Annotated in this window: 82 protein-coding genes; 54 read left to right on the top strand and 28 right to left on the bottom strand. The window is 65.1% G+C overall.

Going from position 1 to position 92,148, the window contains the following annotated elements; genetic code table 11:
- The 9 genes from CFP68_RS15985 to CFP68_RS15945 form a co-directional block, all read left to right on the top strand.
- The coding region (locus CFP68_RS15985; RefSeq protein ID WP_099827946.1) for a hypothetical protein at positions 1-405 on the top strand (405 nt) is incomplete at its 5' end.
- Positions 402-998, top strand: coding sequence for a peroxidase-related enzyme (locus CFP68_RS15980; RefSeq protein ID WP_099827945.1), 597 nt, complete (start codon positions 402-404; stop codon positions 996-998). The genes CFP68_RS15985 and CFP68_RS15980, both read left to right, overlap by 4 nt.
- Positions 999-1,086: 88 nt before the next feature.
- Positions 1,087-2,193: an NAD/NADP octopine/nopaline dehydrogenase family protein gene (locus CFP68_RS15975; protein ID WP_099827957.1), complete on the top strand. Its 1,107-nt coding sequence runs from the start codon at positions 1,087-1,089 to the stop codon at positions 2,191-2,193.
- A gap of 30 nt (positions 2,194-2,223) precedes the next feature.
- Positions 2,224-3,333 carry an ABC transporter substrate-binding protein gene (locus tag CFP68_RS15970; RefSeq protein ID WP_099827944.1) on the top strand — a complete coding sequence of 370 codons (1,110 nt, stop codon included), beginning with the start codon at positions 2,224-2,226 and terminating at the stop codon, positions 3,331-3,333.
- A gap of 88 nt (positions 3,334-3,421) precedes the next feature.
- A complete protein-coding gene (locus CFP68_RS15965; RefSeq protein WP_099827943.1) occupies positions 3,422-4,399 on the top strand; it encodes an ABC transporter permease in 978 nt (325 codons plus the stop codon).
- Positions 4,396-5,187 (top strand): ABC transporter permease, encoded by a 792-nt coding sequence (locus CFP68_RS15960; RefSeq protein WP_099827942.1) that lies wholly within the window; start codon positions 4,396-4,398, stop codon positions 5,185-5,187. Before CFP68_RS15965 ends, CFP68_RS15960 begins: the two co-directional genes overlap by 4 nt.
- Positions 5,184-6,269 carry an ABC transporter ATP-binding protein gene (locus tag CFP68_RS15955; RefSeq protein WP_099827941.1) on the top strand — a complete coding sequence of 362 codons (1,086 nt, stop codon included), beginning with the start codon at positions 5,184-5,186 and terminating at the stop codon, positions 6,267-6,269. The genes CFP68_RS15960 and CFP68_RS15955 overlap by 4 nt, the downstream gene beginning before the upstream one ends.
- A gap of 196 nt (positions 6,270-6,465) precedes the next feature.
- Positions 6,466-7,050, top strand: a complete 585-nt coding sequence (locus CFP68_RS15950; RefSeq protein WP_099827940.1) for a TRAP transporter small permease subunit — start codon at positions 6,466-6,468, stop codon at positions 7,048-7,050.
- Entirely contained in the window at positions 7,050-8,441 is a 1,392-nt protein-coding gene (locus CFP68_RS15945) for a TRAP transporter large permease (RefSeq protein WP_099827939.1), read from the top strand. Before CFP68_RS15950 ends, CFP68_RS15945 begins: the two co-directional genes overlap by 1 nt.
- A 16-nt stretch (positions 8,442-8,457) precedes the next feature.
- Here CFP68_RS15945 and CFP68_RS15940 read toward each other — a convergent pair whose 3' ends face one another.
- Positions 8,458-9,162: a hypothetical protein gene (locus CFP68_RS15940; protein WP_099827938.1), complete on the bottom strand. Its 705-nt coding sequence runs from the start codon at positions 9,160-9,162 to the stop codon at positions 8,458-8,460.
- A 292-nt stretch (positions 9,163-9,454) separates the two neighbouring features.
- On the bottom strand, positions 9,455-10,540 hold the full coding sequence (locus tag CFP68_RS15935; protein ID WP_099827937.1) for a TRAP transporter substrate-binding protein: 1,086 nt from the start codon (positions 10,538-10,540) through the stop codon (positions 9,455-9,457).
- A gap of 285 nt (positions 10,541-10,825) precedes the next feature.
- On the opposite strand from CFP68_RS15935, the gene CFP68_RS15930 reads away from it, so the two are divergent.
- The 5 genes from CFP68_RS15930 (at position 10,826) to CFP68_RS15910 (ending at position 15,465) form a co-directional block, all read left to right on the top strand.
- A complete protein-coding gene (locus tag CFP68_RS15930) occupies positions 10,826-11,575 on the top strand; it encodes an ABC transporter ATP-binding protein (protein WP_099827936.1) in 750 nt (249 codons plus the stop codon).
- Positions 11,568-12,272 carry an ABC transporter ATP-binding protein gene (locus CFP68_RS15925; RefSeq protein ID WP_099827935.1) on the top strand — a complete coding sequence of 235 codons (705 nt, stop codon included), beginning with the start codon at positions 11,568-11,570 and terminating at the stop codon, positions 12,270-12,272. Before CFP68_RS15930 ends, CFP68_RS15925 begins: the two co-directional genes overlap by 8 nt.
- Positions 12,273-12,344: 72 nt before the next feature.
- Positions 12,345-13,553, top strand: a complete 1,209-nt coding sequence (locus CFP68_RS15920; RefSeq protein WP_099827956.1) for an ABC transporter substrate-binding protein — start codon at positions 12,345-12,347, stop codon at positions 13,551-13,553.
- Positions 13,554-13,624: 71 nt separating this feature from the next.
- Positions 13,625-14,512 (top strand): branched-chain amino acid ABC transporter permease, encoded by an 888-nt coding sequence (locus CFP68_RS15915; RefSeq protein WP_099827934.1) that lies wholly within the window; start codon positions 13,625-13,627, stop codon positions 14,510-14,512.
- Positions 14,512-15,465, top strand: a complete 954-nt coding sequence (locus CFP68_RS15910; RefSeq protein ID WP_099827933.1) for a branched-chain amino acid ABC transporter permease — start codon at positions 14,512-14,514, stop codon at positions 15,463-15,465. Before CFP68_RS15915 ends, CFP68_RS15910 begins: the two co-directional genes overlap by 1 nt.
- Before the next feature lie 40 nt (positions 15,466-15,505).
- Here the strand turns inward: CFP68_RS15910 and CFP68_RS15905 are convergent, their stop codons facing one another.
- Entirely contained in the window at positions 15,506-16,090 is a 585-nt protein-coding gene (locus CFP68_RS15905) for a YceI family protein (protein WP_099827932.1), read from the bottom strand.
- Positions 16,091-16,173: 83 nt separating this feature from the next.
- Between CFP68_RS15905 and CFP68_RS15900 the strand changes: the two genes are divergently transcribed.
- The 8 genes from CFP68_RS15900 to CFP68_RS15865 are packed head-to-tail and all read left to right on the top strand — an operon-like array spanning position 16,174 to position 24,806.
- On the top strand, positions 16,174-16,950 hold the full coding sequence (locus CFP68_RS15900; protein ID WP_099827931.1) for an endonuclease/exonuclease/phosphatase family protein: 777 nt from the start codon (positions 16,174-16,176) through the stop codon (positions 16,948-16,950).
- Between the two features lie 13 nt (positions 16,951-16,963).
- A complete protein-coding gene (locus tag CFP68_RS15895; RefSeq protein ID WP_241524127.1) occupies positions 16,964-17,761 on the top strand; it encodes a CDP-alcohol phosphatidyltransferase family protein in 798 nt (265 codons plus the stop codon).
- Positions 17,758-19,407: a sulfatase-like hydrolase/transferase gene (locus CFP68_RS15890; RefSeq protein ID WP_241524126.1), complete on the top strand. Its 1,650-nt coding sequence runs from the start codon at positions 17,758-17,760 to the stop codon at positions 19,405-19,407. Before CFP68_RS15895 ends, CFP68_RS15890 begins: the two co-directional genes overlap by 4 nt.
- Positions 19,404-20,339 carry a lysylphosphatidylglycerol synthase transmembrane domain-containing protein gene (locus CFP68_RS15885; protein ID WP_099827930.1) on the top strand — a complete coding sequence of 312 codons (936 nt, stop codon included), beginning with the start codon at positions 19,404-19,406 and terminating at the stop codon, positions 20,337-20,339. Before CFP68_RS15890 ends, CFP68_RS15885 begins: the two co-directional genes overlap by 4 nt.
- A 34-nt stretch (positions 20,340-20,373) precedes the next feature.
- Positions 20,374-21,372 carry an ABC transporter substrate-binding protein gene (locus tag CFP68_RS15880; RefSeq protein ID WP_099827929.1) on the top strand — a complete coding sequence of 333 codons (999 nt, stop codon included), beginning with the start codon at positions 20,374-20,376 and terminating at the stop codon, positions 21,370-21,372.
- Positions 21,362-22,168, top strand: a complete 807-nt coding sequence (locus tag CFP68_RS15875) for an ABC transporter ATP-binding protein (RefSeq protein WP_099827928.1) — start codon at positions 21,362-21,364, stop codon at positions 22,166-22,168. The genes CFP68_RS15880 and CFP68_RS15875 overlap by 11 nt, the downstream gene beginning before the upstream one ends.
- An 8-nt stretch (positions 22,169-22,176) precedes the next feature.
- A complete protein-coding gene (locus tag CFP68_RS15870; RefSeq protein ID WP_241524125.1) occupies positions 22,177-23,754 on the top strand; it encodes an ABC transporter permease in 1,578 nt (525 codons plus the stop codon).
- On the top strand, positions 23,751-24,806 hold the full coding sequence (locus CFP68_RS15865) for a glycosyltransferase family 4 protein (protein ID WP_099827926.1): 1,056 nt from the start codon (positions 23,751-23,753) through the stop codon (positions 24,804-24,806). Before CFP68_RS15870 ends, CFP68_RS15865 begins: the two co-directional genes overlap by 4 nt.
- A gap of 82 nt (positions 24,807-24,888) precedes the next feature.
- On the opposite strand, the gene CFP68_RS15860 is transcribed toward CFP68_RS15865, so the two are convergent.
- The 4 genes from CFP68_RS15860 to CFP68_RS15845 all read right to left on the bottom strand — a co-directional run bounded on the left by CFP68_RS15860 (position 24,889) and on the right by CFP68_RS15845 (position 29,111).
- A complete protein-coding gene (locus CFP68_RS15860) occupies positions 24,889-25,953 on the bottom strand; it encodes a quaternary amine ABC transporter ATP-binding protein (RefSeq protein ID WP_099827953.1) in 1,065 nt (354 codons plus the stop codon).
- A gap of 10 nt (positions 25,954-25,963) precedes the next feature.
- Positions 25,964-26,995: an ABC transporter permease gene (locus CFP68_RS15855; protein ID WP_099827925.1), complete on the bottom strand. Its 1,032-nt coding sequence runs from the start codon at positions 26,993-26,995 to the stop codon at positions 25,964-25,966.
- A gap of 108 nt (positions 26,996-27,103) precedes the next feature.
- Positions 27,104-28,069 carry an ABC transporter substrate-binding protein gene (locus CFP68_RS15850; RefSeq protein ID WP_099827924.1) on the bottom strand — a complete coding sequence of 322 codons (966 nt, stop codon included), beginning with the start codon at positions 28,067-28,069 and terminating at the stop codon, positions 27,104-27,106.
- A gap of 70 nt (positions 28,070-28,139) precedes the next feature.
- Positions 28,140-29,111, bottom strand: a complete 972-nt coding sequence (locus CFP68_RS15845) for an ABC transporter substrate-binding protein (protein WP_099827923.1) — start codon at positions 29,109-29,111, stop codon at positions 28,140-28,142.
- 596 nt (positions 29,112-29,707) lie between these two features.
- Here CFP68_RS15845 and CFP68_RS15840 point away from each other — a divergent pair.
- From CFP68_RS15840 to CFP68_RS15810, 7 genes are read left to right on the top strand one after another with little or no spacing between them, the layout of a single operon-like run.
- A complete protein-coding gene (locus tag CFP68_RS15840; protein WP_241524124.1) occupies positions 29,708-30,976 on the top strand; it encodes a hydroxymethylglutaryl-CoA reductase in 1,269 nt (422 codons plus the stop codon).
- On the top strand, positions 30,973-31,887 hold the full coding sequence (locus CFP68_RS15835) for a UbiA family prenyltransferase (protein ID WP_099827921.1): 915 nt from the start codon (positions 30,973-30,975) through the stop codon (positions 31,885-31,887). Before CFP68_RS15840 ends, CFP68_RS15835 begins: the two co-directional genes overlap by 4 nt.
- Complete coding sequence (locus CFP68_RS15830; protein WP_099827920.1) at positions 31,884-34,316, top strand: PEP/pyruvate-binding domain-containing protein; 2,433 nt, start codon at positions 31,884-31,886, stop codon at positions 34,314-34,316. Before CFP68_RS15835 ends, CFP68_RS15830 begins: the two co-directional genes overlap by 4 nt.
- Positions 34,313-35,407, top strand: coding sequence for a BtaA family protein (locus tag CFP68_RS15825; RefSeq protein ID WP_099827919.1), 1,095 nt, complete (start codon positions 34,313-34,315; stop codon positions 35,405-35,407). The genes CFP68_RS15830 and CFP68_RS15825 overlap by 4 nt, the downstream gene beginning before the upstream one ends.
- Complete coding sequence (locus CFP68_RS15820) at positions 35,404-36,738, top strand: hypothetical protein (protein ID WP_099827918.1); 1,335 nt, start codon at positions 35,404-35,406, stop codon at positions 36,736-36,738. The genes CFP68_RS15825 and CFP68_RS15820 overlap by 4 nt, the downstream gene beginning before the upstream one ends.
- A complete protein-coding gene (locus CFP68_RS15815; protein ID WP_099827917.1) occupies positions 36,732-37,577 on the top strand; it encodes a hypothetical protein in 846 nt (281 codons plus the stop codon). The genes CFP68_RS15820 and CFP68_RS15815 overlap by 7 nt, the downstream gene beginning before the upstream one ends.
- Positions 37,570-38,994: an AMP-binding protein gene (locus CFP68_RS15810; protein WP_099827916.1), complete on the top strand. Its 1,425-nt coding sequence runs from the start codon at positions 37,570-37,572 to the stop codon at positions 38,992-38,994. The genes CFP68_RS15815 and CFP68_RS15810 overlap by 8 nt, the downstream gene beginning before the upstream one ends.
- A gap of 85 nt (positions 38,995-39,079) precedes the next feature.
- On the opposite strand, the gene CFP68_RS15805 is transcribed toward CFP68_RS15810, so the two are convergent.
- Positions 39,080-40,612, bottom strand: coding sequence for a xylulokinase (locus tag CFP68_RS15805; protein ID WP_241524123.1), 1,533 nt, complete (start codon positions 40,610-40,612; stop codon positions 39,080-39,082).
- Positions 40,613-40,866: 254 nt separating this feature from the next.
- On the opposite strand from CFP68_RS15805, the gene CFP68_RS15800 reads away from it, so the two are divergent.
- From CFP68_RS15800 to CFP68_RS15770, 7 genes are all read left to right on the top strand, one after another.
- Positions 40,867-41,502, top strand: coding sequence for a glucose-6-phosphate isomerase (locus CFP68_RS15800; protein WP_169961484.1), 636 nt, complete (start codon positions 40,867-40,869; stop codon positions 41,500-41,502).
- Positions 41,499-42,446, top strand: coding sequence for a shikimate dehydrogenase family protein (locus CFP68_RS15795; protein ID WP_099827915.1), 948 nt, complete (start codon positions 41,499-41,501; stop codon positions 42,444-42,446). Before CFP68_RS15800 ends, CFP68_RS15795 begins: the two co-directional genes overlap by 4 nt.
- Positions 42,447-42,495: 49 nt before the next feature.
- A complete protein-coding gene (locus tag CFP68_RS15790) occupies positions 42,496-43,368 on the top strand; it encodes an MBL fold metallo-hydrolase (RefSeq protein WP_099827914.1) in 873 nt (290 codons plus the stop codon).
- On the top strand, positions 43,365-44,249 hold the full coding sequence (locus CFP68_RS15785; RefSeq protein WP_099827950.1) for a MurR/RpiR family transcriptional regulator: 885 nt from the start codon (positions 43,365-43,367) through the stop codon (positions 44,247-44,249). The genes CFP68_RS15790 and CFP68_RS15785 overlap by 4 nt, the downstream gene beginning before the upstream one ends.
- A 216-nt stretch (positions 44,250-44,465) precedes the next feature.
- Complete coding sequence (gene hemA / locus CFP68_RS15780; protein ID WP_099827913.1) at positions 44,466-45,680, top strand: 5-aminolevulinate synthase; 1,215 nt, start codon at positions 44,466-44,468, stop codon at positions 45,678-45,680.
- Between the two features lie 79 nt (positions 45,681-45,759).
- Entirely contained in the window at positions 45,760-46,224 is a 465-nt protein-coding gene (locus tag CFP68_RS15775; RefSeq protein ID WP_099827912.1) for a c-type cytochrome, read from the top strand.
- A gap of 61 nt (positions 46,225-46,285) precedes the next feature.
- Positions 46,286-47,167: a DMT family transporter gene (locus tag CFP68_RS15770; RefSeq protein ID WP_099827911.1), complete on the top strand. Its 882-nt coding sequence runs from the start codon at positions 46,286-46,288 to the stop codon at positions 47,165-47,167.
- Between the two features lie 18 nt (positions 47,168-47,185).
- On the opposite strand, the gene CFP68_RS15765 is transcribed toward CFP68_RS15770, so the two are convergent.
- Positions 47,186-47,878: a DnaA N-terminal domain-containing protein gene (locus tag CFP68_RS15765; RefSeq protein ID WP_099827910.1), complete on the bottom strand. Its 693-nt coding sequence runs from the start codon at positions 47,876-47,878 to the stop codon at positions 47,186-47,188.
- A gap of 405 nt (positions 47,879-48,283) precedes the next feature.
- Between CFP68_RS15765 and CFP68_RS15760 the strand changes: the two genes are divergently transcribed.
- The 4 genes from CFP68_RS15760 (at position 48,284) to CFP68_RS15745 (ending at position 52,275) form a co-directional block, all read left to right on the top strand.
- Entirely contained in the window at positions 48,284-49,591 is a 1,308-nt protein-coding gene (locus CFP68_RS15760; protein WP_099827909.1) for an AAA family ATPase, read from the top strand.
- A 1-nt stretch (position 49,592) separates the two neighbouring features.
- Positions 49,593-50,654: a ParB/RepB/Spo0J family partition protein gene (locus tag CFP68_RS15755; protein ID WP_099827908.1), complete on the top strand. Its 1,062-nt coding sequence runs from the start codon at positions 49,593-49,595 to the stop codon at positions 50,652-50,654.
- Positions 50,655-50,873: 219 nt separating this feature from the next.
- Positions 50,874-51,344 (top strand): tryptophan-rich sensory protein TspO, encoded by a 471-nt coding sequence (gene tspO / locus CFP68_RS15750; protein ID WP_420915828.1) that lies wholly within the window; start codon positions 50,874-50,876, stop codon positions 51,342-51,344.
- Positions 51,345-51,384: 40 nt separating this feature from the next.
- Positions 51,385-52,275: a polyprenyl synthetase family protein gene (locus CFP68_RS15745; protein WP_099827906.1), complete on the top strand. Its 891-nt coding sequence runs from the start codon at positions 51,385-51,387 to the stop codon at positions 52,273-52,275.
- Here CFP68_RS15745 and CFP68_RS15740 read toward each other — a convergent pair.
- Both CFP68_RS15740 and CFP68_RS15735 read right to left on the bottom strand, forming a co-directional pair.
- Positions 52,269-52,832 carry a L,D-transpeptidase gene (locus CFP68_RS15740; RefSeq protein WP_099827905.1) on the bottom strand — a complete coding sequence of 188 codons (564 nt, stop codon included), beginning with the start codon at positions 52,830-52,832 and terminating at the stop codon, positions 52,269-52,271. The two genes, CFP68_RS15745 and CFP68_RS15740, sit on opposite strands and share 7 nt — an antisense overlap.
- Positions 52,833-53,030: 198 nt before the next feature.
- Positions 53,031-54,560, bottom strand: coding sequence for an FAD-dependent oxidoreductase (locus CFP68_RS15735; RefSeq protein WP_158234188.1), 1,530 nt, complete (start codon positions 54,558-54,560; stop codon positions 53,031-53,033).
- Between the two features lie 311 nt (positions 54,561-54,871).
- Here CFP68_RS15735 and chvE point away from each other — a divergent pair, with 311 nt between their 5' ends.
- From chvE to CFP68_RS15695, 8 genes are all read left to right on the top strand, one after another.
- A complete protein-coding gene (gene chvE, locus CFP68_RS15730; RefSeq protein ID WP_099827903.1) occupies positions 54,872-55,942 on the top strand; it encodes a multiple monosaccharide ABC transporter substrate-binding protein in 1,071 nt (356 codons plus the stop codon).
- 80 nt (positions 55,943-56,022) lie between these two features.
- Positions 56,023-57,576: a multiple monosaccharide ABC transporter ATP-binding protein gene (mmsA, locus tag CFP68_RS15725; protein ID WP_099827902.1), complete on the top strand. Its 1,554-nt coding sequence runs from the start codon at positions 56,023-56,025 to the stop codon at positions 57,574-57,576.
- Positions 57,573-58,802, top strand: coding sequence for a multiple monosaccharide ABC transporter permease (mmsB, locus tag CFP68_RS15720; protein ID WP_099827901.1), 1,230 nt, complete (start codon positions 57,573-57,575; stop codon positions 58,800-58,802). The genes mmsA and mmsB overlap by 4 nt, the downstream gene beginning before the upstream one ends.
- A 65-nt stretch (positions 58,803-58,867) precedes the next feature.
- Positions 58,868-60,610, top strand: coding sequence for an L-arabinonate dehydratase (araD, locus tag CFP68_RS15715; RefSeq protein WP_099827900.1), 1,743 nt, complete (start codon positions 58,868-58,870; stop codon positions 60,608-60,610).
- Positions 60,610-61,521 carry a Gfo/Idh/MocA family protein gene (locus tag CFP68_RS15710; protein WP_099827899.1) on the top strand — a complete coding sequence of 304 codons (912 nt, stop codon included), beginning with the start codon at positions 60,610-60,612 and terminating at the stop codon, positions 61,519-61,521. Before araD ends, CFP68_RS15710 begins: the two co-directional genes overlap by 1 nt.
- Positions 61,522-61,600: 79 nt before the next feature.
- Positions 61,601-62,794 carry an NAD(P)/FAD-dependent oxidoreductase gene (locus CFP68_RS15705; protein WP_099827898.1) on the top strand — a complete coding sequence of 398 codons (1,194 nt, stop codon included), beginning with the start codon at positions 61,601-61,603 and terminating at the stop codon, positions 62,792-62,794.
- 20 nt (positions 62,795-62,814) lie between these two features.
- Positions 62,815-63,648 carry an NAD-dependent epimerase/dehydratase family protein gene (locus CFP68_RS15700; RefSeq protein ID WP_099827897.1) on the top strand — a complete coding sequence of 278 codons (834 nt, stop codon included), beginning with the start codon at positions 62,815-62,817 and terminating at the stop codon, positions 63,646-63,648.
- Positions 63,649-63,789: 141 nt separating this feature from the next.
- A complete protein-coding gene (locus CFP68_RS15695) occupies positions 63,790-64,848 on the top strand; it encodes an aldo/keto reductase (protein WP_099827896.1) in 1,059 nt (352 codons plus the stop codon).
- Positions 64,849-64,928: 80 nt separating this feature from the next.
- Here CFP68_RS15695 and CFP68_RS15690 read toward each other — a convergent pair whose 3' ends face one another.
- The 10 genes from CFP68_RS15690 to CFP68_RS15645 all read right to left on the bottom strand — a co-directional run bounded on the left by CFP68_RS15690 (position 64,929) and on the right by CFP68_RS15645 (position 76,008).
- Positions 64,929-65,537 (bottom strand): dihydroxyacetone kinase subunit L, encoded by a 609-nt coding sequence (locus tag CFP68_RS15690; protein ID WP_099827895.1) that lies wholly within the window; start codon positions 65,535-65,537, stop codon positions 64,929-64,931.
- The gene (locus CFP68_RS15685) at positions 65,534-66,535 is read right to left on the bottom strand and encodes a dihydroxyacetone kinase subunit DhaK (protein WP_099827894.1); all 1,002 of its coding nucleotides are present in this window, start codon (positions 66,533-66,535) and stop codon (positions 65,534-65,536) included. The genes CFP68_RS15690 and CFP68_RS15685 overlap by 4 nt, the downstream gene beginning before the upstream one ends.
- Positions 66,536-66,551: 16 nt before the next feature.
- Positions 66,552-67,553, bottom strand: a complete 1,002-nt coding sequence (locus tag CFP68_RS15680; RefSeq protein WP_099827893.1) for an ABC transporter permease — start codon at positions 67,551-67,553, stop codon at positions 66,552-66,554.
- 11 nt (positions 67,554-67,564) lie between these two features.
- Positions 67,565-68,554: an ABC transporter permease gene (locus CFP68_RS15675; protein WP_099827892.1), complete on the bottom strand. Its 990-nt coding sequence runs from the start codon at positions 68,552-68,554 to the stop codon at positions 67,565-67,567.
- A complete protein-coding gene (locus CFP68_RS15670; protein WP_206601925.1) occupies positions 68,551-70,044 on the bottom strand; it encodes a sugar ABC transporter ATP-binding protein in 1,494 nt (497 codons plus the stop codon). The genes CFP68_RS15675 and CFP68_RS15670 overlap by 4 nt, the downstream gene beginning before the upstream one ends.
- A gap of 82 nt (positions 70,045-70,126) precedes the next feature.
- The gene (locus CFP68_RS15665) at positions 70,127-71,113 is read right to left on the bottom strand and encodes an autoinducer 2 ABC transporter substrate-binding protein (RefSeq protein ID WP_099827891.1); all 987 of its coding nucleotides are present in this window, start codon (positions 71,111-71,113) and stop codon (positions 70,127-70,129) included.
- A gap of 56 nt (positions 71,114-71,169) precedes the next feature.
- A complete protein-coding gene (locus CFP68_RS15660) occupies positions 71,170-72,510 on the bottom strand; it encodes an alpha/beta fold hydrolase (RefSeq protein WP_099827890.1) in 1,341 nt (446 codons plus the stop codon).
- The gene (locus CFP68_RS15655; protein WP_099827889.1) at positions 72,501-73,502 is read right to left on the bottom strand and encodes an alpha-ketoacid dehydrogenase subunit beta; all 1,002 of its coding nucleotides are present in this window, start codon (positions 73,500-73,502) and stop codon (positions 72,501-72,503) included. The genes CFP68_RS15660 and CFP68_RS15655 overlap by 10 nt, the downstream gene beginning before the upstream one ends.
- Positions 73,499-74,521 carry a thiamine pyrophosphate-dependent dehydrogenase E1 component subunit alpha gene (locus CFP68_RS15650; RefSeq protein WP_099827888.1) on the bottom strand — a complete coding sequence of 341 codons (1,023 nt, stop codon included), beginning with the start codon at positions 74,519-74,521 and terminating at the stop codon, positions 73,499-73,501. The genes CFP68_RS15655 and CFP68_RS15650 overlap by 4 nt, the downstream gene beginning before the upstream one ends.
- Positions 74,518-76,008, bottom strand: a complete 1,491-nt coding sequence (locus CFP68_RS15645) for an FGGY-family carbohydrate kinase (protein WP_099827887.1) — start codon at positions 76,006-76,008, stop codon at positions 74,518-74,520. The genes CFP68_RS15650 and CFP68_RS15645 overlap by 4 nt, the downstream gene beginning before the upstream one ends.
- A gap of 149 nt (positions 76,009-76,157) precedes the next feature.
- On the opposite strand from CFP68_RS15645, the gene CFP68_RS15640 reads away from it, so the two are divergent.
- Positions 76,158-77,123: a sugar-binding transcriptional regulator gene (locus CFP68_RS15640; protein ID WP_099827886.1), complete on the top strand. Its 966-nt coding sequence runs from the start codon at positions 76,158-76,160 to the stop codon at positions 77,121-77,123.
- Here CFP68_RS15640 and CFP68_RS15635 read toward each other — a convergent pair.
- From CFP68_RS15635 to CFP68_RS15610, 6 genes are all read right to left on the bottom strand, one after another.
- Positions 77,114-78,166, bottom strand: coding sequence for an ABC transporter ATP-binding protein (locus tag CFP68_RS15635; protein WP_099827885.1), 1,053 nt, complete (start codon positions 78,164-78,166; stop codon positions 77,114-77,116). The two genes, CFP68_RS15640 and CFP68_RS15635, sit on opposite strands and share 10 nt — an antisense overlap.
- A gap of 4 nt (positions 78,167-78,170) precedes the next feature.
- Positions 78,171-79,013, bottom strand: coding sequence for a carbohydrate ABC transporter permease (locus CFP68_RS15630; protein WP_099827884.1), 843 nt, complete (start codon positions 79,011-79,013; stop codon positions 78,171-78,173).
- Positions 79,013-79,915, bottom strand: coding sequence for a carbohydrate ABC transporter permease (locus CFP68_RS15625; protein WP_099827883.1), 903 nt, complete (start codon positions 79,913-79,915; stop codon positions 79,013-79,015). The genes CFP68_RS15630 and CFP68_RS15625 overlap by 1 nt, the downstream gene beginning before the upstream one ends.
- A 32-nt stretch (positions 79,916-79,947) precedes the next feature.
- On the bottom strand, positions 79,948-81,198 hold the full coding sequence (locus CFP68_RS15620; RefSeq protein ID WP_099827882.1) for an ABC transporter substrate-binding protein: 1,251 nt from the start codon (positions 81,196-81,198) through the stop codon (positions 79,948-79,950).
- 66 nt (positions 81,199-81,264) lie between these two features.
- Positions 81,265-82,413 (bottom strand): aminotransferase class I/II-fold pyridoxal phosphate-dependent enzyme, encoded by a 1,149-nt coding sequence (locus CFP68_RS15615; RefSeq protein ID WP_206601924.1) that lies wholly within the window; start codon positions 82,411-82,413, stop codon positions 81,265-81,267.
- A gap of 1 nt (position 82,414) precedes the next feature.
- Complete coding sequence (locus tag CFP68_RS15610; RefSeq protein ID WP_241524121.1) at positions 82,415-83,125, bottom strand: FadR/GntR family transcriptional regulator; 711 nt, start codon at positions 83,123-83,125, stop codon at positions 82,415-82,417.
- A gap of 131 nt (positions 83,126-83,256) precedes the next feature.
- On the opposite strand from CFP68_RS15610, the gene CFP68_RS15605 reads away from it, so the two are divergent.
- Positions 83,257-85,335 carry a hydantoinase/oxoprolinase family protein gene (locus CFP68_RS15605; RefSeq protein WP_099827947.1) on the top strand — a complete coding sequence of 693 codons (2,079 nt, stop codon included), beginning with the start codon at positions 83,257-83,259 and terminating at the stop codon, positions 85,333-85,335.
- Positions 85,336-85,338: 3 nt separating this feature from the next.
- Positions 85,339-87,042: a hydantoinase B/oxoprolinase family protein gene (locus CFP68_RS15600; protein ID WP_099827880.1), complete on the top strand. Its 1,704-nt coding sequence runs from the start codon at positions 85,339-85,341 to the stop codon at positions 87,040-87,042.
- Positions 87,043-87,138: 96 nt separating this feature from the next.
- On the opposite strand, the gene CFP68_RS15595 is transcribed toward CFP68_RS15600, so the two are convergent.
- Positions 87,139-87,603 carry an Lrp/AsnC family transcriptional regulator gene (locus CFP68_RS15595; RefSeq protein WP_099827879.1) on the bottom strand — a complete coding sequence of 155 codons (465 nt, stop codon included), beginning with the start codon at positions 87,601-87,603 and terminating at the stop codon, positions 87,139-87,141.
- Positions 87,604-87,711: 108 nt separating this feature from the next.
- On the opposite strand from CFP68_RS15595, the gene CFP68_RS15590 reads away from it, so the two are divergent.
- From CFP68_RS15590 to CFP68_RS15580, 3 genes are read left to right on the top strand one after another with little or no spacing between them, the layout of a single operon-like run.
- Positions 87,712-89,175 (top strand): aminotransferase class V-fold PLP-dependent enzyme, encoded by a 1,464-nt coding sequence (locus CFP68_RS15590; RefSeq protein WP_099827878.1) that lies wholly within the window; start codon positions 87,712-87,714, stop codon positions 89,173-89,175.
- A complete protein-coding gene (locus CFP68_RS15585; RefSeq protein ID WP_099827877.1) occupies positions 89,172-90,482 on the top strand; it encodes an MFS transporter in 1,311 nt (436 codons plus the stop codon). The genes CFP68_RS15590 and CFP68_RS15585 overlap by 4 nt, the downstream gene beginning before the upstream one ends.
- Positions 90,483-90,530: 48 nt before the next feature.
- Positions 90,531-91,997, top strand: coding sequence for an NAD(P)-binding domain-containing protein (locus CFP68_RS15580; RefSeq protein ID WP_099827876.1), 1,467 nt, complete (start codon positions 90,531-90,533; stop codon positions 91,995-91,997).
- The last annotated feature ends 151 nt before the right edge of the window (positions 91,998-92,148 follow it).

Raw genomic sequence — 92,148 nt, 5'->3', positions numbered from 1 at the left:
GGGCGCGCGAAGATCTTCGAGATGACGCAGACCGCCGAAGATGCGGTTCTGGCCCCGGCGGATCCCGGCGGGATCTCGCATGATCTGCGCGCCGCGCTGGCGGCCCGGATTGCGCGACTGAACACCGAAGAAGACCTGGCCGAACGCTATGGCGCGCGCATCACCGGCGATGCGACGCTGGCCGATCCGGGTCAGGATGGCCGCGCCCAGGGCCTGGACGCCATCGTGGCCTTCATGGACAAGGTGGCGGTGCATACCGCGCAGGTCCGCGCCGAGGATGTGGAGGCCCTGAAATCCGCCGGCGTCAGCGATGCCGACATCGTGCGGCTGGCCGAGTTGAACGCGTTCCTCGCCTATCAGATCCGCCTGATCGCCGGCCTTCGCCTGATGGGAGCGAGCCAATGACCGAGAATACCCGTGTGGTCACCAAGTGGACCCGCACCGTGCCCGAATGGCAGCCGCGTGTGAAACCCGTCGATCTGCAAGAGGCGACCGAGGCCCAGCTTGATGCGCTTCAGGTCACGCCGTCGAATACCAAGGTGTCGGATTACGTCTTGGTCCTGGCCCATGACGTCGAGACGCTGAAGGTGCGCTCGCCGCTGTTCAACGGCATCATGTATGATCCGGGCGGGTTGTCGCGGTCCGAGCGCGAGCTGGGTGCCATCGGCGCGTCGATGATCAACCATTGCATCTATTGCGCCGCCGTTCATGCCAGCCGCCACGCCCAAATCGAAAAGAGCGAGGAGGTCACCGACCGCATCTTTGCCGCCGGCGCCAATGCCGACCTGTCGCCCCGTGACCGCGCCATCTTTGCCTTCGCGCTGAAACTGTCCAAGGCGCCGTCCGAAGCCGGGCCGACCGACATGGCGGCCCTGAAGGATGCCGGTCTGGACGACGCCGAGATTCTTGATCTGATCCTGTCCACCGCGCTGTTCGGCTGGGCCAACCGCCTGATGCACGTCCTGGGCGACCCGGTCCGCCGCGGCGACCCATCGTGATGCACCCCCGGAAACCCGGGTTGAAACATCTGGGGAAATTGGGCTTTGTGCGCGCGATGAAAGACGCGGCATGAAAAAGGATGATGGCATGACACGGAAGGTCGGATTGGCGGGCGCGGGATCGGTGGCGTTCTGCACGGCGGCGTTGCTGGCGCAGAACGGTCACGATCCGATGCTGTGGTCACCGTCCGGGAAGGGCATCGCCGATCTGGGGCAGGGGGCGACCCTGACCGCCACCGGCGCAGTCGAAACCACGTTGACCCCCCGTATCGCCGACAGCGCGAAGATGCTGGCCGATGAAAACGACGTCCTGATGATCGTGCTGCCGGGATACGGCCACAAGACCGCGCTGGACGCGCTGATCCCGCATATCCGCGACGGACAGCCGGTGATCATCTCGTCCCATGCCTCGTTCGGCGCGGTCTATCTGCGCCAGGCATTGGCGGCGCGCGGCGTCGATGCGCCGGTCACGGCCTGGGGCACCACCATCGTCACCGGGCGCCGGCAATCGGGCACCGCGACCAAGGTGAACACCATCCGCAGCCGGGTGGACATCTGCACCGTACCGGACACCGCGTCCGACGCCGGACTGGAGCTGTGCCGCGATCTGTTCGGCGACCGGTTCATGGTGCGCGACGGGTTGCTTGCGATATCGCTGTCCAACCTGAACCCGCAGAACCACATGGGCATCGCCCTTGGCAACATGACCCGCATGGAACGCGGCGAGGAGTGGAGCCAGGGCCAGAACGTCACCCCCAACGTCGGCCGCCTGCTGGAAGAACTGGACGCCGAGCGGATCGCCATCGCACAGGCGTTGGGGCTGGAGGTGCGCACGATCTTCGAACACTTCCACCTGTCGTTCCACGTTCCGGTCGCGTCGATTTCGGAAATGAACCAGCAGATGCATGCGCAGGGCAACGGCGGCACCGGACCCGCCACCGCCGACAGCCGTTATGTGACCGAGGATGTGCCCTATGGTCTGGCGTTGACGGTGGTCCTGGGCAATCTGGCGGGCAAGCCCGCGCATCTGCACGAGGCAGGCGTGCGCATTTTTTCGGCAATGTATGGCCGCGATTTCATGGCCGAGAATGAATTGCTGAACGCGCTGGACCTGTCGCGCTTTACACTGGACGATCTGCAGAAGGCCGCGCGAACCGGCCTTCTGCCAACCGGCGGCGCCACCAAGGCGTCGTGAAGACGACACTTCTCAATAGGGAGAGACACGATGACCAAGCTAATCCTCAACCGTCGCGGCTTTATCGGCAGCACCGCTGCCGCTGGCGGCCTGCTGGCCAGCCCGGCGTATCTGCGTCGTGCGCACGCGCAGGGATCGGGCGAAGTGAACATCTGGACCTATAACGACTTCGTCCCGAAGGCGTTCAAGGAACAGTTCGAATCCGAAACCGGCATCAAGGTGAACGTCCGCCTGGTCGACGACCAGGGCAAGCAGTTCAACCTGCTGGCCGCCGAACAGCCGAACCCGACCGTCGACATCATGACCGTTGCCGGCCACCGGTTCCTCCAGTTCATCGAAAGCGATCTGCTGGCGCCTTTGGACACCGGTCGCCTGGGCAACTGGGGCAACATCAACCCGACATTCTCGGAATCCGACTGGTCGACGATCAACGGCGAAAAGTGGGGTGCGCCGATCCTGTCGGGCATGGAGGTGCTGTCGTACAACACCGATTACGTCACCGCCGAGGAAGCCCAGACCTGGGACACCCTGTTCTCGGAGAAATACAAGGGTCAGACCGCCTATATCATCCAGGACATGCTGTCGATCGTGATGCTGATGATGGGCTACGACGGCAACTTCATCGAATATGCCGACGATCACGCCCGGGCCGCCGAGATCATGGAAGAGGTCAAGCAGTTCATGATCGACAAGAAGCCGCTGGTCCGGAAGTATTATGACGGTGGTGCGGAATTCCAGCAGATGATGGTCAATCAGGACATCCTTCTGGGCCACAGCTGGAACGGTCCGGCAGCGGCACTGATCAACGATGGCTTCCCTCTGGCGATGAGCATCCCGCAGGAAGGATCCTATGGCTTTGTCTATACCTTCAACATCGCCAAGAACGCGCCGAACGGCGACAACGCCTATACCTTCCTCGATGCATTGCTGTCGTCGCCCGAAATCGGCGCGGCGATGACCAAGGCATCGGGCTTCATCTCGACCTACAAGGGCGCGGACCAGTATCTGAACGAGCTGGAAAAGAAATCGACGTCGTTCCCCGAGGAGCAACTGGCCAACCTGCAGTTCTTCCGCGCCGAGGAGAACGAGCTGAAATACGGCCTGATGGATCCGGCCGTCGAAGCGATCAAGGCCGCCTGATCACTGCCGTTCTTCGTCCATCCCCGCTGTTGGCGGGGGTGGATGCCTGATTTCGTTCGACCCGACTGACCCTTCCGAAAAGAGCATCATGCCAAGCGACGCCGTCCAGACCCGCACCGCGCCGGGCACGCCCGACACATTGCCCTTCTGGGGCCGCATGACACGGTGGAGCCCGTATCGCGCGGTCGTCAATGTCATCTACGGCTCGCCCCGGCGGCAGTTCCTGATCCTCGCGATCTTTCCGGTGCTCTGGGTGCTGACCCAGCACCTGGGCCCGATGGTGCAGATGCTGCGCGTCAGCCTGACCAGTGCCTATCCCGTGGCCCCGGATACCGAGACGTATCTGACGCTGGAACATTACATCAAGTTCTTCGGCGACAGCATCTTCTGGCAACCGTTCTTCCGCACGCTGGCCTTTGCCTTCGTCTTCACCTTCTGCACCCTCGTCCTGACCTATCCGGTGGCGTATTTCCTGGCCCGGCATGTCAGCCGCAAGAACCAGATGCTGATGCTTCTGCTGTTGCTGATCCCGTTCTGGGTGGGTGAAATCGTGCGCACCTATGCGATCATGATCCTGCTCGGCAACACCGGTGCGCTGAACCTGGTGTTGAAGACGCTGGGCCTGATCGACCGGCCGATCCCGTTCATGTATACCAGTTTTTCCATGGGCGTCGGCATCGTCTATCTGACCGCGCTCTACATGCTGCTGCCGCTGTATTCCGCGCTGGAAAAACTGCCGACCAGCTATAACGAGGCGGCGGCCGACCTTGGCGCCGGGCCCTGGACGCGGTTCCGGCGGATCACCCTGCCGCTGACGCTCGAGGGGATCGGATCGGGCTGCACGCTGGTGTTCCTGATCTCGACCGGATTTTACGCCACGCCGATCCTGCTGGGCGGCCCGTCAACCACCGTGTTCGCCCAGACCATCGCCGGGTTCTTCCATACGGCGGGCGACCAATGGCCGACCGGCGCCGCCTTCGCGTCGATCATGTTCGCCGCCGCATTGCTGCTGACGGTTCTGTTTCAACGCATCATCAAGGCGATGCGCAAGGGAGACACCAAATGACCCGCGGCAGCCGCATCTTCATGTCCTGCATCTATTGGGCGTTCGTCCTGTATGTTTTCGTGCCGCTGGCCCTGATGATCCTGATGGGATTCAAGGACAGCAAGTTCATCGGCTTCCCGATCCGGTCCTGGACGCTGGACTGGTATACCGGCGTCTTCGACGACGGCGCGGTGGTGTCGGCCTTCGGCTATTCCATCGCCATCGCGGTGCTGTCCACGCTGGTGTCGATCCTTGTCGGCACCTGGATCGCCGTCCTGCTGGAAGGGCGCAAGTTCGTCGGCCGCCCCGTCGTGTTCGGCCTGGCGGTGATGCCGGCGCTGGTGCCGGGGATCATTTCCGCCATCGCATTCCGCATCTATGCGCGGGGTCTGGGGATCGAACCGGGAATGGGCGCCATCGTCTGGGCCCATGCCGTGCACAACGTGCCCTTCGTCGTGCTGGTCGTCATGGCCCGCCTGTCGACCCTGCCCAAGAGCCAGCTTGAGGCGGCGCGCGATCTGGGGGCCGATCCGATGGTGGTGTTCCTTCGCATCACGCTGCCGTACCTGGTTCCTGCGATCCTTGGCGCCAGCATCTTCTGCCTGTTGCTGTCGTTCGATGATTTCGTCCGCTCGTTCTTCCTCGGCGGATATGAACCCACGCTTCCGGTGTTGATCTTCGCCAAGCTGAGATCGGGCATGTCGCCCGAGATCAACGCCATAGCCACGGTCGCCCTGATCGTCACCGCTGCCATCGGCATCTGGGCCGAACGCTTTACCCGCCGCATGAACAAGGATTCGAAACCATGACCGACACTTCCCCCCTTGTTCGCATCGATGGCATAACCAAGAGCTTTGGTTCGACGGTCGCGCTGCATGACCTTGATCTGGACATCGCGCAGGGTGAATTCGTGACGTTCCTCGGCCCTTCGGGCTGTGGCAAATCCACGACGCTCCGCATTCTTGGCGGGTTCGAAACCCCCGACAAGGGCCGCGTGATCCTGGATGGGCAGGATGTGACGCGCCTGCCGCCCGACCGGCGCAACGTGAACATGGTGTTCCAGGATTACGCCCTGTTTCCCCATATGACCGTGGCCCAGAACATCGCTTTCGGCCTTGAACTCAAGGGGCTGGGCAAGGCCGCGATCAAGGCGCGGCTGGACGAGATCATGACGTTCCTCGAACTCGACGGATATGGCGACCGCTATCCCGGTCAGTTGTCCGGCGGCCAGCGCCAGCGCGTTGCCCTGGCGCGCGCCTTGGCGCCGGATCCGGCGCTGTTGCTGCTGGACGAACCCTTGGGCGCGTTGGACGCGAAACTGCGCGGGCAGGTCCAGAAGGAACTGAAATCGATTCAGCGCCGCACCCACAAGACGTTCTTTTTCGTGACCCACGATCAGGAAGAGGCGCTGACCATGTCGGACCGGATCGTCGTCATGAACAAGGGCCGCGTCGAACAGGACGGCACGCCGGAAGAGCTGTACTTCCATCCCGCCAGCCGTTTCGTCGCCGAGTTCATCGGCGAAACCAACCTGTTGAACGCTACGGTGCGCGGCATGGAAGGCAACGACGTCATCATGGACTGGCACGGCCAGACCCTGCGCGGGCACGTTGCACCGGGCCGCAAACTTCCGCAGGGGCCGGCGACGGCTTCGATCCGTCTTGAGCGGCTGGGGTTCGGCAAGGTGCGCCCGGAAACCGAGAACGCGGTTCAGGGGCGCGTCATCGGCAGCACCTTCCTGGGCAGCCGGATGGCGCTGGACGTGCGGGTGGAAAACGCCGGCGATGCGATTCTCAAGGCCTATGTCGACACTGCCACGGGCAGCACCCTGGGGGATGGGCCGGTCTGGATCGGCTGGGACGCCGACAGCATGGCGGTTCTGAACGACTGAACCGCCGATCATCGCCAGGCCCCAAGGGGCCTGTCGATAACGGTTCATAATCAGAGTTATGTTAATAAACCGTGCACCGGGACCAGCGCGCCCACATGCACGTTCCGCGTCGCTTGCTGTTGACCGCTTTGAGGTCGCGCGCAATAAGGCGCGGCATGCCGGACGGGCGCCACACAACCAGGAAACGGAGACGACGATGCGTTTGATCGGCGCGACAGCAGCGGTGATCTGCCGGATCAACGGGATCATCGGGCAGGTGTTCGCGTGGCTGTCTCTCGGGATTGTCGTGGTCTGCTTCACCGTCGTCGTGCAACGATACGTCTTCGCGATCAGCCATGTCTGGATGCAGGATCTGTATATCTGGCTGAACGGTGCGATGTTCACCGCCGTCGCCGGGTTCGCCCTGATGCGCGATGACCACGTCCGCGTCGACATCTTCTATCGTCCGGCCCGGGTCCGGACGCGGGCCATCGTCGACCTGGCCGGTACCCTGCTGTTCCTGCTGCCGTTCTGCACGGTTGTCTATCTCTATTCGATGCCTTTTGTCATGCGCGCCTGGTCTTACGCCGAAGGGTCGGCAAACGTCGGAGGCATGCCGGGACTCTATATCCTGAAGAGCTTTGTGATCGTCTTCGTGGCCCTCCTGGCGTTGCAGGGGATCGCGCTGATCTGCCGGTCGGTCCTGGTTTTGGGCGGGCGGTGCGATCTGGTGCCCGAGGTCATGCAATACCCGATCAAGCCGGCGGATGCCGCCACTGCCGCCGTCGAAGGAACGCATTGATGGATCCTGTCGTGATCGGAGAGGCCCTGTCGGGGCTGATGTTCTTCGGCATCATCGGTTTTCTGCTGCTTGGCTTTCCGGTGGCGTTCACCCTGGCCGGCGTGTCGCTGATGTTCGGCGCGGTCGGAATGTGGCTGGGCGTGTTCGATCCGTCCAATTTCGGCGCATTGCCAAACCGTTACATCGGGTTCATGACCAACGAGGTGCTGGTGGCGGTGCCGCTGTTCATCTTCATGGGCGTCATGCTGGAACGTTCCCGCATCGCCGAGCAACTGCTGATGACGATGGGCAAGCTGTTCGGCAACCTGCGCGGCGGCCTGGGGATTTCGGTCATCCTGGTCGGCGCGATGCTGGCCGCGTCCACCGGCGTTGTTGGTGCGACCGTGGTGACGATGGGGCTGATTTCGCTGCCTGCCATGCTGCGGGCGGGATACGATCCGAAACTGGCCACGGGCGTGATCTGTGCGTCGGGCACATTGGGCCAGATCGTGCCGCCCTCCACCGTGCTGATCTTCATGGGCGACATGCTGTCGGGGATCAATTCACAGGTGCAGATGGAAAAGGGCAACTTTGCCCCCGTTCCCGTGTCGGTGGGCGATCTGTTCGCGGGCGCGCTGTTACCCGGTTTCCTGCTGGTCGGGCTTTACCTGCTGTTCGTGATTTTCAAGGCGGTGAGCGATCCGCAATCCTGTCCCGCCACGCCGGTGCCGCCAGACCAGAAGAAGGACCTGGCGCGCGAGGTGGTCGTGGCACTGGTCCCGCCGCTTCTGTTGATTCTGGCGGTTCTCGGATCCATCCTGGGCGGCATCGCCACGCCCACCGAGGCCGCATCGGTCGGCGCGGTCGGCGCCATGGTTCTGGCGGCGTTGCGCTGGCGGCTGTCTTTCGCGATCCTGCGTCAGACGGTGATCAGCACGGCAACCATCACATCCATGGTGTTCGTGATCCTGTTGGGGGCGTCGGTGTTTTCGGTGGTCTTCCGCCTGATGGGCGGCGACAACCTGGTGCATGAATTCCTGTCCAGCCTGCCGGGCGGAACGCTGGCCGCTGTTGCGGTCGTGATGGCGATCATGTTCTTCCTCGGCTTCATCCTGGATACGTTCGAGATCATCTTCATCGTGATCCCGATCACCGCGCCCGTGCTGCTGATGCTGGATGTCGATCCGGTCTGGTTGGGTGTGCTGGTGGGAGTGAACCTGCAGACCTCGTTCCTGACGCCGCCGTTCGGTTTCGCGCTATTCTATCTGCGCGGTGTGGCGCCGGCCGATTTGCCAACCGGCGCCATCTACAGGGGGATCCTGCCGTTCGTCGTTCTCCAGATCGTGGCGATTGCCATCCTGTTCGCGTTTCCCGGCATCGTGACCTGGCTGCCACGGCTGATCGCGGGTTAGAGGCCGCGCCGCAGCCTCAGCGCTGAACCGGGTTCGACAACGTATCTCTTTCCAGCACGGCATCGCCGAGGATATCGGTCTGGTCCCCGTCGATGGTCGAGGTGCCATAAATCGTGCCGCCGACGGCATCGGCCCCCTCCAGAATGAAACCGCTCATCCCGATATCCAGTTCCTGGTCGTGATCGCCCCAGTCCAGTGTGCCCGCGCCGTTCACCCGGACGATGGAATCGCGGTATGCGCCGGCTTCGCCCTGTGGGCCGCCCGGGCCGCTGTGACCCAGCCGTCCGGTCAACTGGACGCTGCCGCCCGCCTGCGTTCCGTCGGTATCGTGGAAGTTCCACATCGCGCCGTTCACGTCATCCGATCCGAAATACAACGTCATGGCCATGTTCGCCACGATCTCGGACGACCGGCCGCCGGTCGAAGCGTCACTGTTGAAGCCTGCGATGCCGTTATAGGTTCCCGTGCCCGAACGGGGCCGGTCGCCGGAATCTTCCCAGCTGGTGATGGCGCTTGGCCGGTAGACGTTCAGCATTCCACTCAGGTCGTTGTTCATCCGGGCCCGCGATGCCAGATCGACCGGACGTTCGTTCGCTTCGGGCACCTCATCGGGAACCGCGACCGGGCCTGCTGCGCCGTTTCCACCGCCCCCGGAACACCCGGCCAGCCCGAATAGCAAGAAGACGGCTGTGGTGATCCGGAATTTCGTGGGGGTCGTCATGTGCCTGCTCCTGATTGCGTGTGGTCGTTGTGACCTTCACTGCCCGGCGCAGGTTATGCAGAGGAATACGACCAAAAATTGGCACGGTGCGGGCAAAAGCGTAAACAATGAAAGAAAAAACGGGGCGAGTGTTTCCACAAGCCCCGCATGGTGCGCTTCAGGATAACGGCACCCCCGCCGACGTTCTGCAAGGGGGCCTGCCTGTCGCGCCTTTCTCCCTCGTGCGCTGTGCGCCGGATCGGGCAAGGGGTGCGGTGGTGTCACGACACCCCCCGCGCCGATCACCGCGGCATCAGTATTTCAGATACTGTTCACGCGCACGGATATAGGGCGAATCGATCTTCTCGGTCCGGGTCCGCACCAGGTTCAGCGCCTCGATGAAGCTTTCGGTGGTCTTCTTCACCAAGGGATCGTCGCTGTTGCGCAGCTCCTCGATCACTTCAACCGAGGCCTTCGCACCGGCTTCCATGATGTCATCGGGGAAGTTGCGGACGATGACGCCGTGATCGTCCACCAGCGTCTTCAGGGCGCGTGGGTCGTTGGCCATGAAGTCGGCTGAAACCTGATCGTATTCCGCCTGCGACACATCGCGGATGATCGCCTGAAGGTCGTCGGGCAGTTCCTGGTACTTCTTCTTGTCCACGACCAGTTCGGTCGCGAGGCCCGCTTCGACGAAGGACGGCATGTAATAGTTCTTGGCGACCTGGTGGAATCCAAGCGCAAGATCGTTGTAGGGGCCGACGAATTCGGCGGCGTCCAGCGTGCCCGACTGCAACGCCTGGAAGATCTCGCCCGCGGCCATGTTCGTCACCGTCGCGCCCAGCTTTTCCCAGACCCGGCCGCCAAGGCCCGGCGTGCGGAAGCGGATGCCCTTGACGTCTTCGACGCTTTTCAGCTCGTCACGGAACCAGCCACCGGTCTGGGTGCCGGTGTTGCCCGACAGGAAGCCCTGAACGCCGAACTGGTCATAGATCTCGTCCCAGATCTCCTGACCGCCCATGAAGCGGACCCACGCGGTCAGCTCGGGGGTGGTCATGCCATAGGGCACGCCGGTGAAGAAGCTCAGCGCGGGGGATTTGTTCTGCCAGTAATAGGCGGCGCTGTGGCTCATCTCGGCGGTGCCGTCGATGACGGCATCCAGCGATTGCAGGGGCGGCACAAGCTCTCCGGCGGAATACACCTGAACGGTCAGACGCCCGCCGGTGGCGGTGGTGATGCGATCGGCCAGACGCTGGGCACCGACGCCGAGACCGGGAAAGTTCTTGGGCCAGGTCGTGACCATGCGCCACGTGATGTTGCCTTGCGCCACGGCGGGCGCGGCCAGCGCGACCCCCCCGACGCCAAGCGCGCCGGTGCGGATGAAAGAACGACGATCCATTATCGGAAACCTCCCTGGGATTCGGAATTGCGATGCGATGTCCGACACAGGGCCGGACCCGATCATGTCGCGGACATAAGCAGCGACAGGCGGAAATGTCCAACAAAACAGGGCAGGCCCGCGTGATAGCGCAAACAACGCGAAATGTTCGGTTTTTGCCGCGCGGCTGACCCAGCGGAACCCATATTTTCGCTTGCGCCTTTGTGCCAGTTCGCGATGCTACACCTCGATAACGATGTCGTGCGGTCCGCCGCGACAGACCCAAAAAGGAAACGAGCGATCCGAATGGCGAGCGTTCTTGAAGCGACCGGACTGACCAAGGAATTTCTCGGCTTCGTGGCCGTCGACAACGTTGACCTGTCCGTCGAGGAGGGCACGATTCACGCGCTGATCGGGCCGAACGGCGCCGGCAAGACGACGTGTTTCAATCTGCTGACGAAGTTCCTGCAACCGACCCGCGGCACGATCAAATACCGTGGCCGCGACATCACCGGAATGGCCCCTGCGGCCATTGCCCGGCTGGGGCTGGTGCGGTCATTCCAGATCTCGGCGGTGTTTTCCGATCTGACGGTGCTGGAAAACGTGCGCATCGCGCTGCAGCGCAAGCGCGGCGAAAGCTATGATTTCTGGCGGTCCGAAACCATCCTGGCACGGCTGGACGATGACGCGCGCGGGTATGTCGATCAGGTCGGCCTGACCGAGTTTTGCGATACCCGCGCCGGCGAACTGTCCTATGGCCGCAAGCGCGCGCTGGAAATCGCCACGACGCTGGCGCTGGAACCCGACATGCTGTTGCTGGACGAACCCATGGCCGGCATGGCGCAGGCCGATGTCGCGCTGATTTCGGCCCTGATCCGCAAGATCGCCAAGGGGCGCACGGTGCTGATGGTCGAACACAACCTGTCGGTTGTCGCCGACCTGTCGGACAAGATCACGGTGCTGGCGCGCGGCGCGATCCTGGCCGAGGGCGATTATGAAACCGTGTCGAACTCTCCCGCCGTGATCGACGCCTACATCGGAGCGGGCCATGACTGATCCCATTCTCAGCATCGAGGGCCTGAATGGCTGGTATGGCGAAAGCCATGTCCTTCACGGTATGGATTTCGTTGTAAATCCGGGCGAGGTGGTGACGTTGCTGGGTCGCAATGGCGCAGGCAAGACATCCACCCTGCTGGCGATCATGGGCATTCTCGGCAAACGCACCGGGTCGGTGAAGTTCAACGGCACCGAAACCATCAAGATGGAGCCGCGCCACATCGCGCGCGCCGGTCTGGCGCTCTGCCCCGAGGAGCGCGGCATCTTCGCGTCGCTGAACGTCGAGGAAAACATGATGCTGCCGCCCAAGGTCGCCGAAGGCGGGCTGAGCATCGAGCGCATCTATGACTTGTTCCCCAACCTTCTGGAACGCCGCCGCAGCCCCGGCACCAAGTTGTCGGGCGGCGAACAGCAGATGCTGGCCATCGCGCGGATCCTGCGCACCGGGGCGAAAACCCTGTTGCTGGACGAACCCACCGAGGGCCTGGCGCCCGTCATCGTGCAGCAGATCGGCCGCACGATCGAGGCATTGAAGGCCGAAGGGTTCACCATCCTGCTGGTCGAACAGAACTTCCGGTTTGCCGCATCGGTGGCCGACCGCCATTACGTGGTCGACCAGGGCCGGGTGATCGACATGATCCCCAACACCGAACTGGACGCCAACATGGACAAGCTGCACGCCTATCTGGGCGTCTGAACGATCCGCGCCGCACTCTGGCGCGCAAGATTTAACAGTGCCCGCAAACGGGCCAATGAGGAGGAGATGGACATGATCCGCAAACTTGCAATGGGCGCGACCGCGCTGACCATGCTGGGCACGATCCCGGCGATGGCGCAGGACACCATCGACGTGAAACTGGGCGTTCTGAATGACCGCTCGGGCGTTTATGCTGACCTGTCGGGCGAAGGATCCGTGGTTGCCACCCGCATGGCCGTCGAGGATTTCGACGCCGCCGCGCACGGCCTGAACGTCGAGATCATCTCGGCCGACCACCAGAACAAGCCCGACATCGGGTCGAACATCGCCCGTCAGTGGTATGACGTCGACGGCGTCAACGCCATCATCGACGTGCCCACATCCTCGGTCGCGCTGGCCGTGGCCGCGATCACGGCCGAAATGGGCGGCGTGATGCTGAACTCGGGCGCGGGATCGACCGAACTGACCCGTGGCCAGTGCCAGCCGACGACCGTTGACTGGACCTATGACACCGCCGCGCTGGCCAACGGCACCGGTGGCGCGATGACCACCGAAGGCGGGAAGAAGTGGTTCTTCCTGACCGCCGACTATGCCTTCGGCCACTCGCTCGAGGAAAACACCGCCGCGGTCGTCGAGGCCAATGGCGGCGAAGTTGTCGGCACCGTGCGCCATCCCTTCCCGGCCACCGACTTCTCGTCGTTCCTGTTGCAGGCCCAGGGGTCGGGCGCGGACGTGATCGGCCTGGCCAACGCCGGCGGTGACACCGTCAACGCGATCAAGCAGGCGTCCGAGTTCGGCATCACCCAGGCCGGTCAATCGCTGGCCGCGCTGTTGATGTTCGTCACCGACGTGCACGCCCTGGGTGCCGAAACCGCACAGGGTCTGAACCTGACCGAGGCGTTCTATTGGGATCAGAACGACAAGACCCGTGAATGGTCGGCCCGGTTCGAGGAAACGTTCGGATCCAAGCCCACCATGGTGCACGCCGGTGCCTATTCGGCAACGATGCATTACCTGCGCGCCGTCGCCGAAACCAAGACCACCGAAGGCCCCAAGGTCGTCGCCGCCATGAAAGCGGCCGAGTTCGACGATCCGCTGTTCGGCAAGGGCTATGTCCGTGCGGACGGTCGTGTGATCCACGACATGTACCTGTTCGAGGTCAAGGCACCGGGCGATTCGAAAGGCGAATGGGATCTCTATAACCAGAAGGCCACGATCTCGGGCGAGGACGCTTTCCTGCCGATGATCGACGAATGCGACTTCACCAAGAACGCGGGCTGATCGCGCATCGATGAACCGGCGCGGCAGGCCCTGCCGCCGCGCCGACCCTCTTTTTTCCGACAGGATTCCAGATGTTCGAACTTCTGAACATATCGCCACAGGTGTTGATGGGTCAGCTTCTGCTGGGGCTGATCAACGGGTCGTTCTATGCGGTCCTGTCGCTGGGGCTGGCCGTGATCTTCGGCCTGCTCAACATCATCAACTTCAGCCATGGCGCACAATACATGATGGGCGCCTTCGTGGCCTGGATGCTGCTGACCTATGTCGGCATCGGCTATTGGCCGTCGCTGATCCTCGCGCCGCTGATCGTCGGGGCGGTGGGGATCGTTCTGGAACGTTTGGCGCTGTCGCGACTATATCATCTGGACCATCTGTATGGCCTGCTGCTGACCTTTGGCGTCGCACTGATCATGCAGGGGCTGTTCCGCAACTACTATGGCATTTCCGGTCAACCCTATAACATTCCCGATGCGCTGTCAGGCGGGCAGAACCTGGGCTTCATGTTCCTGCCGAACTATCGCGCCTGGGTGGTCGTGGCCTCGATCGTCGTCTGCTTCGGCACGTGGTTCATGATCGAACGCACCCGGCTTGGCGCCTATCTGCGCGCTGCTACCGAAAACCCGGTGCTGGTTGGCGCCTTTGGCATCAACGTGCCGCGCATGATCATGCTGACCTACGGTTTCGGCGTGGCTTTGGCGGGCTTTGCCGGCGTGCTGGCCGCGCCGATCTATTCGGTGAACCCGAACATGGGGGCCGACCTGATCATCGTCGTCTTCGCCGTGGTCGTGATCGGCGGCATGGGATCGATCCTGGGCGCCATCGTCACCGGCTATGGCCTGGGCCTGATCGAGGGGCTGACGCGGGTGTTCTATCCCGAGGCCTCGTCGGTCGTCATTTTCGTGATCATGGCCATCGTGCTGATGATCAAACCCGAAGGTCTGTTCGGGAGGACAAGCTGATGGCCGACACCAAGCCCAAGACCGTCGGCATGCCGATGCTGCACAAGGTGATCTTCGCGGTGATGCTGGCGCTGCTGTGCGTGCTGCCGTTCGTCATCTATCCGGTGTTCGCGATGAAGGTGATGTGCTTTGCGCTGTTCGCCGCCGCGTTCAACCTGTTGCTGGGCTTCGGCGGCCTGCTGTCGTTTGGCCATGCGGCCTATTTCGGCGGTGCCAGCTATGTCGCCGCCCATGCCGCCAAGGTCTGGGGGCTGACCCCCGAACTGGCGATCCTGACCGGCACGCTGGCCGCCGCCGTGCTTGGCTTCCTGATCGGGTCGCTGGCGATCCGCCGCCAGGGCATCTATTTCGCCATGGTCACGCTGGCCTTTGCGCAGATGGTCTATTTCTTCGCGCTTCAGGCCGAATTCACCGGTGGCGAAGACGGCATCCAGGGCGTGCCGCGCGGCGATTTCCTGGGGCTGATCTCGCTTCAGGACAATACCGCGCTGTATTTCTTCGTTCTGGCGGTGACGTTCGGCGGCATCCTGATGCTGTATCGCATCGTTCATTCGCCCTTTGGCCAGGTGCTGAAGGCGATCCGCGAGAACGAGCCGCGCGCCATCTCGCTCGGCTATCAGGTGAACCGCTACAAGTTGATGGTGTTCACCCTGTCCGCCGCCTTCGCCGGGCTGGCCGGTGCGACGAAAAGCCAGGTGTTTCAGCTTGCGTCACTGACCGACGTGCACTGGTCGATGTCGGGCGAAGTGGTGCTGATGACGCTGCTGGGCGGCATGGGCACGATTTTCGGCCCGCTGGTGGGGGCGGCGGTGATCGTCAGCCTGCAGAACTATCTGGCGACCTTCGGGGCCTGGGTGACGATCATCCAGGGGGTGATCTTCGTTCTTGGCGTGCTCTTGTTCCGCAAGGGCATCGTCGGCGTCATCGCGGGCTGGCTGCGCCGGCCGCTCTGACCGGCATCGTCCGGCCCCGGATGGGGGCCGGACGGCAGGATCACTCGATGCGCATGGCTTCGGTTTCGATGATCAGATCGACCGTGTCACCCACCAGCCCGTTGTCGACCCCATAGGTCATGCCATAATCGCTGCGCTGCAACGTTCCGCGTGCCGAAATCCCCAGAACGAACCGCTTGTGACCGAAGGGATAGGGTTCGGCCTTGTTCAGCCACACCTCCAGGGTCAGCGGGCGGGTTTCGCCCAGTAACGTCAGGCTGCCGGTCACGCTGCCCGACGTCGCGTCGGTCGCGTGGCCTTCGCTGGCCGAAAAGGTCATGACCGGGTGCGCCCCGACGTTCAGGAAATCCTTGCTGCGCACATGCTTGTCGCGGGCATCGTTCAGCGTGATCACGCTGTCGGTCATCACCCGCACCTCAAGGTCCGACAGGGTCTGGGTGTCCATGTCAAAGGTGAACGCCCCCTCTACCGATGCGAACAGGCCCAACGTGCCGGCATACCCCACGTGATCGACAAGGAACGAGACGGTTGTGTGGACCGGGTCCAGTTCATATCGTTGCGGTTCGGCCAGGGCCGGCAACGCCAGCCCCGAAAGGACAAGTGCAACGGAAATTTTCGTCTTCATGGTGCCTCCGGAACTGTGCGACTGAGGACACAAGGCTAGGGCGCAATTCGCCCCACGCCAATCCCCCGGAGTGCGACACCACGATGCAGACAACCGAAACGCTGTGCTGTGCAAGCTGGAACATCCACCGCGGGCGGGGTGGCGATGGCCGGGTCGATGCCGACCGGATCCTCGGGGTGCTGGGCCGCGACATCGCGCCGTTGCGTCCCGATATCCTGGTGCTTCAGGAGGCCGACACCGATTGCCCGCCCCATTCCGCCGTCCTCGGGCGCGACCGGATCGAGGCCGCGACCGGGTTGCGCAGCCTGCACACCGGCCCGGGTCTGCGGTGGGGGCCGCAAAGCGATGGATTCCTCGGCGTGATCGTCCTGGTGCATCCCCGCATCATCGTGCGCCGGGCGGATGTGATCGACCTGCCCGGACATTGCCATCGCGGCGCGGTTGTGGCCGATCTTGCGCCGCGCGGCATGCACACGCTGCGCCTCGTCGCCACGCATCTGTCGCTTGCGCAATGGTTGCGCGCGGTCCAGATGCGCACCATCGGCCAGCATCTGATCCGTCGCGATGTCGCGGGAACGCCGACACCCGACACCGTCATCGTCGGAGATCTGAACGAATGGCGCCCCTGGTCCGGCTTGGCCCTGTCGCGCCGGATCACCGGGCGGCGCTGGCACGGTGCCGCGCGCGCCACGTTCCCGGTGGGCCGCCCGGTCCTGCCGCTGGACCGGATCCTGTGCGACCGGCCGGGGGTGGTGCGGGATGTGCGCGTGCCCGACAGTGCCGGCATACGTGCGGCATCTGATCACAGGCCCCTCGTGGCGCGGCTGGCCGTGCCGCGACGGCCTCTGTCGGACGCTTGACAGTTCCGCCGCCATGCTAACTTCATCCGGCATGTCCATGTTCGATACCTTCCGCCACCACAGCGCCCGCGCCTGCATCACGGCAGCGCCGATGCCGGCGTTTTTCGCGGTGGCGTTGGTTGGCCTGATCGTGGTGGGCGCGGGTACATGGGCGCTTGCGCCCGGTGCCGCCCTGATCACGCCCGCGATCACGATGACTGTCTTTGCCTTGGCCATGACCATCACCCTTGTCGGGCTCTGCGCCGGCTATCCCCATCGCCGGTTGGGGGCGTGCAACATGGTCACCCAGGTGCGCGCCATGCTGGCGGCGATCCTGACCACCGCGATCATCGTGCCCGCCGTCGCGGATCACGCGGCCATTGCCCTCTTCGCGCTTGCCATCACCGCGCTGTCACTGGACGGGATCGACGGCGCGCTGGCCCGCCACGCCGGGCTGACCTCGGACTTCGGCGCGCGGTTCGACATGGAGGTGGACGCCGCATTGGGCGCGATCCTGTCGCTGATCCTGATCCGCACCGGTGTGAGCGACACCACGTTCGCCCAAGCGTGCCTGATCGTCCTCGGCTTTGCGCGATACGGGTTTGTCGTGGCCGGCTGGCGTTTCGCCTGGCTGAAGGCCCCCCTGCCCTATCGCCTGTCGCGCCGGGTGATCTGTGTGGTGCAGATCGCCACATTGGCCGGCCTGCTGTTGCCCGCCGTCGCGTCGCACCTGGCGTCGTTTGCCTTGCCGGTCGCGGCCAGCCTGATCCTCTGGTCGTTCGCGCGTGACATTCTGTGGCTGGCCCGCAACCGGCCGGGAGTCGCGGCATGAGGTCGCGCCCGATCTGGCGGATCGCGACCCTGATTCTGGCGACACTGCTGCTGTATCTGGCGCTGGCCCTGCCCAACACGCCTGCGGCGATGGTGGCCGGCACCTTCATTCGCCTGCCGTTGGAACTTCCGGTTCTGATTGCCCTGCTTCTGGCGGTCGCCGCCCTGCCGCGCCTGTCGCGCGTGCTGCGCGTTGTCCTGAGCGTGGGCCTGACCGCCATCGTGCTGTTGAAGCTGGGTGATTTCATCACCTTCCAGACGTTTTCCAGACCGTTCAATCCGATCATCGACACGTTCATGTTTCCCGCCGGCATGAACCTGTTGACCGGCACGCTGGGCCGCCCCATGGCACTGGCCGTCGCCGTGGCCGCCATTCTGGCGGTGCTGGCGCTGGCCGTGCTGTTCTTTGCGGCGATGACCCGGTGGTCCCGCCCGGTTCCCCCGGTGGCGGTGCGTCGCTGGGCGGGTCTGTTCGCCGTGGTGTTCGCCGTCATTGCCATCGCCGATGCCGGGCGGTGGCTGCGCATCTGGGATGTCCCGCAAAACCCCGTTGGCAACGCCGCGACGACGCGGCTGGCCGTCCTCCACGCCCAACGCAGCGGCATCGCCGCGCGGAAGCTGGCCGAATATCGCAAGGCCGCGGATCAGGATCCCTTTGCCGACGCGACCGGGTTGTTCGATCTGCTCGCCGGGCGCGACGTGCTGGTGGTGTTCATCGAAAGCTATGGGCGCACCAGTTTCGACAATCCGCTGTATCGCCCGACCCATGTGCCGACGCTGCGTAGCGCCGAGCACGACGTGGCCGCCACCGGTCTTGCCATGCGCAGCGGTTGGCTGACCTCGCCCATCGCGGGTGGGCAAAGCTGGCTGGCTCACGGCACGTTCGCATCAGGGTTGCGAACCGGCGATCAGGCCCGCTACGGCGCGATGCTGGCCAGCTCGCGCCAGACGCTTTTTCACCTGGCAAACGCCGCCGGGTATCGGACCGCGGCGGTGATGCCCGCAATTACCCTGCCCTGGCCCGAAGGACCGATGATCGGCTTTCAGCGGATCCTGCCGGCGGCCGATCTCGGCTATGCGGGTGAGCCGTTCAACTGGATCACCATGCCCGATCAATACACGTTGTCGGCCTGGCCCGATCTGCTGGGCGAGGATCCGCGCCCGGATTTCATCCAGATCGCGCTGATCTCGTCGCACGCGCCGTGGGTGCCGGTGCCCCGAATGGTAGATTGGGCCGACGTCGGTGACGGGCGGATTTTCGATCAATGGGCAACGTCGGGCGATCCGCCCAAGGTGGTCTGGCGCGACCGCGACAGGGTGCGCGACCAATACCGCCAGGCCATCGATTATGCGCTTCAGGCGACCTTTTCGTTCGTCACGCGAAGGGCCGCCGCCACGGGCGAGGACGCGCCGCTGGTCATTGTCCTCGGCGATCATCAACCGGCCCCGTTCGTGTCGCAGATCGAAAGCCGCGATGTGCCCGTGCATCTGATCGGCCCCCCCCGGGTGATCGACCGACTGGACGGCTGGGCGTTCACCGACGGCCTCGTGCCTGATGACAGCACGCCGGTCTGGCCGATGGAATCCTTCCGCGACCGCTTTGTCAGCGCGTTTTCATCGGGCCTTGCGGCATCGGGCGGCACATGAAGCGCGGCGTCGCCATCGTTCTGCGCCTTGGTGTCTCAGTCGCGATGTTGGCCGCCGTGCTGGTCCTGACCGATGGGGCCGCCGCGCTGGCGCGTCTGGCCGACGCCGATATCGTATGGTTGATCGCAGCCGGCGCGCTGCTGAGCGTTCAGACGGTCCTGATGGCCGCCCGCTGGCGGCTGACCGCGGGCCGGCTGGGGCTGCATATCGGCTGGGATGTGGCGATCGGCGAATATTACCTGGCGCAACTGGTGAACATGACGCTTCCCGGCGGCGTTGTCGGCGATGTCGCCCGCACGGCGCGCAGCCGCCATGACGCGGGCCTGGCCCCGGCGATCCATGCGGTGATGATCGAACGTCTGGCGGGACAGATCGCGATGTTCACCGTTCTGCTGGCAGGCCTGTGCGGCGCGATGCTGGTTCCGTCCGGCATCACGGTACCGAGCGTGTTCGCCACCGTTGCCCTCACGGGCCTTGCCACGGTTGCTGCGGGTTTGATCGCCATGGCGGTCTGGCCGCGCTGGCGGCCCGACGGCGTGACCGCCGATTTCGCCGTGTCTCTGCGACGCGCCCTGTTCGCCCGCGACGTGGCCTGGAAGCAGGTGTTGCTGGCCTTGGCCATCGTTGCGTTGAACCTGGCCGCCTTCGCCGCCGCGGCCCGAGCCACCGGCACGGTTCTGGGGTTCGCCGCCTGCGTGATTTTGATCCCGCTGATCCTGACCGCGATGACGATCCCCTTTGCCGTCGGCGGCTGGGGCTGGCGTGAAGGGGCTGCGGCGGCGCTGTTTCCCCTGGCCGATGCGACGGGCGAAGCCGGGGTCGCGGCGGGCCTTGCCTTTGGCCTGGTGATGCTGATCGCCAGCGTGCCGGGCGCGCTCTGGCCGATGGTCGGGGTCTCTGCCTTGCCGCCTGTGCGGTCGCGCCCTAGTTGAATGGCCTGAAACAGGCGACAGACGGAACTTTGACATGACCGACAGACACAAGCCATGGGCCGGGCTGAGCCGGCGACACTTTCTTGCCACCGGCGCGGCCGCCACCTTGGCGCCGCACCTGGCGCGCGCGCAGGATCGTGCCGTGGCGCTTCAGCTTTCGTGGCTTCATTCGGTGCAGTTTGCCGGCAGCTACATCGCCCGCGACCGGGGGTATTGGGCCGATCAGGGTCTGCGCGTCGCATTGAACCCGGGCGGGCCGAATGCTCCGGTCGAACCGCCGGTGGTGGCGGGCAACGCCCTGGTCGGGATTTCGGCCGCCGATTACACGGCGGCCGCCGTGGCGCAGGGCGCGCCGTTCCGCATCATCGCCGTGGCGATGCAGAAGAACCCGTTCACCATCGCGTCGCTTCCCGCCAATCCGGTCAACGCCCCGCAGGATCTGGAGGGAAAGCGGATCGGCATGGCGCTGGCCAACATGCCGGTGCTGTCGGCGTTCTGCACGATCAACAACGTCGATCTTGACCGGATCGAGGTCGTGCCGACCCAATACGACGCCGCCCCCCTGGTGGCCGGACAGGTCGATTGCCTGCTGTGCTGGGCCACCGACCTGCCCGTCGCCATGACCGTTCAGGGCATCGAAAACACCACGATGATCATGGCCGATCATGGTTATGCGGTTCACTCGCAAACCTATATCGCCACCGATGACAGCATCGCGAACTGGCGTGCCGATCTGGTGGCCCTGCTGCGTGGCGAGGCCAGGGGATGGAACGATTGCCGCGCCGACCCCGAGGCCGCGGCACGGCTGACCGTCGACATGTTCCCCGATGCCGGGTTGGACCTTGCGACCCAGCAGATGCAGCTGGACCGGCAACTGCCGCTGATGTTCTCCGATCTGACGGATGATCACGGGTTCGGCTGGTTCACCGATGACACCGTCGCCGCCAACATCGATACGCTGGCGCTTCTGGGTCGCGACGTGGGGCCCGACCTGTGGGACCGCACCCTGCTTGAGGAAGCGCATGGCGGCTGACATCGGCATACGCGGTCAGGCGGTGCGCTGCGAAGATCTGTCGCGCACCTTCACCTCGCCCGCGGGGTCGATTGCCGCCGTCGATGCGACCGATGTCACGTTCGCTGCCGGACAGACCACGGCGTTGGTCGGGCCGTCGGGGTGTGGCAAGTCGACCCTTCTGCGTCTGATCGCGGGGTTGGAGGCGCCGACCACCGGCACCGTGCGCATCGGTGACGAAACCCCGGCGCAGACCTGTCAGCGCGGCGCGCTGGCGGTGGCGTTTCAGGATGCCTCGCTTCTGCCATGGCGCACCCTGCGCGGCAACATCGCGCTTGCGTTGACCCTCGCGCGGCGGCCCGCCGATCCCGACCGGGTGGACCGCCTGATTGCCAAGGTCGGCCTGCAGGGGTTCGAGGATCGCCGTCCTGCCGAACTGTCGGGCGGAATGCGCCAGCGCGCCGCCATCGCCCGCTGCCTTGTGGGCGACCCCGAGTTGTTGCTGCTCGACGAACCTTTCGGTGCGGTGGATGAGCTGACCCGGCGGCGCCTGAATTACGAGCTGCCCAAACTCTGGCAGGCGAACGGAACCACGGCGCTTCTGGTGACCCATTCCGTGACCGAGGCCGTTCTGGTGGCCGACCGCGTGCTGGTCATGTCGCCGCGCCCGGGCCGGATCGTGGCCGACATTGACATCGACCTGCCCCAACCGCGCACACGGGGGCTGGAGAGCGAAACCGCCTTCCGCACCCTGACCGCCACCGTCGCCGAAGCCCTGATGGACATCGCGCCACCCCGGCAGTTCGCGGCACAATGACCGCCGGGGTGCTGCGCCACCGCCAGGCCGCATGGGGACAGGGCGGCGCGCGCGCGCTTGCCATCGTCGCCGTGCTCGCCCTGTGGGAGCTGGCGGCCCGGGCGAATGCCGACAGTTTCGTGCTGGCCGGACCGGTCGAGGTGGCACGATATCTGTGGCAAAACGCACCCCTCCTGACCCGCGCGCTTGGCGCCACGTTGCAATCCGCCGCCTGGGGGTTCGTGTGGGGCAACCTGGCCGCCATCCTGTTGGCGGTCGCGGTCGTGCTGATCCCGCGGGCCGAACGGGTGGTGGCCGCGCTGGCACTGATCGTGTTCTGCCTGCCGCTGGTGGCGACGGGGCCGATCCTGCGGGTTCTGTTCGGGCAAGGCAACGGGCCACAGATCACGCTGGCCGCACTGGCCGTCTATTACACCACCTTCCTGCCTTTGGTCGTCGGGCTCAGGGCGGTGCCGCAAAGCTGGCTGGACCTGATCCGCAGCCATGGCCGGGGGCGGATGACACAGCTGATCCACGTGCGCGCGCCCGCCTCGTTCCCCTATCTGATCGCGGGGCTTCAGATCGCGGCACCGGCGGCGATCCTCGGCGCCATGGTTGGTGAGTTCACCGGCGCCGAACGCGGTCTTGGCGTTCTGACGATCCGTGCCATGCGCGCGCTCGATGTCGATGCGACCTGGGCCATCGCCACGCTGGCGGCCGGGGTTTCGATCCTAGCCTATGGGGGATTCGGGGCGTTGGTCCGACGGCTGCGCGTCGAGTCGCCGGCGGTGTTGCTGACCCCGCCGGATCACCGCCACCGCCGCCCGCCGTGGCGGCGGCTGGCCGATATCGGGGTGATCGTCGCCATCGCTCTGGTGCTCTGGCAGGCAACGATGGACCTGTTCGATCTGAACCCGTTCTTTGCCAAACGGCCCGGCGATGTGGTCGCGTTTCTGCTGACCGGGCCCGACGCCGCCGCACACCGCGCGACACTGTTTGCCGCCTACGGCGAAACCCTGGTGTTCACCCTGCCGGGGTATCTGGCGGGGCTCGCCCTTGGCGCGGGCCTGGCCTGCGGCGTGGTGTTGATGCCGGGTCTGGCGACCACCGCCCTGCCCCTGTCGGTGGCGTTGCGGTCGGTCCCGATCGTTGCCACAGCACCGCTGATCGTGCTTGCGCTGGGACGCGGGGCGGTGGGCACGATCACCATCGTCACCGTCATGATCTTCTTTCCAACGCTCGTCGCCTGTCTTCAGGGGCTGCGCCAGACCCCCGGCCAGATCATCGACATCTTCGACACCTACGCATCCGGACGTTGGCGCCTGTTGCGGCTGGCCCGGGTGCCCGCGATGTTGCCCGCCTTTTTCGCCTCGGCCCGCATGGCCGTGCCCGCCGCCATCCTTGCCGTCACCACCGCCGAATGGCTGGCCACCGGAAACGGCATCGGAAGCTTGATGGCGTTGACGGCATCGACGTCCGACTACAACATGTTGTGGAGCGCGATCGTCCTTGTGGCGCTGACCGCCGCGCTGGCCTATGGCGCCGTCGCCTGGATCGAGGCGCAGGTGCTGGCCGTTTACGCAATGGAACAGACGGTGCGCCGATGAAACCCGATATCATCTTTGCCATTCCCGGCGACATGCATCGCGCCACCGGCGGCTTCATCTATGAGGCGACGGTGCTGCGCGAATTGCGCATGCTGGGGCTTCACGTCGAACACCTGCAACTGCCCGCCGGTTTCCCCGATCCCACCGACGACGAGATCGCCGAAACCCTGCGCCTGTTGCGCGCCGTGCCGCCGGACGTTGCAATCCTTCTGGACGGGTTCATTCCGGGCACCGTCGATCCCGATGGATTGGCCAGCGTTGTGGCGCCGTTGGTGCCGATCATCCATCACCCCCTCGGGATGGAAACCGGCCTGACGCCGGATCGGGCCGCATACCTGTTGCGCAACGAGGCCGTGGCCCTGCGCCACGCCCGCCGCATTGTGGTGCCCAGCCCGCACACGGCCCGGTTGCTGATCGATGAATTCGCCATCCCCGAGGGTAAGATCGGCATCGCCCCGCCCGGTTTTCACGCGGTCGATGCCAGGCCGCAACCGGTCACGCCCCCCCTGATCCTGGCGGTGGGCCTTCTGACCGCGCGCAAGGGGCATGACGTTCTTCTGGACGCGCTGGCCCGGATCAGCGATCTTGCATGGCGGGCGCAGATCGTCGGCGGCACCCATGAAGACGCGGTGGCCGATGCCCTGCGGCGGCAGGCGGACACGTTGGGTCTGTCGGACCGGGTCAGGTTCAGCGGACAGTTGCGCGACGCCGATCTTGACCGGGCCTATGATGCCGCGTCGATCTTTGCGCTTGCGACGCGGTTCGAAGGATACGGCATGGTATTCGGCGAAGCGATGCTGCGCGGTTTGCCGATCGTCACCTGTCGGGCGGGCGCCGTGCCCGACACGGTCGGCGATGCCGCACGGCTGGTGGCACCCGACGACGCCGCGGGCTTTGCGGCCGCATTGCGCGATTTGCTGACGGATGAGGCCGCGCGCGAACGGCTGGCGCAAAGGTCGGCCACCATGGGGCGCGCCCTGCCCCGCTGGCGCGACACGGCCGCGCAGGTGGCCGCGTCCGTGCGACAGGCGATGATCGACCGCCGGTCATAGCCCCGCCAACCGGCGTTCCATCGAAAAGGCCGCGCCCGTTGCCTGGCGCGGCCTTTCTGCATCTGGCACGGAAGCGTCCGGTTCAGCCGGCGCGACGCGCCGCTTCGGGATCGTCCGAGCCGCCTTGCGGCACCAGCGCGCGCACCAGGGTCCGCATGTCGAGGATACCCACCTCTTCGCCGTTCTTCATCACGCGGTAACACTTGTTGGTGTCGCCGCCCGATGCCTCGATCACGGATTCGAGGTTGGCGTCGTGATCGACCTCGCCGGCGATGTCCTTAGTGCCCGTTCCCGTCTTCTGCATCACCGACCGGGTGCGCAACACGCGGGCCCGGTTGATGTCGCTCACGAAGTCCTCGATATACGGGTCCGCCGGGTTCAGCAGGATATGCTGCGGCTCGCCCTGCTGGACGATGAAGCCGTCCTTGAGGATCACCAGGTGATCGGCCAGCTTCAGGGATTCGTCCAGATCGTGGGTGATGAACACCACCGTCTTGGCCAGTTCGGCCTGCAATTCGATCAGCAGGTTCTGCATGTCGGTGCGGATCAGCGGATCCAGCGCCGAGAACGCCTCGTCCATCAGCATGATGTCGGAGTTGCTGGTCAGGGCGCGGGCGATGCCGACGCGCTGCTGCATACCACCCGAAAGCTGGTGGGGATACTGGTCGTCCTGCCCCTCCAGCCCGACGCGCGCCAGCCACTTGCGCGCCTCGTCGGCGTATTTCTTCTTGCTCTCGCCTTCCACCGACGGGGCAAGCCCGGTGTTTTCCAGAACCGTGCGATGGGGAAACAGCGCGAATTTCTGAAACACCATCGACATCCGGTGCTGACGCAGATCGCGCAGCTGCTTGTCGTTATAGGACAGGATGTCGTCGCCGTCGATCAGCACCTGGCCGGCGGTGGGGTCGATCAACCGGTTCAGGTGACGGATCAGGGTCGATTTCCCCGACCCGGACAGACCCATGATGACGGTCGTCTTGCCCGCCGGCATGTCGACGTTGATGTCGTTCAGACCCAGCACATGGCCGTGTTCGGCCAGAAGCTCGGTCTTGCCCATGCCCTGTTTGACGTGATCCAGCGCCATTTCGGGATTGTCCCCGAAGATCTTGTAGAGGTTGCGGATCCTGATCTTGATATCGTCTGACATATCCATCCCCTTAATTCTGGCTGGCGTTGATGCGCGCAAGCGCCGCCTTGGTCACCCGATCAAGGATGATGGCAAGCAACACGATCCCGAGGCCGGACAACAGACCGACGCCCAGTTCAAGGCTGCGGATCCCGCGCAGGACCAGGACGCCGAGACCGGGTGCCGACACCAGCGAGGCGATGACGACCATGGCGAGGCTCATCATGATGGTCTGGTTCACACCGGCCATGATGTTGGGCAGCGCCAGCGGAATCTGGACCCCGAACAGCTTCTGACGGTCGGTCATCCCGAAGGCGTCGGCCGCTTCGATGACATCCTGATCGACCAGCCGGATGCCGAGGTCCGTCAGGCGCACCACCGGCACGATGGCATAAAGGATGATCGCGATGCCATACAGCTTCGGCTCGGTCACCGAGAACAGGAAGATCAGCGGGATCAGATAGACAAAGGGCGGCAGGGTCTGAAGCATGTCGAGGATCGGGATCATCACCCGCTGGGTGCGGTCGCTGCGCGACATGGCGATGCCGATGGGCACCCCGAGCAAGACACAGATGAACGCACAGACGAAGATGATCGCCAGCGTCTGCATGGTGTAGTCGTAATAATCCACGAAGGCGAGAAACCCGAAGCACACCGCAACCAGCGCCACCAGTTTCAGCGACCGGCCCACGGCATAGGAAATCAGCATCAGCAGCGGGATCATGATCCACCAGGGCACCGCCTGCATCAGCCAGAGCATTTCGTTCAATGCCCAGCTCAGCGGTTGGGTCAGCGGATCGACGACGATCTTCAGCGTGTCCTTGATGTTCAGGAACCCTGTTTCCAACCCCGTCGTCAGGTCGCGCGATTGCGGGATGGTCTCGCAAGCGTCATGCAGCGCATCCAGCGAAGGAAACGGGGTGTCCCATGCTGAAACCGCCGTGTCTTCGCCGGTGGTCTGGCCCAGAAGGTCCGCCATGGACATCGGGCCGTCGCCGGATCCGCCGTCGCCGCACCAGCCGCGCAATCCCAGCTTGTCGAAAATGAAATCGTATGTCGCCATGCGTCCCTCATACGGGGCGCTTCGCGGCCCCTCTGTCACTGTTCCAGCATCGGAAATGCCAAGGCCCGGCGCATCCCGCACCGGACCACGGCGAACTTTCGTCTTGTCTTATTGCAGCAGTTTGGACAGCCGCTTGCGGGCGTCGTCGTTCAGCCAACCGGCCCATTTGTCCTTGTTGTTCTGCAGGAAATAGACGGCGGTTTCTTCGGTGGACGCCTTGGTTTCGCCCTTCCAGGCCAGAAGCGTGCTCATCTCGTCGGTGCTGAAGCTGATGTTGCGGATCATCTCGGCGACTTCGGGTTCGCGGTCGATGAACGCCTTGGTCGCAACCGTGTAGACCGGGCTGGGCGGATAGGCCGTCTTTTGCGGGTTGGCGCGCTGGGGGTCGAGGTTGAATTCATGCGCCTCGGCATCCGCTTCGCCAATGTCGACCATCGTCATGTCGAGGCGTCCCATCAGGGCCGTCGGCTCCCAATAGTAACCGAACCACGGCTCGCGCGCCTCATAGGCGGAGGCCAGCGATGCGGCCAGGGTTTCGCCCGACCCGTGATCGAAGATCTCGATCCCGGCCTTCTCGATGCCATAGGCATCGGCGATGTTGTGGTTGATGATGTTGCACACCCAACCGCCATCGGGACAGTTGTTGAACCGGTTCCCGACCAGATCGGGGTTCTCGACGATGCCCTGGATCGTCTTCAGTTCGGGGTGTTCCTCGGCCAGGTAGGTCGGAATCCACCAGGCTTCGATGCCGCCCGGGTCCAGGACCTTGGCCATGTCGTCGATCACGCCGTCGGCCTTCAGCTTGTCATAGGCGCTGCCCGCGGAATTGACCCACAGCTCGGTGACGATATCCGGCTCGTTGTTTTCGGCCAGCGAGGTCAGCGCGGGAATCGTGTCCGAGGGCACGCGGGTCACGGAACATCCGTATCCCTGTTCCATCAGGAAGGTCGCGATCTCGGTGGTGATGATCGCCGAGGCAAAGGTCATCTCGGTGATCGAAACCTCGCCGCAATCGGCAAGCGAGGCTGTCGGAAGCGCGGCGCCCATGACGGCGGCGAATGCAAAGTTTCTCATGCCATGTCTCTTTTTTTTGTTTCTCATGGTTGGAACAGGCGGGACCGGTGCGGCCCCGCCCGCGATCGCATTACTTCAGCAGCGCCGCCAGGTTCTCACGGGCGCTTTCGTTGATCCAGTTCTTCCAGGTGTCCTTGTTGTTCTGGAGGAAGTAGACGGCGGCCTCTTCGCTGGTGGCGTTGTTCTCGTCCATCCACGCCAGAAGGCTGCTCATCTCGTCGGTCTTGAACTGGACGTTCGACATCATCTCGGTGACGTCGGGGTGGGATTCCTGGAAATCCTTGGTCACGACCGTCAGGATCGGCGCGGTGGCGAATTCGGTCACCGCGGCGTCGGGCGAATCAGCGTTCTGGTTGGCCAGCTGTGCCGCCTCGATCTCGTCACCCAGGCTGACCTTGGTCATGTCGAACTTGCCCAGCGGGGTGGTCGGACCCCAGTAATAGCCGAACCAGGGTTCTTCGCTCTCGACGGCCGATGCCATCGACGTGGCCAGCGTTTCGCCCGATCCGTGGTTGAACACCTCGATGCCCGAACTTTCCAGGTCCAGCGCCCGGATCAGGTTGTCGTTGACGATGCGGCAGCCCCAGCCATCGGGGCAGTTGTTGAACATGCCGCCGACCAGGTCGGGGTTTTCCATCACGCCTTCGATGGTCTTCAGTTCGGGATGCTCTTCGGCCAGGTAGGTCGGGATCCACCAGCCTTCGACACCGCCGGGATCCAGCACGCTGGTCAGTTCGACGATCTTGCCGTCGGCCTTGATCTTCTTGTAGGCATCGCCGGCCGAGTTCGGCCACAGTTCGGGAACGATGTCGGGTTCGTTGTTTTCCGACAGCGACGTGACCGCCGGCGTCGTGTCGGACGGCACGATCGTCACGTCGCAGCCATAGCCCTGCTCGAGCAGGAAGTTGGACACCGCAACCACGACACCGGCCGAGGCCCAGTTCATTTCCGCGATGGTGACTTCACCGCAATCTTCCTGTGCGAAGGCGACGCCGGGGGCGATGACGGCGGCAAGGGCCGCGCTAAGGATATAGCGTTTCATGGGTTAGCTCCTGTTGGGGTGGATCAGATTGGCGCGACGCCGCATGTCGGTGTCCGCCGGAAAAGCGCCGGTCGGGTTGCGTCTGCCTGTTCGCCCAGGGGCGGGCAGGCCGGGTCCGGAACTATGATCTGCCGAAACAAGAAGATGACGTAACCCTTCGGTCGTTGCTTTGCGCATAAGTTACGGCTTTGCGCAAAAAAAGCAACCCGAACGTCCCGCAAGGCCCCGCCGTCCGGCCCGGCGGTCGGCCGCGGCGCCCGCATTCGACCCGAAACGGCGCCGACAATGGCGTGTTGCCGGCGCCACGGCCGAGGTTGCCAAATCATGGCAAACACAACGTGTGACGCGGGAATCAGGCTTTGCCGCGCCGCAGGTGGGGCACGACGCCCATCGGCGCGGTCACGTCCTTCCGTCGCTGCGAACGACCCATCCTGCACGCGCACCGATGTACGTCTCGCGCCATCGCGACACCCTGGCCGGAGATGCCGAAAAACGGCCCGCGTCGGCATCTGTTTCCCGGTTGATGCGAAGGCGATTCCATCGGGCCGGAATACCGTTATGGTGAACGCCGCTTGCAAACCGCCAGAGGCCGCCCCGTGATCCCCTCCCATGTCGCCGAAATGCTGAAGAACATCCGCGCCCGTTTCGACGCACGCAGCATTGCCGCGCGGATGCGGCCCGACACCGCCGCGTTCCGCACGCTGCGCCCGGTGCGCCACGCCGGGCGCGACAGCGTGGAACGGTATTGGCAGCGGCTGGGCGAAATCGGCGCCGTGACCGACGCGGATCGTGACGCCATGGCCGATCCCGCAACGCTGGACCTTGCCGAAACCTACAGCCGCAATGTCGAAAACTTCATCGGCACGGTGAAGGTGCCGGTGGGGGTGATCGGCCCGCTCAGGGTGCGTGGCGTGAACGCCATGGGCGACTACAACGTGCCGCTGGCCACCACCGAGGCGGCATTGGTCGCCTCCTATGGGCGCGGCGCCCACGCAGCGTCGCGCGCCGGCGGCGTGTCGACGGCCGTGCTTTATGAAGGCGTGATCCGCACGCCCGCCTTCCGGTTCGACGGGTTGCTGGACGCCGGATTGTTCGTGGAATGGATCGCGGGCCAGGGCGATGCGCTGCGCGATGCCGCGCAGGCGACCACACGGCACGGGCGGCTGATCTCGCTCGAGCCGATCATCGACAACGACACGGTGTTCCTGATCGCGCGGTTTTCCACGGGCGATGCGGCGGGGCAGAACATGGTCACCATCGCCACCGATGCCATGTGCCGCGACATCGCCGCGCGCTGTCCGGTGACCATCCGGAAGTGGTATATCGAGGGCAACTTTTCGGGCGACAAGAAGGCGTCGTTCCTGGGGCTGATGACGGGCCGGGGGCGCAAGGTCAGCGCGTCGGTCACCCTGCCCGCCGCCATCGTCGAACGCCACCTTGGCACCACGGTCGACGACATGCTGGATTATGGCCGCGTTGCCGGGTTGGGGGCGCAACTGTCCGGCCAACTGGGCGCACAGGCGCATTACGCCAACGGCTTGGCCGCGCTGTATCTGGCCACCGGGCAGGACGCCGCCTGCGTCGCCGAAAGCGCCATGGGCTTCACCCGGATGGAGGCGCGGGGGGCCGATCTGTTCTGTTCGGTGACGATGCCCAACATCCTTGTCGGATCCGTGGGCGGCGGCACCGGTCTGCCATCGCAAGCCGCCGGTCTGAACATCCTGGGCCTGCGCGGCACCGGTCACGGTGCGGCCCTGGCCGAGGTTACGGCGGCACTGTGCCTGTGCGGCGAAATCTCGATCGTCGCGGCCATCGCTGCGGGCCATTTCACCCGCGCCCACGAAGGGCTGGCGCGACACCGATGACCTTGTTCCACCGCCTCTGGACCTACCAGGCCGAACGTTTTCCCCTGAAACAGGTGGTGCCGCTGCTGGCGGTATTTTCCGCCGCAAGCGTCACGCTTTCGGCGGTGCTGGCGGCGCGCCCCCTGCCCGGCATCGCATCATATCTGACCGCCTTTCTGCTGGTGCTGATCGTCTTTTTCCAGATGCGTGTCGCGGATGAGGTCAAGGACCACGACGACGACCGCCGGTTTCGCCCCGAACGCCCGATCCCGCGCGGCCTGGTGTCGCTGCGGCTGATCGTGGGGCTGGGGCTGGGGTGCGTGCCCGTGGCGGTGGCGGTGGCGCTGATCCATGGTGGCGGAGTGATCTGGCTCTTGGCGCTGGTGTGGCTCTGGCTGGCCGCGATGAGCGTCGAGTTCGGCACGCCCGCCTGGCTGAAGGCGCGGCCGGTGATCTATCTGCTGTCGCACATGGCGATCATGCCGCTGATCGACCTGATGCTGACCGGTGTCGAATGGGGCGCCCATGGCCACCCCGCGCCGGGGTTGTGGGTGTTCATCGCCCTGTCGTTCGTGAACGGCTGCGTTCTGGAACTGGGCCGCAAGATCAAGGCCCCCCAGGGCGAACGTGCGGGGGTCGAGACGTATTCCGCGCTCTGGGGGATCGACCGCGCCCTTGCCGTCTGGCTGGGGCTGATTGTTGGCGCGGTGATTTTGCTGGGCGTCCTGGGCGCGCTGGCGCCGGGGCCGTGGTGGAGTCTGGCCGGGATCGGGGCGGCGGGCGCCGCGATCTGTGCCACGCTGGCTTCTGCCCTGTCACGCAGGCCCGGCGAAACCGCCGCCGCGCGGGTGGACATGGCGGCGGGGCTGTGGGTTTTCCTGTGTTATGCCGCCGCCGGCCTCGTGCCGCTTTTGTTCAAGGGGCTGCCATGATCGTGTCGCAAACCGACGCCACCGACCCCGCCCGTGTAGGCGGCAAGGCGGCCGCACTGGCGCGGCTTGCGCGCGAAGGCTTCGCGCCGCCCGCCTTCTTCGTCATCGAACCCGCGGCCTTCGGTGACGGGGGCACGCCCGATCCCGCACTGGCCGACAGGGTGGATGCCGCTTTGACCGCCCTCGGCCCCGGTCCCTATGCCGTGCGTTCATCCGGGCAGGCCGAAGACGGCGCAACGCACAGCCACGCGGGCCAGTTCGACAGCCTGTTGAACGTTGCGCGGGGCGGCGTGCTGGATGCGGCGGCGCGGGTCTGGGCCTCGGGCTTCGGCGAAACGGTTGCCACGTATCGCGCGCTGAAAACCGGCGATGCCGCGACCCCGCCCGCCATCGTGGTGCAGCGGATGATCGCGGCGCGGGTGTCGGGCGTGATCTTCACCGCCGATCCGGTCAGCGGACGGCGCGACCGGATGGCGCTTTCGGCGATCCGGGGATTGGGCGACCGGCTGGTATCAGGCGAGGCGGACGGACAGACCTGGAGGATCGGCACCGATGGCCCGATCGAAACGCCCGCGGATCCGGTGCTGACCCCGGATCAGATAGACCGCATTACCGACACCGCGCGCCGGATCGAAACCGCCTTCGGCGCGCCGCAGGATATCGAATGGGCGATGGATGACGCGGGCCTGCACATCCTGCAATCGCGGCCCATCACCACGCCGCTGCGCCCGCCAGCCAACCCCGATGACGCTGTGACGGTGTTCGACAATTCCAACGTGGTCGAAAGCTATCCCGGCGTCGTCTCGCCCCTGACCTATTCCTTTGCGCTGCACGTCTATGGCCGCGTCTATCGCGCCTTCGTGGCGCTGTTGGGGGTGAAACGCGCCAGTATCGACGCCAACGCGCCGGTGTTCGACAACATGCTGGGCCGGGTTGACGGGCGGGTGTATTATAACCTGCTGAACTGGTATCGCGCGCTGGCCCTGTTGCCGGGTTTCGCGCTGAACCGCGGATGGATGGACACGATGATGGGTCTTGACGACCCGCTGCCGCCCGACCTGACCGCCGGGATCGGGCCGCCGCCCGCCCGGGGGATGGCGCGCGTGCGCGAAGTCGCGCGGATGGTTCCCGTTGCCATCGGGCTGGTCGGCGCGGCGATCCGGCTGAACCGCACCCGCGCCGATTTCGAACGACGCCTGAACGACGCGTTGGAATCACCGCTGGACCTTGCCACGGCGGGGACGACGGCGCTGGCCGCCGAATACCGACGGATCGAGACCACGCTGCTTGATCGTTGGGACGCGCCGCTGGTCAATGATTTCCTGTGCATGATGGCGTTCGGGGCCTCGCGCAACCTGCTGGAACGCTGGCTGGGGGCCGAGGGCCTGGCCCTGCACAACGACGTGATGATCGGTCAGGGCGATATCGTCTCGGCCGAACCCGCCGCCCGTATCGCGGCCATGGGGGCACGGGTGGCGGAGGCCGGACTGACCGATGCAGTGCGAAACGACAGGGCACGCGCATTGGACGGGGCGCCCGGCATCCGCGCCGATTACGATGCCTACCTCGCAAGATTCGGGGACCGCTGCACCGAGGAGTTGAAGCTGGAAAGCCTGCCCCTGACCGCCGATCCCGCGCCCCTGGTCGCCGCCATCGCAGCCCACGCCGAACGCCCCGCCAAGGCGCGGCCGGCGGCACCGCGTCCCGACTGGAAAGGCCTCTTTCCCCGCAATCCTCTGCGCCGCGCCATGGCCCGCAGGCTGACCGGCTATGCCGCGAACCGGGTGCGCGACCGCGAAAACCTGCGGTTCCAGCGCACGCGCATCTTCGGCCACGCACGGCGGGTCTTCCTGGCCCTGGGGCGCGAGTTTCACGCGCGCGGCCTGCTGGACGATCCGCGCGACGTGCTGTTCCTGACGGTGCCCGAGGTGCTGGGCGCAGTCGAAGGTTTCGGGCTGATCGCCGATCCGGCCGCCGTCGCCCGCGCCCGCAAGGCCGAGGATGCCGCCGCCCGCGCCCGTCCCGACCCGCCCGAGCGGATCACCCTGCACGGCCCGGCGATCCTGACCGGGCGGGCGCGGGCTGCCACGGCGCCCGCCACTGGCGCCGCCGATACCATGCGCACCGGCACCGGATGCTGCGCCGGAACCGTTACGGGCCGCGCGCAGGTCATCCGCGATCCGCGCACCGAATCCCTGACGCCGGGGGATATCCTGATCGCGCGCCACACCGATCCCGGATGGATCGCGGTGTTTTCTAACGCCTCGGCCATCGTGGTCGAACGCGGCTCGCTTCTATCCCATTCGGCCATCGTCGCGCGCGAGTTGGGCATCCCCTGCGTCGTGGCGTTGAAGGGGGCGACCGGCTGGATCGAAACCGGCGACACGATCACCGTCGACGGCACCACCGGAAAGGTGATGCGGCAATGACATCGGAAATCGCCACCAAGGCCCGGTTCGATCACATTCGTTACGCCCAGCTGTGGGAGGATGCCGACGTGCTCTGCGCCGCGCTGCCGCAGGCCCCCGGCGCCGACCTGGTGTCGATCTGTTCGGCCGGCGACAACGCGCTGGCGATGCTGACGTTAGATCCGACCCGCGTCGTGGTGGTCGATCTGTCACCGGCACAGATCGCCTGCCTGCACCTGCGGATCGCAGCGTTCCGCACGCTGGAGCATGGCGAATTCCTGACGCTGATGGGATCGCGACCGGGCGACCGGCGAACGCTTCTGAACCGCACCTTGGCGAACACCGACCCGGACACGGCCGCCTTCTGGCGTGCGCTCAGCGATGACGTCGTGGCCCATGGTGCTGGGGGTGTGGGCAAGTTCGAACGGTACTTTCGCATCTTCCGCCGCCGGTTGCTGCCGCTGGCCCACACGCGCCGCACCATCGACGACATCTTCGTCTCGCGCCCGCCCGAAGCCCGCGCCGCCTTCCTGCATGACCGGTTCGAGACCTGGCGCTGGCGGCTTCTGCTCAACGTCTTCTTTTCGCGCGTCGTGATGGGGCGGATGGGGCGCGATGCCGCGTTCTTCGATCACGTCGAAGGATCGGTCGCCGCCCACGTCACCCGACGCATCCGGCACGCCGCCATCGTCTGCGATCCGGCGCAAAACCCTTATCTGCACTGGATTATGAAGGGCACCCATGGCGACGCCCTGCCGATGACCTGGCGGGCCGAACATTACGACACGATCCGCAATCGGCTGGACCGGCTCGACATCCGGCCCGGATCGCTTGAGGCGGCGGTGGGCACCGGTGAACGCTTCGACGGATTCAACCTTTCGGATATCTTCGAATACATGTCGCCGCCGGTGTTCAGCCGGGTTTACGGCGATATCCTGGGCGCCGCGCACCCCGGCGCGCGGCTGGTCTATTGGAACATGATGGCACCGCGCCGGGTGCCCGATGAACACGCAAGCCGCATCGAAACCCTGAGCGATCTGGAGAACGCGCAAAAGGCCCGCGACAAGGCGTTCTTCTATTCGGATTTCGTGGTGGAACAGGTGAGAGGATGAACGTCGCCGCCCAGATCGCTATCGCCGTCGGCTCGATCGCGGTGTTGCTGGCGGTGATGGTTGCGGTGCGCCATCACGCCCGAAAGCATGACCTGTCGGCCGAGGTGCAGCGCAAGCTGGTGCATATCGGCACCGGGCTATACGCCCTGACCCTGCCGTGGCTGTTTGCCGACCGCTGGCCGGTGTTCATGCTGGTGGCGCTGACGCTGGTGGTGATGGGCGTGCTGCGCCTGCCCGCCATCCGGTCGGGTCTTGGCGCCACCCTGCACGGGGTCGAACGGCAATCCTGGGGCGATATCCTTCTGGCGCTGGCCGTCGGCACCGTGTTCCTGTTGTCGCAGGGCGAATCGATACTTTATATCCTGCCGATTGCGGTGCTGGCCCTGGCCGATGCCGCCGCTGCCCTGACCGGAAGCCGCTATGGGCGCGGGTTCTTCCAGGTCGAGGAGGGGCGCAAGAGCATCGAGGGTTCGGTCGCGTTCTTTATGGTGACGCTGATCCTGTCGATGGTCTGCCTGTTGCTGCTGACCCAGGTCGGGCGGGCGAACGTGATCGTCCTGTCGATCCTGGTCGCCGCATTCGGCACCCTGGTCGAGGCCGATTCGTGGCGCGGCTTCGACAACTTCTTCCTGCCCGCCGGACTGCTGGTGTTCCTGCAAAGCCACATGGCGACCCCGATGCCCGAGTTGATCGCGCTGGCCGTGATCCTGCTGACGGCCATCCTGGGGTTTCTGGCCATCGCGCGGCACCTCGGTCTCAGCACGCATACCGCGCGCGTCTATGTCGTGGCGATCTTCCTGCTGCTGTCGGTGACGACAATCGAGAATACCGTTCTGCCGATCATGGTCTTTGTCGCCCACGCCGCCGCGCGCATCGCCAATCCCGGCACCTCGGCCCACCCCGAACTGGACATCGTCGCGGCGGTGGCGATGATCAGCTTTGCGTGGCTGGCGCTGGGGCTGGCGACGGGGCTGAATGCGCTGGCCTTCTATGGGCTGACCGCCATGGGGCTGTGTCTGGGCTTGATCGCGCTGGCGCTGGCACCCCTGTCGGTGGTGTGGCGGTGGATCGGCGGCGCGGTCGCGGCGGCGGCGCTGGTCTGGATCCATCGCCTGCTTCTGGGCACGCCGGGGGACGGGATGATTGCCGATTTGACATGGGCCGGAGAAACGACATCGCTGGCCATGGCCTGTGCGGCGGTGGCCATCGCGGTGCCGCTTGTCCGCCCGGCGCTGTTCGTGCGGATCCGTGCCGCGCGGCTGGCCCTGCTGGCGATGGCGCTGCCGCTGGGCGGCTATCTATGGCTGGCGAAGGAGAATACCGGATGGTGAGCGAAAAGATCGAGGCGGACGGCGCCCGCCTGACCCTGCACCACGCCGCACCCGAAATGGAACCGGGGGTGGCGACCATGGCCGTCAGCGGCTTGCGCTGCCCGTCGTCCGACGCCGGTGCCGCGGTGTTGCGCGCCGCGGCCGCGCGCGCCCGGTCCGCCGGGGCGCAGGCCCTCATCGGCCCGATGGAGGGCGACACATGGCACGCCTATCGCCTGGTCACCTATTCGGACGGCCGCCCGCCTTTCATGATGGAGCCGATCAGCGGCGCCCATGATCTTGCCGCCTTCGATCTGGCCGGCTTCGCCACCATCGGGCGATACAAATCCACATTGGTTTCGCTTGGCGAGGTGGCCGACGACGCGCCCGACCCGCCCGGCCTGACCATCGCACCCTGGGATGGCCGTAACCCGGAAGCGCTGTTTCGCCAGGTTCACGCCCTGTCATCGACGGCTTTCGCGGCGAACCCGTTCTATCGACCCATCGGGGTGGCCGATTTCCTGGCCATGTATCTGCCGCTCGTGCCGATGATGAAGCCGGACTTTGTGCTGTTCGCGCGCGACGACACCGGCGGGCTGGCCGGTTTCCTGTTCGGCATTCCCGATTACGCCCAGGGGCCGTCACCGACGACCGCGATCCTCAAGACCTATGCCAGTCTGCAACGGGGCGCGGGGCGGGCATTGTCGCGCCGGTTTCACGCCAATGCCCGCGCATCGGGCCATTCACAGGTGATCCATGCGCTGATGCACGACGACAACCCGTCCGCCGACCGCAGCGATCTGGACGGTGCCGCCGTGTTCCGCCGCTATGCCCTGATGGGCCGGCGGATCGATGGATGACCTGCCCACCGCATTCGCCCGGGCCGCCGAACGGTATGGCGCGCGGACTGCGCTGATCGGGCGGGACGGCTCGGCCACCACCTTTGCCGCCTTGCAGGACCGGGTGCAGGCGCTGGCCGCCGGGTTCCGGCATCGCGGGGTAAAGCCGGGCGACCGGGCGCTGGTGGCGATGCCGGTGGGGCCAGATCTCTATGCATCGCTCGCCGCGTTGTGGACCCTGGGCGCGACGGCGGTTCTGCCCGAACCGGCCATGGGCCTGCGCGGGCTGCGAGACGCCTTGCGCGCGGCGCCGGTAAGCGCGTTCTGTGCATCGGGGCCTTACCGCCTGTTGCGCGCTGTCATGCCGGGCCTTTGGGGCACCCGGATGCTGACCCCCGCCGACGGTATTCCCAACGATGTTGTCGCGCCGGTTTGCACGGCGGACGACGTCGCGCTGATCTCGTTCACGTCCGGATCGACCGGCACGCCGAAGGCCATCGCGCGCAGCCACCGGTTCCTGATGGCGCAACGCCGGGCCGTCGCGCCGTTGCTGCACAGCGATCACGACGAAATCGATCTGGTGGCGTTCCCGGTGTTCGTGCTGGTGAACCTTGGCGCCGGCCGCACATCCGTCTTGCCCGACTGGCCGATGCGCAAACCCGGACGCGCGACGCCTGCTGCCCTATCGGCGCTGATCGAACGCCATGGCGTGACCCGCGCGCTGCTGCCGCCCGCGCTGTGCGAACGCCTGGCCGAAACGGCGCCGCCCGCGCATCTGGCGACGCTGTTCACCGGCGGCGGGCCGATCTTTCCCGATCTGGTGGCGCGCCTGAGGGCGGTTGCGCCGGACCTGCGGATCGTTTCGGTCTATGGCTCGACCGAGGCCGAACCGATTGCCGAAATCGACGCGGCCGACACCACGGATGCCGACCGCGCGGCGATGGCCCGGGGCCACGGCCTTTTGGCCGGACACCCGGCACCCGGCATCACCATCCGGATCGAGGACGACGAAATACTGGTTGCGGGCGACCATGTGGTATCGGGCTATCTGGATCCCGCCCGCGATGTCGAAACCAAACGCCGGATCGACGGCACGTTGTGGCACCGCACCGGGGATGCGGGGCGGCTCGACGAAGACGGGCGGCTGTGGCTTCTGGGGCGCATCGGCGGGCGGATCAAGACCGCTAAGGGCGCGCTTTACCCCTTCAGCGTGGAAACCGCCGCGCGCAGCTGGCCCGGCGTGCGGCATGCCGCCTTGGCGCAGGTCGATGGCAAGGCGGTGCTGGCCATCGAAGGGGTTGCAACGTCAACCGCCGGCTGGACGGATCGTGCCGCCGCCCTGGGCATCGATCGGGTCGCCCCCGTGGCCAGAATCCCCATGGACCGGCGGCACCGGTCAAAGGTGGATCACGGCGCGCTGGCGCGGCTGCTGCGCTGAATGCGAAAGGGACCATCGTTTCGGGCCGTCCGCTGAGCGACCAAACCTGACGATCTCAATCGGGCATGATGAAACCCGCGGACCTTCAGACTGCCGGGCCGGATGCGGCCAAGGCGTCCAGCGTGTCGTAATGCGCCCGCGACTGATCGCAAAGCGCGTCGAACAACGGTTGCATCCTTGCGTAATGTTCGGCCCATGCGGGATCCGGCAGAACCTCACGCGCATGACGGACCAGCCGTTCGGCGGCCTGCGTCAAATCCCGGTCCGCGCCGGTCGCGACGGCGGCCAGAGCGGCACAGCCCACCAACCCGCACTCCGGCTCCTCCGGGATCAGGATCGGGCGGTCATAGATCGCCGCCTTGATCCGCAACCAAAGGTCCGCCTTGGCCCCGCCGCCGGATGCGATCAGAACCTCGGGGCGGGTGCCGGTGGCACGCTCCATCACTCTGAGGTGACGATTGACGGCGAATCCGACCCCTTCCAGGACGGCGCGGTGCATCTGTGCCAGGCCATGCCCCGCCGCCAGCCCGAAGAACTGGGCGCGCGAATTGCGGTGCGCCCCCAACCGTTCGCCGACGAGGTAAGGCAGGAACAACAGCGTATCGGCGCCCGGTGCAGCGCCCGCCGCCATATCCATGATCTGGGCATAGCCAAGATCGTTGTCATGGAATGCACGCCGCGCCCACCGGGCCGAATCGCCGCCCGCCTCAAGCAGGACGAACGCGCCCCAGTTGCCTTCGGGCGTGCCGACGTTGCAGATCTCGGGGTCCAGCACGGGCTTTTCCGACACCACTGTCACGATCGACGAGGTACCGGCGACCTCGGATGCGAGGCCCGGCCGACACACGCCCGAACCCAGAAGCGCCACGGGATAATCGCCCCCGCCCACCAGAACCGGCGTGCCCCGGGCCAGCCCCGTCGCCCGCGCCGCATCCGGTGTGACATGGCCCAGGATTTCGGTCGGCATGCGGATCGGCGGCATCATCGCGCGCGACAGGCCCAGATCGGACAGCACGATGTCGGACCAGTCACCGGTGACGGGATCCATCAGGAACGAACAGGCGGCGTCGGTCCAATCCATCGCCCTTTCGCCGGTCAGACGCAGATTGACGTAATCCTTGGGCATCAGGACGGTGCGGCTTTGCGACCATGCCGCGGGATCGTTGTCGCGCAACCATTGCAGTTTGAACGCGGGCCAGGCGGGGGTCGGCGGATTGGCGGTGCGCGACAGCCAATCGGCAACGTCATGCCCGGCCTCGAACCGACGCACATGATCCAGCGTGCGCTTGTCGTTCCAGAGCGGCACGGCGTCGCGCGTGGGCCGCCCGTCATCATCCACCAGCACGGTGCCGTGCATCTGCCCGCAAGCGGCCAGCGCGGAGATGGTCGCACCGTTGTCGCGTGCCCAATCCGTGGCCTGTTTCAGCGTCGCACAGGTTGCGGCCCACCAATCATCGGGGCGCTGCTCCGACCACCCATAGGCGGGGACGATCTGGTCATAGGTTTGTGCCGCGACGTGCAGAACCCGTCCGTCCGCCCCCATGATCGCGGCGCGGGTGGATCCGGTTCCGATATCCAGTGCGACGGTGCAGGCGCCCCCCGACATCAGCGGGACCACGGCGCCATCACGGCGACCAGTGTGGCGAAAGCGGATCCGTTCATTGCCTGCCCCCGGAAAGCGGCCGCGTCGGGCCGCCGAACGACCGGGCGCGCGCCAGTATTCACGAAGCGTAATTACCAAATCGGCACAGGTCAACAGGCTTCGCCGCCAGATTTACGCCCAAACCGCGCGGTTTCATTTGAAATCTTCCACCATTTCAGACATACCCAAGCGCATATCGTAGTTTTGCTACATTTTGAGAGGGCATTTCCGTGAAACTCGCCGAACCGCAGGTCTGTGACATCGCCGTTGCCGAAGGGCTGCTGAAGAATGGCAATGGCCACTACCGGAAAACCTTCGACGATCTGGCCGGGCTCTATGCCGACACCGCCGCGTTTGATGCCCTGCTGGCCGATCGCAGGGGGCAGGTCGCCTATGAGGTCACGTCGTATACGCCGGGCAGCAAGGTGTCGGATCTCATCATGGGTGTCACCCGGATGGAGCCGGGCCGTGTCGGCGACGAATACTTCATGACGCGCGGGCACATCCACGCCAAGGGCGACCGTCCCGAGATCTATTATGGGCAGTCGGGCAGCGGCCTGATGCAACTGGAAAGCCCCGAGGGCGAGGTGCGCCTGGTTCCCATCGGCGCGCAGACCATCTGTTACGTGCCGCCGTTCTGGATTCACCGGTCGATCAACGTCGGCACCGATGATCTGGTGATGATGTTCGCCTACCCCGCCGACTCGGGCCAGGATTACGGCATCATCGAACGGTCGGGTGGAATGCGCGTGCGGGTGGTCGACGACGGGGCCGGCGGCTGGACACAGATCGACAACCCCGATTGGCGCGCCCGAACCGAAGCCGACATCGCGGCAATCCATGCCGATGCAGGAGCCGTGGCATGACCTATCCCGCCTGCACCAAGCCAACGCTGCATTTCATCGGCGTCACCACGGCCAGCAGTTCGATCATGACGGTGTTTCCGGCCTGGGCCGAACACCTGGGCCTGACCGATGCCCAGATCTCGGGCATCGATTTTCCGCTGCATGCCGATCCTGCGGCCTATCGGCGTGCCGTCGAATACATTCGCGACGACCCCCATTCCATGGGTGCGCTGGTGACCACGCACAAGATCGACCTGTTCGATGCCTGCCGCGACCTGTTCGACGTGATCGACCCCTTCGCGCAGCTGATGGGCGAGGTCAGCTGTATTTCCAAGCGCGACGGCAAGCTGATCTGTCATGCAAAGGATCCGATCTCGTCGGGCCTGGCGATCGATGGCTTTCTCGGCGACGATTACTGGTCGCGTTCGGGCGGCGAGGTGTTTTCGATCGGCGCCGGGGGATCGACCATCGCGCTGACGTGGCACCTGATGCGCCGCGAACGCGGCGGCAACGTCCCGGCACGCATCGTGGTGTCGGACCGCACGCAATCGCGGCTGGACGAGATCGCCCATGTTCACGCCCAGATCGACAGCGGCGTGCCCGTCGACTATGTGCTGGCCGCCGACGCCACCACCAACGACGCGGCACTGGCGGCGCTGAAGCCCGGATCGCTGGTCATCAACGCCACGGGCCTTGGCAAGGATGCGCCGGGATCCCCCCTGACCGACGCGGCAGCCTTTCCGCAAAGCGCGGTGGTGTGGGATCTGAATTATCGCGGAGAACTGGTGTTTCTCGACCTGGCCCGGGCACAGGCCGACACCCGGCACCTGCGTGTGGTGGACGGCTGGACCTACTTCATCCACGGCTGGACCCAGGTGATCGCCGAGGTGTTCGACATCGAGATCGGCACCGACGCCGACACCATCGCACGCCTGACCGACATCGCCCACGCCGCGAAGGGATAGCCGGTGATCCGCATCCTGTCAGTGCGGCGTCGGCACGGGGCGCGCGCCGATGTTCCTGGCTGAAGCCCCCTGCCCCGCCCCCCTGGCCGAGGTTCTGGCAAAGCCGCCGGGCCGCGAGGTCATGCTTTACTGGTTGGGGCAGGCCGGTTTCGTGATCGACGGCGCCCATCGGCGGCTGGTCATCGACCCCTACCTGTCGGATTCGCTGGCCGAAAAATATCGTGGCACGGCCTTTCCCCATGTCCGCCTGATGCCACCGCCTGTGCTGCCCCACGAAATCCGCCACGTCGATGCGGTTCTGGCCACCCACGCCCATAGCGACCACCTTGACCCCGGCACCCTGCCCGCGCTGATGGCGACCAACCCCGGCGCGCCGCTGATCGCACCACGGGCCGTTTGCCAGACCGCGCTGGAACGTGCGGCCCTTTCCCCCGACCGCCTGGTCGCCATGGACACGGGGCAAACCGTGCATCCGGCCGCTGGTCTGGCGATCACCGCCACCCGCGCCGCCCACGAGGATCTGGCCCGTGATGACGGCGGCCACCACATGTTTCTGGGATATGCGATGACACTGGGTGGGGTGTGCATCTTCCATCCGGGTGACACCATTCCGTTCGATGGCCAAACCGCCGAAGTCGCCGCGCTTCGCGCCGATATCGCACTGTTGCCGGTCAACGGGCGTGACGCGGATCGCGCAGCCAACGGCGTGCCCGGCAATCTGACCCCGCAAGAGGCGCTGACGCTGGCGCGCGAGACAGGCATCGGCGCGGTCATCGCGCATCATTTCGACCTGTTCGCGTTCAACACTGTCCCCCGGGCCGAGGTCGAGGAGATGGCACGGGCCGCCCATCCGCTGACATGGCGCGCGGCGCGCACCGGCGTCGCCTTCATACCGCACCCCCGGCCGGGATCGCCCCGATGACCCCGCCCGCCCCCGGCGTCGCGCCCGGCCGCAATATCCTGGACAGGATCCGGGTCCGTCATGGCGAGTTGCGCAAATCCGACCGCAAGGTGGCGGATGCGGTGCTGGCGGATCCGCACCGGATCATGAACGCCACGGTTGCCGAAACCGCCGATCTGGCCGGCGTAAGCCAGCCGACGGTGATCCGCTTCTGCACCGCAATTGGCTGTGACGGCTTCCAGGATCTGAAGATCCGGCTGGCGCAGGCCCTGGCCCTGGGCACGCCCGCCACCCATTCCGCCATCGGCGACCGGGACACCCCGGACGAGGTTGCGGCGAAGATCTTCGATTATACGATGACATCGCTGGATTGGGCGCGCCACGCGCTGAACATGGAGCAGATGAACGCGGCGGTCGAGTTGATCCTGAAGGCGACGCATCTCGAGGTGTTCGGCTTTGGCGCCTCGGCCATCGTGGCGCAGGATCTGCAACAGAAGTTTCCCCTGTTCGGCATTCCGTGCAATGCGACGATGGACAGTCATCAACAACTGATGGCGGCGTCGATGATGCGTCCGGGGGCGGTCGCCGTGGCGATTTCGAACACCGGCGCCACACGCTCGATCGTCGAGCTGGCCCGCCTGGCGCGCGAGGGCGGCGCCAGGGTGATCGCCATCACCGGATCCACCCAGACCACGCTGATGTCGCATTCGGATGTGGTGATAAACGTCGAAACGCTGGACAATACGGATGTGTTCACGCCGACGACCTCGCGCATCGCCGCTCTGGTGGCCGCCGACATCCTGTCGACCCTCGTCGCCCGTCGTCTGGGCGACGCGCACAACCGCCGCCTTGTCCGCATGAAAGGCCAGCTTGCGCGGATGCGCCGCGACGAACCGATCTGATCACCACGCGCAGTGCGCGGCGATGCGGCTGCCACCAAACCGGCGTTCAGGCGGCATCAATCCGATCGGTTCGCCCAGATCGGGGGGCGTGCGACTTGTCGCATTGGCCCTTCTGTCGCGGTGCCCTAGACCCTGCGGTGTTTCGGGACCATATTGACGCACAAGACCGTGGTTCGACAGGACCGACCCGCCAACCACCACGCCACGAGGAAAGCCATGGATTTCGACGCCGTATTCCAGAGCCAGCTGGACACCCTGAAAGCCGAGGGCAACTATCGGATTTTCGCAGAGATGGAGCGGTCGGCCGGCTGTTACCCGCGTGCCGTCAACCATGGTCCCGGCGGCGCCCGGGACGTGACGGTGTGGTGTTCGAACGATTACCTCGGCATGGGCCAGCATCCCGACGTGGTGAACGCGATGATCGACGCCACCCGCGCCAACGGAACCGGCGCCGGCGGCACGCGCAACATTTCCGGCACCAACCGGCATCACATCGCGCTGGAACACGAACTGGCCGACCTCCACGGCAAGGACGCCGCGCTGCTGTTCACATCGGGATACGTCAGCAACTGGGCCGCGCTCGGGACGCTGGGGGCGCGGCTGCCGAATGCCGTGATCCTGTCGGATGCGCTGAACCACGCCAGCATGATCGAAGGCATCCGCCATTCGCGCGCGCCCAAGGCGATCTGGAAGCACAACGACCCCGAAGACCTGAACCGCAAACTGGCGGCCCTGCCGCCGGAAACCACCAAGATCGTCGCATTCGAATCGGTCTATTCGATGGACGGCGACATCGCCCCCATCGCCGAGATCTGCGATGTGGCCGAAGCCCACGGCGCGATGACATATATCGACGAGGTGCACGCCGTCGGGATGTATGGCCCGCGCGGTGGCGGCGTGGCCGAAGAGCTGGGGGTGATGGATCGCATCACCCTGATCGAAGGCACCCTGGGCAAGGCGTTCGGGTGTTTCGGCGGCTATATCACCGGGTCGGCGGCGCTGTGCGATTTCATCCGCAGCTTTGCCTCGGGGTTCATCTTTACCACTGCCCTGCCCCCGTCTGTGGCGGCGGCGGCGCAAACCTCGATCGCGCACCTGAAGGTGTCGGGCGACGAGCGTCGGCGCCAACGCGAACAGGTGGCCAAGTTGCGCGCGCGGCTGGATTTTTACGGGATCCCGCATCTGGACAACCCCAGCCACATCATTCCGGTGATGATCGGCGATGCGGTCAAGACACGTCTGATTTGTGACATCCTGATGCGCGACTTCGGAATCTACGTGCAGCCGATCAATTACCCGACCGTCCCGCGCGGCACCGAGCGTCTGCGCCTGACCCCCGGACCGTTTCACACCGATTCGGACATCGAACACCTGTGCCGCGCCCTGAACTCGCTCTGGCAGCAATGCGCGCTGGCCCGTCAGGTGGCCTGAGGAACAATTCCGCTCACCGTGGCTTTATATTGCTCCAGCGTGGTTTAGATTGCAGGGTCGAAGCGTAAGGGAGAAACCAATGAACAAGTTTGTTATTCTGGCAGCCGCCGGCCTTCTGACAGGCCCGGCCTTTGCTGACGGCCATGCCTCGGGCGACGCCGAAGCCGGCGAGAAGGTGTTCAACCAATGCCAGTCCTGCCACATCATCAAGACCGACGACGGTGAAGTCCTGGCCGGGCGCAGTGCGCGGACCGGCCCCAACCTCTATGGCATCCCCGGAAGCCCTGCCGGGTCGAAGGATTTCCGCTATGGCAAGGGGATCGAGGAAGCCGCCGATATGGGGTTGGTCTGGAACGAGGAAACCTTCGTCAAATACGTGATGGATCCGACCGGATATCTGCGCGAATTCACCGGCAACGACGGCGCACGCGGCAAGATGTCGTTCAAGCTGCGCAAGGAAGAAGACGCCGTGAACGTCTGGGCCTTCATCGCCTCGGTTTCACCCGAACCCGAGGGCGAGGGTAAAGCGGACCCCGAAAGCTGATCATCCCCTCCTGCGTCATATCGGGCCGCCGCGACAACCGGCGGCCCTTGTCGTGTCCGCCATGACCCGGTCGCCGTCCTTCGGGCTGTTCCTTGCGACGGCGGCGGCGCTGTTGCTGTCGCCCGACACCTTGATGATGCGGCTGTCGGGGCTTGATGGATTTGCCATGATGGCTTGGCGCGGCGGGCTGAGCGCGCCGGTCCTGTTGTCCGTCTGGTTCATCACCAGCGGCCACCGGCGGCGCGATCTGGGGTTCCTGTTCAGTGGCGCGGGACTGGCCGTGGCCGCCTGCCAATTCGTCAACGCCGCGGTGTTCAGCCTGTCGATCTCGGTCGCGCCCGTGTCTGTGGTTCTGTTCGGCGTCGCCACGGTGCCCGTCTGTGCCGCGGTGTTCGCGCGCATCCTGCTGGGCGAAACCGCGGGCGCGGCCACCTGGATCACGATTGCCGCGGTTCTGAGCGGTATCGCCATCGCGGTGTTCGGCGATGGCGGCGGCGCGGTCGGCTTCGATGTCGCGACGTTCCTTGGCGCGCTTGGCGGCCTGGTTGTGGCCGGCGCGCTGGCGCTGACCTTCGTGCTGCTGCGCGCCCACGGGCATCTGCCGATCCTGCTGACCCTTGGCACCGGCGCGGCGCTGAGCGGGGCAAGCGGGCTTATCCTGGCGGGCGCTAATGGTGTGACGGACGGCAACCTGATCCCCATCGCCATTGCGGGTCTCGGGATCCTGCCTGCATCGTTCTTCATGCTGTCGCTGGCGTCGCGGTTCACCGATGCGGCGAATGTCAGCCTGTTGTTGCTTCTGGAAACCGCCCTCGGGCCGCTTCTGGTCTGGGCCGGCACGGGTGAGGCCGTTGGTGGACCGGCCTTCCTTGGCGGCAGCGTCGTGATCGCAAGTCTGGCGATCTATCTGATGCATGCGCGCCGCGTCACGCGGCGCGGCTGAGCGGTTCCCTGCGCGAACTCATGCCGCCCCGGCCCGGATGGTGACGGTCTGGCCCGGTCCGAACACGGCGGCCACCGCGACGCGCAGGGTCTTGTCCAGATGCGTCTCGATATACTGGCCCACGAAGCCGCTTCTGACGCCCAGCTGCACCGTGCCGTCATCGTCGCTGATGCAATCGAGCTTGGAAAACCACGCCGAGTAGCCGGCCGGGTCGAGATCACGCAAGACCTTCTGGACCTCACCCCATCTGCCCTGTGCCGCCGGCACCGCCACTTCGGCGGGCGATGCGGCCCCGTCCGGCACCACGGCCACCGCTTCCGGCGCCGAAAGCTGCCGCATCCGTTCGGTAAAATCCGCGCCGACCGTGGTCCAGACCGGCTCGGACAATCGACAGATTTCCGCGATGTTCAGGCGATAGGCGGCCACCCTGCCCCGCACGCCTGGTCGCGTGCACAACAGGATCCGTCCCGTCAGCAGCCGCTTGACCTCGCGTTTTGCCGTGCGCTCGTCGACGGCCCAAAGGCGCGCCATCTCGGCCTGGCCCATGGAAAGCTCATCACGGCTCCAGTTATACCGTGCCGTTACGATCGCCGCGAGGCGCAGCATCGAGGCGCGCTGACCCTGGCTGCCGTGCAACCCTGCCACCGTCATGGCAGTCAATATGTCGTATTTGACGGATCCCGCCTTGGGGCCCGTGATCCTGCCATGCATCGTCATATCTTCGCCTGTCCTGCCGGTGCGCGTTTTCGTGCTTTGCCGGATCTCGGTCCGATTCTGCTTGGGACCATCTAGCCTGAAAATCCCGACATCTGTCAAGCGTGGCGGAAAAACAGGATTTCCCCCTTCTCTGAATTTCTGAAAGAGAATCCGGTGAAGAATGGTGAAGGGGGACAGCCATGTGACACCAAATCGGCGGGTTCGTGTCACCAAAATGCATTCCGCGCGCAACGCCCTGTCACCCCATCGCCGGGCCTTTCAACGCGGATCGCCGAGTTACCCGAGGTTTTTCCCGTTATCGCCCCGCTTCGGGCAAGCGACGGGACGAAATATTCCATTTTGCAAATATCCGCTTTTCGCGTTATCCGTTTTGGCAGCAGAAAAAACAAGAGAGCAGAGATGCGGGATCATACAGACCTTCAACAGATGAACGAACGCAGCCTGGTCCAGCAGACCGCGGTGCGGCGCGCGACCTTTTCGCCGGGCGAGGTCAAGACGCTGCGCCCGTTCTCGATCTGGGAGATCAGTCAGTTCATGTTCGACGTACCGGCCGACACATTGCGCAAGAAACTGGCCGACGATCCGTCCCTGCCCCAAGGCGTCACGGAAGAAGATGGCCGGCAACGCTGGTTCACCCTGGAGGAGATCAACGAATTGCGCCGCCGCGTCCGGTTTCGGGGCAAATCCCTGATGGCGAAACGACCCAAGGGGCGGGCGATGCGGATTGCCGTCTCGAATTTCAAGGGTGGCGTCGGCAAGACCGTGGTCGCCCAGCACCTGGCGAACGCCGCGGCCTTGGATGGATACCGCGTGCTCTGCGTCGATTTCGACCCTCAGGCCACGCTGACCCATTCCATGGGCATCACCGAGGTGCGTGAATGGAACACCGTCTGGGGCATCATGTGCCGGGATCTCTGTCGCGAGGCCGACCGCATCGCCGAAAGTTTCGACGACCCCGACGACTGCCCCTACCCCGCCAGTGACGAACTGCCTGACGATGTGCAATCGATCGGCGCCCAGCGTGTTCAGGATTTCATTCAGCACACATGCTGGCCCACAATCGACATCATCCCGTCCTGTGCCAATGCCGCCTTCGTCGAATTTGCCAGCGCGCAATATCGCTCGCTGCACAAGGCGTGGAGCTTTTTCGGCTGCGTGGCGCGCTATCTCGATGAACTGCCCGACGACCAATACGATCTGATCATCTTCGACTGTCCGCCGGCCATCGGCTATCAATCCCTGAACGCGGCGTTTGCGGCCGACATCCTCTATATTCCCTCGGGACCCGGATACTGGGAGTACGACAGCACGACCAGCTATCTGGGTCAGCTGGGCGATGCCATGGCGGATATTTCAGACGGCTTTGCGGATCTGGCGGCGGACGCCGGCATCTCGCTGCCGAAGCGGTTCTTCGATATTCGGGTGCTGATGACCCGCTTCGAGGCGACAAACCCCCTTCACGTTGCGATGATGGATGCCTTCCGCAACGTCTTTGGTGATGACGTCTGTCAGAACCCCATCGAGATGACCCGTGCGGTGGAGCAATCGGGACGGTTCCAGATGTCGGTTTATGAACAGGATTACCGCCAGATGACGCGTGAGACGTGGAAGCGCGCGCGCCAGAGCTTCGATCGTGCCTATGGCGAGTTCCGCGATACCGTGTTGGCCGCGTGGTCGGCCAATGTCGAAAAGAAAGGGGAGCATTGAGATGTCGAGCAAGAACAAATTCGGCTTCACCGACCTGGGGCCCGCCGCCGACAATCCGCGCCGCGAACGGTCGGTGGGGCCGATGGGTGCGGCAGTGCGCGACACCGCCGTGAACCTGAAGGAAACGACCGAGGCAAAGGTCGTGCAGCGGCGCCAGAACGCCGAGGACGCCAAGGCCTTCCGCGAGGCGCAGGCCGAAGGCCGCGTTCTGACCGCGCTGCCTCTGTCGCAGATCGCAACGGATGAATTGCCGCGCGACCGGATGGATTTGGACGCCGTCGCCGGATCCGACGAGATGGAAGAGTTGAAGGCCTCGATCCGCGAGCGTGGCCAGAAGGAGCCGATCGAGGTTTACGTCGGGGCCGACGGGCAATACCAGCTGAAGAAGGGATGGCGACGGTTGACGGCGCTGTCGCAACTGTTTGCCGAAACCGGCTCCGATGACTTCGCGCGGGTCGTTGCGCGGATCGAAACGGGGCAGGGCGACCGCCTGGACCGCTATATCGACATGGTCGAGGAAAACGTCGTGCGCGAGGATCTGTCCTTCGCCGAGATGGCGCAGGTGGCGATCACGGCGGCGTCCGACGAGGGCGTTGGTCATGGTGACGCCGATGCGCTTGTCGGGCGGCTTTATGCCTCGCTGCACAAGATGAAGCGGTCCTACATCCGCAGCTTTGTCTACCTGTTGACCGAGCTCGGTTCGGATTTGCGTTGGCCCAAGGACATATCGCGCAACCTTGGTGTCGATGTGGCGCGCCTGTTGAAGTCGGGGCAGGGCGACGTCGACAAGTTGCGCCGTGACCTGGCCACCGTGACGGGCCGCGAAGATCAGGCGCGGGCGCTGGCCGCATTCGTGAAGTCCGCAGCAGCGCCAACAGCCCGCCGCGCCGCCGATGCGCCGCGCGAGAAGTTCGAGTTTCACCACGGTGACCTGAAGGTCACGGCGCGGCGGGGCGAGTGCAGAATCGTCAGCCCCATGGATTTCACCAAGGTGCCGCGCCCGGTTCTGGATCGCGCGATACGGGCGTTCGAGGCCGAACTGGGGCGCATGAAGCCCGAGTAACCCGCGGGTTACTCAGCTGGTTCGGTCGGTGGTAACCCGCGGGTTACGATCGGCGGGTATTTTCTAAGCCATTGATAACACGATGTAATGTCTAGCACCGCGACCGTGTAGCCTGATATCGCTCCGATCATCGACAGCTCCGCTGGTCCATGGGCGGTATCTTGTCATGCGGTCATTGGAAACGCCGCCCGGTGGCGTTATCTGTTGGGTATGGATTGGATGTTGTTTCTCGTATTCATGGCCACCTGCGCCGCGGCAGCGGCGACCGGTGTGCTGATTCGGCCCGGCGAATGGTATCGCGATTTGGCCAAGCCAGGCTGGACGCCTCCCAACCGTGCGTTTCCGGTGATCTGGACGGTGCTCTACATCCTGATCGCGATTGCCGCCGCACGGGTGGCCGACAACGCGGGCAATACAATGGCCCTCGCACTGTGGGCGTTGCAGATCACCCTCAACGCCGTGTGGACGCCCGTGTTTTTCGGCCTCAGGATGATGCGGGCGGGGCTGGTCGTGATCGCCGCCTTGTGGCTGGCGGTCGCACTTACCATGGTCGCGTTCTTTCAGGTCGACATGATCGCGGGCGCGCTTTTCCTGCCTTATCTGTTGTGGGTGACGGTGGCGGGCGCGCTCAACTTCTCGGTCTGGCGGTTGAACCCTCAGGCGAGTGCCGGCCAACGGAGCGACGCGTGATGACCTGTGTCGCCGTGGGGCTGGATCGCAGGAATGCGGCATGAAGCCCTTTGAGGCACGCATCGAGCGTGCCATGGCGAACGCACTCCATATGGCCGGTGCCGATCTATGCCCTTCGCGTCTTGCGGCTGCCGTCGAATATGCGGTTTTGCCGGGGGGCGCGCGGATCCGGCCGACCCTGTGCCTGTCTGTGGCGGCCGCTTGTGGTGATCCGCGCTCCGATCTGGCGGATGCCGCCGCGGTCTCGCTTGAGCTGGTTCATTCCGCAAGCCTGGTTCACGACGACCTGCCGTGCTTTGACGATGCGGACATCCGGCGCGGCAAACCCACGGTGCATCGCGCGTTCTCGCAGCAAGTGGCCGTGTTGGCGGGTGACAGCCTGATCGTTCTTGCCTTCGACGTTCTGGCGCGCGCGGCGGTGAACGATTCGGCCACCGGCATCGCGATGATCCGGGCCCTGACGCAAGGCACCGGGATGCATGGCGGGATCTGTGCGGGGCAGGGGTGGGAGAGCGAACCCGACATCGATCTGTCGGCCTATCATCGGGCCAAGACCGGCGCGCTGTTCGTGGCGGCGACGGCGATGGGTGCGCTGGCTGCCGGCCAGGCGCCGCGCCCTTGGGAGGACGTGGGCGCGAAACTGGGCGAGGCGTTCCAGATCGCCGATGACATGAGCGATGTGACAGGCGATGCCGCGGCGCTTGGCAAGCCCACGGATCAGGACGGCCGACACCATCGCCCGAACGCGGTGTCCCGGCTTGGCGTTCATGGCGCGCGCCAACGCTTCGACGACCTGATCGACAGTGCCATCGCGGCAATCCCGCCCTGCGGCGGCCAGCGCGAGTTTGCGGACATGGTGCGCGGGTATGCGCAACGCCTGGGCGTGCCCGGCCACCGTGCTGACAACGGCGTCCGGGCGCCGGGTCAGTAGACCTTGACCGGCGCGCCCAGCTTGACCCGGTCATAAAGCCCGATCACGTGCTCGTTCTTCAGCCGGATACAGCCCGACGACACGGCGGTGCCGATGGTCCAGGGCTGTGGCGTGCCGTGGATCCGGTAATAGGTGTCGCGATTGCCGCGATACAGATACAGCGCCCGTGCCCCCAGGGGGTTGTCGGGGCCGCCGGGCACGCCGCCGGCGTATTTGGCGTATTTCTCGGGCTCACGGCGGATCATGTTCTGGGTCGGCGTCCAGCTGGGCCATTCTTCCTTGCGCCGGATCGTTGCGCCGCCCTTCAGGTTGCGTCCCGCATCGCCGACGGCGACATGGTATTCGATCGCCACGCCGGGTTCGGTGACGAAGTACAGCACGAAGTATTCGGGAAACACATGGATGCTTCCCGGGGCCACGTCATCGCGGATCCGCTTGACGACGGGATCGAAGCTTTCGGGCGTGGTGTGGGGGGCGCCGACATGGGCCGAAACGCCGAGGGGGGTCAGAACCGCAAGCGATGCTCCGGTCTGGATGAAATGACGACGTGTAAGCATGGCAGTCCTTCAACGGTCGTGTAAATGGTCAGACATCACATGCCACCAAGGGCATATGTGTTCAACGCCCGAACGCCGCAATGTATCCCACATGAAGCGCCGCGGCCACGTTCACAAAAACGTCAGATGCAAGGGCCGAACGGCCGCGCGACGGTTTCGGCGCCAAAGCCGATGCAATCGTCGGGGGCGACAAGCGGTCTAGATCGGCCCCTTGCCGGCCATCTTGCGTTCGGCCAATGTCACATCGTCATCGAATCCCAGCGCCAGGATCGCGTGGGTCAGGCCATCGGCGATGTAATCGACCCGGAACGTCTTGCCCTCGGGAGTGCCGCTGATCCTGTCCCACGTGCCGGCATGGCCGGTATAAGTATAGGATCCCGGTGCCTGTTGCCTGGTCCAGAAGAACGGCGTGCTGTCATAGCTTTGGTTCCGGCCCAGCATGTTGCGCGCCGCCAGCTCTCCGGTTTCCTGGGCAAACCGCCAATGTTCGATTCGCATCTTGCCCCAGGGTGTTGGCACACGGGCGATGTCGCCCGCGAGGAAAACGTCATCGAACCCTGGCACCGACAGATCCGCGTTCACTTCTATGCTGCCGTCGTCGGCCCGTTTGAAAGGCAGGAACTCGGTGCGCGGCTTTGCTCCGATCGCGATCAGCACCAAGTCGGTTTCGACGTGGTCCCCGGAGCCGAGGCAGACACGGCTGACGCGACTGTCGCCGGCAATGTTGTCGACCTTGGCCGAGGTCACGAACCGGACACCGGCATCGCGATGTTCCTGCATGATGCGTTGGCCTGCCTCGGCCCCGAACACCGCTTTCAAAGGAACGTCGCCGTTCATGATCACGGTCACCTCGACGCCGTCCCGTCCGCTGAGCCCCGCGGCAACCTCGAGCCCGATGAAGCCGCCGCCGATGATGGCCACGCGACAGGGCCTCTTGCCGGGCCAATGGGCCAGATCGTCGCGGATCCTGTCGGCATCGGCCACCGTGCGCAGCGTGTGGACACCCTTCAGGTGTGCGCGATCCGGGTCCAACCTGCGCGGCGCGCTGCCCGTCGCGATCAGCAGCCGATCATAGTCGATGCGTTCGGAAGAATGGCGCAGAACCACCTCGCGCGTGTCGGTGTCGACCTCGGCGACGCTGGCGTGGCGCAGTTCGATGTCCAGTTCGGCGCGGTCCGCGTCGCGGCGCACCAAGGGGACGTCGGGTGTTCCGTCGCCCGCCAGATACCCTTTCGACAGTTCGACCCGGTCCAGCGGGCCGTGCGGCTCATCGCTCAGCACGACGATGTCGCCCCCGAACCCCTCGCGGCGCAGTGTCTCGGCGGCGCGCCAACCGGCCGCGCCGGCGCCGATGATGACGAACCGGCGGCTATCGTCACCGCCGCGCGCCATGGCGGGCAGGGGGTGCGCGACGCTGTCGGACGGAACGGTCACGAAAACATCGTCACCGTCGATGCGGACGTCATAGCGCGCCAGGTTTTCACAGGCGGGCGGCGCCAGCACTTCGCCCGAGTCGATTGCGAACGAAGCCCGGTGCGCCGCGCACACGATGCGGTCCCCGCTCACCACGCCTTTTGACAGGGGAACACCGCGATGCGGGCATTTGGCGGCCAGGGCATGAACAGTGTCGCCTCGCCGGATCAACAGAACGGGCGTGCCGTCCAGATCGACCTCGGTCGGCTGGTTTTCCGCCAGATCGCTCAGTCGGGTGGCTGCGTGCTCTGCCATCGGGAAGCTCCTGCTTTCGGGCATCTGGTGACGCAGCGGTCGGGATTGTCCGATGAAACGCCACATTGGCCGAACGTGCAATTGGCCGACATGGTTCCCCGCACAGCGCGGCAGCGATGCGCAGAAGGGTTTGGATCCCGCCCCGACATATCAGAATGGATATGATCGCGACGCACCTCTTTCATTGACGCCGAAGGATGCTGTCTGCATCACTTGATCATCGGTGGCTTGGAAAGATCGCCGGACCAACAAAACCGGCTGCCGCAAGGTGGCGCTTATCGGCCGTCGCTGCGACGGCACAGGGAGGATACATGACACGTCTCAAAACGGCCTTGGCCGCCGCGGTCCTCGTGACCGGATCGCTGATCACCGCGCCCGTTCTGGCACAGGACAAGGGCACAATCGGCATCGCCATGCCGACGAAATCGTCGGCCCGCTGGATCACCGATGGCGAATCGATGGTGAAGCAGTTCGAAGAGGCGGGATACGCCACCGATCTGCAGTATGCCGAAGACGACATCCCCAACCAGCTTGCCCAGATCGAGAACATGATCACGAAAGAGGTCGACGCCCTTGTGATCGCCTCCATCGACGGCACCACACTGTCGAACGCCCTGGCGAACGCCGCCGCGCTGGATATTCCGGTGATCGCCTATGACCGTCTGATCCGCGAGTCCGGCGACGTCAGCTATTATGCGACCTTCGACAACTTCAAGGTCGGCGTGCAGCAGGCGACATCGCTGGTCGACGGACTGAAACAGCGGTTTCCCGATGTATCGCCGTGGAACGTAGAACTGTTCGGCGGATCGCCCGACGACAACAACGCCTATTTCTTCTATGACGGTGCCATGTCGGTGCTGCAGCCGCTGATCGACGACGGATCGATCAATATCGTGTCGGGCCAGACCGGCATGGACACGGTCGGCACCCTGCGCTGGGACGGGGCGGTGGCGCAGGCCCGCATGGATAACCTCCTGTCCGCCAACTATACCGACAAGACCGTGCATGGCGTGCTGTCGCCCTATGACGGGTTGTCGATCGGCATCCTGTCGTCGCTGAAGGGTGTCGGATACGGATCGGGCGACCAGAAGATGCCGATCGTCACCGGTCAGGACGCCGAGGTTCAATCGGTCAAGTCGATCCTGAACGACGAACAGTATTCGACCATCTTCAAGGACACCCGCGAACTGGCCCGCGTGACCGTCGGCATGGTTCAGGCCCTGCTGGAAGGCGGCGAGCCCGAAATCAACGACACCGAGACCTATGACAACGGCGTCCTGGTCGTGCCGTCCTACCTGCTCGAGCCGCTGCCGGTGGACAAGTCGAACTGGGAAGAACGCCTGATCGACACCGGGTATTACACCAAGGACCAGATCGAGTAATCGCGGTCGCCGCTGCCGGCCCCGTCGCGGGCCGGACGCACCCTGACCCGATTCCACCGTCCATCCGTGCCGAGGCCCCCATGTCCGCCCTTCTCGAAATGCAGTCGATCACAAAGACCTTTCCCGGGGTCAAGGCGCTGGATCGCGTCAACCTGACCGTCCGCGAAGGCGAGATCCATGCGCTTGTCGGTGAAAACGGTGCCGGCAAATCCACGCTGATGAAGGTGCTGTCGGGCGTCTATCCCCACGGCAGCTATGACGGCAAGATCATCTATGATGGCGAGGAGGCGCGGTTCGGTTCGATCAACGATTCCGAAAAGCGCGGCATCATCATCATTCACCAGGAACTGGCGCTGGTGCCATTGCTGTCGATCGCCGAGAACCTGTTCCTGGGCAATGAATGTGCCAACAGGGGCGTCATCTCGTGGCCCGAAACCTATCGGCGCACCGAAGAATTGCTGAAGAAGGTCGGGTTGCGCGAAAGCCCGACAACGCTGGTCGACAGGCTGGGCGTGGGCAAGCAGCAGCTGGTCGAAATCGCCAAGGCGCTGTCCAAGGACGTGCGCCTGCTGATCCTGGACGAACCCACCGCCGCCTTGCAGGAAAACGACAGCGCCAAGTTGCTGGACCTTCTGGAAGAGCTGCGCCGGCAGGGGATCACGTCGATCCTGATCTCGCACAAGCTGAACGAGGTGTCGCGCGTTGCCGACACCATCACCGTGATCCGCGACGGCGGCGCGATTTCGACGCTGGATGCGAAGGCGGGCGAGATCAGCGAAGACCGCATCATCCGCGACATGGTGGGCCGCGACATGTCGCACCGCTATCCCGACCGACAGCGCAACCCCGGCGATCTGCTGTTCGAGGTCAGGGACTGGAACGTCACCCATCCCGAACACGCCGACCGGCAGGTCATCAAGGGCGCGTCGTTCACCGTGAAGAAGGGCGAGATTGTCGGCATCGCGGGGCTGATGGGATCGGGGCGCACCGAACTGGCGATGTCGCTGTTCGGGCGCAGTTACGGGCGCAACATCACCGGCACCGCCATGCTGCACGGCAAACCGGTGGACCTGTCCACGGTGGACCGTGCGATTGCCGCGGGCCTTGCCTATGTCACGGAAGACCGCAAGTCGCTGGGCCTGGTGCTGGACGATCCGATCTCGCGCAACATCACGCTGGCCAATCTGGCCGGTGTGTCGCGCAACGGCGTGCTGAGCGAGGGGCGGGAACAGCAGACAGCGGAAAAATACCGCAAGGCGATGAACATCCGCACCCCCGGCGTGCATCAGAAGGTGGTGAACCTGTCGGGCGGCAACCAGCAGAAGGTCGTGCTGGGCAAGTGGCTGTTCACCGATCCCCAGGTCCTGATCCTCGATGAACCGACACGCGGCATCGACGTCGGCGCCAAGTTCGAAATCTACAACATCATGAACGATCTGGCCGCCGAAGGGCGCGGCGTCGTCATGATCTCGTCCGAGATGCCCGAGCTTCTGGGCATGTGCGACCGCATCTATGTCATGAACGAAGGCCGACTGGTGGGTGAGCTGAGCGCGGCCGAGGCCAGCCAGGAACGCATCATGTCGTTCATCGTCAACACGAAGAAACCCGCCATGGACAAGGAACCGGCGATATGAGCGACACCGCCGAAACCCGCGCCGACGACGCCCCGTCGATCAAGGACTACCTGGGCGAACATATCCGCGACTACGGGATGCTGATCGCGCTGGTGGTGATCATGGTGTTCTTCCAGTTCACCACCGACGGCACGCTGCTGCGCCCGGTCAACATCACCAACCTGTTCCTGCAGAACAGTTACATCATCATCATGGCGCTGGGGATGCTGCTGGTCATCGTCGCCGGGCATATCGATCTGTCGGTCGGCTCGGTCGTCGGGTTCATCGGTGCGCTGGCGGCGGTGATGATCGTGCAATGGGGCTGGTCGATGTGGTTGGCCGTCCCGGCCTGCCTGGCGATCGGGGCGGGGATCGGCGCGGCCCAGGGATACTGGATCGCCTACTGGCGGATTCCGTCGTTCATCGTCACGCTGGCGGGGATGCTGGTGTTTCGCGGTGCGTCGCTGTGGCTGCTGGAAGGGCAATCGGTCGGCCCGTTCCCGTCCGAATTCCAGAAGCTCTCGACCGGCTTCATTCCCGATCTGGTGCCGTTCCTCGGCGATCTGGTGGCGAACATCACGGGTGCCAAGCGGGTGAACGGGTTCGCCGTGCTGTGCGGGATCCTGATCGCCGGCGGCATCGTCTGGCTGGGTATCCGCGCCCGCCAGCGTGACGCCCGGTTCGGAATGACCAGCGAACCGATGCCGTTCTTCGTGATCCGCACCGCGCTGGTCGCCGGGGCGATCGTGTTCATCTCCTACAAGTTGTCGACGTTCAGGGGCTTGCCCAACGTGCTGATCACCATGGGTTTGCTGACGGTCGTCTATGCCTTCCTGACCGAACGCACGACCACCGGGCGCCGCGTCTATGCCCTGGGCGGCAACGAAAAGGCCGCCAAGCTGTCGGGCATCAAGACCGAGCGCCTGACCTTCCTGACCTTCGTGAACATGGGCCTGCTGGCCGGTCTGGCCGGTCTGATCTTTGCCGCGCGTCTGAACACCGCGACCCCCAAGGCCGGCGTCGCGTTCGAGTTGGACGTGATCGCGGCCGTGTTCATCGGGGGTGCGTCGATGTCCGGCGGCGTGGGCAAGATCGTGGGCGCCGTGGTGGGTGCCTTCATCATGGGCGTGATGAACAACGGCATGTCGATCATGGGCATCGGCATCGACTATCAACAGGTGATCAAGGGGCTGGTGCTGCTCGCCGCCGTGATCTTCGACGTCTACAACAAATCCAAACAGGGGTGATCCGACCCTTGGGCAACCGAAACAGGGCCGATCGAGGCCCGGACAAAACCAAGCAAGGCTGATACATGACGTTCAAACCCGCACAATGGCCCCGCAAGCTGCGCTCGCAGGAATGGTTCTCGGGCACCACCAAGGATGCGATCTATCACCGCAGCTGGATGAAGAACCAGGGCTTCCCGTCCGACCTGTTCGACGGCCGCCCGATCATCGGCATCTGCAACACGTGGTCGGAACTGACCCCGTGCAACGCGCACCTGCGCGACCTGGCCGAACGGGTAAAGAACGGCGTCTGGGAGGCAGGCGGCTTTCCGGTCGAATTCCCGGTGTTCTCGCCGTCTGAATCCACCCTGCGCCCCACGGCGATGATGTTCCGCAACCTGTGCTCGATGGACGTGGAAGAGGCGGTCCGCGGCAAATGCATCGACGGTGTCGTCCTGTTGGCCGGCTGCGACAAGACCACGCCGGCGCTTCTGATGGGTGCGGCGTCGGTCGACCTGCCGGCCATCGTGGTATCCGGCGGCCCCATGCTGAACGGGTATTTCCAGGGTGAACGGGTCGGGTCGGGCACGCACCTGTGGAAGTTCTCCGAAGCGGTGAAGGCGGGCGAGATGACGGCCGAGGAATTCGTCGAGGCGGAATCGTCCATGTCCCGCTCGGCGGGCTCGTGCAACACCATGGGCACTGCCAGCACGATGGCATCCATGGCCGAGGCGTTGGGCATGGCGCTGTCCGGCAACGCGGCGATCCCGGCGGTGGATTCGCGCCGCCGGATGATGGCGCAGCTGACCGGGCGGCGCATCGTGCAGATGGTCAAGGACGATCTGAAACCGTCCGACATCATGACCAAGGACGCGTTCGAAAACGCCATCCGCACCAACGGCGCCATCGGCGGGTCGACAAATGCCGTGGTTCACCTGCTGGCAATCGCGGGTCGCGTCGGCGTCGATCTGACGCTGGACGATTGGGACCGCTGCGGGCAGGGCGTGCCGACCATCGTCAACCTCATGCCATCGGGCAAATACCTGATGGAGGAGTTCTTCTATGCGGGCGGTCTGCCCGTGGTCATCAGGCACCTCGGCGAATCCGGCCTGCTGCACAAGGACGCGCTGACCGTATCGGGCGGCCCGATCTGGGACGAGGTGAAGGATGCGAAGAACTGGAACGACGACGTGATCCTGCCGGTGGAAAAGGCGTTGACCCAATCGGGCGGCATCGCCGTGTTGCGCGGCAACCTTGCACCGGGCGGCGCGGTCCTGAAACCGTCGGCGGCGACCGAAAGCCTGCTGAGTCACAAGGGCAGGGCGGTCGTGTTCGAGGATATCGACGACTACAAGGCTCGCATCGAAGACCCCGATCTGGATATCGACGAGACCTGCATCATGGTGCTGAAGAACTGTGGCCCGCGTGGCTATCCCGGCATGGCCGAGGTGGGCAACATGGGTCTGCCGCCGAAGATCCTGAAGAAGGGGATCACCGACATGATCCGCATTTCCGACGCGAGGATGAGCGGAACCGCCTATGGCACCGTGGTTTTGCACACCTCGCCCGAGGCGGCACGCGGCGGCCCGCTGGCCGTCGTCCGGAACGGGGACATGATCGAATTGGACGTGCCCAACCGGCGGCTGCATCTGGACATTTCCGACGATGAACTGGCCGACCGACTGGCGGCGTGGCAATCGCCGATCCAGACGCCGGTGGGCGGTTATGCGCAGCTGTATCATGAACGGGTCACAGGGGCCGATACGGGGGCGGATTTCGATTTCCTGGTCGGCTGTCGCGGCAACGCGGTGGCACGGGAATCGCACTGATGGCCACGAAGATCGCACTGGTCGGCATTGGCAAGATCGCCGTGGACCAACACGTTCCGGCGCTCAAGGCCAGTGCCGACTGGGATCTGGCCGCCACGGTCAGTCGGTCGGGACGGGTGGACGGGATCGAGGCATTCACCGACATGGCCGCAATGCTTGAGGCGCGACCGGACATCCCGGTCGTGTCGCTGGCCCTGCCACCGGCGCCGCGGTTCGCCTATGCCGAAGCCTGCCTGAAGGCGGGCCGTCACGTGATGCTGGAAAAACCGCCGGGCATGACCTTGGCGGAAATCCACATGCTGGAGGTCATGGCGGCCGAGCGGAACCTGTCACTCTATGCCACATGGCACAGCCGGATGGCGACCGGCGTTCAGCCCGCCCGCGACTGGCTGGCCGACAAGGTGATCCGCCGCGTGCACATCACCTGGCGCGAGGACGTGCGCAAATGGCATCCCGGTCAGGACTGGGTGTTCGAGCCGGGCGGCATGGGGGTGTTCGATCCCGGCATCAACGCCCTGTCGATCCTGACCGAAATCCTGCCCGCACCAGTGCGGGTGATCAAGGCGCGTCTGGAAACGCCCGAAAACCGGCAGACGCCGATCGGCGCGCAGATCACGTTCAGCGACAACGTCACCATGGATCTGGATTGGCGCCAGGAAGGGCCGCAAACCTGGACCATCGAGGCGGAAACCGATGGCGGCACCCTGACCCTGACCGATGGCGGCGCGAACATGAGCATCGACGGACAAGCCCAGGTCACGGATGGCGACCGCGAATATCCGCGACTTTATGCCCGGATGGCGGATCTGGTGAAGACCGGCGCGCGGGACATGGATCTGACGCCGATGATCCATGTGTCCGACGCGATGATGCTGGGCGAACGGGTGGTGGTGGAACCGTTCCACTTCTGAGCATGCGCCGGGGGCTGGCATCCGGCCTTGCCCCCGGTTAGCGTGATGGCGCACCGGTTCGCAGACGAGGGAGGCCGCGGTGGGCACGCCGAAACACGACAGTTATGACGTGGTCATCGTCGGTGGCGCGATGATCGGATCCTCGGTCGCATGGTGGCTGGGGCGCGACGCGGATTTCGACGGTCGCGTGCTGGTGATCGAACGCGACCCGACCTATGAATGTGCCTCGACCTCGCACACCAACAGCTGCATCCGCCAACAGTTCAGCACTGCCATCAACATCCGCATGTCACAGTTCGCGGCCGACTTCCTGCGCAACTTCGGCGACTGGATGGGCGAGCCCGAACCGGCACGCCTGAAATTGCAGAGCTTCGGCTATCTCTACCTTGCCGGAAGCGAAGCCGGGGCAGCGGCCCTGAAGGCGGCGCAGGCCGTGCAGGCGGCCAACGGCGCCGCCACCCGGCACATGACGCCGGATCAGATCGCCGACGCCTATCCGTTCTATCACCTCGACGATATCGTCGCCGCCAACCACAACACGGTGGACGAGGGGTATTTCGACGGCGCGTCGATGTTCGACGCCTTCCGCCGCAAGGCCCGCGCCTTCGGCGTCGAATACGTGACGGACGAGGTCGTTTCGATGATCCGCAACGGCGACCGGATCGAAAGCGTTACGTTGGCGTCGGGGCGGGTGATCGGCTGTGGCACGCTGGTCAATGCCACCGGGCCGCGGGCCGCAAGGACCGCCGCCATGGCCGGCATCCGCCTGCCGGTCGAGCCGCGCAAACGGTTCACCTTCCTCTTTTCCGCCCGGACGCCGTTGCCCTGTGACCTGCCGTTGACCATCGACCCCTCGGGGGTCCACGTCCGCACGGACGGAGTGCATTACATGGCCGGATGCGCCCCCGACGACGACAGCGCCGTGGCGTTCGACGATTTCCAGATGGACCACGAAATCTGGGAAGATCGGGTATGGCCGACGCTGGCGCACCGGATTCCGGCGTTCGAGGCGATCCGCCTGCACCAAAGCTGGGCCGGACATTACGCAATGAACACGCTGGACCGCAACGCCGTGATCGGCCCCCATACCGAGATCGGCAATTTCATCTTTGCCAACGGGTTTTCCGGCCATGGGTTGCAACAGGCTCCCGCGGTGGGGCGCGGCGTGGCGGAATGGATCGTCCATGGCGCTTACCGCACGCTGGACCTGGCACCGTTCGGCTACGCCCGCATCGCCGACAACGAACCGATCATCGAGCAAGCTGTCATCTGATCCCATCGAAAGGCCCTGAAATGAAAAAGATCGTGCTGACCGGCGCTGCCGGGCGCCTTGGTTCATACCTGCGCGAACCGCTGTCGAAGATGTGCGATACGCTGCTGTCCACCGACATCACCGATGTCGGGCAGACCTATGACGGCGAAACCTTCGTGAAGGCGGACCTGGCAAGCATGGACCAGATCGCGCCGCTTCTGGAAGGCGCCGACATGGTGGTGCATTTCGGTGCCATCGTCGATGAAGCCCCGTTCGAGGACCTGCTGGGCCCGAATTTCGTTGGCTCCTACAACATCTGGGAGGCGGCCAGCAAACACGGTGTGCGGCGGGTGGTCTATGCCAGCTCGATCCATGCGGTCGGGATGTATCCCAAGACCGAACGCATCGGCATCGACGTGCCCCACCGTCCCGACACCTTCTATGGCCTGGCCAAGTGCTTTACCGAGGATCTGGGGCGGATGTACTGGGAAAAGCGGGGGGTGGAATCGGTGCACCTGCGAATCCTGTCGGCCGCCCAGGTCAACAACCCCCGCGCGTTGGGATCGTGGTTGTCCTATGACGACCTGATCCACCTTGTTCAGCGGGCCATCGACACGCCGGTCACCGGGTTCTCGATCGTTTACGGCGTGTCGAACAACGACCGCGTGCCGGTCGACAACACCGCCGCCGCCTTCCTGGGATACCGGCCCAAGGACAATGCCGAGGTCTATGCCGAACAGGTCCTGGCCGACGCCGAACCGCAGGATCCCCGCGATCCGGGGAACATGTGCCAGGGCGGACCATTCGCCGCCGTCGATCTGGGGCGCAGCGGTCTGGCGCAGATGAACGTGGTGGATGATCGTAAGAAGACCTGAGCGGCGCGATCGCTGCGCCGTTCGGGATTCGAGTATTTGGAGCAAGAAAAAACCCGGCGAGGTCCGTCATGGCAGCCGCCGGGTTGACGTTTTCAGGGCGCGGCGGAACAGTCGGGCCGATCAAGTTGGGGGAGAACCGAGATGGAATATCGCACGCTGGGACGGTCGGGGCTGAAGGTTTCGGCCCTGACGATGGGCACTTTCACATTCGGCGGCAAAGGCGATTTCGCCATGGCCGGCGAACAGGGCGTGCCCGAGGCGCGGCGCCTGGTCGATCTGTGCATCGATCACGGCGTGAACCTGTTCGATACCGCCAACATGTATTCCGACGGGCGGTCGGAAGAAATCCTGGGCGAGGTTCTGGAGGGGCGGCGCGACAAGGTTCTGATCAACTCGAAGGCGCGGATGCCGACGCCGGGGGGCGGGCCAAACGACGAGGGCACGTCGCGCTATCACCTGATCCGTGAATGCGAGAAGAGCCTGAAGCGGCTGCGCACCGATCATATCGACGTCTATTTCATGCATGAATGGGATGGGATCACCCCGGTCGAGGAGACGATGGCGGCGCTGGATACCTTGGTCCAGCATGGCAAGGTGCGGTATGTCGGCTGTTCCAACTACTCTGGCTGGCAGGTGTCGAAATCGCTCATGGCGTCCGAGCGCAACGGCCACGCCCGGTTCGTGACGCAGCAGATCCATTATACCCTGGAAGCCCGCGAAGCCGAGTACGAGTTGCTGCCGCTGTCGGTGGATCAGGGGTTGGGCGTGATGATCTGGTCACCCATGGCGGCGGGCCTGCTGTCGGGCAAGCACCGGCGCGATCAGGCGGCGCCCGAAGCCTCGCGCCAGTTCAATGGCTGGAGTGAGCCGCCGATCCGCGACGAGGAGAAGCTGTGGAACATCGTCGACGTCCTGGTCGAGATCGGCGAGGAGCATGGCGTGTCGGCCGCGCAGGTCAATCTGGCCTGGTTGCTGACCCGACCTGCGGTGGCGACGCTGGTGATCGGCGGTCGGAAGGAGCAGCAGTTCCTGGACAACTTCAAGGCCCTCGACGTCAAGCTGAGCGAGGACCAGTTGAAGCGCCTGCACGAGGTCAGCCAACTGCCGTTCATCTATCCCTATTGGCACCAGCGCAACTTCGCGACGAACCGCTTTTCCGAGGCGGATTGGGCATTACACCGGGAATACCTGGACGGCTGAGGCGGGGGCACTGCCGATGCGACCTGCGCAAGTGGCCCGTCGGGCGAAGATCCTTCGCCCGACGGCGCCCATGGGGCCTGTTAGTCGCGGTTGGCCAGCGCCTTGATGATGCGCGTCATGGCCAGCATGCCGGGATCGTCCATTCCCTTGCTTTTCTCGGCAAAGATCCGGGCGCGGCCAATGGTGGCGGGTTTGTCGCGCATCCGGTCCATCGCGTCCTCGGCGGCCTTGACCGCGCTGTCGGCCAAGGCGTCGGGATCGCTTTCGCCCTGGGTCGCTTGCGCGACGGCGTCCAGGCTGTCCAGAACAGTCTTGCCGCCCAGATCGGCCTTGCCCCGGGCCATCATGGCATCGCGTGCAAGGCCGGTCAGGCGCGAGGTTTCGGCGGGATCGACCTCGGTCCGGCCCTTCACGTCTTTCGCGATCGCCATCAACCCCGTCGCCATCAGCGTGCCATAGGACGAGCCCGAGGATTTGGTGAACGCCTGCGCGCAGGCCAGCAGCGCCGCGCCCAGATCTTCGGGCAGATCCGCCGCCTTGTCCGAAATGGCGCGCATGCCCCGGGTCATGGTGACGCCCAGATCGCCGTCGCCCAGGGCGCCGTCGGCACGGTTCAACTCTTCGAAGTCGCGTTCCATTGCCGATGTCAGGCGGTCGATCGCCGCCACCATTGCCGCGCGATCGATCATCCGACCCTCCAGAATGCACAGTCGCAGGGCGCGGTCAGCATCTGTTCCATGTCCCCCTCAAGCTTGCACAGGGTGAACGACACGCCGGCCATTTCCATCGACGTGGCATAACGCCCGACCAGCGGCATGACGATGGTGGCGCCGGCATCCTCGAGCCGCTGTTTCACCGTGCGATAGAGGATATAGAGTTCTTCCAGCGGCGTCGCCCCCAGCGAGTTCACCATGACCGACACCCGGTCGCCCGAGGCCAGCGGCATGTCGTCCAAGAGGCGATCCATCATTTCCTCGGCGATGGCGTCTGCTGGGCGCAGCTTGTCGCGCCAGACGCCGGGTTCGCCGTGGATGCCCATGCCCATCTCCATCTCGTCATCGCCGATGTCGAACGTGGGCTTGCCCGCCTGCGGCACCGTGCAGGACGACAGCGCGGCCCCGACCGAGCGGCAATTGTCGGCGGTCTGTTGGGCGATCTTCGTGACCGCGTCCAGATCGCGGCCCGCTTCGGCGGCGGCGCCGGCGATCTTGAAGGCATAGACCATGCCCGCGACGCCACGCCGCTTTTCCTTTTCCGCCGGCGGGGCCGAGGCCACGTCGTCGCTCAGCAGGACGGTGGTGCAGGTGATATCCTCGAAATCGACCAGATCGCCGGCCATGTCGAAGTTCATCACGTCGCCGCCGTAGTTGCCGTAAAGCCGCAGCACGCCGGCGCCCCGGTCGGCCACGCGGATTGCATCGGCCATCTGTTCGGCCGAGGGCGAGGCGAAGACGTCGCCGATGGCGGCCGCATCCAGCAGGCCGGTGCCGACATAGCCACAGAACACCGGCAGGTGGCCCGATCCGCCACCGGTGACAATGCCGACCTTGCCTTCGGCAGGCAGGGTCGCGCGGGCAAGAACCCGGCCGTCGTCGCCGTGCAGCCGGTAATGTTCGGGGTGCGCCGCAACCATGCCGGCCAGGGTTTCATCGACGTAATCGACAGGGTCGTTCAGGATCTTCTTCATCTTCGATCTCCGGAATTCAGGTTGTTCGTTCGCGCCGCAACAGGGCGGCGGCGCGGGGGCTGTTGACCAGCATGACAAAGATCAGCAGCACACCCCAGATCAGTTCGCGGGCAAAGTTCGACACCTGCAGCATGTTCAGCCCGCTGGACAGGAATTGCATCGACAGCACGGCCAGCACGACGCCGATCACCTTGCCATAACCGCCATAGGGATTCACCCCGCCCAGCACCGCGATCAGGATCGACAGCAGCAAATAGGACGACCCGTAATCCGCCTTGGCCGAGTTTGCGCGGCTCATCACCAGCATCCCCGCCACGGCCGAAAGGGCGCCCGACAGCATGTAGACCCGCAGTAACAATCCGTTCACGTTGATCGCCGCGAATCGGGCGGCGCGGGGGTTGGCGCCGAACATGATCAGTTTCAGACCGAACGCCGTGCGGCTGACGATGAAGGCGACGATGGCCGCCAGCAGGGCGAACAGGATCAGCGGCACGGGCACGCCAAGGACCAGCCCGTTGCCAAGCCAAGCCGCGGCGGCCGGAAACCCCATGACCGCGCTGCCGCCGGTCAGCGCGACCGCGATGCCGGTAAAGATCAACCCCGAACCGAGGGTCGCCAGGATCGGCGGCATTCCGACAAAGGCGACCAGCGCACCGTTGAACAGCCCGCAGACCGCGCCGATGGACAGCGCGACCACCATGGACAGGATCAGCCACATCACCGCGCCCGCGCCGACCGCGGTTTCCCCGGCGATGCTGGCCAGGATCATCGCGGCGACCACCGCCGACAGGTTCGACACCCCCACCACCGACAGGTCGATGCCGCCGGTCAGCATGGTGACCGTGACGGCCAGCGCGAGGATCGCGAACTCGGGGAACTGGAACGCCATCGATGTCAGGTTCTGCACCGAAAGGAACCGGTCCGGCGACAGGACAGCCATGAAGACAAAGACCAGAACGGCGATCAGGGCAAGGCGTGCCTCGGGAGAGGACAGGCGCGAGGATATGGTGCGGCTCATGGTCGTCTTCCTCATGCTGCGCGGGCTTCGGCGCGTTTCGCCTGCCAAGCGGGCAGGCCGGTGCCGACAAGGATCAGGATGCCGATGGTGATCGACTGGAACGTCGACGGGATGCCCAGGACGATCAGGCTGTTCTGCACCAGAACGATCAGCGCGACGCCCAGCAAGGTGCCCGTCAGCGTGCCGTATCCGCCCGCAAGGCGCGCACCGCCCAGAACCACGGCGGCAATCACCGACAACTCAAGCCCGACCAGATCAAAGGGGTTCGCGAGGCGCGACATCGACGCATGGATGATCCCGGCGAGGCCGGCCAGGGCGCCGACATAGACATAGACGAAGAATTGCACCCGCGTGACGTGGATGCCGATGCGCCGCGCGCTTTCGTCCGATCCGCCGATGGCAAAGATCGACCGGCCCAGCATCGTCTTGTGCAGGATGAACCAGGTCAGCACGACGACGATCACCAGCGCGGCAAAGGCCCAGGGCAGCGAATAGAACGACCCGTCGGCGTTGGTGCCGCGCACCATCATCATGCGGGAAAATCCGCGCATGTCGGGGGGCAGCGCCGAGATCATCTTGGAGCCGACAAAGGTCAGAAGGAAGCCGCGGAACACCGACAGCGTGCCGAGGGTCACGATCAGGGTCGGCAGGCGGAACACCGCGATCAGCACCCCGTTGATGCATCCCAGAAGCGCGCCCAGCACCATGGCAATGGCAAAGATCACATACCACGGCAGGCCCGGCGCGTATTCCAGCAGGAACACCGTGGTCGTGTACATGGCAAAGGCGGCGATCGCGGTGAACGACACGTCGATGCCCCCCGACACCAGGACAAGCATCGCGCCGACCGAAAAGATGCCGAGGATGATGCCGTTGCGCAGCAGGTCAGTCAGGGTCGGAATCGACAGGAACCGAGGGTCGGACAGGGCGGCAAAGGCGCAGAACGCCAGGATCACCAGCGCAACCAGCACTTCGTTGCGGGCAAGGTTGATGTTCTTCATGACGCAAGCCTGTGGCCGAGATCGGTTTCGTCGGTGTCGGTGCCGATGATCTCATCGGTGATGCGCCCGCCCTTCATCACCAGCAGGCGATGACAGGTGGCCAGCAGTTCGGGCAGGTCGTCGGAAATCACGATGACGCCCAGCCCTTCATGGGCCAGTGCCTGGATGATGTCGTGGATCTCGGATTTCGACCCCACGTCAACACCCACGGATGGCCCGTTCAGGATCAGAACCTTCGGGCCGCGCGCCAGCCAGCGGGCCAGAACCACCCGTTGCTGGTTGCCCCCTGACAGCGAGCGCACCGGCGCTTCGGGGTCGGAATGTTTCACCGACAGTTTCTTAAGCCAGTCGCGCGCCTCGCCCCAAAGCCCCGCAAGATCCAGCATCGCGCCCCGGTCATAGGCGTCGAGCCGACCGACGGCGACGTTGCGCTGAATGCTCTGGTCCAGGAACAGGCCTTCGGTCAGGCGGTCTTCCGGAACGTATCCGATGCCGGCGGCGGCCGCCTTCAACGGATCGCCCAGGGGGATCGGCGCGCCGTTCAGGGTGATCGTGCCGGTGTCGGGCGCGACGAGGCCGAACAGCGCCTTGGCCAATTCGGTACGCCCGCTGCCAAGCAGTCCGGAGACGCCCAGCACCTCGCCCGCGCGCAGATCGAACCCGATATCGTGGAACACGCCGTCCTTCGACAGGCCCGCGACCTTCATCAACACGGGGGCGTCGGCAGCCAGCGGATCGGGCGGGGTTTCGGCCACGTCACGCCCGGTCATCGCCCGGGTCAGCGATGCGGAATCGAACTCGGTCGCGGGGCCTTCGGCGACCTTTTCGCCGTTCCTCAGCACAACGACCTTTTCACAGACCTCAAGCACCTCGGCGAGCTTGTGGGATACGAACAGCACCGCGACACCATCGGCCTTCAGCCGCCGGATGATCCCCAACAGGGTCTTGACCTCGCGTTCGGTCAGGGCGGTCGTCGGTTCGTCCATGATGATCAGGCGCGCATCCATGGCAAGCGCGCGGCAGATCGCGGTCAGTTGCTTGTGCACCACCGGCAGGCTCTCGACCCGCGCATCCAGTGAAATGTCGACCCCGACCCGCTTCAGCGTTTCGGCGGCAATCCGGCGGGCCTCGGCCTTGCGATACAAGGCACCCTGAGCGGACAACTGGGTGGAAAAGGCGATGTTTTCCGCCACCGACAGGTTCGGAAACAGCGAGAAATCCTGGAATATCACCATGACGCCCGCGTCCGCCGATGCGCGCGGCGACAGCGCGCCCTGGGCAACACCCGAAAACCGAATGTCACCGGCATTGCGCGGCTCGACCCCGGCGAGGATCTTGATCAGGGTCGATTTGCCACTGCCGTTTTCACCGGCCAGGCACACCGCTTCGCCGGCGCGGATCGTGAAATCGACATTCGAAAGTGCAACGATGCCGGAATATTTCTTTGTCACGCCGGTCATCTCGACCAGCGGCGGATCGGTGTCGGACAACGGACAACCTTTCGACGGAAACGGCGGAATGGCGAAGAAGGGAAGGGGGCCGCCATCCGGCAGCCCCCAACGGCGTCATTCCTCAGAACGGATAGTCGGCCATGTTGTCGGCATCGACGTTGACCCATGCCTGACCATAGATGACCTTGCCGTCCAGCTTGATCGCCTCATAGCCTTCCAGGCCCAGATCCATCCCATCGGTGACCTCTTCACCGTCCATGATCATCTGCGCGACCTTGTTCATCGCGTATCCGGCAATCGACGGATCCCAGAAGCCGATGCCGTCGACGGCGCCGGTTTCCAGATACTGCTGCGCGATCGACGGCAGCGAGGTGCCGAAGACGCAGGTATCATCCTCCAGCCCGCGTTCCTCGATCGCCAGGCCGATGCCCGCCACGTCGGTCGAGGCGGACCCCTGCATGCCCTTCACATTCGGGAAGGCGCGCAGCACCTCCTGGGCCTTGGCATAGGCCTGTTGTTGATCGTCGAAGGTTTCGTTGCGATCGCCGACCTGGGTCATGTTCGGATAGTTGGCTTTCTGGTGCGCGATGGCGCCGTCGATCCACTGTGTATGGGTCTGCGACGTCAGCGAGCCGACGAAGACCGCGTATTCGCCTTCACCGCCCATGCAGGTGGCCAGTTGTTCCATCAGGTTGGCGCCGAAATCCTCGTTCTTGAAGGCTTCGATATCGTACTGGGTGTTCTCCTGGCTGGCGGCCTCGTGGGTGACCACGACGATGCCCGCGTCCATGGCGCGTTTCAGCACCGGTTCCAGCGCTTCGGGCGACATCGGCACCACGGCCAAGGCATCGACACCCTGGGCGATCATGTCTTCGATCAGCGCGGCCTGCTGCTGCGGATCGGCCTGGGCCGGGCCGACCTGAAAGGCGTTGGTGCCTGTATCCTCGGCGTATTTGTCGACGCCCTGTTCCATGCGGTCGAACCATTGAATCCCGGCGATCTTGACGACGGTGGCGATGGATGTCTCCTCCTGCGCCGTGGCGGCCAGCGGCGCCGCCAGCGTGGTCGCACCCAGGATTGCGGCAAGAAGTTTGGTTTTGTTGGTCATGGTCGTCCTCCCTTGATGGCGCGTTTTGTTTTCGCGCCGGTTTGTTGCAGATCAGTCTATCGAAGGCTTGGTGCTTTTCCAGACATTCCTTGCAGATCGTTGACGTTTTCCCGCCCCGGATCGGCGATCAACCCGGTCACCAGGTCCGGTTCGGCCAGATGCGGCAGATGACCGGCGTCGGGGATCAGGTGAATGGCGGTGCGCGGCGGACAGGCGGCGCAATCGGTCCAGCGGATCACCCGGTCATCCAGCCCGAAGATCGCCGTCACCGGACAGCTCAGCCGTGCAAGATCGGGGGCGATGTCGGTTTGCTGCACACCGTCCCGGGCGCCCTGGCGCGACAGGGCCAGCATGGCGGGGCGGGTGGCCTTCAGCCGGGTCAGTTCTGTATCCAGGACAGTGGCCGATACCGGCCCCGCCCCCAACAGCGCAAAGCCGCGCGCCAGTCCCTCGGGCGTTGCGGCGTGGCCCATCACGTCGAGGAAATCGGCGTTGATCCGCGGGCCGAGACCGGCAGGCGCGAGCAGGATAAGCCGCAGCGCGCGCGGCCCGATGGCGCGGGCGATGCGCGTGGCCAGGACGGCGCCCAAGGAATGGCCGACCAGGATCACCGGACCCTCGGGCACAAGCCGCGCCAGCGCGTCGCCGACGATCTCGAGCGTTTCCATCGCGTCGCTGTCGCCGTGGCCGGGCAGGTCGGGCACCAGCACCGGATGACCCGCGGCGGCGATGCGATCCGGCAGATCGCGCCAGCCGCGCCCGTGATCGAACAGCCCGTGCAACATCAGGACCGGAGCGCCGGCAGCGTCCGGCGCCAGGCGACGCAGGGCGATGGCGCCATGGGGTGTATCGATCCGGTCCGATGCCTTGCGACTGGCGGCGGCGGCCCGACCGCCCCGCGCCGCCTCGACATCGTCGCCGGTGATCCGGCCACGCCGCCCCGTGCCGGTGATGCCGTCGAGCGCCAAGCCCGCCCGTTTCGCAAGACGCCGGGCGCGGGGGCTGGCGGCGGTGGGCCCTTCGGGGGTCAGGGGCTGGATCGGCGTCGGATTCGAGTATTTTTCGCAAGAAAAAGCAGGGGCGGATTCGGCCGCGTCTGATGTAGCGGTTCCGGGTGCCTCTGTGGGGGTGGTACCCTGCGGGGTTTCGGTTGGGCCATCCGTCTCAATTTCGGCAATCGGGTCGCCCAGGGCGACGGTGTCGCCTTCGGCCACCAGGTGCCGGGCCATGGTGCCGGATTTCAGGGCGGGAACTTCGACGACGGTCTTGTCGGTTTCGACCTCGAGCAGGACATCGCCCCGCTGGAAGGCGGTGCCGGGGGCAACCAGCCAATCCGTCACCTTCGCCTCTTCCATGGTTTCGCCGAGGCGGGGCAGGGTGATCGTGCTCAGGCCCATGCCAGGGTGTCCCTGCGCATCATCCAGAGGCCGGTTTCGGCGATCAGCCCGGCGTCGGGGATCGAGCCCGCTTCCAGTTTCGGGGATACCGGGATCGGAATATCCTCGCCACCGATGCGCAACACGGGCTCTTCCAGCCAGTCAAAGCACGATTCGCCGATGCGGGCGGCGATTTCCGAGGCGACCGATCCGGTCAGCGCGGCTTCGGTTACCACCATGGCACGGCCGGTGTCGCGGACCGAGGCAAGGATCGGCGCCATGTCCAGCGGGTTGAGGCAGCGCAGGTCGATCACCGTGGCCTCGACGCCCTGTTCGGCCATGGCATCGGCGGCTTTCAGGGCCTCGTGCACCATGCGGGAGTAGGTGACGATGGTGATGTCGCCGCCGGTCCGGCGGATGGCCGGCTGACCCCAATCGGCATCGGCACGTGCAGTGTCAAGGTTACCTTTCATGGTGTAAAGGCCCTTGTGTTCGATGAAGCAGACCGGGTCGCGCTGGCGCAGGGCATCGCGCAGCAGGTGATAGCCGTCGTTCACCGTGGCCGGCATGCAGAGCCGCAGGCCCGGCGTGTGCATCATCCATGCCTCGAGGCTTTGGGAATGTTGCGCGGCGGCGGATCGGCCCGTGCCGCCCTGGGTGCGCAGGACCATCGGCACTTCGATCTGGCCGCCGAACATGTAGCGGCTCTTGGCGGCCTGGTTGGCCAGTTGATCCATGACGAGGCCGATGAAATCGACATACATCAGCTCGACCACGGGTTTCAGACCGGTCATGGCGGCGCCGACCGCCGCGCCGACGATACCGGCCTCGGAGATCGGGGAATCGATGACACGATCGGCGCCGTAAATGTCGATTAACCCCTTGGTCACACCATAGGCGCCGCCATAGACGCCGACCTCTTCGCCGATCAGGATCACGTCGTCGTCTTCGGCCATGGCGTCGAGCAGGGCCTGGCGGATCGCCTCGCGGTAGGTTGTCTGTTGGGCAGTCATGGGGTTTCCGTCAGGATGGCGCGCAGGCGGTCGCGCTGGGGGGCCGGTGCGGGGCTGTCGGGATGGAAGACGTCCTCGAACATCGTGTCCAGCGGCGGGGGCGATGCGGTGACAGCGGATTCGAGGGCGGCGTCCATTTCATCGTCCGCCTTGGTGTCGATCCTTTCCATGTCAGCATCCGAGCCGAGGCCGCTTTCGATCAATCGTTCACGCGCCTTCAGGACGGGATCGCGCTTGCGGCCTTCTTCCTCTTCTTCGGGGGTGCGATAGGGGCTCTTGTCCATCCGCGCGTGGCCGTAAAACCGGAACGACGAGATTTCGAGGAAGCCGGGTTTGCCACCCCGCGCGTCCGCGATCAGGGATTGCGCCGTGTCGTGGACTTCTTCGACGTCGGTGCCGTCGGCATGGGCCGCCTGCAGGCCGAACGCCTCGGCGCGTTCGCCGAAGGCCAGCTTGCCCACCGCGCGGTCGATCCGCGTGCCCATGCCGTACTGGTTGTTGAGGCAGCAGAAGATCACCGGCAATCTCCACAGCGCGGCCATGTTCATCGCCTCATACAGGATGCCCTGCTGCATGGCGCCGTCGCCGAAGAACGCGACCGAGACATGGCCGGTGCCCTTGTTGCGATAGGTCAGACCGGCGCCGACGACATGGGGGATACCGCCGCCGACGATGGCATTGGCCCCGAGATGCCCCAGCGCATGGGACGCGATGTGCATCGAGCCGCCCTTGCCGCGGCAATAGCCGTCGGCCTTGCCGCCGATTTCCGCCATCATGCGCGCCGGGTCGGCGCCGCGCCCCAGGAACACGCCGTGGCCGCGGTGGTGGGTGGTGAAGGTGTCGCCGTCGCCCATCGCATCCGTGACGCCGACGACGGCCTCTTCCCCGATCGACAGGTGCAGCATGGATCCCGCGCTTTCGCCGCGCAGGAACAATTCGCCCACCCGTTCCTCGAAGCTGCGGATCCGGCGCATGGTGCGGTAACGATCCAGCGGCGCGGTGTTCTTCTGGGCGTTCATGTATCCCTCAGGGGTTTCAGCGCGCCATAGGCGGCGCGGTAGCGGGCATAGATCGGGGCATAGGCCGCGTGGGTTTCGGGATCGGGTTCGATCACCTGCGCGGTGCGCACCATGGCGTCGCATCCCGCGTCGATACTGTCGAAATGGCCCGCGCCGGTGGCGGCCAGGATCGCGGCGCCAAGGGGGCAGGCCTCGGGCTCGTCGGTCAGGATCAGGGGGATGCCCAGCGTATCGGCGTGGATCTGCAACCACAGGGGCGCGCGTGTGGCGCCGCCGGCGACGACGATGCGCTTTGCCTCGAACGCCGCGCCGAAACTGTCGACGATCAGCCGGGTGCCAAGGCAGATGCCTTCGATCAGCGCGCGATAGACGTGGGCCCGGGTATGGTTCAAGGTCAGGCCGGTGATCGCGCCGCGCGCCAGCGGGTCGGTGTGGGGCGTGCGGTTGCCTTGGAAATGGTCCGACACCAGCAAGCCTTCCGCGCCTGGCGGGATCTCTGCCGCCGCGGCGTTCAGGTCGTCGAATGATGTGTCTTCGGCAAAATGACGCTTGAACCACGCGATCACCGATCCGGTCGAGGTCTGGCCGCCCTCGATCACCGCGCGGCCGGGATAGACGCAATCCATGTAGGTGCCCCAGACGCCCTTGGCGTGCACCGTTTCGGATGCGATGCCAAGGTGCAGGTGGGACGAGCCGGTGATCATCGCCAGATCGCCCGGATTGCGCACGCCAAGGCCGATCATGCCGATGAAGGCGTCGGCGCCGCCCTGCACCACCTTGGTGGTTTCGGGCAGGCCGAGATGTTTCGCGGCTTCAGGCGTCAGCGGTCCGACCACATCACCGGGGGCGCGGATGTCGGACGGCCACTTGTCCTTCAAGTCCTGCAGATCCATGCGGCGTAGCAACCCGTCGGGCCAGCCGCCGTGATCGGTCTGGTAATGCCAGCGCATGGTCAGGTTGTTCAGCGACGCGCACCATTTTCCCGTCAGCCGCAGGTTCAGGTAATCCTGATATTCACCGATCCTTGCCGCCTTGCCCCAGATCCCGGGTTCATTGCGCGCGATCCACAGCGCCTTGGGGATCATCCATTCCGGCGACACCGGCCCGGCGCCGCCGCCGTTGATGCGCAGCGCCGGATCGCCGGTGGATGCGATGTCGGCGGCTTCGGTGTGGGCGCGCATGTCCATCCACATGATGGCCGGACGCAGGGGCTTGTCGGCCTCGTCCAGCGCCACGACGGTGCAGGACGTGGTGTCGGCACAGATCGCCGTGACGCTGGCCGGATCGACGCCGGCGTCCGCGATCGCGCCCTTCACCGCCACGCCGCAACAGGCCCACCAATCGTCGGGCGATTGTTCGGCGCGACCGGGGCTGGGAAAGTCGGTGGCATAGGGGGCCTTGCACGACCCCAGCGAGCGGCCCGCCAGGTCGAACACATGGGCGCGCAGGCCTTCGGTGCCACCGTCGATGCCGATCACATGTGTCATTCCGCGCCTCCCCAGACGGTCTGATGCTGCGCCTGCAATGCCGCACTTGAAACAATAGTGCAGGCGTTGCACAAAAGTGTTATCGTTTGAGCTGCAACAGGTCAATCCGCTTGTCGCCCCGAAAATCCCCGATTCAGGCAGTCTGCACCATGGCACCGAACCGCACCGATACCGACGATCCGGTCCAGGCCGCGTGGCTGTATCACGTCGGCGGGCTGAGCCAGGAGGAGGTGAGCCAGCGGTTGGGCATCTCGCGCTTCAAGGTGCTGCGCCTGCTGGCCGAAGCGCGTGACAGCGGCATCGTGCGCGTCAGCATCGATCACGAGACGACGGGAACGCTGGCCCTGGCCGACCGCCTGGCCGAACGGTTTTCCCTGGCCGAGGTTCAGGTCGCGCCGATGGACGGGATGCCCGACGACGACGCGGTGGCCCGCCGGGCGGTCGGAATTGTCGGCGCGGGGTTTTTGGCGCGGATCGCCCGCGGTGACGGGGGACAGAAGATCGGCGTCGGCTGGGGGCGGACGCTGGCCGCCATGACCGATGCGCTGACCGGGTTGCGCAATCCGAACCTGACGTTCGTGTCGCTGATGGGGACCATGGCGCGCACGTCGGTCGCCAATCCGGTGGATATCTGCGCGCGCCTGGCCAGCCTGACGGGAGGCGGCGCGATGTTCCTGCCCGCGCCGTTCCTTGCGGACAGCGTCGAGGATTGCACGGTCATTCTGCGTCAACGGCTGGTGCGCGAGACTTTGCGCGCGGCGCAGACGGCGGACCGGATGATGATTTCGGCCGGCGAATGTGCGCCGGGCGCGATCCTCTATGACAGCGGTATCCTGACCGATGACGACGCCCGGGCCCTGGCCGCCGCCGGGGTCGCGGGCGACAGCACCGGCAAGTTCTTTCGCGCCGACGGATCGCTGGCCGATACGCCTCTGAACGCGCGCGCGCCGTCGATCGGGCTGGACGATCTGCATCGGGTCGATGTGACGCTGATGGTGGCCGGAACGGCCAAGCGGCGCGCGGCGCTGGCCGTTCTGCGGGCGGGGTTCGTCAACCGCCTGATGGTCGATGCCCGGCTGGGTGCCGCACTGCTGGCGGCCGACACTCAGGATTGACGGGCGATGCTGTTGCCGGCGGTATCGAAGAAATGCAGCTTGTCGCGCGTCAGGGTCAGCCCGATCGCGTCGCCCGCGTTGACATCGACATTGCCGTGCACGCGCAGCAGGATCGAGCCCAGGTCCGGGCTTTCAGTATAGATGTTCGTATCCGATCCCAACCGTTCGACCAGTTGCGCGGTGACGTCGATGTCGCCGGCACCCTGGTGCGCCAGCCCCAGGTGTTCGGGCCGTATGCCCAGTTGCACGGCCCCTTTCGGCGCGGCGATCACCGGGCTCTTGCCGATCTGCATCCCGCCTTCGACGGCAGTCGCATCCAGGATGTTCATGTTGGGCGAGCCGATGAAGGTGGCGACAAAGCGGTTCGCGGGGCGTTCATACAGGTCCAATGGCGTGCCCACCTGCTGGATCCTGCCCGCGTCCAGCACGACGATCCGGTCGGCCAGGGTCATCGCCTCGACCTGGTCGTGGGTGACATAGATCATCGTCGTCGACAGGCGTTGGTGCAGGCGCGCGATTTCCAGCCGCATCTCGACGCGCAGGGCGGCATCCAGGTTGGACAGCGGTTCGTCGAACAGGAATGCCTTGGGGTCGCGCACGATGGCCCGGCCCATGGCGACCCTCTGGCGCTGGCCGCCCGACAGCGCCTTGGGATAACGATCCAGCAGCTTGTCCAGGCCCAGGGTCGCGGCGGCGCCGGCCACGGGGCCCAGACGCTCGCGTTTGGGTGTCTTCCGGATCTCCATGGAAAAGCCCATGTTCCGGCCCACCGTCATGTGCGGGTAAAGCGCGTAGGACTGGAACACCATGGCGATGTCGCGGTCGCGCGGCGGCACGTCGTTCATCAGCTTGCCGCCGATGGTGAAATCGCCGCCGGTGATCGGCTCCAACCCCGCCACCATCCGCAACAGGGTGGACTTGCCGCAGCCGGACGGTCCGACCAGCACGATGAATTCACCGTCGGCGATGTTCAGGTCGATGTCGCGCAGCACCTCGACGTTGCCGTATTTCTTCGAGACGGACCGCATTTCGATGGTTGCCATTGCATCACCCTTTCACGGCGCCGGACGTCAGCCCCTGCACCAGATAGCGTTGTATGAAGAAGAAGAAGAGGCACGACGGCACCAGCGCCAGAACGCCCGCCGCCATCATCTGCCCCCAGTCGACCGAGAATTTGGAAACAAAGGTCAGCAGGCCCACGGGGAAGGTCATCGCGTCGTTCTTCGAGATCAGCATCAGCGCGAACAACAGCTCGGACCACGCGGCGGTGAACACGAAGCCCAGCGTCGCCGCCAGCCCCGGCAGGGTCAACGGCAGGATCACGAGGCGCAGCGCCTGCGGACGGGTGCAGCCGTCGATCATCGCCGCTTCCTCCAGATCCTTGGGGATGCCGTCAAAGAAGCTCTGCATCAGGAAGGTCGCGAAGGGGATGTTGAAGGCGGTATAGACGACGATCAGCGAGGTCAGCGAATTCAGCATCCCCAGGCTGGACACGATCTTGTAGATCGGCGCGATGATCATCAGCAGCGGAAACATCTGCGTCAGCAGCATCAGCGCGATCACGATCCCCTTGCCGCGGAACCGGAACCGCGAAAACGCATACCCGGCGGCCGCGGCGATCAGGGTGGTCGCGGCCGCGGTGGACAGCGACACGATGACCGAGTTGGTGAAATAGCCCATGAAATCGGACTGGAAGATCACCTTGCGGAAATTGTCGAAGGTCAGCGCCGAAGGCCAGAGCGCGGTGCCGTCGGAAAAGATCAGCGCATCGGGGGTCAGCGCGATCTTGACCAGCCAATACAGCGGGAACAGCGCGAAGGCGACATAGCCCAGGATCGCCGCGTATTTCAGCGTGACCATGACGGGTGACGGACGGAATGCAGAGGCCATCAGGTTTTCACCAGCTTCGCGCGGATCACCAGCAACAGTGCCGCATAGACGAACAACACCGCCAGAAGCGCAACGGCGATCGCCGAGGCATAGCCGAAGTCCAGCTTCCGGAATGCGGTCGTGAAAATGTATGTCGACAGGATCTGTGTCGAATTGGCAGGACCACCGCCGGTCATGACATAGATCAGGTCGGCGAAATTGGCGACCCAGATGGCGCGCAGCATGACCGTGATCGCGATCATCGGGCCAAGGAAGGGCAGCGTGATCTTGGTGAAACACTGCCACGGGGTGGCGCCGTCGATCTCGGCGGCCTCATACAGCTCGCCGGGGATGGATTGCAGCGCGGCCAGCAGGGTGATCGCGAAAAAAGGCACACCGTACCACACGTTCGCCATGATCGGCCCCCACATCGCCGTCTCGGGATTGGACAGGATGTTGTAGGGTTCGCCGAGAATCCCCATCGCCGCCCACCAATGGGGCAGGGGGCCGATGATCGGGTTCAGCAGCCACGCCCAGGTCAGCGCGATCAGGAACGTCGGCACGGCCCACGGCAGGAAGACCAGCGCCTGAACGATGCGCTTGCCGTGGAACGGGCGGGTCAGCAGCATCGCCAGCCCCAGGCCCAGCAAAAATTGCAGCGTCACCGATCCGAAGGTCCACCAGAAGGTGTTGACCATGGCCGTCCAGAACCGTTTGTCATCGCCCAGTTCGGCAAAGTTCTCGAGCCCGATGTAACCGGTGTCGAACGGGCGCAGCAGATTGATCGACTGCACCGAATACGACACGCCGATGAACAGCGGGATCAGCATCACGAAGCAGATCAGCAGCACCGCGGGCGACAGATACAACCAGGGCTCGACGGCATATCGGAAATAGGCCCGGCCAAATCGCGTCCGGGGCATCCCGGACGCGTTCGCTATGGTGGTCGGCTGGCTCACTTGCCGGCCTGGTACTTGCTGTATTCCTCGGTCAGGAATTCAGCCCACTCGTCGGCCATTTCCTGGGCCGTGATTTCGCCCAGCAGCGCCTGCTGCCAGGTTTCCAGAGCGATGGAGTCCGAGAAATAGCCGAACTGCTCCAGATAGTTGGGCATGATCATCGGCGAATAGGCGGGATCATTCAGCTCGGTGAACCAGCCGGCGAACTGTTCGCTCTGGAAATAGGGGTCCTGTTCGGCGCCCTCGTGGATCGGGATCACGCCCACCCGCTTGGCCCAGGTCTTGTTCGACTCGGGCGACGACAGATGCGCGATCAGCGACCAGGTCTCGTCCTTGTTGTCGCTGGACTGGAACATCGACCAGCCGGTATAGCCGATGGTCGGGAACGACTTGCCGTCCGGCCCCTTGGGGATCGGCGCGACGGCGAAGCTGCTTTCGTCCATCCGCGATGCGACCGCGATCAGGGCGTCGGGATCCTGATCGAGGAATGCGCAGGTGCCCGAATAGAAGCCCGCGACCACCTCGTTGAAGCCCCAGGACACGGAATCACGCGGCGTCAGCCCGTCCTGATAGAGGTCGATCAGATACTGGAAGCCGGCCACCGCTTCGGGCGTGTTCAGCGTGCTCTTGCCGTCATCGTCGAAATAGATGTCGTTGCCGCGCATGCCGGTCGCCAGCATCATCCAGGCGTTCAGGCCACCGGGACCGCCGCGCAGGCAGTATCCCGACTTGCCGTCCAGCTTCGAAATCGCTTCGGAGGCGGTGCGGAACTCCTCCCAGGTTTCGGGCGGGCCGTCGACGCCGGCCTCGGCCAGCAGGTCCTTGTTATAGAACATCGCCCGCAGGTAGAAGCCATAGGGCAGCTGCTTGAAACTGCCATCGGCGGTCATCGATCCCATGTCGATGGTGGCCTGGGTCAGGGTATCGCCATGTTCCCAATCCGCGACCATGGGGCCCAGATCGACCAGCTGGTCGGCATAGAGCGCAAGCCAGCGTTCGGGCATCTCGACCAGGTCGGGAATGTCGCCGCCGGCAACCATGGTGGCCAGCTTCTCGAAGGCCTGCCCCCAGGGCAGCGAGACGATTTCGACGGTGTTGCCGGTCTCGGCTTCCCATTCCGACACGATCTCCGTCAGGGTCACGGTGCGTTCCGGGCTGGTGATGACCTCGACCAGAGTCAGGTCGGCCGCATGGGCGGTGCCCGTCAGGGCCATGGCCAGGGCCGTGGTGGTCAGTAGGCGTTTCATGTTTTTTCTCTCCCTAGGTTGCAATTCGCGTTGGCGGTGTCCGACCCTCTGGCGGGGTCGGTCCGGTCAGGTGTGCGCGTCGTCCAATGCCTGCTGGATGTCGTTCCACAGATCCTCGACATCCTCGAGGCCGATGGAAATGCGGATCAGGCGGGGCGACACGCCGAAGGTCTGCATCGAGTTTTTCGGCCCCGCCTGATCCAGCGCGATGGCACAGGGCAGGACCAGCGATTCGAATCCGCCCCAGCTGACGCCAAGCCGGAAATGCTTCAGCGCGTCGGCAAAACGTGGAATATCGACGCTGTCGGCCACCTCGAACGACATCAGGCCGGACCGCCCGATCAACCCCGGCACGGTGTTCGCGCCGGGCGCGTTGACGCGCGTGACGTCGGCGCGATCCGCCAGGCGATCGACGAAGACATCGGCGCTGCGCTGATGTTCACGCATGCGGGCGGGCAGGGTACGCAGGCCGCGGATCAGCAGCCAGGCCTCGAACGGGGCCAGCTTGCCGCCCAGCAACGGCAGCGTCAGATCCCGCAGCTTGGCGATGATCTCGGCCGTGGACACGACCACACCGGCCACGGTGTCGGAATGACCCGAGATGTATTTCGACGCGGAATGCAGGGTGACATCGATGCCCAGATCCAGCGGCCGCTGAAAGATCGGTGTCGCCCACGAGTTGTCGATCACCGTCAGGGTGCCATGGCGCCGTGCATGGGCCGCCACGCGGCGCAGGTCCATGGCGTCGAACACGGCCGAGGTGGGGCTTTCCAGATAGGCCAGGGTCACGCCCTTCAGCAGGTCGGGGTCTTCGGCAAAGGCGCGCGGCGCGTGATAGGTCACCTCGACACCGATGGGGCGCAGCATCCGTTCCAGCAGGCGGAAGGCATCGGGATAGACATGTTCGACACAGGCGATCCGGTCACCCGGTTTGACCAGCGCGAACAGCGTCGACGATATGGCGGCCATGCCCGATGCAAAGCCGACCGCCGCCTCGCCGCCTTCCAGTTTCGCCATCATTCCTTCGAATGCGGCAACGGTGGGGTTCTGCACCCGGGTGTAGAGCGCGCGATCGTCGCGGCCGGCCATGCGGTCGGCAAAGGCGGCGTAGTTGTCGAAGGTGAACAGCGACGTCTGATAGATCGGCGGTGTCACCGATCCGTCGGCATGGCCGTAGGGTTCGGACAACAGGGTGGCAGGGCTCAGATCATCCAATTTACGTATCTTTCGTGATTGCGCGGGTGGCGTCGTTCATGATGTCCATGATCTCGTTCATCAGGCGCACGGCGCCTTGTTCGTCGCCGCCCGTGACCGCCTCGCTGAAAGGCCGGTGCAGCGGGATCGTCTCGCTGCCCAGTTGGGCCTGCCCGAACGGCGCGGCATACAGTTCGTCGAAGGTCGTCAGCAGCTGGTGGATCAACTGGCCGAACAGCGGGTTGCCCGACGCGCGGTGAATGGCGCCGTGAAACAGGTGATCCGCCGCACGCCAGTCGCCGCCGGACTCGTAAACCTCCATCAGGTCCAGCATCCGGCCGGTGATGTCGTGGCGGGCGCGATCGTCGGCACGGCGCGCGGCCAGGCGCGCGGCTTCGGCTTCCAGCGGGCGGCGCACCTCGAGCATACGGCGCAGGCTTTCCGCTTCGAGGGTCAGCGACAGACCGCCGGTGTTGCAGACCGGCGCCATCAATATCGTGCCGGCGCCCTTGTTGCGTTGCACGATTCCCATGACCTGCCAGGCGCCCAGGGCTTCGCGCACGGTGGAACGCGCAACGCTCAGATCCCGGGCGATGTCCAGCTCGCTGGGCAGCCGGTCGCCCTGTTGCAGGCCACGCGCGGCGATCATTTCCGACAGCGCGTCGATCACCGCCCGCTTCTTTCCCTTGGGCGGTGACGTGGGATGCAAGGGTTGGGCGACAACATGATCCATGGGCCGAGCTAGCCATCAATGTCGGACATAGTCAACAATTTTGTCCGACATTGTTTCGGCGCCCTTGCTCCGACTTGAGCATCGTGGCGTTTGCGGCCATCGTGCCAATTCAGGGACCGGCGGGGGATGAGATGACGGATTCGAAGATACGGCTGGGCGCGGACATCGGCGGCACCTTCACCGACGTGGTCCTGGAAACGGGCAGCGGCGCGTTTTCCACCAAGGTCCTGACCACCTATGACGCGCCGGAACGCGCCATCGTCGAGGGCATGTTGCAGGTGTGCGCACGGGCCGGGATCGCGCCCGCCGACATCGGCCAGATCATCCATGGCACCACCCTGGCCACCAATGCGCTGATCGAACGGCGCGGGGCGAAGACGGCATTGGTCACGACCGAGGGCTTTCGCGACGTGATCGAGATGCGCACCGAATCGCGATTCGAGCAATACGATCTGAACATGGTGCTGCCCGAACCGCTTTTGCCGCGGCAGATGCGCTTCACCGTGCCCGAACGGATCGACGCCGACGGCGGCATCCTGATCCCGCTGGACGAAGACGCCGTGGCCGAGACCGCCGACCGGATCGCGGCCACGGGGGCAGAAAGCATCGCCATCGGCCTGCTCCATTCCTATCTGAATCCCGATCACGAACGCCGGGTGGCGGCGATCCTGGGCGAACGGATGCCCGACGTCATGCTGTCGCTGTCGTGCGAGGTGTCGCCGCAGATGCGCGAATACGAACGCTTCAACACCGCCATCGCCAACGCTTATGTCAAGCCGCAGATGAAATCCTATCTGGGCCGACTGCGCGAAAAGATGCGCGACCAGGGGGCGGTGTGCGACATCTTCCTGATGCATTCGGGCGGGGGCATCATATCGCTGGAAAGTGCGGCGGAATTTCCCGTGCGGCTGGTCGAATCCGGCCCGGCTGGGGGCGCGGTGTTCGCCGCCCATATCGCCGCGCGTCACGGGTTGGACCGGGTCCTGTCGTTCGACATGGGGGGCACCACCGCCAAGATCTGCCTGATCCGCGACGGCGCGCCCAAGACGGCCCGCGTGTTCGAAGTGGCCCGATCCTATCGGTTCAAGAAGGGGTCGGGGATGCCGATCTCGATCCCCGTCATCGACATGGTGGAGATCGGGGCAGGGGGCGGATCGCTGGCCCACGTTGACGGGATGCGCCAGATCCGCGTCGGCCCCGAAAGCGCCGGATCCGAACCCGGACCGGCCTGTTACGCGCGCGGCGGCACCCGTCCCGCCGTCACCGACGCCGATCTCGTGCTGGGCCGGCTGGACCCCGACGGTTTCGCCGGCGGCACGATGACGCTGGACGCGGGCGCGTCGGATACCGCCTTGGTCACGCATCTGGGCGAAACCCTGGACATGGACGGCCCCACCGCGGCCTTCGGCCTGTCCGAGGTGGTGGATGAAAACATGGCCAACGCCGCCCGTGTCCATGCCGTCGAAAACGGCGAGGATCTGGCCGGATACACCATGATCGCCTTTGGCGGCGCGGCGCCGCTGCACGCCGGGCGGCTGTGCGAAAAGCTGGGCATCACCCGCCTTCTGGTGCCGCCCGGGGCCGGGGTGGGATCGGCCATCGGCTTTCTGCGCGCGCCGTTCAGCTTCGAGGCGACGCGGTCGGTCTATATGCGGCTTGACGATCTCGACACGGCGAAGGTCACCGATCTGCTGTCCGAGTTGCAGCGGGAAGCCACCGCGTTCGTGCGCGGATGTGATGCCACGGCCGAGATTTCGGCCGAGTATAAAGCCTATATGCGCTATGCCGGGCAGGGCTGGGAAATCCCCATCGAATTGTCTCCTGCCGATGCAGAAGCCCCCGACGCCGACACCTTCCGCCGCCTGTTCGATGCGGCCTACGTCAGGCTGTTCTCGCGGACCGTGGCGGGGTTGGACATCGAAATCACGCTGTGGTCCGTGAACGCGGCCACGACGGTGCCGCCGGTCGATCCGGTGAAATCCTTGGCGCGATCGGGCGAGGCGTCGAAATCCGGCACGCGCGAGATCTTCGATCCGGCCCGGTCTGCATTCCGCACCGCGCAGGTGGTGCGCCGCGCCGACATCGCGACGGGTCAGACCGTCGAAGGCCCCGCCGCCATCACCGAGGACGAGACGACCATCATCGTCCCGTCCAGCCGCCGCGCCATCCGGCAGTCGGACGGTTGCATCGACATCACGGCGAAGGAATAGACCATGGCAGACAAACGCAGCACCGTCGCCCTGCAGATCATGTGGAACCGTCTGATCTCGGTGGTCGAGGAACAGGCCCAGGCGCTGATCCGCACCGCGTTTTCGCCGTCGGTGCGCGAGGCGGGGGATCTGTCCGCCGGAGTTTACGACGCCGACGGGCGGATGCTGGCGCAGGCGGTGACCGGCACGCCGGGGCATGTGAATGCCATGGCCGATGCGGTGGCGCATTTCATCCGCCGCATCGGGCCCGACAACATCCACGAGGGCGACGTCTATCTGACCAACGATCCCTGGGAAGGCACCGGTCATCTGCACGATTTCACAGTGGTGACGCCGTCCTTCCACAACGGCGCGCTGGTCGGGTTCTTCGCCTGCACCGCTCATGTGGTCGATGTCGGCGGGCGCGGCTTTGGCGCCGATGCCAACAGCGTCTACGAGGAAGGGCTGTATATCCCGATCATGAAGTTCGCCGATCGCGGCACGGTCGATCAGACCCTGCTCGGGATCGTGCGCGGCAACGTGCGCCAGCCCGATCAGCTGGTCGGTGATCTCTATGCGCTGGCCAACTGCAACGAGATCGGCCACCGCCGCCTGAGCGCCATGATGGACGAATTCGCACTGGGCGACCTGACCGAAATCGCCACGTTCATCTTCGACAACTCGCGGCGCGCCACGCTGGACCGGATCGCGGCACTTCCCCGCCGATCCGCTGCCGGAGAGATGACAATCGACGGATTTTCCGCCCCGATCACCATGAAGGTGCGGCTGGACGTTCAGGCCGACCGGATCGTCGTGGATTTCGACGGCACCTCGGGGCTGGACGCCAAGGGCATCAACTGTCCCTTTGTCTATGCCAAGGCCTATGCCTGTTACGCTCTGAAATGCGCCATCGCCCCCGAAGTGCCCAACAACGCGGCATCGCTGGCCCCGTTCGAGGTTACCGCACCCGAAGATTGCATCGTCAACGCTCGCCATCCCGCGCCGGTGGCCCTGCGCCATATCGTCGGCCATTTCGTGCCCGATGCCGTCTATGCCGCGCTGGATCAAATCCTGCCCGATGTGGTGCCGGCCGAAGGGGCCGGATGCCTGTGCAATTTCCAGATGTCGGTGCGCCCCGGTCACGGTGCGCCGCAAGGGGCGCGGCGGGCCGAGGTTCTGACCTTCAACTCTGGCGGTTCGGGCGCACGGCCCACGGTCGACGGTCTGAACGCCACGGCGTTTCCGTCGGGCGTGATGACGATGCCGGTCGAGGCCACGGAACACGCCGGCCCCGTCGTCATCTGGCGCAAGGAACTGCGGCCGGATTCCGGCGGCGCCGGCGAACATCGCGGCGGCCTTGGGCAGTATATGGAGGTTGGCGCGCGGGATGGATACATCTTCGATCTGTCGGCGATGCTGGACCGGGTCGATCATCCCGCGCGCGGCCGCCACGGCGGCGCCAACGGCGCGCCGACGACCATCGCGCAGGACGACGGCACCGCGATGCGCGGCAAGGGAAAACAGCCGGTGCCATACGGCGGCCGGGTTGCCATGGCGTTTCCGGGTGGCGGCGGATACGGCGCGCCGAAAGACCGCGCGCCCGAGCGGGTGAAACGCGATCTGGCACGCGGCTATATCTCGCCATGGACGGCGGCCGAGGTTTACGGGCTGGAGGCGGACGACATCGAAGCCGCCCTGGCCGCGGCCGCACGCGGCGAGGATGTCTGAGCGTCCGTTGCAAGGCATGGGGCGTGCGCAGGGTTGGGGAAGCACAGCGTAGCACCCCCCGAGCGACCCTTGCGGCACGAACCGCCGGAACGCGCCTCAGGTCAGCGGAATCGGGCGTTGTTCGGCAATCGCCTCCATCGCGAAGAAGGATGTGACGGTTTCCAGTTCGATCTCGCCGATCAGGCGCTTGTAGACCTCGTCATAGCTGTTCATGTCACGGGTGATGACCTTGAGCAGGTAATCGTAATCGCCGCCGATGCGGAAAAAGTCGATGACATCGGGGATCGACGACACATGGGCGCGAAACGTCCTGAGCCACGTGGCCGAGTGATGACGTGTGCGCACCAGCACGAACACCACCATCCCCGCGCCCAGCCGGTCACGATCCAGAACCACCGTGCGGTTGCGGATGATGCCCGACGCCTCAAGCGCCTTGAGCCGCCGCCAGCAGGCGTTCTGCGACAGTCCGATCCGGTCGGCCAGGTCACGTTGGGATTGCGTCGCGTCGCGCTGAAGCTCTTCCAGAATACGACGGTCAAGATGATCTATTTTTTGGTCCATGCCCGATCATGTGATAGATAAATGGCCTTTTCAAGGGTAAGATATGTGAAGGAAATCTAATTCTTTGCGTCATACTGGGACAGCCTTCCAGCCACGTCAGGAGTATCGATGTCCCCCCTCGAAGATTTTGCCCACGCCCTGCGGCGCGACGATATCCACGCTTGGATTCAAGGCGGCTTGATCGGCGACGATGCGCGGATCGACGGTCCGTTCGGGGACAAGCCGCTGATCTATGCCGATTACGTCGCCTCGGGCCGGGCCTTGGCGCAGGTCGAGGATTTCATGCGCGACCGCGTGCTGCCCTATTACGCCAACAGCCACACGCAGGCGTCCTATTGCGGGGCCTTCATGACGAAACTGCGCGAGGCGGCGCGCGCCACCATCGCGCGGCTGACGGGGGCGGGGCCGGACACCAGCGTGATCTTCACCGGCGCGGGATCGACCGCGGGGATCAACCGCATCGTCGGATTGCTGGAAATCGATGCGATCACGCGGCGTGGTGATCGGGCGGTGGTTCTGATCGGCCCTTACGAGCATCATTCGAACCTGTTGCCCTGGCGCGAAAGCGGCGCCGAAGTGGTCGAGATCGCCGAAGCGGCGGAAGGCGGGCCGGACATGACCGATCTGGGTGTCGCGCTGGAGGCGGCGAAAGAGGCTGCGCTGATCGTCGGCGCATTCTCGGCGGCGTCCAACGTGACCGGGATCATCACCGACACCGATGTCGTGACACGACTGCTGAAACAGCACGGTGCGCTTGCGATCTGGGATTACGGATGTGCGGGGCCATACCTGCCCATGGACATGAAGGCGGGGACCGATGCGGCCAAGGATGCCATCGTGTTTTCCAGCCACAAGTTTCCCGGTGGGCCGGGGGCCTCGGGCATCACCGTGATCCGCGATGCCATCGCCACGCGGCAAAGCCCGACGCTGGCGGGTGGCGGCACGGTCAGTTTCGTGTCGCCTTGGGGGCATGTCTATTCGCGCCACCTGTCGCACCGCGAGGAAGGTGGCACGCCCAACGTCACCGGCGATATCCGCGCGGCGTTGTGCTTGATGATCAAGGACGCGCTGGGGCAGGAGTGGCTGATCCGCCGGCAGAATGAATTGCGCGAACGGGCGCTGACCGTCTGGCGCGACAATCCGAACATGACGATCCTCGGGCGCGAACGCTCGGGTCCAGCGTTGCCGATCTTTTCCTTCATGCTGAAAGACGACGCGGGCGCGCCGGTGCATCACCAGTTTTTCACACGGTTGCTCAGCGATCTGCACGGCGTCCAGGCGCGCGGCGGCTGTGCCTGTGCCGGATCCTATGCGCACCGTTTGCTGAACCTCGACAAGGCCAGTTCCGACGCGACCTTCGCAGCCATTGCGGCAGGCACCGAGACGGACAAACCGGGTTGGGTCCGGCTGAACCTGTCGGCGCTGATGTCGGACGCCAAGGTGGACACGATCATCGCGGCGGTGGACAGTCTTGCGCGCAAGGCGGCCGATTACCGGTCATTCTATGTGGCCGACACCGCGACGGCGCGGTATACATCCGTCGACAACATCCCGGAGCGTTCGGCAGTTTGAAATCGCCATTTGCATATTCCGCCTTCCGGTCGCTGTTCGCGGCACAGGTCTGTTCGCTGGTCGCGGTCGGGCTGCTGACCGTTGGCCTGTCGATGGCGGCCTATCGCATCGGCGGGGCCGTTGCGGCCGGTCAGATCCTGGGCCTGCTGTTCGCGTTGAAGATGGTGGCCTATGTCGGCTTCGCCCCCCTGGCCGAGCCTCTGCTGTCGCGTTGGCCGCGCAAGCGGGTGATGATCGCGCTGGACCTCGTGCGCCTGTCGCTGCTGATCCCCATGGCCTTCGTCACCGAGACCTGGGAAATCGGGCTGTTGGCCTTTGCGTTCTTCGTCGTGTCGTCCGGGTTCACCCCGCTGTTCCAGACGGTCATTCCCGACCTGCTGAGCGATGAGGCCGTCTATACCCGCGCGCTGGTCATCTCGCGCATCGCCTATACGCTTGAATCGGTGCTCAGCCCGGTGATTGCGGCGGTCGCGTTGCAGATCTTTGCGCCATCGACGCTGTTCCTGATCTCGGCACTGGCCTTCGGCGGTTCGGTCCTGGCGCTGATCGCGACGGGGTTTCCGGCGTCGCGGCCGGATGCGCGCAAGCGGTCGTTCCTGGTGCGGGCCATGACCGGCCTGCGCATCTTCCACAAGACGCCGCGCCTGCGCGGTCTGTTCCTGTTCAACCTGTCGCTGTCGCTGGTGCTTGCGTGGGTTCTGGTCAACACCGTGGGCTTTGCCGGGCTTCGGCTGGGCGATGCGGCGGGGAAATATCCGATCCTGATGGCGTTCTATGGGGCGGGTGCGGCGGTCGGCGCGCTGATCGTGCCGCGGACGCTGGCCCGGTTCACCGAACGCCGGGTGATGGCCGCGGGTGTCTTTGCCTTCGCCGCGCTTGGCGGTCTGATCCTGCTGCCGTTGACATTCCCGGCGCTGTCGATGCTCTGGGCCGGCTTCGGGCTGGCTTCGTCGCTGGTGATGACGCCCGGCGGGTTGGTCATCGTGCGCTCGGCCGGCACCGACGACCGCGCCGCACTGTTTGCCGCGCAATTCTCGCTCAGCCATTTCGGCTGGCTCATCGCCTATCCGCTGGCCGGGTGGCTGGGTGGGGTCGTGGCGCTGGAAACCGCGCTGGTGGTGTTGTGTGTCGTGGCGGTCTGCGTCACACTTGCCGCACTTCGGGTCTGGCCCGCTGCCGATCCGTTGGTGCGGCCCCACGCGCACCCGGATCTGCCCGCCGACCATCCGCATCTGCGCGAACATGGCGCCGACGCCGGTCATAGTCACGCCTTTCACATCGACGATCTGCATCCCAGATGGGCCTGATCGTCACGCCGCCCCTTCATTTCCAAATGTTCCGTCAGGAAGCCGACCATGCCTAACGATTACGACCACACCATAGACGCCATCGGCCTTGCCGCGCTGGAACAGCATCTGAAATCGGCGCTGGATTGCCTGTGCTATCCGGGCAAATCCTGGGTGCCGCCGCGCGAAGGGGTAAGCGACGTCGTGATCATCGGCGGCGGCATGTGCGGCATGGTGGCGTGGCTGGCCCTGCGCACCGGCGGGATCGACAACGTCCGCGTTCTGGATCGCAGCCCCGAGGGGCTGGAAGGGCCGTGGCTGACCTATGCGCGGATGGAGACATTGCGTTCACCCAAGACCCTGACCGGTCCGGCGTTCGGCCATGGCACGTTGACGTTCCAGGCATGGTATCGCGCCCAGCACGGCGCCGACGCCTGGGACGCGCTGGACAAGATCCCGCGCCCGATGTGGATGGAATACCTGCGCTGGTATCGCCGCGTGCTGGACATTCCGGTGGACAACGGCGTGTCGGTCGATCGGGTCGAACCCGAGGGCGATCTGCTTCGCCTGCACCTGTCGGGGGCCGACAGCGGCAGCATTCTGACCCGCAAACTGATCTTCGCCACGGGCCGCGACGGCACCGGCAAGCCGAACATCCCCGGTTTCGTCTCGGGCCTGCCGCAAGACCTGTGGGCCCATTCGGCGGACGACATCGATTTCGGCGCGCTGAAGGGCAAGCGCGTGGCGGTCGTCGGCGTGGGCGCGTCGGCGGTGGACAACGCGGCCGAGGCGCTGGAACACGGCGCGGCCGAGGTGCGCCACCTGATCCGGCGCGAGAAAATGCCGACGATCAACAAGATGATGGGCATCGGCAGCTATGGCTTCACCGCCGGATACGGTGCCCTGTCCGACGCGTGGCGCTGGCAGTTCATGCGCTACAGCTTTGTCACCCAGACGCCGCCGCCCCACGGATCGACCAAGCGGGTGTCGCGCCACGACAACGCCTATTTCCATTTCGGCAAGGGCGTCGCCACCACCGAGGAGCGCAATGGCGCCGTCCGCGTCGGTTTCACCGATGGCACGTCCTATGAAACCGATTTCCTGATCCTCGGGACCGGGTTCACCGTCGATCCCATGGCGCGCAGCGAATTCGGCGATGCCGCCGACAACATCCTGCTGTGGCAGGACGTCTATCAGCCGCCCAAAGGGGAAGAGCATCGCGATCTGGGCCGGTTCCCTTATCTGAATCCGGATTTCACCTTCCGCGAAAAGGTGGAAGGCACCGCGCCCTGGCTGTCCAACGTCTATTGCTTCAACTATGGCGCGACGGCCAGCCTGGGAAAGGTCAGCGGCGACATCCCCGGCGTGTCGGAGGGCGCGGCATGGCTGGCGCGCGAGATCGCGGCGACCTTCTATGCCGAAGATATCGAACAGCATTGGCAGGCGTTGGTCGATTATGACACGCCCGAACTGAAGGGCGACGAATGGGAGCCGAGCGTCTTGGAAACCGGCACCAGGGAAGGAAAAGTGGCATGAGCGGATTGACCGACACCACCGCGTTCGCGCTGAGCGGCGTTGCCGCCGGATCGCCGGCCGGGCAGGCCGCCGAGGGGCGCGCGAAGATCTTCGAGATGACGCAGACCGCCGAAGATGCGGTTCTGGCCCCGGCGGATCCCGGCGGGATCTC

The organism is Oceaniglobus indicus (assembly GCF_002751875.1).
GTDB lineage: Bacteria > Pseudomonadota > Alphaproteobacteria > Rhodobacterales > Rhodobacteraceae > Oceaniglobus > Oceaniglobus indicus.
The sequence above is the reverse complement of the archived record's forward strand: the minus strand, read 5'-3'. Positions and strand labels throughout refer to the sequence as shown.

What these genes read in the sequence shown, in the direction of transcription:
- tspO (WP_420915828.1), top strand. Translation starts at nt 50,874, where the DNA reads ATGTTGTTTCTCGTATTCATGGCCACCTGCGCCGCGGCAGCGGCGACC.
- CFP68_RS15855 (WP_099827925.1), bottom strand. Translation starts at nt 26,995, where the DNA reads ATGGCGACATACGATTTCATTTTCGACAAGCTGGGATTGCGCGGCTGG.
- CFP68_RS15700 (WP_099827897.1), top strand. Translation starts at nt 62,815, where the DNA reads ATGAAAAAGATCGTGCTGACCGGCGCTGCCGGGCGCCTTGGTTCATAC.
- CFP68_RS15955 (WP_099827941.1), top strand. Translation starts at nt 5,184, where the DNA reads ATGACCGACACTTCCCCCCTTGTTCGCATCGATGGCATAACCAAGAGC.
- CFP68_RS15595 (WP_099827879.1), bottom strand. Translation starts at nt 87,603, where the DNA reads ATGGACCAAAAAATAGATCATCTTGACCGTCGTATTCTGGAAGAGCTT.
- araD (WP_099827900.1), top strand. Translation starts at nt 58,868, where the DNA reads ATGACGTTCAAACCCGCACAATGGCCCCGCAAGCTGCGCTCGCAGGAA.
- CFP68_RS15635 (WP_099827885.1), bottom strand. Translation starts at nt 78,166, where the DNA reads ATGGCAACCATCGAAATGCGGTCCGTCTCGAAGAAATACGGCAACGTC.
- CFP68_RS15920 (WP_099827956.1), top strand. Translation starts at nt 12,345, where the DNA reads ATGATCCGCAAACTTGCAATGGGCGCGACCGCGCTGACCATGCTGGGC.
- mmsA (WP_099827902.1), top strand. Translation starts at nt 56,023, where the DNA reads ATGTCCGCCCTTCTCGAAATGCAGTCGATCACAAAGACCTTTCCCGGG.
- CFP68_RS15795 (WP_099827915.1), top strand. Translation starts at nt 41,499, where the DNA reads ATGACCTATCCCGCCTGCACCAAGCCAACGCTGCATTTCATCGGCGTC.
- CFP68_RS15775 (WP_099827912.1), top strand. Translation starts at nt 45,760, where the DNA reads ATGAACAAGTTTGTTATTCTGGCAGCCGCCGGCCTTCTGACAGGCCCG.
- CFP68_RS15830 (WP_099827920.1), top strand. Translation starts at nt 31,884, where the DNA reads ATGATCGTGTCGCAAACCGACGCCACCGACCCCGCCCGTGTAGGCGGC.
- mmsB (WP_099827901.1), top strand. Translation starts at nt 57,573, where the DNA reads ATGAGCGACACCGCCGAAACCCGCGCCGACGACGCCCCGTCGATCAAG.
- CFP68_RS15925 (WP_099827935.1), top strand. Translation starts at nt 11,568, where the DNA reads ATGACTGATCCCATTCTCAGCATCGAGGGCCTGAATGGCTGGTATGGC.
- CFP68_RS15915 (WP_099827934.1), top strand. Translation starts at nt 13,625, where the DNA reads ATGTTCGAACTTCTGAACATATCGCCACAGGTGTTGATGGGTCAGCTT.
- CFP68_RS15965 (WP_099827943.1), top strand. Translation starts at nt 3,422, where the DNA reads ATGCCAAGCGACGCCGTCCAGACCCGCACCGCGCCGGGCACGCCCGAC.
- CFP68_RS15660 (WP_099827890.1), bottom strand. Translation starts at nt 72,510, where the DNA reads ATGGGCCTGAGCACGATCACCCTGCCCCGCCTCGGCGAAACCATGGAA.
- CFP68_RS15740 (WP_099827905.1), bottom strand. Translation starts at nt 52,832, where the DNA reads ATGCTTACACGTCGTCATTTCATCCAGACCGGAGCATCGCTTGCGGTT.
- CFP68_RS15605 (WP_099827947.1), top strand. Translation starts at nt 83,257, where the DNA reads ATGACGGATTCGAAGATACGGCTGGGCGCGGACATCGGCGGCACCTTC.
- CFP68_RS15825 (WP_099827919.1), top strand. Translation starts at nt 34,313, where the DNA reads ATGACATCGGAAATCGCCACCAAGGCCCGGTTCGATCACATTCGTTAC.
- CFP68_RS15895 (WP_241524127.1), top strand. Translation starts at nt 16,964, where the DNA reads ATGCTAACTTCATCCGGCATGTCCATGTTCGATACCTTCCGCCACCAC.
- CFP68_RS15620 (WP_099827882.1), bottom strand. Translation starts at nt 81,198, where the DNA reads ATGAAACGCCTACTGACCACCACGGCCCTGGCCATGGCCCTGACGGGC.
- CFP68_RS15865 (WP_099827926.1), top strand. Translation starts at nt 23,751, where the DNA reads ATGAAACCCGATATCATCTTTGCCATTCCCGGCGACATGCATCGCGCC.
- CFP68_RS15645 (WP_099827887.1), bottom strand. Translation starts at nt 76,008, where the DNA reads ATGACACATGTGATCGGCATCGACGGTGGCACCGAAGGCCTGCGCGCC.
- CFP68_RS15640 (WP_099827886.1), top strand. Translation starts at nt 76,158, where the DNA reads ATGGCACCGAACCGCACCGATACCGACGATCCGGTCCAGGCCGCGTGG.
- CFP68_RS15760 (WP_099827909.1), top strand. Translation starts at nt 48,284, where the DNA reads ATGCGGGATCATACAGACCTTCAACAGATGAACGAACGCAGCCTGGTC.
- CFP68_RS15675 (WP_099827892.1), bottom strand. Translation starts at nt 68,554, where the DNA reads ATGAAGAACATCAACCTTGCCCGCAACGAAGTGCTGGTTGCGCTGGTG.
- CFP68_RS15910 (WP_099827933.1), top strand. Translation starts at nt 14,512, where the DNA reads ATGGCCGACACCAAGCCCAAGACCGTCGGCATGCCGATGCTGCACAAG.
- CFP68_RS15845 (WP_099827923.1), bottom strand. Translation starts at nt 29,111, where the DNA reads ATGAAACGCTATATCCTTAGCGCGGCCCTTGCCGCCGTCATCGCCCCC.
- CFP68_RS15935 (WP_099827937.1), bottom strand. Translation starts at nt 10,540, where the DNA reads ATGGATCGTCGTTCTTTCATCCGCACCGGCGCGCTTGGCGTCGGGGGG.
- CFP68_RS15940 (WP_099827938.1), bottom strand. Translation starts at nt 9,162, where the DNA reads ATGACGACCCCCACGAAATTCCGGATCACCACAGCCGTCTTCTTGCTA.
- CFP68_RS15835 (WP_099827921.1), top strand. Translation starts at nt 30,973, where the DNA reads ATGACCTTGTTCCACCGCCTCTGGACCTACCAGGCCGAACGTTTTCCC.
- CFP68_RS15600 (WP_099827880.1), top strand. Translation starts at nt 85,339, where the DNA reads ATGGCAGACAAACGCAGCACCGTCGCCCTGCAGATCATGTGGAACCGT.
- CFP68_RS15860 (WP_099827953.1), bottom strand. Translation starts at nt 25,953, where the DNA reads ATGTCAGACGATATCAAGATCAGGATCCGCAACCTCTACAAGATCTTC.
- chvE (WP_099827903.1), top strand. Translation starts at nt 54,872, where the DNA reads ATGACACGTCTCAAAACGGCCTTGGCCGCCGCGGTCCTCGTGACCGGA.
- CFP68_RS15880 (WP_099827929.1), top strand. Translation starts at nt 20,374, where the DNA reads ATGACCGACAGACACAAGCCATGGGCCGGGCTGAGCCGGCGACACTTT.
- CFP68_RS15820 (WP_099827918.1), top strand. Translation starts at nt 35,404, where the DNA reads ATGAACGTCGCCGCCCAGATCGCTATCGCCGTCGGCTCGATCGCGGTG.
- CFP68_RS15655 (WP_099827889.1), bottom strand. Translation starts at nt 73,502, where the DNA reads ATGACTGCCCAACAGACAACCTACCGCGAGGCGATCCGCCAGGCCCTG.
- CFP68_RS15690 (WP_099827895.1), bottom strand. Translation starts at nt 65,537, where the DNA reads ATGATCGATCGCGCGGCAATGGTGGCGGCGATCGACCGCCTGACATCG.
- CFP68_RS15735 (WP_158234188.1), bottom strand. Translation starts at nt 54,560, where the DNA reads ATGGCAGAGCACGCAGCCACCCGACTGAGCGATCTGGCGGAAAACCAG.
- CFP68_RS15590 (WP_099827878.1), top strand. Translation starts at nt 87,712, where the DNA reads ATGTCCCCCCTCGAAGATTTTGCCCACGCCCTGCGGCGCGACGATATC.
- CFP68_RS15790 (WP_099827914.1), top strand. Translation starts at nt 42,496, where the DNA reads ATGTTCCTGGCTGAAGCCCCCTGCCCCGCCCCCCTGGCCGAGGTTCTG.
- CFP68_RS15905 (WP_099827932.1), bottom strand. Translation starts at nt 16,090, where the DNA reads ATGAAGACGAAAATTTCCGTTGCACTTGTCCTTTCGGGGCTGGCGTTG.
- CFP68_RS15770 (WP_099827911.1), top strand. Translation starts at nt 46,286, where the DNA reads ATGACCCGGTCGCCGTCCTTCGGGCTGTTCCTTGCGACGGCGGCGGCG.
- CFP68_RS15885 (WP_099827930.1), top strand. Translation starts at nt 19,404, where the DNA reads ATGAAGCGCGGCGTCGCCATCGTTCTGCGCCTTGGTGTCTCAGTCGCG.
- CFP68_RS15785 (WP_099827950.1), top strand. Translation starts at nt 43,365, where the DNA reads ATGACCCCGCCCGCCCCCGGCGTCGCGCCCGGCCGCAATATCCTGGAC.
- CFP68_RS15630 (WP_099827884.1), bottom strand. Translation starts at nt 79,013, where the DNA reads ATGGCCTCTGCATTCCGTCCGTCACCCGTCATGGTCACGCTGAAATAC.
- CFP68_RS15900 (WP_099827931.1), top strand. Translation starts at nt 16,174, where the DNA reads ATGCAGACAACCGAAACGCTGTGCTGTGCAAGCTGGAACATCCACCGC.
- CFP68_RS15650 (WP_099827888.1), bottom strand. Translation starts at nt 74,521, where the DNA reads ATGAACGCCCAGAAGAACACCGCGCCGCTGGATCGTTACCGCACCATG.
- CFP68_RS15685 (WP_099827894.1), bottom strand. Translation starts at nt 66,535, where the DNA reads ATGAAGAAGATCCTGAACGACCCTGTCGATTACGTCGATGAAACCCTG.
- CFP68_RS15930 (WP_099827936.1), top strand. Translation starts at nt 10,826, where the DNA reads ATGGCGAGCGTTCTTGAAGCGACCGGACTGACCAAGGAATTTCTCGGC.
- CFP68_RS15610 (WP_241524121.1), bottom strand. Translation starts at nt 83,125, where the DNA reads ATGGATCATGTTGTCGCCCAACCCTTGCATCCCACGTCACCGCCCAAG.
- CFP68_RS15580 (WP_099827876.1), top strand. Translation starts at nt 90,531, where the DNA reads ATGCCTAACGATTACGACCACACCATAGACGCCATCGGCCTTGCCGCG.
- CFP68_RS15680 (WP_099827893.1), bottom strand. Translation starts at nt 67,553, where the DNA reads ATGAGCCGCACCATATCCTCGCGCCTGTCCTCTCCCGAGGCACGCCTT.
- CFP68_RS15890 (WP_241524126.1), top strand. Translation starts at nt 17,758, where the DNA reads ATGAGGTCGCGCCCGATCTGGCGGATCGCGACCCTGATTCTGGCGACA.
- CFP68_RS15815 (WP_099827917.1), top strand. Translation starts at nt 36,732, where the DNA reads ATGGTGAGCGAAAAGATCGAGGCGGACGGCGCCCGCCTGACCCTGCAC.
- CFP68_RS15810 (WP_099827916.1), top strand. Translation starts at nt 37,570, where the DNA reads ATGGATGACCTGCCCACCGCATTCGCCCGGGCCGCCGAACGGTATGGC.
- hemA (WP_099827913.1), top strand. Translation starts at nt 44,466, where the DNA reads ATGGATTTCGACGCCGTATTCCAGAGCCAGCTGGACACCCTGAAAGCC.
- CFP68_RS15950 (WP_099827940.1), top strand. Translation starts at nt 6,466, where the DNA reads ATGCGTTTGATCGGCGCGACAGCAGCGGTGATCTGCCGGATCAACGGG.
- CFP68_RS15975 (WP_099827957.1), top strand. Translation starts at nt 1,087, where the DNA reads ATGACACGGAAGGTCGGATTGGCGGGCGCGGGATCGGTGGCGTTCTGC.
- CFP68_RS15960 (WP_099827942.1), top strand. Translation starts at nt 4,396, where the DNA reads ATGACCCGCGGCAGCCGCATCTTCATGTCCTGCATCTATTGGGCGTTC.
- CFP68_RS15745 (WP_099827906.1), top strand. Translation starts at nt 51,385, where the DNA reads ATGAAGCCCTTTGAGGCACGCATCGAGCGTGCCATGGCGAACGCACTC.
- CFP68_RS15765 (WP_099827910.1), bottom strand. Translation starts at nt 47,878, where the DNA reads ATGCATGGCAGGATCACGGGCCCCAAGGCGGGATCCGTCAAATACGAC.
- CFP68_RS15710 (WP_099827899.1), top strand. Translation starts at nt 60,610, where the DNA reads ATGGCCACGAAGATCGCACTGGTCGGCATTGGCAAGATCGCCGTGGAC.
- CFP68_RS15755 (WP_099827908.1), top strand. Translation starts at nt 49,593, where the DNA reads ATGTCGAGCAAGAACAAATTCGGCTTCACCGACCTGGGGCCCGCCGCC.
- CFP68_RS15945 (WP_099827939.1), top strand. Translation starts at nt 7,050, where the DNA reads ATGGATCCTGTCGTGATCGGAGAGGCCCTGTCGGGGCTGATGTTCTTC.
- CFP68_RS15695 (WP_099827896.1), top strand. Translation starts at nt 63,790, where the DNA reads ATGGAATATCGCACGCTGGGACGGTCGGGGCTGAAGGTTTCGGCCCTG.
- CFP68_RS15875 (WP_099827928.1), top strand. Translation starts at nt 21,362, where the DNA reads ATGGCGGCTGACATCGGCATACGCGGTCAGGCGGTGCGCTGCGAAGAT.
- CFP68_RS15970 (WP_099827944.1), top strand. Translation starts at nt 2,224, where the DNA reads ATGACCAAGCTAATCCTCAACCGTCGCGGCTTTATCGGCAGCACCGCT.
- CFP68_RS15980 (WP_099827945.1), top strand. Translation starts at nt 402, where the DNA reads ATGACCGAGAATACCCGTGTGGTCACCAAGTGGACCCGCACCGTGCCC.
- CFP68_RS15665 (WP_099827891.1), bottom strand. Translation starts at nt 71,113, where the DNA reads ATGACCAACAAAACCAAACTTCTTGCCGCAATCCTGGGTGCGACCACG.
- CFP68_RS15625 (WP_099827883.1), bottom strand. Translation starts at nt 79,915, where the DNA reads ATGCCCCGGACGCGATTTGGCCGGGCCTATTTCCGATATGCCGTCGAG.
- CFP68_RS15850 (WP_099827924.1), bottom strand. Translation starts at nt 28,069, where the DNA reads ATGAGAAACTTTGCATTCGCCGCCGTCATGGGCGCCGCGCTTCCGACA.